Annotated in this window: 110 protein-coding genes and 1 pseudogene (2 of these 111 only partly in view); 42 read left to right on the plus strand and 69 right to left on the minus strand. The window is 62.6% G+C overall.

The window, feature by feature from the left end:
* Nucleotides 1-1,771, minus strand: the 5' portion of a protein-coding gene (locus tag AAG612_RS15510) for a DUF305 domain-containing protein (RefSeq protein WP_342511730.1). It extends 482 nt beyond the left edge of the window; the window shows 1,771 of its 2,253 coding nt (coding positions 1-1,771); the start codon lies at nucleotides 1,769-1,771; the stop codon falls past the left edge of the window.
* On the opposite strand from AAG612_RS15510, the gene AAG612_RS15515 reads away from it, so the two are divergent.
* Nucleotides 1,770-2,303: a baeRF12 domain-containing protein gene (locus AAG612_RS15515; protein ID WP_342511732.1), complete on the plus strand. Its 534-nt coding sequence runs from the start codon at nucleotides 1,770-1,772 to the stop codon at nucleotides 2,301-2,303. The two genes, AAG612_RS15510 and AAG612_RS15515, sit on opposite strands and share 2 nt — an antisense overlap.
* 142 nt (nucleotides 2,304-2,445) lie before the next feature.
* Nucleotides 2,446-3,474 carry a serine hydrolase gene (locus AAG612_RS15520; RefSeq protein WP_342511734.1) on the plus strand — a complete coding sequence of 343 codons (1,029 nt, stop codon included), beginning with the start codon at nucleotides 2,446-2,448 and terminating at the stop codon, nucleotides 3,472-3,474.
* 105 nt (nucleotides 3,475-3,579) lie between these two features.
* Here AAG612_RS15520 and AAG612_RS15525 read toward each other — a convergent pair whose 3' ends face one another.
* On the minus strand, nucleotides 3,580-3,852 hold the full coding sequence (locus tag AAG612_RS15525; protein ID WP_342511735.1) for a hypothetical protein: 273 nt from the start codon (nucleotides 3,850-3,852) through the stop codon (nucleotides 3,580-3,582).
* A 210-nt stretch (nucleotides 3,853-4,062) separates the two neighbouring features.
* Between AAG612_RS15525 and polA the strand changes: the two genes are divergently transcribed.
* Genes polA through AAG612_RS15540 form a run of 3 tightly spaced genes read left to right on the plus strand, consistent with a single transcriptional unit; the run spans nucleotide 4,063 to nucleotide 9,438 of the window.
* Complete coding sequence (gene polA, locus AAG612_RS15530) at nucleotides 4,063-6,930, plus strand: DNA polymerase I (protein WP_342511737.1); 2,868 nt, start codon at nucleotides 4,063-4,065, stop codon at nucleotides 6,928-6,930.
* Nucleotides 6,927-8,303: a sensor histidine kinase gene (locus tag AAG612_RS15535; RefSeq protein ID WP_342511739.1), complete on the plus strand. Its 1,377-nt coding sequence runs from the start codon at nucleotides 6,927-6,929 to the stop codon at nucleotides 8,301-8,303. The genes polA and AAG612_RS15535 overlap by 4 nt, the downstream gene beginning before the upstream one ends.
* A 46-nt stretch (nucleotides 8,304-8,349) precedes the next feature.
* A complete protein-coding gene (locus tag AAG612_RS15540; protein WP_342511741.1) occupies nucleotides 8,350-9,438 on the plus strand; it encodes a mechanosensitive ion channel family protein in 1,089 nt (362 codons plus the stop codon).
* Between the two features lie 8 nt (nucleotides 9,439-9,446).
* Here the strand turns inward: AAG612_RS15540 and AAG612_RS15545 are convergent, their stop codons facing one another.
* Nucleotides 9,447-11,759, minus strand: coding sequence for a CDC48 family AAA ATPase (locus AAG612_RS15545; protein WP_342511743.1), 2,313 nt, complete (start codon nucleotides 11,757-11,759; stop codon nucleotides 9,447-9,449).
* Nucleotides 11,760-12,203: 444 nt separating this feature from the next.
* Between AAG612_RS15545 and AAG612_RS15550 the strand changes: the two genes are divergently transcribed.
* From AAG612_RS15550 to AAG612_RS15570, 5 genes are read left to right on the plus strand one after another with little or no spacing between them, the layout of a single operon-like run.
* Nucleotides 12,204-12,917 (plus strand): CoA transferase subunit A, encoded by a 714-nt coding sequence (locus AAG612_RS15550; protein ID WP_342511746.1) that lies wholly within the window; start codon nucleotides 12,204-12,206, stop codon nucleotides 12,915-12,917.
* A 27-nt stretch (nucleotides 12,918-12,944) separates the two neighbouring features.
* Nucleotides 12,945-13,859, plus strand: coding sequence for a hypothetical protein (locus AAG612_RS15555; protein WP_342511748.1), 915 nt, complete (start codon nucleotides 12,945-12,947; stop codon nucleotides 13,857-13,859).
* Between the two features lie 4 nt (nucleotides 13,860-13,863).
* Nucleotides 13,864-14,529, plus strand: coding sequence for a 3-oxoacid CoA-transferase subunit B (locus tag AAG612_RS15560; protein ID WP_342511750.1), 666 nt, complete (start codon nucleotides 13,864-13,866; stop codon nucleotides 14,527-14,529).
* The gene (locus AAG612_RS15565) at nucleotides 14,529-15,407 is read left to right on the plus strand and encodes an alpha/beta hydrolase (RefSeq protein WP_342511751.1); all 879 of its coding nucleotides are present in this window, start codon (nucleotides 14,529-14,531) and stop codon (nucleotides 15,405-15,407) included. The genes AAG612_RS15560 and AAG612_RS15565 overlap by 1 nt, the downstream gene beginning before the upstream one ends.
* Nucleotides 15,408-15,453: 46 nt before the next feature.
* Nucleotides 15,454-16,596 carry a CaiB/BaiF CoA transferase family protein gene (locus tag AAG612_RS15570; RefSeq protein WP_342511753.1) on the plus strand — a complete coding sequence of 381 codons (1,143 nt, stop codon included), beginning with the start codon at nucleotides 15,454-15,456 and terminating at the stop codon, nucleotides 16,594-16,596.
* Here AAG612_RS15570 and AAG612_RS15575 read toward each other — a convergent pair.
* From AAG612_RS15575 to hisS, 7 genes are all read right to left on the minus strand, one after another.
* Nucleotides 16,593-17,867 (minus strand): DUF418 domain-containing protein, encoded by a 1,275-nt coding sequence (locus tag AAG612_RS15575; RefSeq protein ID WP_342511755.1) that lies wholly within the window; start codon nucleotides 17,865-17,867, stop codon nucleotides 16,593-16,595. The genes AAG612_RS15570 and AAG612_RS15575 overlap by 4 nt on opposite strands.
* Before the next feature lie 18 nt (nucleotides 17,868-17,885).
* A complete protein-coding gene (gene metK, locus AAG612_RS15580) occupies nucleotides 17,886-19,106 on the minus strand; it encodes a methionine adenosyltransferase (RefSeq protein ID WP_342511757.1) in 1,221 nt (406 codons plus the stop codon).
* A 49-nt stretch (nucleotides 19,107-19,155) separates the two neighbouring features.
* On the minus strand, nucleotides 19,156-20,715 hold the full coding sequence (gene lnt / locus AAG612_RS15585; protein WP_342511759.1) for an apolipoprotein N-acyltransferase: 1,560 nt from the start codon (nucleotides 20,713-20,715) through the stop codon (nucleotides 19,156-19,158).
* Nucleotides 20,716-20,788: 73 nt separating this feature from the next.
* Entirely contained in the window at nucleotides 20,789-21,568 is a 780-nt protein-coding gene (locus tag AAG612_RS15590; RefSeq protein WP_342511761.1) for a DUF4167 domain-containing protein, read from the minus strand.
* Between the two features lie 228 nt (nucleotides 21,569-21,796).
* Nucleotides 21,797-22,648: a peptide chain release factor N(5)-glutamine methyltransferase gene (gene prmC, locus AAG612_RS15595; RefSeq protein ID WP_342511763.1), complete on the minus strand. Its 852-nt coding sequence runs from the start codon at nucleotides 22,646-22,648 to the stop codon at nucleotides 21,797-21,799.
* The gene (gene prfA, locus AAG612_RS15600; RefSeq protein ID WP_342511765.1) at nucleotides 22,641-23,708 is read right to left on the minus strand and encodes a peptide chain release factor 1; all 1,068 of its coding nucleotides are present in this window, start codon (nucleotides 23,706-23,708) and stop codon (nucleotides 22,641-22,643) included. Before prfA ends, prmC begins: the two co-directional genes overlap by 8 nt.
* A 336-nt stretch (nucleotides 23,709-24,044) precedes the next feature.
* Nucleotides 24,045-25,304, minus strand: a complete 1,260-nt coding sequence (gene hisS, locus AAG612_RS15605) for a histidine--tRNA ligase (RefSeq protein WP_342511767.1) — start codon at nucleotides 25,302-25,304, stop codon at nucleotides 24,045-24,047.
* A gap of 89 nt (nucleotides 25,305-25,393) precedes the next feature.
* Here hisS and AAG612_RS15610 point away from each other — a divergent pair, with 89 nt between their 5' ends.
* Entirely contained in the window at nucleotides 25,394-27,346 is a 1,953-nt protein-coding gene (locus AAG612_RS15610; protein ID WP_342511769.1) for a M61 family metallopeptidase, read from the plus strand.
* Between the two features lie 163 nt (nucleotides 27,347-27,509).
* A complete protein-coding gene (gene ppa, locus AAG612_RS15615; RefSeq protein ID WP_342511770.1) occupies nucleotides 27,510-28,037 on the plus strand; it encodes an inorganic diphosphatase in 528 nt (175 codons plus the stop codon).
* A gap of 281 nt (nucleotides 28,038-28,318) precedes the next feature.
* Here the strand turns inward: ppa and AAG612_RS15620 are convergent, their stop codons facing one another.
* The 3 genes from AAG612_RS15620 to AAG612_RS15630 form a co-directional block, all read right to left on the minus strand.
* The gene (locus tag AAG612_RS15620; protein ID WP_342511771.1) at nucleotides 28,319-29,266 is read right to left on the minus strand and encodes a DUF4238 domain-containing protein; all 948 of its coding nucleotides are present in this window, start codon (nucleotides 29,264-29,266) and stop codon (nucleotides 28,319-28,321) included.
* 227 nt (nucleotides 29,267-29,493) lie between these two features.
* Nucleotides 29,494-30,897, minus strand: coding sequence for a mechanosensitive ion channel family protein (locus AAG612_RS15625; protein ID WP_342511772.1), 1,404 nt, complete (start codon nucleotides 30,895-30,897; stop codon nucleotides 29,494-29,496).
* 64 nt (nucleotides 30,898-30,961) lie between these two features.
* The gene (locus tag AAG612_RS15630; protein ID WP_342511773.1) at nucleotides 30,962-31,366 is read right to left on the minus strand and encodes a hypothetical protein; all 405 of its coding nucleotides are present in this window, start codon (nucleotides 31,364-31,366) and stop codon (nucleotides 30,962-30,964) included.
* 154 nt (nucleotides 31,367-31,520) lie between these two features.
* On the opposite strand from AAG612_RS15630, the gene lptB reads away from it, so the two are divergent.
* Nucleotides 31,521-32,318 (plus strand): LPS export ABC transporter ATP-binding protein, encoded by a 798-nt coding sequence (gene lptB / locus AAG612_RS15635; RefSeq protein WP_342511774.1) that lies wholly within the window; start codon nucleotides 31,521-31,523, stop codon nucleotides 32,316-32,318.
* A gap of 123 nt (nucleotides 32,319-32,441) precedes the next feature.
* Nucleotides 32,442-33,929 carry an RNA polymerase factor sigma-54 gene (rpoN, locus tag AAG612_RS15640; RefSeq protein WP_342511775.1) on the plus strand — a complete coding sequence of 496 codons (1,488 nt, stop codon included), beginning with the start codon at nucleotides 32,442-32,444 and terminating at the stop codon, nucleotides 33,927-33,929.
* A 16-nt stretch (nucleotides 33,930-33,945) separates the two neighbouring features.
* Here rpoN and AAG612_RS15645 read toward each other — a convergent pair whose 3' ends face one another.
* Nucleotides 33,946-34,659, minus strand: coding sequence for a chorismate mutase (locus AAG612_RS15645; RefSeq protein ID WP_342511776.1), 714 nt, complete (start codon nucleotides 34,657-34,659; stop codon nucleotides 33,946-33,948).
* A 569-nt stretch (nucleotides 34,660-35,228) separates the two neighbouring features.
* On the opposite strand from AAG612_RS15645, the gene ctrA reads away from it, so the two are divergent.
* Nucleotides 35,229-35,924, plus strand: a complete 696-nt coding sequence (gene ctrA / locus AAG612_RS15650; RefSeq protein WP_342511777.1) for a response regulator transcription factor CtrA — start codon at nucleotides 35,229-35,231, stop codon at nucleotides 35,922-35,924.
* Nucleotides 35,925-36,046: 122 nt separating this feature from the next.
* Here ctrA and AAG612_RS15655 read toward each other — a convergent pair whose 3' ends face one another.
* Nucleotides 36,047-37,309: a mechanosensitive ion channel family protein gene (locus AAG612_RS15655; protein ID WP_342511778.1), complete on the minus strand. Its 1,263-nt coding sequence runs from the start codon at nucleotides 37,307-37,309 to the stop codon at nucleotides 36,047-36,049.
* Between the two features lie 156 nt (nucleotides 37,310-37,465).
* Here AAG612_RS15655 and AAG612_RS15660 point away from each other — a divergent pair, with 156 nt between their 5' ends.
* From AAG612_RS15660 to AAG612_RS15670, 3 genes are all read left to right on the plus strand, one after another.
* On the plus strand, nucleotides 37,466-39,262 hold the full coding sequence (locus AAG612_RS15660) for an SLC13 family permease (protein ID WP_342511779.1): 1,797 nt from the start codon (nucleotides 37,466-37,468) through the stop codon (nucleotides 39,260-39,262).
* Between the two features lie 42 nt (nucleotides 39,263-39,304).
* Nucleotides 39,305-40,006, plus strand: coding sequence for a tRNA (guanine(46)-N(7))-methyltransferase TrmB (gene trmB / locus AAG612_RS15665; protein WP_342511781.1), 702 nt, complete (start codon nucleotides 39,305-39,307; stop codon nucleotides 40,004-40,006).
* Between the two features lie 126 nt (nucleotides 40,007-40,132).
* On the plus strand, nucleotides 40,133-41,347 hold the full coding sequence (locus AAG612_RS15670) for a tyrosine-type recombinase/integrase (protein ID WP_029140603.1): 1,215 nt from the start codon (nucleotides 40,133-40,135) through the stop codon (nucleotides 41,345-41,347).
* A gap of 14 nt (nucleotides 41,348-41,361) precedes the next feature.
* On the opposite strand, the gene AAG612_RS15675 is transcribed toward AAG612_RS15670, so the two are convergent.
* From AAG612_RS15675 to AAG612_RS15685, 3 genes are read right to left on the minus strand one after another with little or no spacing between them, the layout of a single operon-like run.
* Complete coding sequence (locus tag AAG612_RS15675) at nucleotides 41,362-41,928, minus strand: GntR family transcriptional regulator (RefSeq protein ID WP_231679719.1); 567 nt, start codon at nucleotides 41,926-41,928, stop codon at nucleotides 41,362-41,364.
* A gap of 35 nt (nucleotides 41,929-41,963) precedes the next feature.
* On the minus strand, nucleotides 41,964-42,830 hold the full coding sequence (locus tag AAG612_RS15680; RefSeq protein WP_010239387.1) for a phytanoyl-CoA dioxygenase family protein: 867 nt from the start codon (nucleotides 42,828-42,830) through the stop codon (nucleotides 41,964-41,966).
* The gene (locus tag AAG612_RS15685; protein ID WP_050775909.1) at nucleotides 42,827-43,453 is read right to left on the minus strand and encodes an acyl-homoserine-lactone synthase; all 627 of its coding nucleotides are present in this window, start codon (nucleotides 43,451-43,453) and stop codon (nucleotides 42,827-42,829) included. Before AAG612_RS15685 ends, AAG612_RS15680 begins: the two co-directional genes overlap by 4 nt.
* Before the next feature lie 219 nt (nucleotides 43,454-43,672).
* On the opposite strand from AAG612_RS15685, the gene AAG612_RS15690 reads away from it, so the two are divergent.
* Nucleotides 43,673-44,752, plus strand: a complete 1,080-nt coding sequence (locus AAG612_RS15690) for a sensor histidine kinase (protein ID WP_054522828.1) — start codon at nucleotides 43,673-43,675, stop codon at nucleotides 44,750-44,752.
* Here the strand turns inward: AAG612_RS15690 and AAG612_RS15695 are convergent.
* Nucleotides 44,745-45,149 carry a response regulator gene (locus tag AAG612_RS15695; RefSeq protein ID WP_010240358.1) on the minus strand — a complete coding sequence of 135 codons (405 nt, stop codon included), beginning with the start codon at nucleotides 45,147-45,149 and terminating at the stop codon, nucleotides 44,745-44,747. The two genes, AAG612_RS15690 and AAG612_RS15695, sit on opposite strands and share 8 nt — an antisense overlap.
* 139 nt (nucleotides 45,150-45,288) lie before the next feature.
* Entirely contained in the window at nucleotides 45,289-45,711 is a 423-nt protein-coding gene (locus AAG612_RS15700; RefSeq protein ID WP_010240361.1) for a MerR family transcriptional regulator, read from the minus strand.
* Nucleotides 45,712-45,770: 59 nt separating this feature from the next.
* Here AAG612_RS15700 and AAG612_RS15705 point away from each other — a divergent pair, with 59 nt between their 5' ends.
* The 5 genes from AAG612_RS15705 to AAG612_RS15725 all read left to right on the plus strand — a co-directional run bounded on the left by AAG612_RS15705 (nucleotide 45,771) and on the right by AAG612_RS15725 (nucleotide 48,484).
* Nucleotides 45,771-46,133 carry a mercuric transporter MerT family protein gene (locus AAG612_RS15705; protein ID WP_010240364.1) on the plus strand — a complete coding sequence of 121 codons (363 nt, stop codon included), beginning with the start codon at nucleotides 45,771-45,773 and terminating at the stop codon, nucleotides 46,131-46,133.
* A gap of 11 nt (nucleotides 46,134-46,144) precedes the next feature.
* Nucleotides 46,145-46,486, plus strand: coding sequence for a heavy-metal-associated domain-containing protein (locus AAG612_RS15710; protein ID WP_047819462.1), 342 nt, complete (start codon nucleotides 46,145-46,147; stop codon nucleotides 46,484-46,486).
* Nucleotides 46,483-46,713: a GDCCVxC domain-containing (seleno)protein gene (locus tag AAG612_RS15715; protein ID WP_082379137.1), complete on the plus strand. Its 231-nt coding sequence runs from the start codon at nucleotides 46,483-46,485 to the stop codon at nucleotides 46,711-46,713. Before AAG612_RS15710 ends, AAG612_RS15715 begins: the two co-directional genes overlap by 4 nt.
* On the plus strand, nucleotides 46,673-48,076 hold the full coding sequence (locus AAG612_RS15720) for a dihydrolipoyl dehydrogenase family protein (protein WP_197465581.1): 1,404 nt from the start codon (nucleotides 46,673-46,675) through the stop codon (nucleotides 48,074-48,076). The genes AAG612_RS15715 and AAG612_RS15720 overlap by 41 nt, the downstream gene beginning before the upstream one ends.
* 81 nt (nucleotides 48,077-48,157) lie before the next feature.
* Nucleotides 48,158-48,484: a YnfA family protein gene (locus AAG612_RS15725; RefSeq protein WP_054522830.1), complete on the plus strand. Its 327-nt coding sequence runs from the start codon at nucleotides 48,158-48,160 to the stop codon at nucleotides 48,482-48,484.
* A 12-nt stretch (nucleotides 48,485-48,496) separates the two neighbouring features.
* Here the strand turns inward: AAG612_RS15725 and arsB are convergent, their stop codons facing one another.
* From arsB to AAG612_RS15870, 29 genes and pseudogenes are all read right to left on the minus strand, one after another.
* Nucleotides 48,497-49,567 (minus strand): ACR3 family arsenite efflux transporter, encoded by a 1,071-nt coding sequence (gene arsB, locus AAG612_RS15730; RefSeq protein ID WP_342511795.1) that lies wholly within the window; start codon nucleotides 49,565-49,567, stop codon nucleotides 48,497-48,499.
* Nucleotides 49,564-50,064 (minus strand): arsenate reductase ArsC, encoded by a 501-nt coding sequence (locus tag AAG612_RS15735; RefSeq protein WP_029140661.1) that lies wholly within the window; start codon nucleotides 50,062-50,064, stop codon nucleotides 49,564-49,566. The genes arsB and AAG612_RS15735 overlap by 4 nt, the downstream gene beginning before the upstream one ends.
* 8 nt (nucleotides 50,065-50,072) lie before the next feature.
* Nucleotides 50,073-50,543, minus strand: a complete 471-nt coding sequence (locus AAG612_RS15740; RefSeq protein WP_010240701.1) for an ArsI/CadI family heavy metal resistance metalloenzyme — start codon at nucleotides 50,541-50,543, stop codon at nucleotides 50,073-50,075.
* Nucleotides 50,543-50,881 carry an ArsR/SmtB family transcription factor gene (locus AAG612_RS15745; protein WP_010240699.1) on the minus strand — a complete coding sequence of 113 codons (339 nt, stop codon included), beginning with the start codon at nucleotides 50,879-50,881 and terminating at the stop codon, nucleotides 50,543-50,545. Before AAG612_RS15745 ends, AAG612_RS15740 begins: the two co-directional genes overlap by 1 nt.
* A 128-nt stretch (nucleotides 50,882-51,009) precedes the next feature.
* Nucleotides 51,010-51,762: a LuxR family transcriptional regulator gene (locus tag AAG612_RS15750; protein ID WP_342511798.1), complete on the minus strand. Its 753-nt coding sequence runs from the start codon at nucleotides 51,760-51,762 to the stop codon at nucleotides 51,010-51,012.
* A gap of 287 nt (nucleotides 51,763-52,049) precedes the next feature.
* A pseudogene (locus tag AAG612_RS15755) lies at nucleotides 52,050-52,499 on the minus strand (nucleotidyltransferase domain-containing protein); the annotation flags it as partial.
* 134 nt (nucleotides 52,500-52,633) lie between these two features.
* Nucleotides 52,634-53,104: a hypothetical protein gene (locus tag AAG612_RS15760; RefSeq protein WP_010240533.1), complete on the minus strand. Its 471-nt coding sequence runs from the start codon at nucleotides 53,102-53,104 to the stop codon at nucleotides 52,634-52,636.
* The gene (locus AAG612_RS15765; RefSeq protein WP_342511800.1) at nucleotides 53,101-55,095 is read right to left on the minus strand and encodes a conjugal transfer protein TraG; all 1,995 of its coding nucleotides are present in this window, start codon (nucleotides 55,093-55,095) and stop codon (nucleotides 53,101-53,103) included. Before AAG612_RS15765 ends, AAG612_RS15760 begins: the two co-directional genes overlap by 4 nt.
* A 100-nt stretch (nucleotides 55,096-55,195) precedes the next feature.
* Nucleotides 55,196-55,897 carry an RES family NAD+ phosphorylase gene (locus AAG612_RS15770; protein ID WP_054522837.1) on the minus strand — a complete coding sequence of 234 codons (702 nt, stop codon included), beginning with the start codon at nucleotides 55,895-55,897 and terminating at the stop codon, nucleotides 55,196-55,198.
* Nucleotides 55,884-56,315 (minus strand): antitoxin Xre-like helix-turn-helix domain-containing protein, encoded by a 432-nt coding sequence (locus AAG612_RS15775; protein WP_010240541.1) that lies wholly within the window; start codon nucleotides 56,313-56,315, stop codon nucleotides 55,884-55,886. Before AAG612_RS15775 ends, AAG612_RS15770 begins: the two co-directional genes overlap by 14 nt.
* 74 nt (nucleotides 56,316-56,389) lie before the next feature.
* Nucleotides 56,390-58,132 (minus strand): relaxase/mobilization nuclease domain-containing protein, encoded by a 1,743-nt coding sequence (locus tag AAG612_RS15780; protein WP_054522838.1) that lies wholly within the window; start codon nucleotides 58,130-58,132, stop codon nucleotides 56,390-56,392.
* A gap of 240 nt (nucleotides 58,133-58,372) precedes the next feature.
* A complete protein-coding gene (locus AAG612_RS15785) occupies nucleotides 58,373-59,053 on the minus strand; it encodes a lytic transglycosylase domain-containing protein (protein ID WP_225982213.1) in 681 nt (226 codons plus the stop codon).
* Between the two features lie 4 nt (nucleotides 59,054-59,057).
* A complete protein-coding gene (locus tag AAG612_RS15790) occupies nucleotides 59,058-59,390 on the minus strand; it encodes a DUF736 domain-containing protein (protein ID WP_342511806.1) in 333 nt (110 codons plus the stop codon).
* Complete coding sequence (locus tag AAG612_RS15795; RefSeq protein ID WP_342511807.1) at nucleotides 59,387-59,968, minus strand: S26 family signal peptidase; 582 nt, start codon at nucleotides 59,966-59,968, stop codon at nucleotides 59,387-59,389. The genes AAG612_RS15790 and AAG612_RS15795 overlap by 4 nt, the downstream gene beginning before the upstream one ends.
* Nucleotides 59,965-60,654 carry a DUF2840 domain-containing protein gene (locus tag AAG612_RS15800; protein ID WP_230782952.1) on the minus strand — a complete coding sequence of 230 codons (690 nt, stop codon included), beginning with the start codon at nucleotides 60,652-60,654 and terminating at the stop codon, nucleotides 59,965-59,967. Before AAG612_RS15800 ends, AAG612_RS15795 begins: the two co-directional genes overlap by 4 nt.
* A complete protein-coding gene (locus AAG612_RS15805) occupies nucleotides 60,654-61,535 on the minus strand; it encodes a replication initiator protein A (RefSeq protein WP_050775920.1) in 882 nt (293 codons plus the stop codon). The genes AAG612_RS15800 and AAG612_RS15805 overlap by 1 nt, the downstream gene beginning before the upstream one ends.
* 9 nt (nucleotides 61,536-61,544) lie before the next feature.
* A complete protein-coding gene (locus AAG612_RS15810; protein ID WP_010240237.1) occupies nucleotides 61,545-61,817 on the minus strand; it encodes a helix-turn-helix transcriptional regulator in 273 nt (90 codons plus the stop codon).
* A 572-nt stretch (nucleotides 61,818-62,389) separates the two neighbouring features.
* Complete coding sequence (locus AAG612_RS15815; RefSeq protein WP_010240235.1) at nucleotides 62,390-62,611, minus strand: hypothetical protein; 222 nt, start codon at nucleotides 62,609-62,611, stop codon at nucleotides 62,390-62,392.
* A gap of 400 nt (nucleotides 62,612-63,011) precedes the next feature.
* Nucleotides 63,012-63,398, minus strand: a complete 387-nt coding sequence (locus tag AAG612_RS15820; RefSeq protein WP_054522840.1) for a single-stranded DNA-binding protein — start codon at nucleotides 63,396-63,398, stop codon at nucleotides 63,012-63,014.
* Between the two features lie 268 nt (nucleotides 63,399-63,666).
* Complete coding sequence (locus AAG612_RS15825) at nucleotides 63,667-63,936, minus strand: hypothetical protein (RefSeq protein ID WP_010240463.1); 270 nt, start codon at nucleotides 63,934-63,936, stop codon at nucleotides 63,667-63,669.
* 71 nt (nucleotides 63,937-64,007) lie between these two features.
* On the minus strand, nucleotides 64,008-64,361 hold the full coding sequence (locus AAG612_RS15830) for a hypothetical protein (protein WP_010240464.1): 354 nt from the start codon (nucleotides 64,359-64,361) through the stop codon (nucleotides 64,008-64,010).
* A gap of 705 nt (nucleotides 64,362-65,066) precedes the next feature.
* Nucleotides 65,067-65,738 (minus strand): DUF2231 domain-containing protein, encoded by a 672-nt coding sequence (locus tag AAG612_RS15835; protein ID WP_010240300.1) that lies wholly within the window; start codon nucleotides 65,736-65,738, stop codon nucleotides 65,067-65,069.
* Nucleotides 65,739-65,968: 230 nt separating this feature from the next.
* Nucleotides 65,969-66,700 (minus strand): PepSY domain-containing protein, encoded by a 732-nt coding sequence (locus tag AAG612_RS15840; protein WP_010240296.1) that lies wholly within the window; start codon nucleotides 66,698-66,700, stop codon nucleotides 65,969-65,971.
* A gap of 27 nt (nucleotides 66,701-66,727) precedes the next feature.
* Nucleotides 66,728-67,246: a YybH family protein gene (locus tag AAG612_RS15845; RefSeq protein ID WP_010240293.1), complete on the minus strand. Its 519-nt coding sequence runs from the start codon at nucleotides 67,244-67,246 to the stop codon at nucleotides 66,728-66,730.
* A gap of 24 nt (nucleotides 67,247-67,270) precedes the next feature.
* Complete coding sequence (locus AAG612_RS15850; RefSeq protein ID WP_054522841.1) at nucleotides 67,271-68,584, minus strand: copper resistance protein B; 1,314 nt, start codon at nucleotides 68,582-68,584, stop codon at nucleotides 67,271-67,273.
* The gene (locus tag AAG612_RS15855; RefSeq protein WP_054522842.1) at nucleotides 68,581-70,389 is read right to left on the minus strand and encodes a copper resistance system multicopper oxidase; all 1,809 of its coding nucleotides are present in this window, start codon (nucleotides 70,387-70,389) and stop codon (nucleotides 68,581-68,583) included. The genes AAG612_RS15850 and AAG612_RS15855 overlap by 4 nt, the downstream gene beginning before the upstream one ends.
* Nucleotides 70,390-70,444: 55 nt before the next feature.
* Nucleotides 70,445-71,005 (minus strand): RNA polymerase sigma factor, encoded by a 561-nt coding sequence (locus AAG612_RS15860; RefSeq protein WP_029140647.1) that lies wholly within the window; start codon nucleotides 71,003-71,005, stop codon nucleotides 70,445-70,447.
* A 6-nt stretch (nucleotides 71,006-71,011) separates the two neighbouring features.
* Nucleotides 71,012-71,446 carry a Spy/CpxP family protein refolding chaperone gene (locus AAG612_RS15865; protein ID WP_010240158.1) on the minus strand — a complete coding sequence of 145 codons (435 nt, stop codon included), beginning with the start codon at nucleotides 71,444-71,446 and terminating at the stop codon, nucleotides 71,012-71,014.
* A 3-nt stretch (nucleotides 71,447-71,449) separates the two neighbouring features.
* On the minus strand, nucleotides 71,450-71,746 hold the full coding sequence (locus tag AAG612_RS15870) for a hypothetical protein (protein ID WP_010240156.1): 297 nt from the start codon (nucleotides 71,744-71,746) through the stop codon (nucleotides 71,450-71,452).
* Between the two features lie 133 nt (nucleotides 71,747-71,879).
* On the opposite strand from AAG612_RS15870, the gene AAG612_RS15875 reads away from it, so the two are divergent.
* From AAG612_RS15875 to AAG612_RS15955, 17 genes are all read left to right on the plus strand, one after another.
* Complete coding sequence (locus tag AAG612_RS15875; RefSeq protein ID WP_010240154.1) at nucleotides 71,880-72,584, plus strand: class I SAM-dependent methyltransferase; 705 nt, start codon at nucleotides 71,880-71,882, stop codon at nucleotides 72,582-72,584.
* Nucleotides 72,581-73,045 (plus strand): DUF411 domain-containing protein, encoded by a 465-nt coding sequence (locus tag AAG612_RS15880; RefSeq protein ID WP_029140646.1) that lies wholly within the window; start codon nucleotides 72,581-72,583, stop codon nucleotides 73,043-73,045. The genes AAG612_RS15875 and AAG612_RS15880 overlap by 4 nt, the downstream gene beginning before the upstream one ends.
* A 211-nt stretch (nucleotides 73,046-73,256) precedes the next feature.
* Nucleotides 73,257-73,529, plus strand: coding sequence for a hypothetical protein (locus AAG612_RS15885; RefSeq protein ID WP_010240151.1), 273 nt, complete (start codon nucleotides 73,257-73,259; stop codon nucleotides 73,527-73,529).
* 284 nt (nucleotides 73,530-73,813) lie between these two features.
* A complete protein-coding gene (locus AAG612_RS15890) occupies nucleotides 73,814-75,118 on the plus strand; it encodes an APC family permease (protein WP_255351377.1) in 1,305 nt (434 codons plus the stop codon).
* Entirely contained in the window at nucleotides 75,115-75,528 is a 414-nt protein-coding gene (locus AAG612_RS15895; protein ID WP_230782960.1) for a potassium channel family protein, read from the plus strand. Before AAG612_RS15890 ends, AAG612_RS15895 begins: the two co-directional genes overlap by 4 nt.
* Nucleotides 75,525-76,052, plus strand: a complete 528-nt coding sequence (locus tag AAG612_RS15900) for a DUF305 domain-containing protein (RefSeq protein ID WP_230782961.1) — start codon at nucleotides 75,525-75,527, stop codon at nucleotides 76,050-76,052. Before AAG612_RS15895 ends, AAG612_RS15900 begins: the two co-directional genes overlap by 4 nt.
* Complete coding sequence (locus AAG612_RS15905) at nucleotides 76,049-76,537, plus strand: DUF6692 family protein (protein WP_054522845.1); 489 nt, start codon at nucleotides 76,049-76,051, stop codon at nucleotides 76,535-76,537. The genes AAG612_RS15900 and AAG612_RS15905 overlap by 4 nt, the downstream gene beginning before the upstream one ends.
* Nucleotides 76,538-76,645: 108 nt before the next feature.
* A complete protein-coding gene (locus tag AAG612_RS15910; RefSeq protein WP_029140649.1) occupies nucleotides 76,646-77,350 on the plus strand; it encodes an NAD(P)-dependent oxidoreductase in 705 nt (234 codons plus the stop codon).
* Between the two features lie 43 nt (nucleotides 77,351-77,393).
* Nucleotides 77,394-78,743 (plus strand): MBL fold metallo-hydrolase, encoded by a 1,350-nt coding sequence (locus tag AAG612_RS15915; protein WP_054522846.1) that lies wholly within the window; start codon nucleotides 77,394-77,396, stop codon nucleotides 78,741-78,743.
* Nucleotides 78,743-79,162: a hypothetical protein gene (locus tag AAG612_RS15920; protein WP_054523103.1), complete on the plus strand. Its 420-nt coding sequence runs from the start codon at nucleotides 78,743-78,745 to the stop codon at nucleotides 79,160-79,162. Before AAG612_RS15915 ends, AAG612_RS15920 begins: the two co-directional genes overlap by 1 nt.
* Nucleotides 79,163-79,277: 115 nt before the next feature.
* Entirely contained in the window at nucleotides 79,278-80,513 is a 1,236-nt protein-coding gene (locus AAG612_RS15925; protein WP_054522867.1) for a TolC family protein, read from the plus strand.
* 8 nt (nucleotides 80,514-80,521) lie between these two features.
* Nucleotides 80,522-82,018, plus strand: coding sequence for an efflux RND transporter periplasmic adaptor subunit (locus AAG612_RS15930; protein WP_342511863.1), 1,497 nt, complete (start codon nucleotides 80,522-80,524; stop codon nucleotides 82,016-82,018).
* A complete protein-coding gene (locus tag AAG612_RS15935) occupies nucleotides 82,015-85,182 on the plus strand; it encodes an efflux RND transporter permease subunit (protein WP_342511826.1) in 3,168 nt (1,055 codons plus the stop codon). The genes AAG612_RS15930 and AAG612_RS15935 overlap by 4 nt, the downstream gene beginning before the upstream one ends.
* On the plus strand, nucleotides 85,179-85,547 hold the full coding sequence (locus AAG612_RS15940; protein ID WP_054522848.1) for a copper-binding protein: 369 nt from the start codon (nucleotides 85,179-85,181) through the stop codon (nucleotides 85,545-85,547). The genes AAG612_RS15935 and AAG612_RS15940 overlap by 4 nt, the downstream gene beginning before the upstream one ends.
* 58 nt (nucleotides 85,548-85,605) lie before the next feature.
* Nucleotides 85,606-87,147: a multicopper oxidase family protein gene (locus AAG612_RS15945; protein ID WP_342511829.1), complete on the plus strand. Its 1,542-nt coding sequence runs from the start codon at nucleotides 85,606-85,608 to the stop codon at nucleotides 87,145-87,147.
* A gap of 13 nt (nucleotides 87,148-87,160) precedes the next feature.
* Nucleotides 87,161-89,500: a heavy metal translocating P-type ATPase gene (locus AAG612_RS15950; protein ID WP_010240409.1), complete on the plus strand. Its 2,340-nt coding sequence runs from the start codon at nucleotides 87,161-87,163 to the stop codon at nucleotides 89,498-89,500.
* Nucleotides 89,501-89,529: 29 nt separating this feature from the next.
* Nucleotides 89,530-90,021, plus strand: coding sequence for a hypothetical protein (locus AAG612_RS15955; protein ID WP_230782967.1), 492 nt, complete (start codon nucleotides 89,530-89,532; stop codon nucleotides 90,019-90,021).
* Between the two features lie 17 nt (nucleotides 90,022-90,038).
* On the opposite strand, the gene AAG612_RS15960 is transcribed toward AAG612_RS15955, so the two are convergent.
* From AAG612_RS15960 to AAG612_RS16035, 16 genes are all read right to left on the minus strand, one after another.
* Entirely contained in the window at nucleotides 90,039-91,991 is a 1,953-nt protein-coding gene (locus tag AAG612_RS15960; protein ID WP_054522849.1) for a cytochrome c/FTR1 family iron permease, read from the minus strand.
* A 96-nt stretch (nucleotides 91,992-92,087) separates the two neighbouring features.
* Nucleotides 92,088-92,705, minus strand: coding sequence for a cation efflux transmembrane domain-containing protein (locus tag AAG612_RS15965; RefSeq protein ID WP_010240550.1), 618 nt, complete (start codon nucleotides 92,703-92,705; stop codon nucleotides 92,088-92,090).
* Nucleotides 92,706-92,750: 45 nt separating this feature from the next.
* Entirely contained in the window at nucleotides 92,751-93,218 is a 468-nt protein-coding gene (locus tag AAG612_RS16340; RefSeq protein ID WP_054522850.1) for a hypothetical protein, read from the minus strand.
* Nucleotides 93,219-93,316: 98 nt separating this feature from the next.
* Nucleotides 93,317-94,711, minus strand: coding sequence for an aldehyde dehydrogenase family protein (locus AAG612_RS15975; RefSeq protein WP_054522851.1), 1,395 nt, complete (start codon nucleotides 94,709-94,711; stop codon nucleotides 93,317-93,319).
* Nucleotides 94,708-96,348: an acetolactate synthase large subunit gene (locus AAG612_RS15980; protein WP_054522852.1), complete on the minus strand. Its 1,641-nt coding sequence runs from the start codon at nucleotides 96,346-96,348 to the stop codon at nucleotides 94,708-94,710. The genes AAG612_RS15975 and AAG612_RS15980 overlap by 4 nt, the downstream gene beginning before the upstream one ends.
* 92 nt (nucleotides 96,349-96,440) lie before the next feature.
* The gene (locus AAG612_RS15985) at nucleotides 96,441-97,400 is read right to left on the minus strand and encodes a cation diffusion facilitator family transporter (protein ID WP_050775921.1); all 960 of its coding nucleotides are present in this window, start codon (nucleotides 97,398-97,400) and stop codon (nucleotides 96,441-96,443) included.
* Entirely contained in the window at nucleotides 97,400-98,269 is an 870-nt protein-coding gene (locus tag AAG612_RS15990) for a hypothetical protein (RefSeq protein ID WP_054522853.1), read from the minus strand. Before AAG612_RS15990 ends, AAG612_RS15985 begins: the two co-directional genes overlap by 1 nt.
* On the minus strand, nucleotides 98,266-98,895 hold the full coding sequence (locus AAG612_RS15995; protein WP_054522854.1) for a cation efflux transmembrane domain-containing protein: 630 nt from the start codon (nucleotides 98,893-98,895) through the stop codon (nucleotides 98,266-98,268). Before AAG612_RS15995 ends, AAG612_RS15990 begins: the two co-directional genes overlap by 4 nt.
* Nucleotides 98,892-99,263, minus strand: a complete 372-nt coding sequence (locus AAG612_RS16000) for a SpoIIAA family protein (RefSeq protein WP_054522855.1) — start codon at nucleotides 99,261-99,263, stop codon at nucleotides 98,892-98,894. The genes AAG612_RS15995 and AAG612_RS16000 overlap by 4 nt, the downstream gene beginning before the upstream one ends.
* 22 nt (nucleotides 99,264-99,285) lie before the next feature.
* Nucleotides 99,286-102,549, minus strand: a complete 3,264-nt coding sequence (locus AAG612_RS16005; protein WP_342511865.1) for an efflux RND transporter permease subunit — start codon at nucleotides 102,547-102,549, stop codon at nucleotides 99,286-99,288.
* A 43-nt stretch (nucleotides 102,550-102,592) separates the two neighbouring features.
* Nucleotides 102,593-103,741: an efflux RND transporter periplasmic adaptor subunit gene (locus AAG612_RS16010; RefSeq protein WP_054522857.1), complete on the minus strand. Its 1,149-nt coding sequence runs from the start codon at nucleotides 103,739-103,741 to the stop codon at nucleotides 102,593-102,595.
* Nucleotides 103,742-103,752: 11 nt separating this feature from the next.
* Nucleotides 103,753-105,006: a TolC family protein gene (locus AAG612_RS16015; RefSeq protein ID WP_054522858.1), complete on the minus strand. Its 1,254-nt coding sequence runs from the start codon at nucleotides 105,004-105,006 to the stop codon at nucleotides 103,753-103,755.
* A 64-nt stretch (nucleotides 105,007-105,070) separates the two neighbouring features.
* On the minus strand, nucleotides 105,071-105,442 hold the full coding sequence (locus AAG612_RS16020) for a hypothetical protein (protein WP_103022870.1): 372 nt from the start codon (nucleotides 105,440-105,442) through the stop codon (nucleotides 105,071-105,073).
* A gap of 248 nt (nucleotides 105,443-105,690) precedes the next feature.
* The gene (locus AAG612_RS16025; RefSeq protein ID WP_342511840.1) at nucleotides 105,691-106,632 is read right to left on the minus strand and encodes a DUF2493 domain-containing protein; all 942 of its coding nucleotides are present in this window, start codon (nucleotides 106,630-106,632) and stop codon (nucleotides 105,691-105,693) included.
* Nucleotides 106,633-106,851: 219 nt separating this feature from the next.
* Nucleotides 106,852-107,292, minus strand: a complete 441-nt coding sequence (locus AAG612_RS16030; protein ID WP_029140655.1) for a hypothetical protein — start codon at nucleotides 107,290-107,292, stop codon at nucleotides 106,852-106,854.
* Nucleotides 107,293-107,303: 11 nt separating this feature from the next.
* Complete coding sequence (locus AAG612_RS16035; protein ID WP_067674593.1) at nucleotides 107,304-108,233, minus strand: ArdC family protein; 930 nt, start codon at nucleotides 108,231-108,233, stop codon at nucleotides 107,304-107,306.
* 377 nt (nucleotides 108,234-108,610) lie between these two features.
* Here AAG612_RS16035 and AAG612_RS16040 point away from each other — a divergent pair, with 377 nt between their 5' ends.
* Nucleotides 108,611-109,039 (plus strand): GNAT family N-acetyltransferase, encoded by a 429-nt coding sequence (locus AAG612_RS16040; RefSeq protein WP_010240440.1) that lies wholly within the window; start codon nucleotides 108,611-108,613, stop codon nucleotides 109,037-109,039.
* Nucleotides 109,040-109,239: 200 nt separating this feature from the next.
* On the opposite strand, the gene AAG612_RS16045 is transcribed toward AAG612_RS16040, so the two are convergent.
* The 4 genes from AAG612_RS16045 to AAG612_RS16060 form a co-directional block, all read right to left on the minus strand.
* Nucleotides 109,240-111,213 carry a ParB/RepB/Spo0J family partition protein gene (locus AAG612_RS16045; RefSeq protein WP_342511846.1) on the minus strand — a complete coding sequence of 658 codons (1,974 nt, stop codon included), beginning with the start codon at nucleotides 111,211-111,213 and terminating at the stop codon, nucleotides 109,240-109,242.
* Between the two features lie 373 nt (nucleotides 111,214-111,586).
* Nucleotides 111,587-111,949 carry a type II toxin-antitoxin system RelE/ParE family toxin gene (locus AAG612_RS16050; RefSeq protein WP_040379303.1) on the minus strand — a complete coding sequence of 121 codons (363 nt, stop codon included), beginning with the start codon at nucleotides 111,947-111,949 and terminating at the stop codon, nucleotides 111,587-111,589.
* Between the two features lie 3 nt (nucleotides 111,950-111,952).
* The gene (locus AAG612_RS16055) at nucleotides 111,953-112,222 is read right to left on the minus strand and encodes a type II toxin-antitoxin system Phd/YefM family antitoxin (RefSeq protein ID WP_010240558.1); all 270 of its coding nucleotides are present in this window, start codon (nucleotides 112,220-112,222) and stop codon (nucleotides 111,953-111,955) included.
* Between the two features lie 59 nt (nucleotides 112,223-112,281).
* Nucleotides 112,282-113,468 carry part of the coding region annotated (locus AAG612_RS16060; RefSeq protein WP_342511849.1) for a strawberry notch family protein on the minus strand (this coding region is incomplete at its 5' end). The annotated region continues 1,660 nt past the right edge of the window, so 1,187 of the 2,847 annotated nt are shown.

A 113,468-nucleotide genomic window follows, 5' to 3' on the forward strand; every position in this document is an offset into this window, starting at 1 on the left:
CGCCCCATTCGCGCGGGTCGCCCGACTGGCAGCGCGGGCGCCCGCCGCCGCCCCATTCGTCGGTGAACAGGATTTTGGTGCCGTCATTATTGAAGGTGGCCGAGTGCCAGTAGGCAAAGCCCTTGTCGGTCACGTCGTCGATCCGCTGCGGCTTCAGCGGGCTCGAAATGTCGAGGATGATGCCGTTGCCCGAACACGCGCCCGCCGCAATGTCGAGTGCGGGGAAGACGGTGATGTCGTGGCAATGGTTGGTGCTGTTGGTATTCTGCGTGCCCTCGCCATGGTCGCCGCCGCGCCACAGGCCCGCGATCTGGTCGTTTTCGGCGAAGACCCGCGGGCTGTCCACGATCCGCGAAGCTGCAGGATCGGCGACCGGGATTTCGATCACGTCGATGCTGAACAGCGCTGTATCGTCGCCCGCAGTGTCGAAACAGCCCGCCAGTTCGGCATCGTCTCGCACGTAGCTGGTGCCCGAATTATAGACCACGATGCGGTCTGCATCCGCCGACACGACCGAGTGCGTGTGGCTGCCCCGGCAGGTCTGCACCAGGCCGACCTGCCGCGGGTTGGTAATGTCGGAAATGTCGAAGATCCGCAGCCCCCGGAAACGATCCTCGCTCACGCGGCCCTGCACGCCGCCGAGCCCGCAATCGACGCGCGCGCGGCTATCCTGCACGCTCATCAAAAGCAGATCGCCGACGATCGAAACGTCGCCCTGTCCGCCCGGGCACACGACCGAGCTGACCAGCTGTGGCACGCCATCCTCGCCGAGGCGATAGGCGTTCCAGCCGTGATAATTGCCGGTCACCAGCAAATCGCCCGAGAACGCCATATCGGTATTGGCAAAGCTGAGCAGCGATCCGCGCTGGCCGAAACGGTCTTCGCTTTCCTCGTCATCGGCATCGCGCGGGTCGGGCGTTGTGGCTGCGACCAGCTCTGGCTCTTCCTGCGCGTCGACATCATCGCTCGGCTCATCCTCTTCGTCCTCGATCCGGGGCTGCAGTTGTGCCGGATTGGCGGGGTCGAAGAAGCCGGTGGGCTTGGGCATCGCGGTGACCAGGCGCAGGTTGCTGATCGCCTCGCCCGCATCGCGGAAACCGGGCGCGAGATTGGCGCGCGGATCGGTCGAGAGGCCTGCGGCGATCGCGTTCATACGCTCGATCTCGCCCTGCTGTTCGACCCGGATATCATTGACGAATTCGAACATCACAGGGTCGTACGCCGTGCCCGGCTGGTTCAACAGATCGTCGACCATGTCGATCGCGCCGCGATGATGGGGGATCATCAGTTGGAGGAACAGGGCATCGAATTCGGTGCCTTTCAGCGAGGCGAGCCGCGCCATCTGTTCAGGGCTGGCCATCCCCATTGCGGCCATATGCTCTTCATGGCTCATCCCGCCCATGTGCATCATCTTGGCAGGCTGCCCGCGAGCGGAAAGCCAGTCGCGCATGAAGGCGATCTCGTCGGCCTGGCCCGCATTGATCCGCCCGGCGATGGCGATAATGTCTTCGTTGCTGGTGCGGTCTTCCACCAGCTCTGCCATTTCCGTCGCCTGCGCGTGATGCGGGATCATCATCTGCATGAAACGCGCATCCGCTGGCGTGAAGGTGGTCGCGGCCAGCTTGGTCGCATCCTCTGCCTTCAATGTCCGGTTCTCCTTGCCCGGCGCGCCGGGCTGGATGATCGGTGCATCCTGCGCGGCGAGGGGGCTCGCCAGGGTCGAGGCAAGCGTCAGCAGGCTGGCGGCAGCGGCAAAGGTGCGGATCGTCATGCGGGTTCTCCTGTTTGAGCGGAAGCTTAGCTTTTTTGCCGAGGATCGAAAGAGCCGAATTCTGACGCATCCGACGCAACAAATCGCGTTGCCGTGTGTTGGTCCAATAAAGGAGAAGAGCCTGATGAAACTACCGCACAATGCCCATGTCGCCGTCGTGGACGGAAATCGCTTTATGCTGCTCACCAACACCGGAAAGCCGTTCGAGCCGGCGTTGGAGATGGTCGAACAACCCGATCTCGATCCCAGCAATTTCAGCGCGGGCGTGCGCCATCAGGACGATGTGAGCCAGCGCACCGGCGCAACGGACCTGAATGAGCTGGCGCATGGCGCGGCCGTCGCCGAATGGCTCAACGCGAAAGCCGTATCGGGCCACCTGAAGCAGCTGATGGTGGTCGCCGATCCCAAGACGCTGGGTGAAATGCGGCGCCATTATCATAGCGAACTCGAGAAGGCGCTGGTCGGCGAAATCGACAAGACGATGACCGGCGAACCGCTCGATCGCATCGCAAAGGTGATTGCAGAGACCTGATCTCGCACGAGGTTTCTCGACTTGTCGCAGGATAGGCAGCACCGGTCGTGCCAATCCTGCGCAAGGCTAAAATTATGCTTGAGGCGTTGTTAAGGCTGGGCATTAATGCTGGGCACATAGGTCGCAAGCTACGGACGGGGTCATGCTGAAGAAACTCGGGTCGACATTCGCAATCGCGCTGGCTGCCGCCGCGCTCCCCCTCGCACCGGCTGCTGCGCAGCAGGTTTCGCTGGAAGCGCAGTTCGACAATACGTTCGGGACCGATGTCCGCGCACCCCAGACCTTCGAAGCGGTTTACGACTCTCCGTTCGAACGGCAGGTCGCCGTTCTGGCCGATGGGTCGATGGGCCGAATCGGCGTGTACGCCATCGACCTGACGACCGGGCAGGAGATCGGCGTCCTTGCCGATCAGCGTTTTCCCATGGCCAGCACCAGCAAGGTGGCGATCGCCGCCACCTTTCTTGCCGGAGTGGACGAAGGCCGCTGGAGCCTGACGAGCGAGTTCGAGCTGCCGGGCCGCGGCAAATATATCTCCGCGCGTGAGCATCTCGATCTCATGATCAGCCGCAGCTGCAACGATTGCACCGATGCGCTGCTCAATGCGGTTGGCGGACCGCAGGCGGTCAATGCCTGGATGCGCAGTGCCGGAATTTACGATTTCCAGCTGACCCGCAATATCGCGGCGCTGGTGCGTGAAGACGGCCGGATCGACCCCGCATCCGAAATCGACCTCAAGGACAGCGCTTCGCCGCGCGCAATGGGCAAGCTTCTGGCGGGCATCTATCGGGGCGAATGGCTAAGCCCCTATTCGCGCCAGGTGCTGATGAACGCGATGTCGGAAACCGTGACGGGCAAGCGTCGGATGACCTCGGCCCTGCCGATGACCGCCAATCTCGCGCACAAGACCGGCACGCTCAGCCGTACGGCGAGCGATATCGGCATCTTCTATACGCCCGACGGTCGTCCGATCGCCGCAGCGATTTACGTTACCGGGCAGAGTGCGTCGATGGCGGTCGAGAACGGCAGCCGCGCTGAGAAATTGCAGGCTCGCCGCCTGCGCGATGAGCGGATCGCATCGATCACCAGTGCGCTGTATCGCGGGTTCGGCCAGCGCACGCCGAGCGACGGGCGCGTCTGGGCAACGGCCAATTACGGCTCGGGCGGGCGATAGGCCCTCCGGCTTGATCGCTTCAGGCGAAGCCCGCAGGTCGGACACATAAAGAAAGGGCGGAGCCGCGAGGCCCCGCCCTTCTTTTTTTCCCGAAGGAAGCGCGCCTTAGTCGTTGGCGGCTTCGGTTTCGGATTCGTTTTCGATTTCGGCTTCCGCTTCGGTGGTCGCTTCTTCAGCTTCCGCAGCGGCTTCGTCAGCAGCCGCATCGACGTCGGCAGCGGTTTCGTCGAGCTCTTCGCCGACGGCGTCGAGGTTCGCTTCGGTGTCGGCTGCGGCGCTGTCGACGGTGTCGCCGGCTGCGTCTTCGGTGCTTTCCGAGCAAGCGGCGAGGCCGAGAGCCGAAACGGCGATGGCCGAGGCCAGAACGATCTTACGCATAATGTTGGTCCTTCTTCAAATTTGTCCTGTCGCGGATTGCCGCGACTGGCTGAAACCCCATCCATTCGGCGGCTTCTGATTCGTAGATAATGGCAAGAATGTGGCATGGCAAGCCTCAATTGAGGCAAAGACCATGATTTTGCCTTTTTACCGCCTTTTTTATGCGGATAACGAGGCTGACGGGCCACCGGGGCACTGCTAGCAGGGGCCATGGCCGACAAGCAGCACCTCTATCTCGTCGATGGCTCCGCCTATATTTTCCGGGCCTACCATCGGCTGCCACCGCTGACCAATCCCGAGGGCACGCCCGTGGGCGCGGTCTATGGCTACACCACGATGCTGTGGAAGCTGGCAGAGGATTTGGACAAGGCGGACGGGCCGACGCATCTCGCGGTGGTGCTCGACAAGTCGAGCAAGAGTTTTCGCAACGAAATCTACGATCAATACAAGGCCAACCGCCCCGCCCCGCCCGAGGATCTGGTCCCGCAATTCCCGCTGATCCGCCACGCCACCCGGGCGTTCAGCCTGCCGCTGATCGAAGAGCCCGACGTCGAGGCGGACGATATGATCGCCTCCTATGCCCGCACCGCCGCCAGGCAAGGGTGGGATGTGACCATCGTCTCGTCCGACAAGGACTTGATGCAGTTGATCGGGACCAGCGAGCAAGGCGGCACGATCGACATGCTCGACACGATGAAGAGCGCGCGGATCGGGCCGGAAGAAGTGCGCGAAAAATTCGGCGTCCCGCCCGAGCTGGTGGGCGACGTGCTCGCGCTGATGGGCGATTCGGTCGATAATATTCCGGGTATCTTCGGTGTCGGGCCCAAGACCGCCAGCAAGCTGATCCAGGATCACGGATCGCTGACTGCCGCGCTCGATTCGGCGACCGACATGAAGAAGAGCAAGCTGAAGGAACGCCTGCTCGAACATCGCGGCGACGCCGAGCTCAGCCGGGTGCTGGTTACGCTGAAGGAAGACTGCCCGCTACCGATCGCGATCGAGGACATGAAGATCGCGACAATCCCGCCCGAACCGCTTACCGCGTTCCTGAGCGAACATGGCTTTACCAGCCTGATGCGGCGGCTGGAAGGCGGCAATGGCGGGCCGGGACCGAGCACCCAGCTCCATCCTGCCAAGCCACAGAACGAGGGCGAGGGCCACGCCCCCCAGGGCAATCGCCAGCCGCTGCCCGACATGCCGGATGTCGACCGCAGCGCCTACGAATGCGTGCAGAGCGTCGAGGCGCTCGATGCGTGGATCGAGAGGTCCTTCAAGGCCCGTCTCGTCGCGGTCGATACCGAAACCAGCGCTCTGGATGCGATGCAGGCGGAGCTTGTCGGCATCAGTCTCGCGGTGGGGCCGAACGAGGCCTGCTACATCCCTCTCACGCATTATACGTCGGACGCAGGCGGGGACGATATGTTTGCGCAGCGCCCCGAGCAGATCCCGCTCGCCACGGCGCTGGAGAAGTTGAAGCCACTGCTGGAGAGCGATGCGGTTCTCAAGGTCGGCCAGAACATCAAGTACGATCTGAACGTGCTCGCCCGCCACGACATAGCGATCGCGCCGATCGACGATACGATGATCGTCAGTTTCGCGCTCGATGCCGGGCGCTCGCAGGACGGGATCGGCGGCGGCCACGGCATGGACGAACTGGCACAGCGCCACCTCGGCCATACTTGCCTCACCTTCAAGGAAATGTGCGGCACGGGAAAGAAGGCGATCCCCTTCGGCCAGGTGCCGCTGGATCGCGCGACCGAATATGCCGCCGAAGACGCAGACGTGACGTTGCGGCTGTACCGGCACCTCAAGCCGCGGCTCGCGGTGGAAGGCGGCACGCGCGTTTACGAACGCGTCGACCGCCCGCTGATCCCGGTGGTGGCCGGGATGGAACGGCACGGCATCCGGGTCGATCGCGACCGCCTCGTCGGCCTGTCGGAACGCTTCGCGACCGAGATCGCGCGGCTGGAAGGCGAAATTCACGAGATCGCAGGGCAGGAGTTCGCGGTCGGCAGCCCCAAGCAGCTGGGCGAAATCCTGTTCGAGAAGATGGGCTATAAGGGCGGCAAGCGAGGCAAGAGCGGGCAATATTCGACCGACCAGTCGGTGCTCGAAAAGCTCGACGCACAGGGCGCGCCGATCGCGACCAAGGTGCTCGAATGGCGCCAGCTGGCGAAGCTCAAGTCGACCTATACCGACGCCCTGCAGCAGGCGATCAACCCGAACACCGGGCGCGTGCATACCAGCTACAGCCTCACGGGGGCGCAGACCGGGCGGTTGAGCTCGACCGACCCGAACCTGCAGAACATCCCGATCCGGACCGAAATCGGCCGCGAAATCCGCCAGGCCTTCGTCGCGGAGCCGGGCAATGTCCTGCTCGCCGCCGACTATTCGCAGATCGAGCTGCGGCTCGCGGCGCACATGGCGAACGTTGAGCCCTTGCGCGAAGCCTTCGCGGCGGGCGAGGACATTCACAATCGTACGGCCCGCGAAATGTTCGGCGAGGTCGACCGCGACACGCGCGCGCGTGCCAAGACCATCAACTTCGCGATTCTCTACGGCATCTCGCGCTGGGGGCTCGCCGGTCGGCTGGGAATCGAGGCCGAGGAGGCCCAGGACCTGATCGACACCTATTTCGCGCGCTTCCCGGGCATCCAGCGCTACATCGTTTCCACGCTGGAGACGGTGCGGGAGCGCGGCTATTCCGAAACGCTCTTCGGGCGCAAAACGTGGTTCCCGCGGATCAATTCCAAGAACCAGGCCGAACGGCAGGGAAGCGAGCGCGCCGCTATCAACGCGCCGATCCAGGGCACCAGCGCCGATATCATCAAGCGGGCGATGGCGCGCATGGGCCCCGCACTGGCCGATGCCGGCCTGCAACCCGGCGCACCCGATGGCGTGCGCATGCTGTTGCAGGTGCATGACGAACTGGTGTTCGAACTGCCCGAAGGCTTGGTTGATGATGCGAAGCCCGTGATCGAGCAGGTGATGGCCGAAGCGGCGACACCTGCCGTCGAACTCACCGTACCGCTGGGGATCGACATCGGCACCGGGCTCAGCTGGGACGACGCGCATTGAGCCCAGCCGCTCCCCGATCTTCCGAGCCCTCGCTCACGCCGGCTCCGTTTCGCGTATTCATCCGCCGGTGGTTCAACTGGCTGGTGTTGGGCGCGATGGCGGGCGCGATCCTCGGCGCCATTGCCCTGCTTCTGTCGACCGGAGCGGCCGAGCGCGCGGAGCGCATCCAGGTTGAGCGGGCGGACGATATCCTGCGCGTGCTCGATCGGATCGAACGTGCGGCGCTATCGTCCGAAAGCGCGCAGCGTGGCTATTTCATCACGCTCGACCAGCGTTACCTCGAACCTTACCGGACCTCGCGTGCCAATGCCGCCGCCGGACTCGACGACCTTTCCGCAGCGCTGGATGAAGGCGCCACCGAGGAACAGCTGGCGCACTACGGCGAAATCGTGAGCGCCCTCGACGACAAGTTCGGCGAACTCGACCAGACGATCGGGCAGCTCGAGGCCGGCCGGCTCCGCGATGCACGGCGGCGCATCCTGATGGGCGACGGTTACGATGCCATGCAACGGCTGACCGGTGCCATAGACGCCCTCGCCGAGATCGAAGGCCAGCTGCAGGAGCAGCAGAGCGCGCGGGCGCAGGCAGCCGAGCAGCGTATCGTGCCGCTGCTCGGCGTCCTCCTGCTGCTGCTGATCGGCGCCATCATCCTTGGTGCGGTGCTTGTCGCCCGCACCGCGCAAGCGGAGACCGAGGCCGCGCAGGCCCGCGAGCTGGAGAGAGAGCGCGACCGCGCCGACCTGCTCGCGCAGGAACTCAACCACCGGGTCAAGAACCTCTTCGCGATGGTGCTCGCCATCGTCCAGATGAGCGCGCGCGAAGCGGCGGACGTCAATTCCTACCGCGACGGGATCGCCTCGCGCATCCGCGCGCTGCTGACCGCGCATGAAGTGACGCAGGGGACGGGCACGGCAGCGGACCGGCTCAACCGACAGGGCGGAGCATCGGTGCGCGCGCTGGTCGAAGCGACGGTCCAACCGCATGTATCGGCAGAGAAGCGGCTGGAGCTGGATGGCGACGACGTGACGATCGACCGGATCCAGGTCACCCCGCTGGGCCTCGTGCTGCACGAGCTGGCCACCAACGCCGTCAAATACGGCTGCTGGCAAGCGCACGGCCTGCTGACCGTCCGCTGGCGCAAGCAGGACGATCTGCTGCATCTCGAATGGCAGGAAGAGACGTCCGAAGAATTGCAGAGTCGGCATGGCGCCGACGATGACCGTGCGCGCCAACAGGGTGGCGGGGGCTTCGGCAGCACGATGATGACCGGCGCGGCCCGCCAGCTCGGCGGCGAGATAGAGCGCACCTTCGGCCCGCGCGGGGTCACCGTCAGCATTGCCTTCCCCGCAAACCCAAAGCCACTCAAGGCTTGACCGTCCGAGCTTGATACGGGGCTCTGCCCCTCATAATCGACTCGCGATGACGCTCTCTTCGATCACGAACCTATTCGACCCCACGCAATGGGCGGTGTCGCCCGACAGGGTGCTGGTCGCCGCTGCGCTGATCGGGTTGGCGGTTGCGATCTCACTCGCCATTCACCGCCTCGCCTTCGGCCTGCTTCGCCGGGCCAGCGGCCATGGCCCGGCAAGATACGGCGAGCCGATCTTCGAGGCAGTACGCGCGCCGTCGCGCTGGCTCGCGGTAGCCATCGCGATCTCGGCAGCGGCGGAACGGCTGCCGATGGTCGAGCCGGTGTGGGACGCGATCTCGGATTTCCTCGCGCCGCTGATTTTCGGCTGGCTGGCGCTCGCTTTCGTGAAGGGCGCAGCCATCGCGCACGAGCGCCGGATGGAAACCCGGCTCGACCCGATCCACATGCGCAGCCGCAAAACCCGGATCGAGATTTTCCGCCGGACCACCTCCAGCCTGATTGTCGTCATCACGCTTGCGCTCGTGCTGCTGAGCATCCCCGGCGTGCGGCAGGTCGGCGTCACTCTCATGGCCTCGGCTGGCCTTGCCGCACTGGCGATCGGCGCTGCCGCCCAGCCTGCGCTCAAATCGCTGATCGCGGGCATCCAGATGGCGCTGACCGAGCCGATTCGGATCGGTGACATGGTCAAGGTCGACGGCGAGACCGGCCGGGTCGAGGAAATCCGAATGACCTTCGTGGTGGTTCGGGTGTGGGACGAGCGGGTGCTGGTCGTGCCGACAGGCAAGTTCTTCGAGGAAAGCTTCGAGAACTGGTCGCGTTCGGGCGATCAGCTGACCGGAACCGTGATGCTCAATCTCGATCCGATTGCCGATGTGCCGCCGATCCGGCAGGCATTTCTCGATTTCCTAAACGAACATCCTCTGTGGGATCATCGCGATGCCGCAGCCCTGGTGGTCGATGCCCACCCGGAAAGCATCGCGCTGCGTCTTTCCATGACCGCTGCGAGCATCGGCGATCTGTGGGATCTGCGCTGCGCTGTGCGCGAGCACATGCTCCAATGGCTGCGCGAGAACCAGCCGGTGGCGTTGATCCGCCACCGGCTGGAAGTCGAAGCCGCGAACGAGCGCGGGGCCTAAGCTTTCGCCTATTCGCCGCCGTGCTTGCTGTCGCGCGTGGATGAAACCATGCCTTCGGTGATGAAGCCGATCGGCATGGGTTCTGCCGCGCGCTTTTTAAGCTCGCCGCGCATCTTCTTGTATTCCTGTTCCATCTTGGGCGTGACCGAGGCGCGGCTGTCGTTCAGGGCTTCGGTGAAGTCGGCCATGATGACCTGCTGCACGTCCGCGCCCGCCCGGCGCAAAGCGACGAGGCCTGCACGCCGCACGACGTCTTCCAGATCGGCGCCGGTAAATCGCTCGGTCTCGCCCGCAACTTTCGCCAGGCTGACATCGTCCGCCAGCGGCATATTGCCGGTGTGAATGCCAAGGATCTGCTCGCGCCCCTTGGCGTCGGGCGTGCCGACGTAAACCAGCTCGTCGAAACGCCCGGGGCGCAACAAGGCGGGGTCGACCAGCGTCGGACGGTTGGTCGCACCGATCACGACCACCGACTGAAGCTCTTCCAGCCCGTCCATCTCGGCAAGGATCGTATTGACCACCCTGCCCGTCACCTGCGGTTCCATGCTGCCGGAACCGCGCGCGGGCACGAGGCTGTCGATCTCGTCGATGAAGATGACGCACGGCGAGACTGCGCGCGCACGGCGGAACATCTTGGCGATCTGCTGTTCGCTCTCGCCGTACCACTTGGACAGCAGATCGGACGACTTCATCGAGATGAAGTTCGCATCCGCTTCCTTGGCGACGGCCTTGGCCAGCAGCGTCTTGCCGGTGCCCGGCGGCCCGTAGAGCAGAAAGCCCTTGGCGGCCCGGATGCCGAGGCGATGGAACGCCTCGCGGTTCCTGATCGGCAGTTCGATGCCTTCTTTCAGCTTTTCTATCGCGTCGTCGATACCGCCCAGATCGTCCCAGCCGACATCGGGCACCTGCACCATGACTTCGCGCATCGCGGAAGGCTGGATGCGTTTGAGCGCCGAGAGGAAATCGTCGCGCCCGACATGCAGGTTTTCGAGCACTTCGGTCGGGATCGTCTGCGCGTCGAGATCGATCTGCGGCATGATCCGGCGCACCGCATCGATCGCGGCCTCGCGCGCAAGCGCCGCGATATCGGCGCCGACGAAGCCGTGCGTGACCTTGGCCAGTTCCTTCAGATCCACGCCCTCGCCCAGCGGCATGCCGCGGGTGTGGATGGCAAGGATTTCGCGCCGGCCGTTCTCGTCGGGCACACCGATCACGATCTCGCGGTCGAAGCGGCCTGGGCGCCGCAGCGCTTCGTCGATCGCGTCGGGACGGTTGGTGGCTGCTATGACGACAATGTTGGCGCGCGATTCGAGCCCGTCCATCAAAGTCAGGAGCTGGGCGACCAGCCGCTTCTCCGCCTCGCCGGGCACGCTGTCGCGCTTGGGGGCGATCGAATCGATCTCGTCGATGAAGATGATCGCGGGCGCGTTCTGGTTCGCGTTGTCGAACACTTCGCGCAGGCGCTTTTCCGATTCGCCATAGCCAGAGCCCATGATCTCGGGCCCATTGATGGCAAAGAATTCGGCATCGCTTTCATTTGCGACAGCCTGCGCCAGACGCGTCTTGCCCGTTCCCGGCGGGCCGTGCAGCAGCACGCCCTTGGGCGGATCGACGCCGAGGCGCGTGAACAGCTCGGGATAGCGCAGCGGCAGCTCGACCATTTCGCGCAGTTGCTGGATCGTCTCCGAGATGCCGCCGACATCGTCGTAATTGACGACCGAGCGGCCCGCGGCGGGTTCTTCGAAATTGGCGCGCAGCTCGATCTCGGTGCTCTCGTCGATGTGGACGATGCCCTTGGGCGCGGTGCTGATGACGCGCAGGCGTATTTGCGTCAGCGCATAGGCGGGCGCATTGAACATGCGCTGGACTTCCGGCGGCATGTTCTGGACCGGCTGCTGGCCGGTCGTGGCGACCAGATCGCCACTGACGATCGGCTTGCGGAAGAAGTTGCGCTTGAGCGCCTGCGTGGGACCCTGCAACCGCATCTCGCGGCTGGCGGGCGCGAAGACCACGCGAGTCGCGGGGCGCGACTGCGCCGTTTCGATCTTCACATGCTCGCCCGAGCCGACCTCCGCATTGGCGCGCTGGAGACCATCGAGACGCACGACCGAGAGCGCCTGATCCTCGTCATAGGCAGCCATCGCGATGGCAGCGGTGGCGCGTTTGCCCGAAAGCTGCACGACATCGCCTTCGGTCACACCGAGCGCCTGCATCGCGCTGCGCGGCAGGCGGGCGACGCCGCGGCCGCTCTCTTCCTGCCGGGCGGCGGCCACCTGCAGGCGGACGGTCTTGTCTTGCGTGGCGGTTTCGCTGTCGGCCATGTGTGTATGCTCTCCCGGCTTTCGCGTCCGAATGCCTCGGACACAGAACGTGGCGGCCTAGATAGGTCAGCCAGCGATTTATGAAAGTGGCGCTTAGGGAATGGACGAGCGCGCGCATGGGTCCGACGGCGCGGCTTGCGTCCGGCGCGGACAAGAAAAAACCCGGCTGGCGAACCAGCCGGGTATAAAGTTTGGGAGAGGATGCCTGAAAGGCCCCATTGTTGTGGCGCAACACGTGATTCTTCGCAAGTGCGAAATAGACATTCGTAGTTGAGATTTTTGCAACGCGACTAGAATGGCGGAATATCGACGTTGACAAGCTTGTCACAGCGATCCCGCCCTATTGCAGTGCAGCAATTTGCGGCGGTCGTTCGGGATGACAAGTCAGCGCCGAGCCCCTAAACATCCCCCTGATCCTCCCACTTTCGACCCTGACGGAGACCCATGCAGAAACTCTTCCCCGATGCCGCAGCCGCTCTGGAAGGCGTACTCAAGGACGATATGCTGATCGCCAGCGGAGGCTTCGGCCTGTGCGGCATCCCGGAACGCCTGCTCGACGCGATTCGCGACAGCGGCGTCACCGGCCTCACCTTCGCCAGCAATAATGCCGGAATCGACAATGAAGGCATCGGCAAGCTGCTGCGGACCAAGCAGGTGAAGAAGATGATCAGCTCCTACGTCGGCGAGAACAAGGAGTTCGAACGCCAGTTTCTCGCAGGCGAGCTCGAGGTGGAGTTCTGCCCGCAAGGGACGCTGGCAGAGCGCATGCGCGCGGGCGGCGCCGGAATTCCGGGCTTCTACACCAAGACCGGTGTCGGCACGCAGGTGGCCGAAGGCAAAGAGGTCAAGCAGTTCGACGCCGGCGAAGGCCCGCAGGACTACATCCTCGAAAAAGGTATCTTCGCGGACCTCTCGATCGTCAAAGCCTGGAAGGCCGATGAAACCGGCAATATCGTGTTCCGCAAGACCGCGCGCAATTTCAACGTGCCCGCCGCGACCTGCGGCAAGGTGTGCGTGGTCGAGGTAGAGGAGATCGTGCCAGCCGGATCGCTCGACCCGGACTGCATCCACCTGCCCGGCGTGTTCGTTCAGCGGATGATCGTGGGCGCGCCGTACGACAAGAAGATCGAATTCAGCACCGTACGCGAAGCCGCCTGACCACCCCGGCGCTCTGGGCACATCGCAATGAAACGCCTTTTCGTTCCCCTCCTCCTGCTCGCCGCCACGCCCGGCCTGTCCGGCTGCGTCGCCGCCGCAGTGCCGATCGCAGCGGGTCTTGCGATGGGCAGGCAGTCGCTGAAGGACGATAAGCCGGAAGCGAGCAAGGCAGCGGCAAACGATGCGGAAGAGAGTCCGGTTGCCGAAGGTGCGAGCGGCGAAGAGTCCGACAATCGCGACGAGACCGGTTCCGAAATCGCGGCGGGCACCGAGACCGAAGCGGTAGCGCTTGCATCGGCGGATGCAGCCACTGTCGCGCCCTTGCCCGAGATGCGCGGCCCGGCGGGGCCGACCACCGAGGAAGAGCGCACTTTTTCGGCGCTTTTTGCCAAGGTCACGGCGATTGCCCAGGCCGACCCTTTCACCGAAGAGAAGCGCAAGTCCGCCATCCTCGCCGATCCGGGCGCAATGACGCCCGAGCGAGCCGAGTGCGCCTTCGCCCAGACCGCGGTGCTGGTCGATCTCGATCCCGGAGAAGACGCCGCCCCGCTGGGCGAGAGCGTGACCGCACCCGAGCCGCTGACCCGCGTGCTCGCTGCACTGCGGGCGCAAGAGGTCGCGGTGCTCTGGCTCTCGCGCCATACCGCTGTGCGCGCCGGATCGGTACGCCGGGCGCTACTGCGCAGCGGGCTCGACACGCTGGGCAATGACGAGCTTTATCTCGTTCGCTACGAGCAGGAAACCAAGGCGACCCGCCGCGCGGATGCTGCCGCAGACTATTGCATCGTCGCCATTCTGGGTGACGAAAAGCGCGATTTCGACGAGCTCTATTCCTACCTCAAGAATCCGGATGCCGCGCTCCCGTTCGACGAACTTTACGGCGAGGCGTGGTTCGTGGCGCCCGCCCCCCTCACCACGACATCCTCACCCGAAGAAGGCTGAATTCATGACCGACGAAACGACAGGCTGGAGCCGCGACCAGATGGCCGCCCGAGCGGCGCGCGAGCTGCAGGATGGTTATTACGTCAACCTCGGCATCGGCATCCCCACGCTGGTCGCCAACCACATCCCCGAAGGCATGCATGTGACGCTGCAGAGCGAGAACGGCATGCTCGGTATCGGTCCTTTCCCGGTGGAGGGCGAGGAAGACGCCGACCTGATCAACGCGGGCAAGCAGACGATCAGCGAACTGGCTCACAGCGCCTATTTCGACAGCGCGACCAGCTTCGGCATGATCCGCGGCGGGCATATCGACCTGACCGTGCTCGGTGCGATGGAAGTGGGTGAGAACGGCGACATCGCCAACTGGATGATCCCCGGCAAGATGATCAAGGGCATGGGCGGCGCGATGGATCTGGTCGCGGGCGTCAAGAAAATCATCGTGGTGATGGACCACACCTCCAAGCACGGCGACCCCAAGTTCATCCCCGAATGCTCGCTGCCGCTGACCGGCACCAACGTGGTCGACATGATCATCACCAATCTGGGTGTGTTCCAGCGGCCCGATCACGACAGCGCCTTCCGCCTGATCGAACTGGCTCCGGGTGTGACCGAAAAGGACATCGCAAACAGCACGAGCGCCAAGTACGAGGTAGCCCTGGAGACGGCGTGATGATCCGCGCGATTGTCGTCGCGCTGATTCTGCTTGTCCTGGCGATCGGCCTGACAGTCGCCTTCACCTCGCCGCCCAAGCTGCTTTCGATGGTGGACGGCCTCGCCGGAGGCGGAAAGGGCACGGAGCGCGTCGCGTCCGGTGTCGCCTTTGGCGATCACGGCCAGATGCTCGATGTTTGGGCGCCTGCGCAGGATAGCGAGCAACTGCGCCCGGTGGTCGTCTTCTTCCATGGCGGCGGCTGGGTGAAGGGCGACCGCGATGCCTACGCTTTTGCCGGGCGGGCCTTCGCATCGCAGGGGTTCGTCGTTGTCATTCCCGATTACCGCAAAGTGCCCGAGGTGCGCTTCCCTGCCTTCATCGAGGATGGTGCGGAAGCGGTTGACTGGACCCGCAAGAACATTGCGGAACTGGGCGGCGACCCAAACCGGATCGCGCTGGCGGGGCATTCCGCCGGAGCGCATACGGCAGTGACCCTCGCGCTCGATCCGCGCTGGTTGCGCGCCGCCGGGCTCCGGCCGGACGCGGTGAAGGCGGTGGTCGGGCTTTCGGGGCCCTATGACTTCTACCCCTTCGACAAGAAGCGTTCGATCGACGCGATGTCGCAATGGCCCGAGCCGCGAGACACACAGCCGATAGCGTGGGCGCGGGCCGATGCGCCGCCCATGCTGCTGATCACATCGAGCGCAGACACCGTGGTTCGCCCCTACAATACGGAGAATCTGGCAGCGAAGCTGCGCGAAGTGGGCGCGCCGGTCGAGGCGGAGAATTACGAGGGGCTGAGCCACGAGAACGTGGTCATGGCGCTGTCGAAACCATTCCGCGGCAAGGCCCCGGTGCTGGATCGCAGCGTGCGCTTCCTCGACCGGGCGATGTGACCAGCCCGGCTTGACCTCGGCACCCCGCTGGCCCAGCGAGGCACCCATGTGGCTCGACAAACCCCGCAACCCGGACGCACCGCTGGCTGGCCTCAAGGTGCTCGAACTCGCGCGCATCCTCGCCGGGCCCTTCGCCGGGCAGACGCTGGCGGATCTGGGCGCGGACGTGATCAAGGTCGAAGCGCCCGAGGGTGACGGAACGCGGCAATGGGGCCCGCCCTTTGTCGAGCGCGAGGATGGGGCGCGCGAAGCGGCCTATTACCACGGCTGCAATCGCGGCAAGCGTGGGATTACCGCCGATTTCAGGAATGTTGAGGATCTCGCAAATGTGACGGACCTCGCGGGGCAGGCCGACGTCGTGATCGAGAATTTCCTGCCGGGGAAGCTGGCAAAATTCATGCTCGACTACGAAAGCCTGGCCTATGCCAATCCCGGCCTCGTCTATTGCTCAATCACCGGCTTCGGACAGGACGGCCCCCGCCGCAACGAGCCAGGCTACGACTTCGTGATCCAGGCGATGAGCGGGTTCATGGCGCTGACCGGGGAGCCCGAGGGCGAGCCGATGAAGCACGGCATGTCGATCAGCGACCTGTTCTGCGGCCTCTATTCGACCATCGCCATCCAAGCCGCGCTCGCGATGCGGCAGCGGACGGGCAAGGGCCAGCATATCGACATGGCGCTTTACGACTGCTCGGTGGCGCTCCTCGCGCATCAGGCGCAGAGCTTCTTCACGACCGGGCAGAATCCGGCCCGCATGGGCAATATGCATGCACAGGTCAGCGCCTATGGCGTGTTCCCGACCAAGGACGGGCCGGTGGTGCTTTCGCCCGCAAACGACCGCCTCTTCCGCAAGCTCCTCGAGGTGTTCGAGAGGCACGACCTGCTTGACGACGAACGCTTCGCCACCAACGAGGCGCGGATCGCCAACCGCGCCGAGATCGACGGGATCATCGCCGCCGAGACCGCGCAGTGGGAGCGCGAGACGCTGCTTCGTCACTGTCGCGAGGCGGGTGTGCCCGCCGGACCGATCTACGAGGTGTCCGAGGTGTTCGAGGAACCGCAGGTGCAGGCGCGCGGGATGACCTTCCCGATGGCCGATGGGCTCACCGGCCTGCGCAGCCCGTTCAAATTCTCCGATGCCGAGCTGGCTCTGGGCGAGCCTTCGCCCAAGCTCGGGCAGGACGACTAGCGCAGGATCGGACCGAACCGCCCGCGCGCGATCCCGCGCCATAGCCATTCGAACGGGCCCTGCCGGAAGCGCGCGAGCCAAAGCGGCGACCACAGCATCATCAGCGCGATCGGAACGAACGCGAGTGCGAAGGCCGCGCTCCGCGATAAGCTGCCGTAGAGGCCTATCCCCCAGCTGTAGAAGATCAGCGCGAAGACGAGGCTGGTGAGCAGGTAGTTGGTCAGCGACAGCCGTCCGGCTGCGGCGAGACGGGTGCGCAGCGCGCTCTCGCGGCCCGAGAACACCGCTATAACCGTCGCCGCGTAGGCAACCGCCAGCATCAGGTCGAAGGGCAGCGACCAGAAGAGCGAGACGGGGCCGACCATCGCGCCCGCGAAATCCGCCCATGCATCCAGCATCATGAGCATGCACAGCACGGGCAGAGCGATCGAAGCCAACCGCGCCGCCAGGGCGAAAGACCGCCCCCGATCCCAGCGCCCCTGTAGCAGGCCGTTACGCCACAGCCCGGCCCCGATCAGCATCGTGCCGAGCGTCGAGGGAATCCCGGGCACCTGCGTCCCAAGCGCGGCGAAAAAGCCGGAGAGGCGCCGTGCCATCCGCTCGCCGAAATCCTCGGTCCCCATCACCTGCGCGTAATCGAGTGCCACCGGATCGGAGCCGAAGGCCTGCGCGGGCAGCACCGCCGAGGGTGTGCCGGGATCGGCGGTGAGCCACAGGAAAGCCATCAGCGTCCCGCCGAGCACGTGCAGCACCATCAGCACGGCCCCTGCGAGCAGCAGGTCGCGCGCGCTCAGCCAGAGGAACAGCGGCAGGAAGAGCCCCGCCATGGCGTAAAGGCGCAGCACGTCGTTGTTGGCGAGCAGGATCGCGTGCGCCGCGCCGATCGCGAACAGAACCAGCATGCGCGCGATGTGGTCGCGGACCGGGTGCCCCTCGCCCGCGCCCTGCGCCCGCTCGATCAGGATCGCCACCCCGGCGCCGAACAACATGGCGAACAGGCTGCGGAACTTATCCTCGACCAGCACGAAGCTCAGCCCCCAGACCAGCCAGTCGGGCACACTCTCGTTGCCCGCAGCCACCGGGTTGAAATAGGCAGCGGGGGGCAGCGCGTAGATATAGACATTCATCAACGCGATGCCCGCCACCGCGATGCCGCGCAGCGCGTCGAGCGCGACCACTCGGCCACCAGTGTCTGAGCCGGACGCGACAAGGCCCGGCGCCTCCGATGCTGTCAGCCCAGATGCTGTCAGCGGAGTGCCGGTCCTTGTCATTGTGCGCTGGCTGACGGCTTATTTGCCGACGGCAGCCTTGAGATCGTCGACCAGGTCGGTCCGCTCCCACGGGAAAGCATCGCCTGCCGCGATCCGGCCGAAGTGGCCATAGGCCGCGCTCTGGCGATAGATCGGCTTGTTGAGGCCGAGATGGGTGCGAATGCCGCGCGGGGTCAGGCCGCCCAGCTTGGTCATCCCGCGGATCGCGTCTTCCAGCGCCTCTTCGGAGACGGTGCCGGTGCCGTGGAGGTCGACATAGACCGACAGCGGTTCGGACACGCCGATCGCGTAGGACAGCTGGATCGTGCAATGCGTGGCGAGGCCGGCGGCAACCACGTTCTTGGCCAGATAGCGGGTGATGTAGGCAGCCGAGCGGTCGACCTTGGTCGGGTCCTTGCCGCTGAATGCGCCGCCGCCGTGGGGCGCAGCGCCGCCATAGGTGTCGACGATGATCTTGCGCCCCGTAAGCCCGGCGTCGCCGTCGGGCCCGCCGATCTCGAACGCGCCGGTCGGGTTGATGTGCCACACGGTGTCGCCGTCGATAAGCCCGTCGGGCATCACCTCGCCCACGGCCTTCTTCACGTAAGCCTTCAATTCGGCTTCCTTGTCGCCTTCGTGATAGCCCGGCGCATGCTGCGTCGAGACGACGATGGCGATCGCCTTCACCGGCTTGCCGTTCTCGTAGCGCAGCGTGACCTGGCTCTTGGCATCGGGCTCGAGGAAGGGCGCAGCGCCCGACTTGCGGTCGTCGGCCAGCCGCTGGAGGATCTTGTGGCTGTAATCGAGCGTCGCGGGCATGAGGTCCGGCGTCTCGTTGCAGGCATAGCCGAACATGATGCCCTGATCGCCCGCGCCTTCATCCTTGTTCGAACCGTCGGTGCCCGCGTCCACGCCCTGCGCGATTTCGCTGGACTGGCCATGCAGGTGATTTTCGAAGGTCAGCGTTTCCCAATGGAAGCCGCTCTGTTCGTAACCGATTTCCTTGACCGTATCGCGCACCGCCTTTTCGATCTCCTCGGCAGCACCCGGCTTCCATTCGCCGTTGTCGTACATCGGTGCGCAGCGAATCTCGCCCGCGAGGACCACGCGCTGGGTGGTGGTCATCGTTTCGCACGCGATCCGCGCTTCGGGGTCCTTGCTGAGCATCAGATCGACGATGGCATCGGAAATCTGGTCTGAAACCTTGTCCGGATGGCCTTCGGAAACGCTTTCGGACGTGAAAATGTAGCTGCTGCGCATGGGGCTGTTACCTCGATATAAAGAGTTCTTTATGTCTCTATGTAGCGCCCTAGTGCGCGCTCCGCCGCTTGACAACCAGAGAGCAGCCGAGAAGCACCAGCGCCCAGACGAGTGCCAGCCAGTTGCCCATAAGCGCGAACAATGTGGGCGAGGCGGCCGGGGGAACCAAGCCTTCCAGCCGCGCCTGCTCGCCCAGTCCGAGATGCTGGCGCACGACCCCGCGCGAATCGATCACGCCGCTGATGCCGGTAGTGGTCGAGCGGAGCACAGGCAGGCCTTCCTCGATCGCACGCATGCGAGCCTGGGCGAGATGCTGCGGCGGGCCGCTCGGCCCGAACCAGCCATCGATCGACGGATTGACGATATAGTCGGGGCGATTGCCCCGGTCGACGACCTGGCCCGAGAAGATGATTTCGTAGCAGATCTGGACGCCCGCTTGGCCATATTCGCCAAGGTCGAGCGTCTGCGGGCCGGGGCCCGGAATGAAATCGATCGTGCCCGCGACCAGCCGGGAAAGCCCGATCGGCTCGAGCCAATCGCGGAACGGCAGATATTCGCCGTAGGGCACCAGATGGGCCTTGCGATAGCCTTCGACGATTTTGCCCTCGTCATCGAGCACGGAGACGACATTATAGGCCGCGACGGCGCGATCGCCTTCGATCTCGAGGTCCATCGTGCCGGTCAGCAGCACGCTGTTCTCCCCGATCACGCGCGCGATCCGTTGGCGCGCAAAAGCCGGGTCGCGCCCGGCGGTCGTCGCGGAGTAATAGCGCTGCGGATAGCCTTCTCGCAGGTAGTCGGGCAGCACCCCCTCCGGCCAGAGCACCAGCCTGCGCGCGTCGCGGTCCTCCGGCCTCACCGATAGCGCAGCAAGGGTCAGGAAGCTGGGTTCGTATTGGCGCGCATCGTTGAGCGCGTCCTGATCCAGATCGGGCTGGACCAGCGTGTAGGCCAGCGTGCCTTCGGGGCCCTTGCCAGCAGGCCAGTACATGGCGGCAATCAGCAGAACCGAAGCAATCCCGAGCGTGACCCATTCGCGCCGAAGCAACTGATCCAGCAGCGCGACGCACAGCACCGCCGCCAGCCCCGATAGCGCGTAGGTTCCGGTGACAGGCAGCAACGCGGCCAGCCCGACTCGATCGAACGGGCCGAGCAAGGCGAGGCTGAACGGCCCCCAGGCATAGCCGGTGAAAAGGCTCGCCCGCAGCCACTCGGTCAGGATCCACGTGCCCCCCAGAGCCAGCGCATAGACCAGCGTGCTCCGCCCCCTCGCCAACCGATAGGCGGCGGCAAAGGCGAGCGCAGGGTACAGCGCGAGATAGGCCGAAAGCAGTGGCACCGCGAGCCAGCCGAGTACGGCCGGCATCTGATCCTGATGGGTAAAGGCGGTTGCGATCCACAGATTGGTCGCGGTGAAGTGGGTGAGGCCGAACAGCCAGCCACGAAAGAACGCGCTGCGGACCGATCCGCTGAACCGGATCAGGATCGCGCCCGCACCGAAGGCGAGCAATGCGATGGGCCACAGATGGATCGGCGGAAAGCCAAGCGCGGCAATCGCCCCGAGCACGGCGATAACGATGCGGGGGTGTCGCAGAGCCCGGTTCAGCACCTGGCGTCTCCGCTGCTCGCCCTACCCAGCGTCAGCCGCATGCCCATGAGCGTGGTGAGAGGCTCGAGCGGGGTCAGCCGACCGCGCTCAGCGCCTCGTCTCCGTCGTCATCGCTCGACTTGCGGGCGCGACGACGCGGCTTGGCAGGCTTGGGCTTTTCATCGCCGCCATCGGCGTCATCGCTACCGGTTGCCGCCGCGATCGCGGGCGGCAGAACGGTCGCGTCGATCTCGCCTTCCTCATTGTCGCCCGCGTCGGCCCGCTTGCGCGAGCTGGCTCGCTTCTGCGGGGCCTTGCGCTTGCGCACGAAGGGGTTCTCGTCGGATTCGAACTTCTCGTCGCCGTCGTTCCGGTCGCCCTCATCCGAGGAATCTTCGGAGTCGGAATTCTCGCGGTCGCGTCCGCGCTGCTTTTCGCCGCGGCTGGCGCGCTTGGGCTTGGACTTGCGGCGATCATCATCGCCCCGGTTGTCGTTACCGCGGCTGTCGTTGCCGCGATTGTCGCTGCCCCGATTTTGATCACCACGGTTCTGATCGTCATCGTCGTCCGAGGAATCGTCGTTGGACGTCCCGCGGTCGTTGTTGTCGCGCTTGCCGCGCTGCTCGTCCTGGCGGGCCTTGTTGTCCGCGATCACCCGAAAGTAATGGTCCGCGAATTGCAGATAGTATTCCGTCTGCACGCGGTCGCCATTGTGCTGGGCGTCCTGCGCCAGCTTCTTGTACTTGTCGAGCAGCTGGGGCGCATTGCCCCGCGCGCGGCTATCGATCCGGTTGGCGCTGTTGCCACCGCCACCCTGGTTACGATTGCTGCGGCCGCGCCGCCGGTTGTTGTTACGATTGCTATTGTTGTTCAAGGAATACTCTTCCCGCGTGGTCGGGCCAATAGATGCGGCGTCGCAGCTATGCTGGGTCCGCGGCCCACCTGTCCCTAAGCATGATCTTCGATCTCTTGCAGATCGCAGGCCCTTGAAAAGGCCCGGTCCCATCGCAGATTTCGGATCGTGACCCCCGCGAGAAACCGTCCATTTCTTGCCGGGTCTTGACGAGGCTTACCGGTTGCCCGGCGCTTTGCCAACCCCTTGTCAACGGCTTTGCGAAACAATCATTGCGCGTGGCCTTTTGGCAAGATCGTTACGAAACACAGGCAAAAAGCCCTGAATTCGTGCGATGTCGCCGACCGCATCCTGCTGCGTCGCGCCGATTTCGAAGATGGCGACGCCTTGGTTTGTTAACAGATCGCCGATGCGGGGCAGCAGAATCCGATAATCGTCGAGGCCTTCCGGCCCCGCAAACAGCGCGGACGCAGGCTCGTGATCGCGCACACAGGGATCGAGATCGGCGTTCTGCTCGACATAGGGCGGATTGCACAAAACCAGATCGAACGTGCCCAGGTCGCGCCGCCAGCCGTCCTTGCGCCAGCTGCGGCGCAGGAAGCGGGTGCGCTCGGCCTCGCCCAGCTTGCTGGCATTGCACTGCGCCACCCGCAGCGCGGGCATCGAGGCATCGAGGCCGATCCCCTCCGCCTCCGGCCACAGCGAGAGCGCCGCGAGCAGTAGCGCACCCGAGCCGGTGCCAAGGTCGAGGATGCGCGACGGCGCTTCGCGATCCGCGAAATGCGCGCGCGCCGCCTCGATCAGTGTCTCGCTGTCTCCGCGCGGGATCAGCACCGCGGGCGTCACCTGCAGGTCCAGCCCATAGAACTGCGCGCTGCCGATGATGTAAGCGACCGGCTCACTCGCCAGCCGCCGGGCGAGCAGCGGCGCGAAGCCATCGGGGACGGGGCCCCGCATATGGTGCAGCAGCATGGCCGAGCGCGATACGCCCAGCGCATGCGCCATCAGCAGTTCGGCATCGATGCGCCCCCATTCGACCTCGAGCTGGCGCGCCGCATCGCGAATCGCCTCGCCCACCGTTTGGGCAGCGTCGCTACTCATTCATCGCCGCGAGCCGCTTGGCTTCGTCCTCGGCGATCAGCGCGTCGATCAGTTCGCCCAGCCCTGGTCCGGCAATGATCTGGGGGAGCTTCTGCAGCGTCAGGCCGATCCGGTGGTCGGTCACGCGGCCCTGGGGGTAATTGTAGGTGCGGATGCGTTCGGAGCGATCGCCCGAACCGACCATCGCCTTGCGCGCCTCGGCCTCCGCCCCCTGCGTCGCCTCGCGCTGCTGTTCGTAGAGGCGCGCGCGCAGCACCTGCATCGCCTTTTCGCGGTTCTTGTGCTGGCTGCGCCCGTCCTGGCAGGTCACCACCAGCCCGGTCGGCTCGTGCGTGATGCGGATCGCCGAATCGGTCGTGTTGACGTGCTGCCCGCCCGCACCGGACGCGCGATAGGTGTCGATCTTGAGGTCGCCCGGGTCGATCTGCACGTCGACCTCGTCCGGCTCGGGCAGCACTGCGACGGTCGCCGCGCTCGTGTGGATGCGGCCGCCGCTCTCGGTCTCGGGCACGCGCTGGACGCGGTGGACGCCGCTTTCGAACTTGAGCTTGGCGAACACGCCGGTGCCCGTGACATTGGCGACGATTTCCTTGAAGCCGCCAACTTCGGACGCGCTCATGCTGACCGGCTCGACCTTCCAGCCCTGCTCGCCCGCGAAGCGTTCGTACATGCGATAGAGGTCTCCCGCGAACAGCGCCGCCTCGTCACCGCCCGTGCCCGCGCGGATTTCGAGCATCGCGGGCTTGGCATCGGCGGAATCGCGCGGAAGCATCGCGACGGCAAGCTGCTGTTCGAGCTCGGGAATGCGCTGGTTGAGCGCCTCCAGCTCCTCCTCGGCCATGCTGCGCATCTCGGGGTCGGCGAGCATCTCCTCCAGCCCCGCGACTTCCTCACGCGCGGCCTTCAGCTCCAGCGCCAGCTTCGCGACCGGCTCCAGCTCGGCATAGTCGCGGCTCGCCTGGACGAATTCCTCCCCCTCCAGCTGGCCCGAGGCCATGCGCGCCTCGATCTCTGCGAAGCGGTTGGCGATCTGGTCGAGGCGTTCGGGAGGGATGGTCAAAGCGGGTTTCCAGTGCGGGCCTGACACACCTGACACAGTGTTCAGGGGCGAAAAAGTGGGGCCCTTGTTGAGTGGCTATTTCGGCAGGCGAATGTCGGGTGCGTTGGCGGTCATGCAAGGCGCATTAGCGTGGGAAGGGCGCGGTAGGAAATGTGCGGCGCTACCCAACCCTCAGAAGAAAGCCCTGCCCCGGATCAAGTCCGGGACGACGAGATTGGAAGTGACGGCAGTTAGATTCAACGTCATGCTGAACTCGTTTCAGCATCCAGCTTCCTATCTGCAAGCCTGCGGCGGGAGGAGGACTGGACCCCGAAACACGTTCGGGGTGACGCAAACCTACAGGTCGTGCTGCATCGCATCCCATGCTGCCTGCACCTCTGTCGCGCGCGGGTTGTCGCCCCGGAAATTGGAGGTCGTTCCCTCGGCTCCGTCACGCAGGCTCACGATCGCCGAGGCAGGCGTCTTCACGGCCTTGTCGAACCGCTTTTTGGGCGATCCACTCGCGATCAGATCTGCAGAGAACCCGAGTTCGCGAAAGCGGGCCAGTGCCCAAATGGCTTTAGGAATCACGTCATTGGATTCCGCAACGACCATCACATCGGCCGCGTTCGCTTCCTTCTCCCCCACCAGCATCGCCAGCCGCTCGATTCCAGCAGCCCAGCCGACGGCAGGAGTCGCAGGTCCGCCCAAGCTTTCGATCAATCCGTCATAGCGGCCACCTCCAAGGATCGTGCTCTGCGACCCCAGCGCGTCGGCTGCGGCAGAGCCCTCGTCGGGAATGAACTCGAAGGCGGTGTGACGGTAGTAGTCGAGCCCACGCACCAGACTCTCTGCGCGCACCCATTTCACGCCCGCCGCATCCAGTCCGCTGGTCACGGCATCGAAAAAGCCACGCGCCTCGTCGGTGAGGAAGTCGTCGATCTTGGGCGCATCGGCCACGAAGCGCTGGTCGCGACGGTCCTTGGAATCCAGAATCCGGAGCGGGTTCTTCTCCAGCCGCTCCTGCGATTCCTCGCTCAGCTCGTCCTTCACGCTGCGGAAGTGCTCGACCAGCGCCGCGCGCCATGCCTCGCGGCTGTCGCCATCGCCCAAGGTATTGAGGTGCAGCGTTACGCCCTCGATCCCCAGCTCGCGGATCACCTGGTCGGCCATTGCCAGCAGATCGACATCGGCCTGCGGTTCCGCCGCACCGATGATCTCGGCGTCGATCTGGTGGAACTGGCGGTAGCGGCCCTTCTGCGGGCGCTCGTACCGGAACAGCGGGCCGTGCGTCGCCAGCTTGACCGGCGCATGCTGTTGCCAGCCGTTCGTCAGATACGCGCGCGCGATGCCGGCGGTGAACTCGGGCCGGAGGGTGAGCGATTCCCCGCCGCGATCCTCGAAGGAATACATTTCCTTCGAGACGATGTCGGTCGTCTCGCCGATCGAGCGGGCGAACACTTCCGTCTTCTCGAACACGGGCATTTCCGCGCGGCGGAAGCGGTAGAGCTTGCGCACCCGTTCGAAGGTTTCGACCACGAAGGCGAAGCTTTCCGCCTCGGGTCCGAAAATGTCCTGCGTGCCGCGGATTGCCTGCGGTGTCTTTGTCTTTGCCATGATGGGCGAGCGCTTAGCGTGCGCGCTGCCCAAACGAAAGCGGGATACATTATTGCACGGGCACGCCGTTCGTCGCATGAAGCGCGGCCATGAAGCACCTCTTTCTCAGCGCCGTCCTCCTCCCCCTCATGTTCGCGGCGCCCGCCCTCGCACAAAGCGAGATCCGCCCCGCAGGCAATAACGCGCCGGTGCAGCAGCAGCTCGCGGACGCGACGCCCCTGCCCGCCGACACGCCATGGCCGGGCGGGACGATCGCGCTGGATATCGACGCGACCGACACGGCGCGCGGCGTGTACCGCGTAACGCAGACCATTCCGGTCACCGCCGACATGCGCGAGCTGCACCTTCTGTTTCCCGAATGGCTGCCCGGCAACCACGCCGCGCGCGGGCCGATCAACCTGATCAGCGGCATCCGCTTTACCGCAGGCGGCAAGGTGCTGGAATGGAAGCGCAACCCGCTCGACGTGTACGAGCTGATCGTCGCCCTGCCCGAGGGGGCCGAGGCGGTAACCGCGCAGTTCGTCCACACCTCGCCGATCACCGGCGGCGAGGGGCGGATCACGATGACGCAGGAAATGCTCAACCTGCAGTGGGAGAAGATGAGCTTCTACCCCGCCGGGCACTACGTGCGCCGGATCGCGGTGAAGCCGACGGTGACCGTGCCCGAGGGTTGGCAGGTGTTCACCGCGCTGGATGGCAAGTCCCGCAAGGCGGACACGGTCAGCTGGCAGACGGTCGATTACGGAACGCTGGTCGATTCGCCGATCTTCGCGGGCAAATATGCGGACCGCTGGGAAGTGGGCGAGAACGTGTGGCTCGACGCGGTGGCGGACAAGCCCAAGTATCTCGACATCGAGCCCGAGAACCTCGCGACCTTCAATCGCCTCGTCGACGAGGCCGATGCGCTGTTCGGCGCGCGTCATTTCGACCATTACGACATTCTGCTCGCGCTGACCGACCGGATGGGCGGGATCGGGCTGGAGCACCAGCGCTCGGCCGAGAACCAGTACGAACCGACCGCGCTGACCGACTGGGAAGGCATGGAATGGAGCCGCAACGTGGTCGCCCACGAACTGGTCCATAGCTGGAACGGCAAATATCGTCGCCCTGAAGACCTCTGGACGCCCGATTACCGCACCCCGATGCAGGATTCGCTGCTGTGGCTTTACGAGGGCCAGACCCAGCTTTGGGGCTGGGTGCTTTCCGCGCGCAGCGGGTTGCAGACCAAGCAGACCTTCCTCGATGCCTTCGCCGTCTATGCGGCCAATTATGCCGAAGGGCAGCCGGGCCGCACCTATCGCTCGGTCGCCGATACGACCAACGACCCGATCATCAACTCGCGCCGCCCGATCCCTTTTTCCTCGCTCTCCCGCAGCGAAGACTATTACGTCGAAGGCGCGCTGGTGTGGATCGAGGCGGACCAGATCATCCGCCAAGGCACCAGGGGCAAGAAGGGGCTGGACGATTTCGCCAGGGCCTTCTTCGGGGTAAACGATGGAGACTGGGGCCAGCTGACCTATGATTTCGACGAGATCGTAGAGACGCTGAACGGCGTCTATCCGCACGACTGGGCCGATTTCCTCACCACCCGCCTCCTCGAACCAAACCAGCCCGCCCCGCTGCGCGGGCTCGAAATGGGCGGCTACAAGCTGGTGTGGAAGGATGAGCCCAACAGTTACGACAAGGGCCGGATGGGCAATTCGGGCTCTCTCAACCTGTTCTACTCGCTCGGCGTCAACCTCGGCCGCGATGGCGCGGTGCGCGGCACGCTGTGGGACGGCCCGGCCTTCGATGCAGGGATCGTCAATGGCAATACCATCGTCGCGGTGGGCGGCGTGGCCTATTCGGGCGAGGTGATCGAAGAGGCGATCACCGCCGCGAAGGACAGCGCCGAACCGATCGAACTGCTGGTCAAGCGCGGCAACACCTACCGCACGGTCGAGATCGATTACCACGGCGGGCTTCGCTATCCGTGGCTCGAACCGATCGGCGAGGGCGAGAACGGGCTCGATCGGTTCCTGCAACCGCGCACCGACGGCTGACGGCTGACGGCTGACGGCTCGAAATATCTCCGGGCCCTTTCGCAGCGCACAAAACGCGTTGCGGCATCCCGGCGTCTCGCCTAGGTCGCGGGCAGATTTTTCCAGTCCGATGGCCGGGGCGCCCTGACCTCCCTGCCGACGGCCAGACGCAGCGAGAGTAAAAATGCGCATCGACATGATCCCGACGGGCGACAATCCGCCCGAAAGCCTCAACGTTATCATCGAAGTACCGACCGGCGGCGAGCCGGTGAAGTACGAATTCGACAAGGAATCGGGCGCCCTGTTCGTCGACCGCATCCTGCATACGCCGATGCGCTATCCGGCGAACTACGGCTTCGTGCCGCACACGCTGTCGCCCGATGGCGACCCGCTCGACGCGCTGGTGATCGCACGCAGCCCGTTCATCGCCGGCTGCGTGGTGCGCGCGCGCCCGATCGGCGTGCTCAATCTCGAAGACGAGCATGGCGGCGACGAGAAACTGATCTGCGTGCCGGTCGACACGACCTTCCCGTATTATTCGGACGTCGGCGAAACCAAGGACCTGCCGAGCATCATCTTCCAGCAGATCGAGCACTTCTTTACCCACTACAAGGATCTGGAAGCCGAAAAGTGGGTCCGCGTGGGCGCCTGGGGCGACGCGGCGGAAGCCAAGCAGATCGTGGTAGAAGCGATCGAACGGGCGAAGGGGTAACCTGCTGCGCGAAGGTCGGCTTCGCGGCCCTACTTGCGAGCGCAGCAGCGTTACCGAGCGTTCCTCGAACGCGGCGATTCGCTGCAAGCTGCTTGTCGTCAATCACGCTCCTTAGTTGCCTTGTTCGATTCATCTGCTCGAACCCCGGACGATCAATCGCTATTTACGCGCCATCGCCGATTGATAGAAATCGAACCAACTATTGAACTATAAGTTGAGGCGAACCGCGCGCACTGACCTTCTTCAAATCACCGTTCTTGGTACATTCAATGCGCTCAGCTTTACACCGGCCTATCGCGACTCCGGTCGTACTTCGTTTCCAATTTACCATTGATCCAACGCGATCCGAACGGCGCTGGCGCCGGCACTCCGAAGTGCTTGGCGATGAAGGCCAGCGGGGGCGATGACTTCGAAAAGACGAAGCGCTTGGCATCAGCAAGCATTATGCGGTTGTAGCGGGCGACGCCCCGCGCGCTGAGCCGCGAGATCCATAAGCCGCCGGTATAGGCCTTAGGCAACGGCAGGACGTTGAACGCCAGCTTCGGAGTCAATGGCGCATAAAGGTCAAATGGCATCGGACGCCTGCTCCATGGCTCCTGAGCCGTCACGCCACCATCTGCGAAGAAGAATTCGCGGTCACAATCCGCGATCATTAGATTGATAAGCCCGCCAGCGATCGCATCGCGATAGATGTCGTACAGATAGAGCATATTCTCGAGCGCGAAGCCGCGAAAGGTCGTTGGGTCGCAGGGGAGATCATCCGAGCTGTTATTGGCTTGATGCCAGTCGGTGAGTTTATTGAGATACGTCGGGCTGCGTACCACAAAAGCCGCGAGATAGTTGGCGATTGCCGCCCGATCCTGCGCGGTCAGCGGCATCCTCTCGTCATAATCGCTGACGATGAAGCCCAGTTCCTGCAGCTCCTTGCGCTTGATTAGATCGCCGCGTCCGGGAAATTTACGACGCTCGATATTGTCCAACGTCAGCAACCGAGCCAGCGCGCCCGCAAAAGGCGTCTCGATCTCGCGCGAAAACCAGCGCTCAATATCGCGGTCCTTTGCACCGCTTGGATCAAGCCGGGTATAGAGCTCGCCTTCGACGCCGACCTTCGATGGAGGTGCACGAAATGTTGTGCCATCGGCACGCACCACATGGAGCATGCCGTCTGCCCCCGCCCATTGGCCCGACTGGACCTCCGGCCACCAATGATGTCGCTTCGGTTCGTTCACGTGCAAAGGCTGGCATTTATGGGTACACCCAGCAAGCGGCTTGCGGTTAGGCCCACAGCATTCGAGACCCGCCAAGCCGGACACGTTACCGAAGCGGTGTTTCGCTTATGGTCGCCCTGGAACCTGCTAGTATTCAATCACCCCAATTTGGGCCATCGCGGCAAATTTCGATTTTGACGCTGCCGTGCTATAATCTAGCCATCGCAACACCACCCAAAAGCGGCCCCTCACTCCACCGGCCTACGGTGGTCGAGCAGGTCCTGCTTCTGTTCGCTGCTGTCGCGCTCTTCCTCCACCATCTGGTCGATCTCGTCGCGCGGCGCGACATCGGCCGGAGTGGCTTCGGGGTCCTTGCGCCGCCTGCGTGGGCGCGCTTCCACGCCGTCGCGATCGGCGATATTCTCGAACGGGAGGCTGGCCGAGCGGGGATCGAACCGCAGGCGATAGATCGGCTCGGGCAGGCCGAAGCCGGCATCCTCCAGCGCGGTCTTCACTGCGGGAATCGCCGCGCTCTGCGCCTTGAACCAGTCGGTCTCCCGCTGGTCGACCCAGCCGAGGAAGCGGATTACCACGGCAGAATCGCCGACCTCGACGATCCGCGCTTCCGGCGCCGGGTCCGCCAGCATGAAGGGCAGCGCCGCCAGTGTCGTTCGGCCCAAATCTGCTGCGGCGGTCGCATCGTCGTCCGCGTCGACGCCGAGCGTGAAATCGAAGCGGCGCTGCGGATTGCGGGTGAAGTTGACGATCACCGCCTTGAACACGGTGCTGTTGGGAATGCGCAGGTGGTTTCCCTCCAGCGTCATCAGCACGGTCGCGCGGCTGGTCAGGCGCACGACGCGCCCTTCCATGTCGTCGATCAGCACCAGATCGTTGGCCCGGAACGGCTGGCGCAGGCTCAGCATCAGCGAGGCGACGTAGTTCTCCACCGTGTCGCGCATCGCGAAACCCAGCGCGATGCCGATCACGCCTGCCCCGCCCAGCACCGCGCCCAGCAGCGCGGTCGCGCCGATGATGTCGAGCGCGATCACGGCGGCAAAGATGATCGAGACGAACCGGATCGCGCTCGCCACCAGATCGGCGAGGAAGCTGTTCGGAGTGAAGATCCGCCAGACGAATTTGAGCGACGCCAGCAGGTAGCCCGCGACCACGATCGCCAGACCGATCAGCAGCGCAACGCCGATCAGCGGCAGCATGTTCGCCGCGTCGCGCAGCCGCTCGATCAGCGCAGAGACGATATCCGCCGTGCCGCTGAGCGAGGTGTCGCGCGCGACCTCGTTCTCCACCGTCGCGACATCGAAGCGCGCGGCGATCGCGCCCGCTTCGTCGATCGCTTGCTGGCTGGGCGCAGAGCCGGAGAGGCGGACGACGCCTTCGGTCACCTCGACCTCTACGGCCGAGAGTTCGGCAACCTGCGCGTAGATATCGCGCAGCCGGTTCGCGATCCGATCATCGGCCTGCGGATCGCGTTCGTCGGACAGGTTTCCGCTGGCTTCGGTCGGCGCGGCGGCCGGCGCTTCCGTCTCTTCAGGCGAAAGGGCCGGCAACGCGGCATGCGCCGGTGCGAAAAGGGGCGCGGCCACGAGAGGCACGGCAACGAATGCCAGCAACAAGGCGGCGATCATCCGCTGCATCGTCTCAACTCCCCCCGATAGGAACCCGCGCTTCGACGCACCGTGCCGATGCGTGGCGAAACCGCTATTTCCCGCCGAATGCCAGCGCAAAGCCTGCGGCGAGCAGCAATGGGACGCCGGCGGTCAGCAGCCAGAGCGCGGTCTGATCGCGGCGAAAGGCGCCGCGCAGCGACAGGTTGTGCGCCTGCGCGTCGTTCAGATCGCTCCAGCGATGTTCGAAGAAGCGCAGCACCGGGATAAACCCGCCGACCATCACCACCAGCAGCAAGTAGGGGGTGATCCCCTCGAAAGCGTATTTCATCTTGGGCATCGTGATGAAGATCAGCAGCGCGGTGGTCACCAGCAGCGCCCATGCAATATTGTCGCTGATGGCCGCGCGCCAGTCGATCTTGCGGGCAGCGGCCTTCCCATCGGGGTTCGTGGGGGCCTTCACATTTCTGCCACTGGAAAAACCGGTATTCGTGCTCATTGCAAAGTCCTCTCGCTGCCCCGCTGATGCCGATGGTAAAGCGAGAGCGGGCCGCGCTCAAGCATATCCGCCTGTCAACGCCGCGCGATCCGAAACGGCACCCGCTGCCCATTGCGCCTTTCGCGCGGCGCACCATTTGCTACAGGGACACATCATGGCAGAGATCGACCCTTCCGACATCGCCCAGAAACCCGCGGAGGTAGAGGCGAACGCCGCCCCGCCGATCCCGCAGGGCGGGCTGGAAGTCGTGTCGATCGCCAAGAGCTACGACAAGCGCGCGGTCCTGACCGATATCTCGCTCTCGGTCGGCAAGGGCGAAGTGCTCGGCCTGCTCGGCCCCAATGGCGCTGGCAAGACGACCTGCTTCTATTCGATCATGGGGCTGGTGAAGCCCGATAGCGGCCGCATCCTGATAGATGGCGAGGACGTGACTCACCTGCCGATGTATCGGCGCGCGATCCTCGGCCTCGGCTATCTGCCGCAGGAAACCAGCATTTTCCGCGGGCTGACCGTGGAGCAGAACATCGCGACCGTGCTCGAACTGGCAGAGCCGGATCGCCAGACCCGGCGCGATTCTCTGGAGCGTCTGCTCGACGATTTCGGCCTGACCCGCCTGCGCACCGCACCCGCGATGGCGCTTTCGGGCGGCGAGCGGCGGCGGTGCGAGATCGCCCGCGCGCTGGCCGCGAACCCATCGATCATGCTGCTCGACGAGCCGTTTGCAGGGATCGATCCGCTGTCGATCAGCGACATCCGCGATCTGGTGATCGACCTCAAGACACGTGGAATCGGCGTCCTGATAACCGATCATAACGTTCGCGAAACGCTCGATATCGTAGACCGCGCCTGTATCATTTACGGTGGCCGGGTTCTGTTTGCGGGCACCCCGCAAGACCTGGTGGCAGACGAGAACGTGCGCAGGCTCTACCTTGGCGAGAACTTTACCTTGTGATTTTCCGGCGGTCCGAAACGTGATCGCTTTTGGAAACTTCGGGGCCGCCGTGGCGGTACCGGGCCACACCGGTACCGGGCGCAGGGTTCGGCGCCAGCCGGGCGCGAACGGACGCCACAGCTGATGTCGCTCGCTCCGCGCCTCGACCTGCGCCAGTCGCAATCGCTGGTGATGACGCCCCAGCTGCAGCAGGCAATCAAGCTGCTGACGCTGTCCAATCTCGAGATCGAGACCTTCATCGGCGATGCGCTCGAATCCAATCCGTTGCTCGAAATGGGCGAAGTCCCCGCGCGCGCCGAGGCTGGACAGGACGATGGCGGCGACACCCCCGAAACCCCGCGCGAGGAACGCGATGCCGACACCCTGATCGCCGAAGGGGCCGCCGAAAGCGACGCCCCGACCGACCTCTCCGCCGCCGAGCTGGAGATCGACCGCGACACCGGCGATGGCAGCTGGGGCGCAGCCGAGGGTTTCGGCGGCGAGGACGAAGGGCTGGAGTTCGATCGGCACGGCGGAACGGCGCTCTCGCTCTCGGAATTTCTCCATGCACAAATCGGTGCCGCTGGCCGCGACGACCGCGAGATTTTCATCGCCAGAGCAATCATCGACCGCCTCGACGACGCAGGCTATCTCACGGAAACGCTGCGCGAGGTTGCCGAAACGCTCGGCATTCCGCTGGCCGAAGCGGAGCGTGCTCTGGCGCTTGTTCAGACGCTCGATCCCGCAGGAGTCGGTGCGCGCAATCTGGCCGAATGCCTCGCGATTCAGGCGCGCGATGCGGATCGCTACGATCCGTGCATGGCGCGGCTGATCGACAATCTGGAGCTGGTCGCGCGCGGCGAAATCGCCCGGCTGCAGAAGCTGTGCGAAGTCGATGCCGAGGATTTCGCGGACATGCTCGCCGAATTGCGCGGGTACGATCCGCGCCCCGGCCTGACCTTCGGGGAGCAGGGCGGCAGCCCGGTCGTGCCCGATATCCTGATCTCGCCCTCGACTGACGGCGGCTGGCGCATCGCTCTTAACGAAGCGACGCTCCCCCGGCTGGTGGTCAACCGCCCCTATCTGGTCGAATTGCGCGAGGGCTGCCGCGATCGCAGCAGCCGCGCCTGGCTGAAGGACAAGCTGGAAGATGCCCGCTGGCTGATCCGCGCGCTCGACCAGCGGCAGAAGACGATCCTGGCGGTGGCGAGCGAGATCGTGACCCAGCAGCAGGGCTTCTTCCTCCACGGGGTCAGCCACCTGCGGCCGCTGACGCTGAAGCATGTGGCCGAGAAGATCGAGATGCACGAAAGCACGGTCAGCCGGGTGACCAGCAACAAGTTCCTGCACTGCCCGCGCGGCACCTTCGACCTCAAATACTTCTTCACCAGCGGTGTGGGCGGCGGTGAGGATGGCGAGGGCGCAAGCGCGGAAGCGGTCAAGGCCCGGATCAAGGCGCTGACCGATGCGGAAGACCCGAAGTCGATCCTGTCGGACGACAAGCTGGTCGACCTGCTCAAGGCCGAAGGGTTCGACATCGCGCGGCGCACGGTCGCCAAATACCGCGAGGCGATGGGTATCGGGTCGAGCGTGCAGCGCCGCCGGGCGAAGAAGCTCGCCGCGATAAGGTGAAGTCAGGCGGCCGGGATCAGGCGGCGCGCCGCGCGAGCGGGGCGACCCGCTCGATCACGCACAAATGCCGGTCTCCCGAAGCCGCCAGCGGGCAGACCACTTCGCCGCGACCAAGCCGCGCGGCAAGTTCGCTGCGCTCCAGCACTTCGTAGCTGCGATCTTCGCACAGCCGGTCGGCCGACAGGCGCCCGACCGCCAGCGCAGAGCCACGGCCGCCTTCGGCCAGCAGCCCGTCGATGATGACCAGGTCCGGCTCGGCTGCCAGATCGGCCCACCAGTCGCCCTCCCCGATCTCGATCAGGGCGATCGCCGATCCGCTGCGCGCCTTGGCCAGTGCGGCCTGTGGCGAGGTGGTTTCGCGAATGGGCAGGATCGTGCCGAAGCGCGCCCGCGCCATCAGCTGGATGCGTGCAGGATGCCGCTCGGCGCTGAGCGCGATTTCGATCGGGCGCTGCGCCTGCAGGTTGATCGCCATCAGTTCGCGCCAGATGGCGGTGATGCTTTCGCGCGGGATGCGGGTGGTCATCGAGGCAAGCCGGGCGATGATGCTCGCCTCGCGTGCGGGGCGCAGCAGCAGCTCGCCCTCCTCGTCTTCCTCGGCCTTGGCGGCGGCGATGGAGGCGGCAAGATCCAGCCGACGCTCGATCAGGGCCAGCAGCTCTTCGTCCAGAGCGTCGATTTCTTCGCGCAGACAATCGATGTCGCGCATATTGATATTGGCAATCGTCATGAGACAAGTCGCTTTCGGTTCGTCGACCGCGCGCACTTCAGGCGGCGCTGCGGATCACGGATGTTCGTTTATGTGGATGGTGGCCGCTTTGTCGCGCAGGGCCAGCGCTGGTCCCGATACGCCTTCAGGCGTATCGGCCGCTAAACGAACCGAAATAATACAGATAATAGGAGACGCGGGCAGCGGCCAGCGAAAGGACTGGCGGCGCGGAAATCGAAACTGGGGCCGAAGCGGGGATTGCGAGATCCCGAAGCTTGGTCATGATGATTCGCTCCTGAGGCACGATGGGTAACGAAAGCGCTGCCTCATACGCCTTCGAAGCAATGAAATATCTTGTGCGACGCAAAACCGCAAGTATCGATTTTTAAGCATACCGATCTGTGGCAATCGAGAGACACCAGGTGTGCCGCGCACTTCGACTCGAAAATCCCTCGCTTCATCGTGGCCGTCGCGCCAAAACCACGCTTTACGCGATGTTAACCTTTTCCGTTCAGACCTTGTGTGGTTAACAAATCGCAGCGCCCCATGCCGGGCGCCGCCGCACATTCATTGGGCAAAGGGGGCGACCCATGCGCGTATTGCTGATCGAGGACGAGCCGACGACGGCCAAGGCCATCGAGCTCATGCTCACGACCGAAGGTTTCAACGTCTACTCAACCGATCTGGGCGAGGAAGGCCTCGATCTGGGCAAGCTGTACGATTACGATATCATCCTGCTGGATCTCAACCTGCCGGACATGCACGGCTACGACGTGCTCAAGAAGCTGCGCGTCGCAAAGGTGCAGACGCCGGTCCTGATCCTGTCGGGCATTGCCGAGATGGACTCCAAGGTCCGCAGCTTCGGCTTCGGTGCCGACGATTACGTGACCAAGCCGTTCCATCGCGAGGAACTGGTCGCCCGCATCCATGCCGTGGTGCGCCGTTCCAAGGGCCACAGCCAGTCGGTCATCCGTACCGGCAAGCTGGCCGTCAATCTCGACGCCAAGACGGTCGAGGTCGACAATGCGCGGGTCCACCTCACGGGCAAGGAATACGCGATGCTGGAGCTGCTCTCGCTGCGCAAGGGCACCACGCTGACCAAGGAAATGTTCCTCAACCACCTTTACGGCGGGATGGACGAGCCCGAATTGAAGATCATCGATGTGTTCATCTGCAAGCTGCGCAAGAAGCTGAGCCATGCATGCGACGGCGAGAATTACATCGAGACGGTCTGGGGCCGCGGCTACGTGCTGCGCGACCCGTCCGAAGAGGCGGAAGCCGCCTGACGAGTTTTTCCTTGGATGGGATTGGCAGAACGCCCCGCGAGCCAAGCTCCGGGGCGTTTTGTTTTGGCCGGGCATTTTGGCCGGGCAACGGTGTGCGGCCAGACCCCCGGTCATTCCGGGCGCTAGCCGATACCGCCCGGCGTTTGCGTCTCGCGGCGCTCCCATTGGCTCAGCGTGCGCGGATGGGATAGCCGCGCAAAGTCCACCCCGCTCGGCTCCTGGAAGGCGCGCAGGCCGAATTCGGGCAGGATCGCCAGCAGGTGGTCGAATATCTCGGCCTGGATGTGCTCGTACTCCGCGAATTGCGTGGTCGCGGCGAAGGTGTAGAGCTCCAGCGGCAGGCCGGTCGGCGTGGGTTCCAGCTGGCGCACCAGCGTCGTCAGGTCGTGATTGATCTGCGGATGCGTGCGCAGGTAGGCGAGCACATAGGCGCGGAACATGCCGATATTGGTGATCCGCCGTGCGTTGACCGGGTTATCCTCCCCCGCCATCTCGCGCGCGTTCCACTCGCTCAGTTCCTGCTCCTTGCGATCGAGATAATCGCGCAGCAGGCGAAACCGGCGCAGGTCCGCCACCTCCTCGTCGCTCAGGAAGCGCAGCGTGTTCTGGTCGAGATGGATCGCGCGCTTGATCCGCCGCCCGCCCGCCTCGGCCATGCCGCGCCAGTTGCGGAAGCTTTCATTGATCAGCTTGTAGGTCGGGATGGTGGTGATGGTCTTGTCGAAATTCTGGACCTTCACCGTGTGCAGCGCGATGTCGATCACGTCGCCATCGGCATTCTGCTGCGGCATCTCGATCCAGTCGCCCACTCGCAGCATGTCCTGCGCCGACAATTGCACCGAGGCGACGAGGCTGAGGATCGTGTCCTTGAAGACCAGCAGCAGCACCGCCGCCATCGCGCCGAGGCCCGATAGCAGCAGCAGCGGTGACTGTTCGATCAGCGCGGCGATGCCGAGGATCGCGGCGGCCCCGAAGACGAGGATCTTCACCACCTGGAGGAAGCCCTTGATCGGGCGATTCCTCGCCTCAGGCCGGCGCTTGTACAGCTCGTTGACGTAGGTGAGCCCGGTCGTGATGGCGAGCGCGATCACGAGCACGATCGTCGCATTGGCGACGTTGGAGATAACCGTTTCGATCTCCTCGGGCAGGAAGCGCACGAACACGATCCCGCGCGAGATGATCAGTAGCGGGATGGTGGTGACCAGCCAGCCAACCGCCTTGTCGGGCGTTTTGGTCCGGCGATCGAGGAACGGCGCCGCGAGACGCAGCACCACCTTCTTGAGCAGCAGGTTCACGACGAAGGCGATCAGCAGCAGCAGCGCCACGCCGCCGAGCGCCTGCACCAGCGGCGGTTGACCACCCAGATATTCGAACATCTCTTCCATTGCGCGCCCGCCTAACTCGGATTGCCCGCCTGCGTCACCCCCAGGCGTAGGGGCACGAAGAAGAATTGCTTTTCGCGCGGCCAGGCGAATTCGCTTGGAAACTTTTGCCGTTCCTGCGAATTTTGCGCTCTGCAATTCAACTGCTTGCTGGGCCTCATGTCGTTTCTATCTGACTATTCTGCCCAGATCGGCCTCGCCCTCCTTATCCTCACCTTCGCGGCGTTCATGTTCGAACGGCGCCCTCCGGTGGTGATCGCGGTCGTCGCGGGCGCGATCATGCTTGCGCTGGGCTATCTCTCGCCCAAGGAGATGCTGGGCACATTCTCCAACTCCGCGCCGATCACGATCGCCGCAATGTTCATCCTGTCGGGCGCGCTGCTGCGCACCGGCGCGCTGGAAGAGGTTTCGGGCTGGGTGATCCGGCGCACCACGCAGAGCCCCCGGCTCGCGACCGCCGAGATCGGGCTGGGCACGCTGGCCGCGTCGGCGTTCATGAACAATACGCCGGTCGTCATCGTGATGATCCCGGTGGTCAAGAAGCTGGCGCAGGTGTTGAAGACGACCGCGACGCGCCTGCTGATCCCGCTTTCCTACGTCTGCATCCTAGGCGGCACGCTGACGCTGATCGGCACCTCGACCAACCTGCTGGTCGATGGTGTCGCGCAGGAAAACGGCCAGCAAGGCTTCGGGATTTTCGAGATTACCGCAGTCGGCCTCGTCGGCATGGTCGCAGGGGTCGCGGTGTTGCTGGTGCTCGGCCCGTTGCTGCTGCCCAATCGCGGGCCGCGCATGGGCGACGAAACGCGCGAGAGCGATATCTATCTCAGCCACCTGACATTGATCGAAACCAGCAAGTATGTCGGCCAGACACTATCGGACAGCGCAATCGCGCGGCGGCCCGGCATCAGGGTCGTGGCGATCCAGCGCGGTTCCGATCTGTATCGCAAGGACCTGGGCAGTTTCGAATTGGCGGCGGACGACCAGCTGATCGTTAGCGCCACGCCCGAAGAAATCGCCTCGCTGGCGGAGGCGCCCGATTTTCGCACCGGGCTGGTCGGGCTCGGCGGCGGCGTCGAGACCGCGCGGGACAAGCGCCCCGGCGACCTGCGAATCATCGAGGCGGTGGTTTCCGCCACCCACCCCGTCGTCGGGCAGAGATTGAAGGAAATTCCGCTCCTCTCGCGGCTCAAGGTGCGTGTGCTGGGCCTCGCGCGACCGCGCCACCTGCCCGGCCCTTCGCTGGCCGAGGCGCGCGTGCGCGCGGGCGACCGGTTGCTGATCGCGGCGGGGCCGGACGCGGCGCTGACATTGCAGGGCAATGTCCAGCTGACCAATGTCGGCGTCACCACCGCGCAATCCTTCCGTCGCACCAAGGCGCCCATCGCCGTTGCGACGCTGGCCGCGGTCGTCTTCGGCGCAGCGGTGTTCGGACTGCCGATCGAGGCGCTGGCGGTGGGCGGGGTCGCGCTGGTGCTGGCGACCCGCTGCATCGAGCCGAGCGATGCCTGGGCGAGCCTGGATGGCAGCACGCTGGTGCTGATCTTCGGGATGCTGGCCTTCGGCACCGGGCTCGACAATGCGGGCACCATTGCGCTGCTCGTCGATACCATCCAGCCACTGCTGGGCGCCAGTTCGCTGCTCGTGCTGATCCTGCTGGTCTATGCCGTCACCAGCACGCTGACCGAGGCGATCACGAATAATGCCATCGCCGTCATCATGACCCCGCTGGCGATCGGGCTGGCGGATGCCGCCGGGGTCGAGGCGCGACCCCTGATCGTGGCGGTGATGTTCGGCGCAAGCGCCAGCTTCGCAACCCCCATCGGTTACCAGACCAACACGCTGGTCTATGGCGCGGCCAACTACCGCTTTTCCGACTTCGTGAAGATCGGCCTGCCGATGAACATCATCGTCGGGCTGGCCGTGTCGCTCGCCATCTGGGTCTTCTTTGGTTGAGGCGCTGGACTCGACCATAGCGGTGCCGCTAGCCGCTCGGGCATGACGGCTTACAAGGACGGCGATCCCACCACTCTCAGCAGGCTTTACGGCCGCAGCGTCGGCAAACCGCTGCGTGCGCGCCAGCAGGCCCTGATCGACGAGCTATTGCCGCGCATCGCGGTACCCGAGGAAGGGCCGATCACGGCAGAGCGCCTGTTCGGCGAAGATTGTCCGCTGCATTTCGAGATCGGTTTCGGCGGAGGCGAGCACCTCGCCCATCGTGCCGACCTCTTACCCAACCACGGCTTCATCGGCGCCGAGCCGTTCATCAACGGAGTCGCGCAGGCGCTGGTCCATGTCGAGGAACAGCGGCTCGGCAACGTCCGCCTGCATGATGGCGACGCGCTGAAGGTCTTGGCCCGCGTGCCCGATGGCGCACTGACGATGGTCTACCTGCTCCACCCGGACCCCTGGCCGAAGAACAAGCACGCCAAGCGGCGGATGATGAACGACGGGCCGGTGCGGATGATCGCCGACAAGCTGAAGCCCGGCGGAGAGTTTCGCTTCGGCACCGATCACGATGTTTACCTGCGCCATGCGCTGATGGTGATGCGCCGGTTCAGAAACGAGTTCGAGTGGCAGGTCGAAGGCCCGAAGAGCTTTCAGCAGCGCCCCTCAGGCTGGTCGGAGACCCGCTACGAGAAGAAGGCGCGCGAACAGATGGGCCACGAGGTGTGGTACTTTCGATTCAGGCGACGCTAGACTACGCTGATGTTGTAAAAACAACGACTTAGCGCAAAACACTTACGCCAGAATTGCCTCCAATTCGCCCCTTTTTCCGCTTGCGTGATTACCCGGTGATTGCCAGAAAAGGCCACGAGGTATCGCATGGCAACAGGAAAAATCAGCAAGCGCACGGTCGATTCGCTCCCGGTTGGACCAAAGGAAAACTATCTTTGGGACACCGATCTCAAGGGCTTTGGCGTCAAGATTACAACTGCTGGATCAATCAGTTACATAATCCAGTTCCGAATGGGCGGACGAGAAGCGAAGACCCGTCGTTTCACGATCGGATCACATGGATCGCCTTGGACACCGACTACTGCACGCTTGGAAGCTGAGCGATTGTTGGTGATTGTTGCGCAGGGCATTGATCCGGTTGATGCGGAAAAGCAGCGCCGCCGGGAAGCTGTCGACCTCGCCTTCTCGAATTACGCTGACCTCTTCACTCGCTCCTGCAAACGCGAGGGATGGCGTCGCCTCGTGGAGCGATCCATTCGCCTCTACCTCAAGCCCACATTCGGAATGAAGGCGCTGCCAGCGATTACGAAGATCGACGTCGTTTCGGTTCTCGATCAGATGCCGCCCAAGCAGGTGGCAAACCGGCGAAATGTCTTTGCCGTTATGCGCCGCCTGTTTCGCTGGGCCGTCAGTCGCGGAGATATCGATCGCAATCCGATGGAGGGCATGGAAACGCCGCCTCCGGTCAAGCCACGAGAGCGCTGGCTCAAGGATGGCGAACTCCGCCATATCTGGAATGCGGCGCCGGAATGTCATCGCTGCTTTGGTCCAATTGTCAGGCTTCTGATCGTAACCGGACAGCGCCGTGAAGAAGTCTCCGGGATGCACTGGCAGGAGCTCAGTCGCAGCGAAAGATTATGGACCCTGCCCGGATCTCGAACCAAGAACGGAGAACCTAACTCCATTCCCCTCAACGATCTTGCAATCGCCGAGCTCGACCGGGAGGCTCGCGGCGAGAGGTGGCCGCGTAAGGGCCGTGTTTTCGCGACAGCTAGCGGGGCGGGCTTTACGGGATACGCCAAAGGGAAGGTGAAGCTCGACAGCCTGATCGAGGAACGTTGCGAAGAGCCGCTCGAAGCCTGGCGCCTTCATGATCTACGACGAACCCTCGCAACGAACTTCCAGCGGCTTGGCGTTCGGTTTGAAGTCACCGAAGCCGTTCTCAACCATGTGGGCGGATCTCGCGCCGGAGTCGCCGGCATCTACCAGCGCCACGACTGGAAGGACGAAAAGCGCCAGGCGCTCGATGCCTGGAATGACCACCTCGCGACGGTTCTGTCCGAGAGTGGGGAGACGACCTAAAATATTGGCGAGGGCTAGGGCGTCTGCTGGTTCAAACGTCCGACAAGAGCGGGTACCAGATCCTCAATGTGTTGATGATATGCGCGTACCGCTCGGTTTGAGCCATCGAACCCTTGCTGCGCTTTTCGCTCAATTTGCTCAAGGGCATGCGGCGCGCCAGGCCAAATCACCGGCTCGAGTTCACGTAGCGGCTGGAGTCTGTCGCTAATGCGTTCGACCAAATGTACGCGAAACCGATTGCCTGAGCTTGCCGCGATGTCTCTGAAGGCGCGCGCCAATCGGTCGGCATAAGCACCTCGCGTGTCGTTTGATCCTTCGTTGATTGTCAGTGATTTGTGATCGTTGTCGGGAGCCTGCTCCAAAAGCAGGGCGTTGACTTGCAGAATGTCGCGCAAGGCCTGTTCGGTAAGCAGCGGTACGCGAAATCCTTCGCCGGGCGTGAGGTCGACCAGCCCTTCACCGACAAGCTGGTTCAGGCTGTCTCTTACCGGCGTCATGCTCACTCCGAAATCGTCAGCGAGTCGCATCGCCTCAAGCTTCGTACCGGCCCGGAAGCGCCCTTCCAGCAATGCATCTTTCAACCGCCTGTACGTAGGCTCGAGGACGTGAGCGGGACTCATCGTCCGCCGCGGCGCGTCTTGGCGAACTCACGAACCGCTTCTTTCTGGTCGGGGCGCAGACTATCGGTTGCCTGAGGGAATTCGGGCACCTTGTCGCTCAGCAAAACCGACGGGCATTGCCCTTCGAAATTACCCAGGTTCGGACGGTGCTGCACATATCCGGCGAGCTCGGCGAGTTCGGGAGAGAACTCTTTTGCTACTGCTGGTGGATAGGCCAGCCAGAGATTCTCGTAGGGTTTGAGCCAGCCGAGACTGTAGCCGATTACGACACCGCGGCGGACATCCTCGGTCTGGTTTGGTCCCGCTCCATGGACGGTGGAGCCGAGAAAGCAGATCGCATCGCCGGGCTTGCAAACAGCTACTATGGGATCGTCGAGACTTTCGAGATTGTCGACAGGCTTCCTGTGCGTCCCGGGGTAGATGCGTGTCGCGCCATTGAGGCGAGTAAATTCGGTCAGCGGCCAGATGACGTTGAGAAGATATTCGTGATCGCCCTTGCGGCCTGCCCACATATCCTGATCGCAATGCGGAAACTGTTCTATCTCGCCGGGATGGATCGCGATCGCCTGGGCGACATTGAGCTGTATCCGGTCGCAGGCGCTGCCGAGAATTGCGCGGGCGAGCGATAGGACTAGCGGCTGCAGGACTAGATCGCCTGCGACCTGCGACCGGCGAAGCAGGCTTCCAAACCGTTTGGTCCGATGGCCATAGAAGTCTCCCTTGCCGAGGGGCGCCTGCGCAAATGCACCTTCCAGGTCGGCATCGAGTGCGGCGATCTGTTGCTCGGCGACAAGCTGCGGAATGATGCAATAGCCATCCTCTTGCAGCTGATCGAGCCAATGCGCCTCCCTCGGCCCAGTCATGCTGCCAGCTCCATGCCGCCATAGGCTTCCGGCTTAGGATTGCGGCAGTAGATCCCTGCGTTGGCGAGTTGCGCGCGTGTATCTTGGTCGATGTCGATCCGAAGAGCGACAAGCTGCTGCCCATCGATAGAAACGCACGGTCCAAGCTGCTGGCAGCGCCAGCCGAACTGGGCGATCTGACGGAACCAGGGCACTGGGGCGACCGCCGAATAACCAGAGATCCCTTCCGATATTGCAAAATCGGCGAGTGCGGAGACGAGCTGGTTGCGGACACTCCGGCGATCAGCGCGCGGCAACGTGGGATCGATACAGAATCGGGTAATCTCGCGAAATGCCTCATCCTGCGGAACAGGTCCGGTGCACAGCTGCGGAAAGAGATCGCGTAAGATATGAGGTCCATCAGAACGCAGGAGCCGGGCCGATGCGCGATGCTCGCACTTTTCGCCGGTGAGGACGAGATAGGCGGCCGAGGGCGTATCGAACTGGTCGATTTCAAAGGTCCCGTCGAGCACCGGAACGTCCCACCCAAGAAGATCCACGAACACGCGCTTGCGCGCCTCGAACATGGCGCGAAGTGCCGGATCGACCAAGTTTGCACCATTTATACCGCTGCTTTGCTGCATGAAGATTACCTGTGAACTTGATGACTGCTCGCATCTCATCAAATCCGGATAGGCAGCGACATACCAAGAACTGGGGAGGGCCACATCTGGCGCTCTACAGGGGAGAGTTTACTGGCCATCCCACCTTTGCGATGAGCGTCAGCGTTTGAAAATCATCAAGATACGACAGGTATCTTATCGGTCCGATTCTGTTCATCCCGGGAAGGTCACAAGCTGGCTATGAATGCAAAAGTCATCACGAACTTCCAGCTTGGCAGCCGCGAATCCTCTTCGGCGCCTGATGTCTTGCCCCTCGCTACAGAGCATGCGCTGCAATCCGCCGGAGCTGCTTTCCATGCGCTCGCCGACACCATGCCGCAGATGGTATGGTCGACTCTTCCCGACGGCTCCCACGATTATTACAATGCGCGCTGGTATGAATTCACGGGTGTCCCTGTCGGATCAACCGACGGCGAAGGATGGGCCGGGATGTTCCATGAGGATGACCAGGCCGACACATGGAAGAAATGGAACCACAGCCTCGCTACCGGCGAACCGTACGAGGTTGAATATCGCCTGAGGCATCACAGCGGCGATTATCGCTGGATGATCGGTCGTGCGCTGCCGATCCTCAACGAGGAGGGTGAGATCCAGCGCTGGATCGGCACTTGTACGGATATCGACGAGCAGAAGCGCACCGCCCTCCAAAACGAAATCCTGAGTCAAGAGCTCAGCCATCGCATCAAGAACATCTTCGCGATTGTTTCCGGTTTGATCAGCCTGACAGCGCGCGCAAATGAAGCGTTCGGTGAAGCGTCGCGCGACCTGCTGGGCCGGATTTCCGCGCTGGGGCGCGCGCACGAATTCGTCCGGCCCCACAGCGAAAAGTCCCAGCCCGAGGGCAAGGAAGTGACCCTCGCCACGCTGCTTGCGACGATCTTCGAGACCTATCCTGCCTTTTCCGAAAGAAGGATTGCTATTTCCGGCCCCGATATCGCGGTCGAAAGCCGCGCCGCCACGCCGGTTGCATTGGTGTTCCACGAGCTGGCTACCAACGCGATGAAGTACGGAGCTCTGTCCAATCCCGAGGGAAGGATTTCGCTGGACCTTTCAACCGAGGACGAGATGGTCCGCTTCCGCTGGAGGGAACACGGAGCTCACATCGACAAGGCGAGTGAGCCTCAAACGGGTTTCGGAAGTCGCCTCATCGAGTTGGCCGTGAAGCAACAGCTAGGAGGCAATTACGAGAGAACCTGGCATGACGATGGCGTTGAACTCGTCATGGATGTCCGAAAAAGCAGGTTGCAGGAGCCTAGTTAAAGAAGAGCCTAAGACGGGCTGGCGGATCGATTTTTTCGCCCTTCCGGACCGCAATGACATAGTCGAGAACCTGCTTGAGAATGCTAAGATCGACCGGTTTTTCCAGCGCGCCCAGCGTTCCGCTCACCCCTTCGCCGAGTTGTGCGGGATTGGCGGTTACGAAAATAACCTCGATCCCGAAATCCGCAGCAAGCTTCTCGCCGATCCTCGGACCAGTGGCTCCATCGGCCAGATTGACATCGACGAGCGCCACATCGATCGCGTCTGAAGCCTTTGCCAATGCCGATTGCATGTCGTCGGCTATGCCTGCGGATTCATGACCGAGATCGTGAACCACCGCCTCCATTTCGACAGCTATGAGGAATTCGTCTTCGACAATCAGAATGGTGGTCGGCATGGAAAGCTATCAAAAGTTAAATGACGAGGCTCTGTAGTGAGGGGACGGACAGGGCGCATATTCGTTCCCTCGCCTCGTCGCATCCGGCTTCGATCGAAATAGCTTCAAGACGCGCACCCGTTCCGACGGCATAGCTTCACTATCGGGCGCCAGGACCACGACCAAAGAGCGTATCTATGATGGGGCATTCCGGAACATCACCGCCTTCGCAGCGGGCTGATACATCGGCTAGCGTGCGCTCCAACCTAGTCAAATCAGCAATTTTAGCTCGCACGCTGGCCAGATGGTTATTGGTCAGATCCCGAACCTCGCCGCAGCTGTAGGGGTGCGAATCAACGAGGCTGAGCAGGCTTTTGAGCTCCTCGATCGAAAAACCCAGATCGCGGCCGCGCAAGATAAAGCCGAGCCGCGCCTGGTCGCCGGGTGGATAGAGCCTGTGCCCGCTTGCCGTACGCTCGGGAGGCTGAAGCAGACCGATGTTCTCGTAGTAGCGGATTGTCTCAAGGTTGCAGCCCGACCGTCTGGCCAGTTCTCCCCGTTTGATCACTTGCGATGCTGTCATGAGCCATATGCCAATTAGTGCTTGAACCTGTAGTTACTACAGGGAGTACATTGGTTTCCATGGTCGATCAAATGCACAAGAACGCGCAGCGCTTATGGGCGAGCGGCGGGACGCTCGGCGCGATACTCGCCTCGTCCTGCTGTATTGCCCCGCTGTTATTGCTGAGCCTTGGCATCAGCGGCGCGTGGATCGGCAATCTCACTGCGCTCGAACCGTACAAATGGGTATTTATCGCCATTGCGGTTGTCTTTTTGGCCCTTGGATTCCGGCACGTCTATTTTCGGCAAGCCGAACCTTGCGAAGACGGAACATATTGCGCGCGGCCCGGAGCAAACCTGCTCGTCAAAAGCTCCCTGTGGCTGGCGACCGTATTGGTCGCTGCCTCGTCCACGGTCGAGTGGTGGGCGCCGCAATTCTACTAGGAGTTCGAAAGATGAAGAAGACGATGATCGTCGCAGTTGCGATACTGGGACTGGCCGGAGCGGGTATCTGGGCAGCGACCTTGTTTCCGCCAAACTCCGACGAACGGGTTCAACAAAATTCCGCGCATCTGCAATCGGCAAGTTTTGCGGTCGAGAATATGACCTGCGCGACCTGCCCGATAACGGTTCGGCGCGCGATGGAAGGCGTGGCAGGTGTGCACGAGGTGACTATCGATTACGAGACCAGGACGGCGACTGCGCAGTTCGATCCTGAGCGAACAACCACAAGCGCGATCGCCGCGGCGTCGACCGAGGCCGGATATCCGGCGATCCTTTCAGAGAGCGCGCTATGATCGAACTGAAGTCCGAGATCACATGCCCTACTTGCGGGTACAAAAAGCTCGAAAGAATGCCGACGGATGCCTGCTGGTTTTTCTACGATTGCAATGGTTGCGGTGTGAAACTCCGCCCCAATGCGGGCGATTGCTGTGTCTTCTGCTCATTCGGCACCATCCCCTGCCCGCCGATCCAGGAAACGCGTGCCGATCGCAAGGGCGCCACATGTTGCGGAGGGCGGTGAGATGAGTACGCGAAACTTCGATCTTATAGTGCTGGGTGTTGGTATGGCGGCCGTAAATGCCGCCAACAAATGCGCCTCAGCCGGTTGGTCGGTCGCGGTGGTCGACGAACTGCCTTATGGCGGCACCTGCGCCCTGCGCGGCTGCGATCCGAAGAAAATGCTCCGCCGCGGGGCGGAAATCATCGACGCAGCGCGGCTCATGCACGGCAAGGGCATCGAACCGAACGACATCGCCATCAACTGGCCCGATCTGGTCGCCTTCACGCAGACGTTCACCGACAAAATGCCCGGTCGGATCGAAAACGGTCTGGAGAGCAACGGCGTCACTACCCTTCACGGGAAAGCGCGCTTCGTCGGCGAAGATACCGTCGAAATCGACGGCGAGGGGCAGTTTCAGGCAAACCATTTCCTGATCGCAACGGGTGCCAAGCCGCGGACGATAGATGTTCCCGGCTCCGAACACCTTACCGACAGCACCGAGTTCATGCGGCTCGATGCGCTGCCCGAACGCATCCTGTTCATCGGCGGCGGCTTCATCTCGTTCGAGTTTGGCCATATCGCAGCACGCGCCGGCAGCGAGGTGTGCATGATCGATCGCGGCGAGAGACCGCTTAAAGGTTTCGATGCCGATCTTGTTGAAAGACTCGTCGCGCGAGGCGAGGAAGTCGGCGTCCAACTGCGACGGCGCACGTCACTCAAATCCATCAAGAAGGACGGGACGGACTTTCTTGTCACGGTAGAAACGGGTAGCGAAACGAAAGATTTGCGCGCCGATCTCGTCGTCCAAGGCGCGGGCCGCGTCGCGGCAATTGATCAGCTCGATCTGGCCGCAGCCAATGTCGAGGCAGGTGACAAGGGCGTTGCGGTCAACGCCTACCTGCAAAGCACGTCCAACCCGAAAATCTACGCTGCCGGGGATGCCGCCGATACGCAGGGTGCCCCGCTTACGCCTGTCGCGGTTTTCGAGGGCAAGGTAGCTGCGTCCAATATGCTCAAGGGCAACCGGACCAAGCCGGATTATTCGGGAGTTCCGAGCGCTGTATTTACCGTACCGGAGCTAACCCGCGTTGGCATGCTCGAACAGGATGCACGAGAGGCCGGGCACGATATCCGCGTCGTCGAGAATGACACCGGCGACTGGTATTCCAACCTTCGCGTTGGCGAAAGCTGCGCTGCAACCAAGGTTATAATCGATAAGGACAGCGACACTATCCTGGGCGCCCATCTGCTCGGACCCGAATATGGCGAAATCATTAATTTCTTCGGTTTGGCCATCCGACTTGGACTGACAACAAGCGATCTCAAGAAAATGGTATCGGTGTATCCGAGCGTGGGCTCCGATCTTGGCTCCATGCTATCGTAGTTGCGCCTCGCTTGGTCCAGTAAAGCCATCAACCGGGTAATCCCGTTTGCGATCGACAGTCGAAATCTCGATAGAGGTCAGATGATGACCTTTCTCGCATATCTCGGTGCTGCAATTGCTGAAATTGCGGGCTGTTTCGCTTTCTGGGCGTGGTTGCGTATGGACAAGTCGGCTTGGTGGCTCGTTCCGGGCGTGGCTTCACTCGTCCTTTTTGCCTATTTGCTAACGCTGGTCGATGCCGAGCATGCAGGTCGAACTTATGCTGCCTACGGCGGGGTCTACATTCTGTCCGCGCTTTTGTGGCTTTGGATCGCAGAAGGCGTGAAGCCCGATCGGTGGGACACTCTGGGCGTGGCGATCTGCCTTGTAGGCGCCGGCGTCATCTTGCTCGCCCCCAGACCGGTATGAGGCACATCCGCATCAAGCCAAAGGGAATATACCACGCGTCCGATTGGCGATCGCTACCAGCGACAACATGACAGGCACTTCTACGAGGACGCCTACCACCGTAGCCAAAGCAGCTCCGCTCCCTAGGCCGAACAGGCCGATCGCAACCGCCACCGCCAGTTCGAAAAAATTGGACGTGCCGATAAGAGCGCAGGGCGCGGCTACTGCGTGCGGGACCTTCCACGCTTTGGCCCAGCCATAAGCGATGAAGAAGATGCCGTAGCTTTGGACAACAATGGGCGCTGCAATCAGCGCGATCAACAGCGGTCGGGCGACAATGGTTTCCGCCTGGAAGCCGAACAGCAGCAACACCGTCAGCAGCAGGCCGATGATCGAGAGCGGCTTCATGCGCCCCGTGAATTCGGACACCGCCGCTTCATCGCCGCCATGGGTCGCGAGAAGCCGATGCCGCACAATGGCACCGGCTGCGAGCGGCAGGACCACATAGAGCGCGACCGAGAGCAGCAGCGTCTCCCACGGGACCGCAATGTCGGTCACGCCCAGCAGCAGCGCGACAATGGGCGCGAAGGCCACGATCATGATGAGATCATTCGCCGCGACTTGCACCAGCGTATAGGCAGGATCGCCCCTGGTGAGCTGCGACCATACGAAGACCATCGCGGTGCAAGGGGCCGCACCCAGCAGGATCAGCCCGGCGATGTATTGCTGGGCATCGGCAGGCGCGATCAGGTCGGCAAAGACGACCTCGAAGAACAACACGCCAAGTGCAGCCATCGTGAAAGGCTTGATGAACCAGTTCACTACCAGCGTGATGATCAGGCCCTTTGGCTTGTCACCGACGCGACGCACCGCGCCGAAATCGACCGCCACCATCATCGGGAATATCATCGCCCAGATCAGTACTGCGACGACAAGATTGACCGAGGCGTATTCGATGCCCGCTAGCGAGGCGAATAGCTCTGGCGCTGCATTGCCGAGCGCAATCCCGGCGAGGATCGCGCCGCCGACCCAGACCGAAAGCCATTTCTCGAACAGGCCTAGCCCCGCCGCGCGGGCGTCCATGTCAGCAGCTGCAGCGGTCATTGTTCATCCGCCTCGTGGCCAATGGCTTGCAGCTTTTCGCGCAGGGCAATCTGCTCGAAGCTGGCAATCGGCAGCGCCAGCATCAGGTCGATACGGCGCTTCAGCATGCGAAACGCATCGAGGAAGGCCGCTGCCTTCTCTGCATCGCTGCCCTCGACCGCCGCCGGATCAGGAATGCCCCAGTGCGCGGAAGTCGGACGACCCGGCCATACTGGGCAAGTCTCGGCCGCCGCGCTGTCGCAGACGGTGAAGATCAGATCGAATTCTGGTCCTTCGGCAAACTCGCTCCAGCTCTTTGAGGAATAGCCATCTGCCGGATAGCCCAGTGTCTTGAGCGTATGGATCGCCCAGGGATTCACTGTGCCGATCGGATTGCTTCCGGCGCTGTAGGCCTTGAATCGACCCTCACCGTCTTGGTTGAGGATTGCCTCACCCAGGATCGAACGAGCGGAATTGCCCGTGCACAGGAACAGCACGTTCAGCGGTTGATCTAACATCAGTTACCTCAGCAGCAGGACGTCTTGGCAGGTGCCAGTTGCGGCGCGCAGCAGGCGCCCAAAGTGGCAATGGCAGATGCGAGCTGGTCGAGGTCAGGACTGCCGCCATAGGTCGTGCTCTCGCCATCGGTCAGAAAAGCTTCCCAGACGACGCCATCTGGATCGGCGATCCAGCTCTTTTCCGACTGCGCGTAGCAGCAAGTCGTCGCGCCTTCTTCGAGCACCGGGCGGTCAGCAGCCTTGAGGCGGCCATAGACCTCTTCGAGTTCGCTCTTGTCCTCGACCTGCAAGCCGACATGCTCGATGCCTTTGGCAGCAGCCTCGCGCATCGAAATCGCGAAGTTGATGCGCGGATCTTCCAGCATCCACTTGGCATAGTCGGCCTTCACCACGTCGGGCTCGGCACCGAACAGGCTTGAATAGAAGGCAATAGAGTGGTCGATGTCGGTCACGCCGACATGCACGTGAAAGCGTTTCATCAGGCGCTCTTTCGTTGAGGAGAAGGAAAGCACTCGGTATCCTGGGAACAGGACATGCCGCCGCAGCAGTTCTCGGTGAGGTAGCCCATCAGGCCATTCATCGCGGCATAGTCCGCCGAATAGATGATCGAGCGGCTTTCGCGCCGCTGGGTGACCAGCCCCGCATTGCCCAGTTGGGCAAGGTGAAAGCTCATTGAAGACGGAGGCACTTGGAGTTTCTCAGCTAGCACCCCAGCGGCAACGCCTTGCTCCCCGGCCTGCACGAGCAGGCGGAATGCGGCGAGGCGATGCTCCTGTGCCAGAGCAGATAGGGCTCGGATCACGCGGTCGGCTTGCATCGCTCACTCCAATGATTCGATAACTATTAAAATATCGAAATGCCGAGAGAAGTCAAATTGCTTTCTGAACGGTTGCGAAATAGGCAGTACGGCCATGTTCGAGTGATTGAGAGGCAGTGGCGCGAAAACTAGCCTGTGTCCCGCCAACGGATAATGTCGGCAAACCCGATCAACCCGTCGAACAGCGCCGCGACGACGAGGGACTGTTTACAATGGACCTGGTAGCGCTCGCGGGCCATCTTAAGATGCTGAATGACGGTTTCGGTGCTGATTTCGAGTATCATGGCCGTTTCAGCTGCAGTCTTCCCTCTTGCAACCCAAAGCAGACACTCCCGCTGCCGATCGGTCAGGGAAGGGACCTTCTCATCGAACTTTTCTGAACTCAGGCCCAGCGCACAGCTCAAAGCCAGCGTCCCGATCATTTCCGCGACGGCGAAGCGCCGTCGGGGCAGTTCTCGCTCGGGTCGAACAGCAAAGGTGCAGGTGCCGCGCCCTATCCCGGGCAAATGCCGCGGAACAGTATAACCATTGCCAATTCCGCATTCCCGGCCGACATTGAGCATTTGACGGTCGCCGCGCGTGAGAGGGACGAGTTCGTCAATCCAGTCCCAGACGAAACCGATGATGGTCTTGTCACAGGCTCTTCGCACCGGATCCTGCCCTGCGAGGTCGAAGGCAATATAGACTTTCGCCCATTCGTCGGGATAGTCGTGCAATAGCAGGCCCGGTGCCTCGCACGATGTCGAACGCATCTCCAGGCTAAGCGCGAAGTGGTCGAAGCCAAGGCGCCGGGAAACCTGTTTAAGCGCACCGTCGAGTTCAGTGTCCGAACGGACATTGATAAGTTCAGTTGCGAATTCCTCCGCGAGATATGCGTACATAGACCTGCCGTTCGATCGGCAGCACGCAATCCAACACGCCGCCACCTGACCGCCTGCTCGGTGCCGGATCAGACGGTTCCATTCCACCTGTTCCAGCAGTTGCAGTTGCGACCCTCAAGGTCCGGTTCCAATCCGGGCGCGCCGCAAAATTCAGCAGCATGCCCCACGAAAAACCATAGTGCATTCAGTGCGTTTGAAAAGAGCGGAGCCGGCTTTGGCGAAGCAAGCCGAGATAGCCGTGCGACGCCATTCGCCGCGCCTCAACCACGAGACGCTGGGTCTGGCGGGAGCTCGGTGTCGTCGGATTGGTAAAGCGCGATCCCGTCCTTCGCGACATCCATGAAGAAATAGCGTCCGTGCGCGAGACCGTCGTTCACCTCCTGCAGCGTATGGACGATGAAATTGACCGGCGTCTTGAGCGATTTGGTCACGCCGTACTCGCGCATCAGCCGGTCATCGAGCTTCGACCAGTACTTGACCCGGTCGACCAGCCGCTTGTCGTTGACGATGATGAGCAGATCGTAGTCCGACTGGTAGCCCTTGGCCGTATGCGGCTCGTCGACCCAGGTGCCGCGGGCGTAGCTGCCGTAGAGAATGACCTTGAGAATGCGACCGGCCTTCTTCCACTCGTGCTTCGCCAGCGCAAAGGCATCATCGAATTCTTCGAAGATCAGCTGCACCACGCGCTCAAGTTCGCGTTGCTTTTGCGGAGGCAGATGATCGAGTTCGGTGCGCATTACTGGACCTTTAGCAAGCACTTGGAATGGTTGCACCCTCGCATTCCTGCAGGTGCGCCGGCGCATGAAAGAAAGCGTTCCTCTGCTCTATTCATGTGTGTTTCCTGCCGGACTATCGAAGGTCTTTGTCAGGGCTACGCCGGAGGCTCAGGGCCGTCTCCGTCCGGATTTTCAATCTCACCCAGCCTTGGTTCCGAAGCCGCGCGAATGAGATCGTCAGCGAGATGCCTGCCCGTTTCCATGCGCCGCGCGAGCGCTTCGACGAAGAAGTCGAACCGCTTTTCTGCATCGGCACGCGCAGCGGCATTGGCTTCAAACGGCATGGCCGGGGTCACCGCCAGCCATCGCCTGAGGTAGAGCGCGAATGCCTCGTTCCCGACCTCGATATGATAGTCGAGCTTGCCGATCTGTCGGCTTATGCGATCAAGGCGTCGACTGAAGGCCGCTTCCATGCGTTCCGATCCATCCGGAGAGAGAAAAGAGGCAATGGCGGCCTCCACTACCGAAGCCTGCGAGACGCGCTTGCGGCCGGCATAGTCGGCGAGTTGCCTGGAAAGGGCTGGCGGCAAGCGAAAGGTGTGCTTGATACGGTTGCCCTTGCTCATAGCTCGATCCCGTCGCCAGGATCGAGTGCAGCCCGCCGCGCATTGGCCTGCATCCGCTCGGCCATCCTGCGGTTGCTGTTTGCCTGATCCTCGTCGGTACGGTCGTCAAACTCAAATTCGTTGGGAATTGCCATGGGCGGCGGCGCCCCATTCTCGTATTCCGGCAATTCAGGCGATTGGCGGATCCCGCCATCGGACTGGCGATCATCGACCTCGTACTCTTCAGACCCGGTCAGCAATTTCGCGGATTGCGCAGGCGCGGTCACAAGTCTCCCGTGCCATTCGCTCTCATCCGCCGCAAACTCGCCCTTTTGGACCGTTGGTGGACGCTCTACCCGTTTGCTGAGCCGGGGGTCGTGGTAGTAGCGCGCTTTCCTGGCACGGATCGGATGCACGCCTGCGAGCATCACGATTTCGTCGGTATCGGGAAGCTGCATGATTTCGCCCTGGGTCAGAAGAGCGCGCGCCGTCTCCGAGCGCGAGACCATCAGGTGACCAAGCCAGGGCGAGAGGCGGTGTCCGGCATAATTGCGCATCGCCCGGGTTTCGGTCGCGGTCCCGAGTGATTCCGAAACGCGCTTGGCAGTGCGCTCGTCATTGGTCGCGAAGCACACCCGCACATGGCAATTGTCGAGGATGGCATTGTTCTGCCCGTAGGCTTTCTCGATCTGGTTCAACGACTGCGCGATCAGAAAGGCCTTGATGCCGTAGCCCGCCATGAAGGCGAGCGCGCTTTCGAAAAAGTCGAGTCGGCCCAAGGCCGGAAACTCGTCGAGCATAAGGAGAAGCCGCTCGCGATCGGCACCCTCCTGCAGGTCCTCGGTCAGGCGTCTTCCGAGTTGGTTGAGGATGAGCCGGATGAGCGGCTTGGTGCGGCTGATGTCGAAGGGCGGGACGACGAGATAGAGTGTGACCGGTCGGCCCTGTGCCACCAGGTCCGCGATACGCCATTCGCAATGCCGGGTGACCCTGGCGATCACCGGATCGCGGTACAGCCCAAGGAACGACATGGCGGTCGAGAGCACGCCCGAGCGTTCGTTCTCCGACTTGTTGAGCAATTCTCTCGCCGCGCTCGCGACAACCGGATGGATGCCGTCTTCCCCCAGATGCGGCGTGTGCATCATGGCGGTCAATGTCGCCTCGATCGATCGGCGCGGATCGGAGAGGAAGTTCGCCACCCCGGCGAGCGTCTTGTCAGGCTCGGCATAAAGCACATGCAGAATGGCCCCGACGAGAAGCGCATGGCTGGTCTTTTCCCAATGGTTGCGCCGTTCGAGCGAGCCTTCCGGGTCGACCAGCACGTCGGCAATGTTCTGGACGTCGCGCACCTCGTTGATGCCGCGCCGCACTTCCATCAGCGGATTATAGGCTGCCGACGCTTCATTGGTCGGATCGAACAGAAGCGTGCGGCTGAAGCTGGACCGGAAACCAGCGGTCAGCTCCCAGTTCTCGCCCTTGATGTCATGGACGATCGCCGAGTGCGGCCAGGTCAGCAGCGTCGGCACGACAAGGCCGACCCCCTTGCCGCTGCGCGTCGGTGCGAAACAGAGTACATGTTCTGGCCCGTCGTGGCGAAGATAGAGATTGGCGTGTTGGCCGATAATGACGCCCTTGCCCGCCAGAAGGCCAGCGCGCGCGATTTCGGAACGGGTCGCCCAGCGCGCCGAGCCATAGGTCGCGCTGTTCCTGATTTCTCGGGCGCGCCAGACCGACATGCCGATCGCGACCACGACCGACACGAGACCGCCCGATGCAGCAATCATTCCGCCGGTTTCGAAGATGCGCGGCGCATAGGCTTCGTAGCTGAACCACCACCAGAAGATGGCATAAGGCGGATAGACAGGCGCTCCGGAAACACTGAACCACGGCGCGCCCAATTGCGCCTGATAGCCGAGCGCGTATGCCGTCCACTGAGTGCCCGCCCAGACGCCTGCGAGCGTGAGAGCGAAGACGACGAGTATCTGACCCCACAATATCCGGGTTGCCGACAAGGCTGTCTCCTTTCGTGAAAGGCAGCACGGCGGCTTTGCATCGCATATTCAAGTCAGAAGCTGCGTGATCGCAGGCTGGCGTAGCGAAAGCGGGAAGCGGCTAGATTGCTTCCCAATCAAAGGCAGGATTGCCGGACCAGGTCAGGCGATACATCGCCCCTTGCGCGACCGATTGCACGACATTGGGCCACAAGGCCGCGATGCAGGTTCCGCCCGCATGGCGGACCGAAGAATAGATAATCCCGTTATGGCCGGCGGCGCGCGCCTGCGCCGCTAGAGCATTGCCGACCGGATAGCCTTTCGTCTTGTCCGGATCGAGTGCGGGGTGATCAGGCACGCCGCGCAGATCGATAAAGACCCCCGCCATGCTGGCGATCATCTCGCCATATTCGACAACGGCATCGAAATCGTCGGCATCGGCGAGCGCCTGCGTCAGGTGATGACCGACCTCGGCGATGCAGGTCTCGACATCGAGCGCGGCATACCATGCGCCGCGGTTCGCGGGGTTGAAGCGATTGGGCTCGCGCGGCTTGGCATAGGCGAAGCTCGCATTGATAAATCTGGCATGCGGCACGCCGTGAACCAGCTCGTCGGCTGTCAGCCCGCCAAGCCCGCGCTCTTCGGCGATCAGGCGCGAACTCGTCGCCCCCTCGATTTCAGCGAGCAGCGCAAGCTCTTCACCATTGTCGGCTAGCGGAGCCATGACCGCTTCGCGCAAACGCGCGCTGGAAACGAGCCGGACCGTCCGCTCGAAGGCTTCGCGGATCTGCGGCGGCTCGCCCTCCTCCTCAGAGCCCGCCACGAAGCGCGTCGATATATTGCCTAGTCTCTAACATGCGCGGAATACCGCCTTCGATCATTGCCTGGATGGGCGAGCGGCGATCGAAGACCGGAGCCCTGTTTTCGAGTTTCGGCCAGCGGTCGGCCATGTCGTTGGCAAACAGCAGGTGCAGCCCCTTGAACAGGCCGATCAGCGCCGACGCGCGGGTCAACTGGTCCTGACCGAGCGAGCCCTCCCATGTTCCGGCTTTCATCCGGTCCCAGGTGCTTTCGGACACGCCGAGCAGTGCAGCACCGTCGGCGTTGCTCGCACCCCAAGCCTCGATGAGCCGCAGCACGGCTTTTACCGCAGCGCTGGTGAGGCGGCTGCGATCACCGTCGCTTGCAAAGGTCTGAAGCCCCGGGGGAGCTTCGGCATGTTGAATCGCTGCACTTACCATATCGCATCTCCTGATGCGTTTATAAGCATCATATGGTGCGTTTGTCAAGATTTCCGTTTAGATGCCGGTGCTCATCAAACCGCCGGCCCGCGCGAGCGCGCAAAGTTCCAATCGACACCGCCGCGTGCATTAACCTTGCCAGCGACTTCTTTTCCAAGATGCCGCTCGAGGTCTTGCCTCCAGGGCACGAGCTGGAAACCCACTCCGTCATCGATCATGGCGAAGCGACCCGACGCCAGCGAAATGCGCTCGCGGTAGATGCCGGAAATGTGATCGCCTTCCGTTACCGGATTTGCCAGACGACCATGACGCGCAGCCAGCGCTTTACCTGCCGCGTCCAGTTCCTGCTTGCGGAGCGCTCCGAGAAGGTTGCGCACCAAGGTCACGCTCCTACCATGTCGCTTCGCAAGACTTTGATCGACGAGCCAGTCACGGCGCTCGTCAAGAGCCTTCCGGACTTCATTGCCGAAGCCGCCTCCCAGCGACGCGGCTCGTGCCGACAGCAGCTGCCGGTCGAGCCAGGTCGCCCCGCGCGCGTCAATCTGCCGCTCGAGCGGCAGGTCCGAGCGCACCAGCAGGCTTTCGCGCCGCCGCCCCTTGCGGTCGGTCCATTCGCTTGTCTCGACGATCGCGCCGGGTGCTGCATCGCTCGTCTGGTCAAGATCGGGGAAGCGAAGATAGTGGGCGCGACCGTCCACTCCTTCGACGATCGCATAAGCCTCGCCTGTCAGCTCGTTATGGAGACCGCGCTCGACCAACCTGCCGATGACTCGGCGGTTCTCGTCTTCTCCATGCAGCGCTAAGGATGCAAGGGCGCCTTGTGCGCCGCGTCCACTCATCGCCTTGTGCAAGGTCTTGATGATGTCGCCGCGCTCGCCAAGCGCGCGCAAGGTCGGTTCGAGATCTGCGGCCAAGGTCCAGCGCGCCGCCCCGATCCGCTCGGCCAATCCCATGCGTTCGAGCGTTCGTGCGCGGCCGATAAGGAATGCGCGGTTGCTGCGCCGTGTCGCATCGACTTCGGGGGACAAATCGACCACGCCGAGATCGTCGCGTTGCTTTTGCAGCCGGCGGTCGAGTGAGGTCCAGCGCTCGGCATCGACCTCGCGGCGAAGCGCTAGCTGAATATCGCGCTCGCTGCGCGGCCCGAGTTCGATAGTGACGCGCTCCTGGGCACGGGCCCGCATGCCTTCGCTGATATAAGAGCGATCAATCACCAGGTCCCTGCCATCCGAGGCAACGCCGCGGACCAGAACATGGACATGCGGGTTGTCGGTATTCCAGTGATCGACCGCCACCCAGTCGAGGCTGGTGTCGAGGTCGCTCGCCATATCTTCAAGGAGCTCGCGCGTGAAAGCGCAAAGGTCAGCCATCTCGCTCGCGTCTTCCGGCGACACGATGAAGCGGAAGTGATGCCGGTCGTCTCCGCAGCGCGCGGCGAAGGCATCGCCATCGACCTCATCCGACGAGGCATCGAACATCTGGGCATCCGATCCGTCACGGGTGACGCCGTCGCGTTCGAGATAGGCGATGTGGCGAGCGAGCGGTGCAGAGCGGAAGCGGCTGCCGCCATGACGAACGACGCGCGCCTTGATGATGACCCGCCGCTGGAAAGCATGGGGGCGGCCTCGGAACGCAGCCCTTTTGCCGCGTCCCAGATGTCCGGTTCCGCCGCCAGCCCGCCCTCGCGTGAGCGGTGTATAGCCTGACCGGCGCGAAACCTGCAGCACGCGTCCGACCAGCGAACCGGCCTTGCGATAGGCGCGCGCATCGCTGTCTCGCGACTGACCCGGCCTGATGTTGATTTCATCGTCAGCCATAGACAGGAAAATCGGCAGACGGCGCTTTCAGCATTGAAAAGCCTAAGGATTTCGGTCCAAGCGCCTGCAGGCGCACAGCAGAGATGGCGCATAATCTCCCGCAAAACCAACCACCTGCACCCCGACCGACGGCGGTGCTTTTATCTCGCCATCCCTCCTTTCTTTTGATGCGTAAGTCTCCGCTTATACGCCCGGTTTCGCCTGGAAACGCATGCCTGCGCGAAGGTGCGAGGCTCGCTTTCATTGGGAGGAGACCGTCGAAGCAGGCGCGAATAGATCGTGCGCGGGCTGTTCCGGACGCGCGAAGGGGTTCGCTGCGGGACCGGGCATAGCCACCTCGTCCAACTCTTCTCGCCCAGCGCGGGGCGCCTGCAAGACGCCAGCCGGAGCATTCCCGGCTTGTAAAGGCACCGCCGCAAACATGCGCTCGGACTGCAACAGCGGCGCAATCCGGGCGACATAGAGGCGTGTTTCGAGTGGCAGCGAACGCCGTCCGGCAAGCCAGTCTTCGTAGCGTCCCGGACCCGCATTGTATGCAGCGAGGAAGCCTTGCGCGCCGTAGCGATCGTACATTTCGCGCAGGTAAGACGTGCCGGCCAGAATGTTGTCGCGCGGGTCGAACGGGTCTTGCCCGAGGGAGAACCGGGCGCGCTGCCGCGACCAGGTTCCGGGCATGAGCTGCATGAGACCCATCGCTCCTGCTCTGGAAACCGCCCGCACCCGGCCCGCACTTTCGGCGCGGATCACCGCGTAGATCCAGTGCTCGGGAATGCCGAATTGCTGCGATGCTTCGCTGACATGCGTCGCAATCTCGACGCGCGGGGAAGGTCGGACAAACTGCTCCGATTGTGCAAAAGCCTGCCCGGGACTCGCCGCCAGCATGGCGGCCAGGATCCCCGGCAGAAGATGCGGGCGGAGCACGGAATCAGTCCTTTGCCGGGCGGCGCGCGCCGCGCGACCATATCAGGACATGGCTCTGGTCGTCAGAACTGAACAGATTGGCGCGCAGGGGCCGCGGCAATACCGGATCGTCGATGACGAGCGTGACGAAATCGCCTGCCTTGTCGCCGACATGTTTCCAGCCTGCACCCACCTCGTAGGTTTCCTCGCCTTCGCCTGCCATGATGCGATAGTCCGGGGCGTTCTCGGTGTCGCCGGGGTCGGCGGCCACCAGGGTCAGCGGTGCGTCGATGGTCAGGGTTTGCAGCCGCCCTTCAAAGCCTTCGGGTGTGGCTGCAAAAGTGCCGATACAGGTCATTGTGCGTCTCCATCATTTACGTTGGGAATGGGAAAGTCGGCGGGCGAGGCGAGCAGGACATAGTCCCCGTCGCCCGCTTCGTTGGTCCAGACGGGCCGCGCGCGCCCGATGACATCGGCGCGTGCGACCGGGCCGAAATAACGCCCGTCAAAGCTGCCGGGGGCGCGCCTGTTCATCACGAACAGTTCATCCGCAGCGATAGTCCGGCATCCTTTCCAGACGGGCAGTTCGCGTCCAAGGCTGTCGCGCCGACGCGCCGAGCCCGCAGGTGTCCCATTGATCTCGATGAGCAGGTCGCGCCGGCAGACCGTATCCCCGCCAAGCGCCGCAATCTCCTTGATGAGCGGAACGCCCGCAGGAAGATAGCCGCGCGAGGCGAGGTATTTCTGCAGCCTGAAAGCAGGATCGATCGCGACGCGGTCGCCCCTCTGGAGACCGGTCTTTCCGCCGATTGAGTACAGTCCAACCGGCACGCTGGCCGTCACGTTCCAGACCAAAAGTCGCGAGAACGGGATTGCGATGCTGGCCAGTGTCGCTGCCGCGACCATGCCTGCCAGAAAGGCGGTGCGCCGCCTCATGATTGCAGCTTTCGCCGCCGCAGCCAGTCGCGATGGCGCGCAGGGGAATAGAAACGTACTTGCATGCCCCCTGCCAGCCTGTTGTGGACATGATGCCAGTGGTCGGGAGCTACATCGCAGGGATCGATGCCAACGTCCTCGATCGCATCGATCAGCGCAAAGACCTGGCGAACCTTTGGCCAGCTTCGCACCGAGAGCAGGATTTGCGCGCCAGGATCGACCTGCGGCAGAGTGGTGAACGGCTCGCCGAAACCGGCGGCTTGGGCGATCGTGAGTGTGGAGCCAACGGTCCCGTAGTCGTTCGAAGCCCACCGAACCAAGGCAAAAACCTGTCCCGGAGCATAGCTTTCGATACGCGTCCGGCGATCGAGGATGCGCTCTGCAACGGGCTTGCCGAACCGAAGCCAGTCTTCCTGCACGCCGCCGCGCCACACCAGCGTGACATGCGTAAGTGGCGGATCACCGGAACCTGCCTCGACCGGTTCCGGAGGCGGAAGCGAAGCGCGCGCTGCGCTTTTGCACAGGCGTGGCTGTGTTAGCAGGAATCTGAAAGATTCCTTGTTAGCATTGTTAAGGGCTTCGCAGGCGCCGCGTTTTCGGCGAGTCGCGCAGGCTCCCGGTTCCCGATAGTCCGGGAATAGGGTTCCCGATCGTCCGAACGTCATGGTTCCCGATAGTCCGAACATCACGCACCCTTTTCCACAGGGGGCAGCCCGATACGGCGCCGCGCGGACGCGAAGGGATCGACAGGCGCTGCAACGAACAGGAGCCGCTCGCGGCCGAACTGGTGCTCAAGAGCGAGATTGTAGCCGGGGAGCGACTGGCGGCGAACGATGGCCCGCACTTCGAAAGCGAAACGCTTCAATGGCGAGAGCGCGCCGGACTTCAAATGCAGGTGCGAAATGTCGAAACTCCACCCGCCCTTCTGCTTCCCGCCATGCTTGCGTACGATGCGATAGAGCCAGCGCTCAAGACCGCCGGTAAGCGCGAAATAGGCCGGGTCGATGGTCAGGACGAGCGCACGATCGAGCACGCCCTCGTAGAGCCAGTCCGGCACGATCATTTCGATGCCGAGCGCGCGCCCGTTGTCGTCGAGCCGTTCGCGCCATTCGTTGATCCAGGAAAATCGTCGGCGGCGTCGCGCCCCGGCCTGCCGGATGGAGGTGGCAATGCTGGTCGACTGCAAGCGGTCGAGCGCCGCCTTCAGGCGCTCGTAGCCAGCCTTTCCGGTTCCGCGCCGGGTGAAGGTAAGGATTTCATGGGGCGTCGCCGCGATAAGGCGCGAGGTGGCTTTGCCGGCATCGCGCGCCTCGACGATCTGGCTCGCTACCCAGATCAGTACATCGGCGTCCCAGATGGTGGCCATGCCATGTTCGGCGGTCGCTTCGACCAGAATGGCGACCTCGCCCATACGAAAGTCGATCGGCTGCACCCGCTTCGTCTTGGCGAGGCTGAAGAAAGGCCAGGCCATCAGATCCTGCGCATCGCGCGCGGCGATGTCGCTGCCCGCGCCGACGAACAGGTCGAGCTGTCCGGCCCCGCCGTCCGATGTCTTCAAGGAGCGCATGGTACCGCTTCAGCGCCGGACCGGACCGGTGTAGCCGTCGATCCGCTTGGCAGGATGAACGACGCCCTTGCCCGGATCGCTGGTGGAACGGCGCAAGCCCTGCTCGGCCCAGGCGTCGAGATCTTCGGGCCGGTAAACGATGCGGCCGCCGAGCTTGTGGTAGACCGGCCCTGTTCCATAGCATCGGTGCTTTTCGAGCGTGCGCGGCGAAAGCCCCAGATGCACCGCGGCATCCGGGGTGCGCAGGTAGCGGGGACGGACCGGATCGGGAACGGCGGGCATGGGGTTAGCTCCAGGAGGCTTGGGTGGCTGCGGCTAACTGCCGCTGATTGCGGAGGGTGATGGCGCATGCCCTGGCAATGGGGGGAGCGACACGATGCCGCGTTCGGATTTGTCGCCCCTACCGATCTGAGCTCGGCAGGATCGAGGAGGGGCGGCATCCGCGCAGAACCCGACGCTATCGCGCTGCCCGGCAGGCTTTCGGCTGCAATGCCGAAGGCTCAGAGCAATGAACCGCACCTGCGAGAGAGGCAGTGGCCAAGGGCCTGTGGGAAGCAAGGCAAGCGGGACCTGTCGCGGCCGTAGCTTCCCGCTCGCCCGACCCGCTGCCGGTTCGCAAGTGCATGCGGGGCCCCAAAAACACGTAATGCCGCACCCTCAGGAGCGTATCGCCAGATGCGCGGGACAGAGTGCGTCCCCAGCCCCGCTCCATTTATCCCGATCGCCAGTTGGCCAAGCCGATGTTTGGAGAACCGCCGATTGCTGCTGGATCGAAACTTGAACCTGTAGCTCAGCCCATAAGAGACACGAAAAAAGGGCAGGAACCGCTGCCGGTCCCTGCCCTGCAGAATGCCTCAGAATTCGTCGAGCATTCCGCCATGGACGGTATGAACGACCCGGATCGCAAGATGCGGGGGCAGCGCATTGTAGTCGCCTTCGTCGACCGCGCGATATCCGAGTTCGTCATCCTCGATAACATGCTGGTCGAAGAAGCTGTGCAAGGCCCGTTGCTCAGCTGTTTCCAGAGCCTCGAAATAATTGCGCGAAGGCAGTGTGCATTTCGTGAAATAGGTCATGATAATCCTCCTGAAATCTGTCGCGAGACGACAGGAGGTTGGCCGATGGGCCCGGGCAGACCGGGTCACAGGATCGCCTGACAGGGCGACCGCGAAGCGGCGCAGGGGGACACGGTTTTGTCCGGTGCCGGATGCAATCCGGCGGCGGACAAAATGGTGGGGCCCCTGCCGTCCTTGATGCGGGCGGCGCGGGACCATCATGCTGGAAATGCGGTAAGCCAGGCCAATCCAGTCCACCTCAAACGACCGTTTCAGATGATCGCTGCCATAATGGGTCGGGCCCTCCGGGCAGCGCCTGGCTATTCCCCGGAGAAAAGACCGAGCGAAAGGAAGGGTGAACAGCGAAAGAGGCCCTGCCGTTTCCGGCAGAGCCTCCTTTGGCTGGTTCGATGGCGCCGGATCAGTCGATCGGAGGGGCGTCCTGGTTGTCGCCGCCATTGGCCCGCGAGAGGAAATCGACCTTGTCGGCAAGGATCTCCGAGCCATACCGCGTCACACCGTCCTGGTCTTCCCACTGCGTGTAGTGGATGCGGCCCTGGACCGAGACCAGCTGGCCTTTCGAGCAGTACTGACCGACGGTCTTGGCGAGGCCGTTGAAGCAGGTCACACGGTGGAATTCGCTGTCCTTGGCGGTGTAGCCGTTCTCGTCCTTGTAGGTCTTGCCGTCCTTGTCGCGTGCAGGACGATCGGTGACGACGGTGATCCCGGTGACGCTGGTGCCGCCCTTGGTCTCGCGGGTGTCGGGATCGCGGGCGATGCGGCCGGTGAGGATTGCGATATTGGTCATGATGAAATTCCTTCAGTTCCTCAAACCGGAGACCATCTCCGGCTTGCGAACATCCAGAAGAAGCAGGGCATGGGAGGACTGCACCGCAGGCCTGAAGGGCCGAAGGGAAACCTGTTCATGACGAGTGGTGCGGGCAGGCGGCGAAGCCGCCAACACGGCCGGAAAGGAACGGGTTGCGGCTCCTCAGCTGACCTGGTTCAGGACTGTTCGCGAAGAAAGCCGGATGGGTATCGGGTGCGGGTCTGAAGGTGCCAGGACCCTGCTGCAATCAGCTTACCTCATTGCCTTCCGATGCCGCCAGGAGATCCATGAAGTTGCGGGCTGCTTCCCGGTCTTCCTCGTTCTCGAAGGCCACGTCGAGGTCGGGGGCAGACCCGAGCAGGTAGAGCATGGCCCACAGGGCAAAGCGTTTTCCCCGGTCCTGCTCCAGACCGAGATCGACCTGGCATCGCTCGATCCCCGAGGCCAAGGTTTCTGCGCCAACCGCTCCAGGATCGGCAGTGCCAAAATAGCGCATGAGAAGCGTATCGAGGTCCATCGCACTCTTTTCGGATCATCGGTCGGGCCACGGCGAGGAAGGCCAGCATTCGTGGCCCGGTCATGCGTCGCTCAATCAGCGGTGGGTTGCTCGCGAAGCCGCCGGGCGCGCTCGACGAAGTGCTCCATCTGGGTGGCGGCATGCAGGGTAAGCGGATGCGGCTTCGCATCGGCACGCGGGGATATGAATTCCGCGATTTCTTCGATTGCTGCAAGCTGATCGGCGCTGGCCTTCGACAGAAGGCCGAGCACCATGTTCTCAAGGGCGATCACCCTGATGCGCAATTGGATGATCTCGGCATCGGAAAGTGGCGGAATATCCCATTTCTCGCAATCGGCAGCGAGCGCTTCCTGCGGCCCGCAGGGCAATGCCCCGCCTTCGTCTTCCCAGCGCGACAGCGCACCGGCTTTTCCCGTTTCCGACATATGCGGTTCCTTTCATAGCCAACGAGGCGATCGTCTGCACGCTGCTCACATAGCACAAAGCCCTACCGGGATGCGCCTGGCACGGCGACAGCGAAGCCGGGCAAACGGAACCCCGCGCGGGTTGGTCTTCACGCGGGGTTCCTGAACGACCCCTTGGGGGCACCTGCGACCCGCAGGGCTTCGGGGGGAGGCGGGGCCGTCCTTTCCTGATCTTGCGTTGTTCGTTGCGGTTTCCTGCCCAGGGTATCTCCTGAATAGCCGTGTCACCGGGGAACGCGCCCGATCACATGCTGTCCATGTCGTGATCGGCCATCGAGGACATGTCATGGCCCGCATGGGGATCGGCGGGCGGGGTCGCCTCGCTCGCGGGTTGCGTGCGCGTTGCTGGCGCTGCGGGTGTGGCAGTTGCGCGTGATGCGGGCGGGACAGCGCGCCGTGACGCAGGCGTGGCGGCGCCAATTGTCGAAAGAGCGTCCTGACGTGCGGCCGCTGCCTCATTTTCGGAGGGAGAGGTTGCCGGGTCTGCAAGACCCGCCTCGGGTGCCGTGCCAGGCATCACCGCAGTTCCGCCCATAGGCGAAACCTCAGCAGCCGGTGTGCTCTCCTGCGCTTGGTCACAAGCGGCGAGAGCGAACGTCAATGGCGCGGTCGCGAGAAATGCTATCGCGGTGTTCGATTTCAGAATTCGCATGTTATTCAACTCCTTCAGAGCCACGAAACGCCAAGATGGTCCGGTCCGTGCGCGAGCTCGCCGCCAAGGAACCCCTGGATGAGAACGAGTGCCGCCATGGAGAAGATCGACGCGCGCAACCATGCGCGGCTCTGGCTCGGCCTGCTCGCGAGGTATGCCATCGCAATACCGAGAACCGCGATCAGCATACCGGTCCATCGATGGACTTGCATGACAGTATCGCCGCCGAACCACAGACCGGTGTGAATCCATCCGAACAGAACTGCGACGACTGCGCCGATTGCTCCGCCGTAGACGAGTACGCGCACCGCACTTTCCAGGCCCGCTCCTTTCCGGCGCATCACGAACAATTCGGTGGCCGCAGCCATGAGAAACAAGGCGATCGGGAAATGGATCGTTGCCGGATGCAGCTTCTTCAGTACGGCCATGACGCCGGCTTCGCCCTCATTCGCATGGCCACCGGCCTCGTCATGACCTCCGCCCGCTTCATCGTGCGCGCCGGAGGACTCGCCAGCATCCGCAGTCTCGCCCATCTGCGCCATGGCCGCCTGGTCGTGCACATCGCCATTGGTGGCAGCAGGCGCGGCGCTCGCCTCTTCGCCGTGCTTTTCGTCGCCATGAGCCTGAACTGGTCCGACGAAGAGCAGGCTTGCGGCGAGCAGCGCCAGAAATGAGGGGGCTTTCATGTCTCGTATGTCTTCCGACCCTGCAGTTAAAGTGCGACCTATGTGCCTGATACGCACGGCAGCCGCGTGCCCCTCACATTAATTTGATGGTATTGGCGCGACAGAAGAGCGTCTGCGGGATCAGGTCCGATGCCGGCACGATCGCGATCGTCGAACGCATTCGGCTCCTGGCCCGTTGGGCCTGGCGAACGGGGGTAAGGCGTTCGCCCACGCACATTAGCCCCATGGGCTCAGGCGAGCTTGCTCTTCTTTGCGCGGCGGCGCAGCCTCGGCATCCGGTTCGCCAGCAGGACGAAACCCGACAGGGCTATGATCGTGCCGCCAATACCGAACAGGAGCAGCCACCAACTGTTGATGCGGTCGCGCTCGGTCCAATCCATGATGTGGAGGCCCCAGATGAAATCGAACAGGCGCCATGTATCACTACGCGCCGGCCCGAGGGTACCGCTGCTGGCATCGATGTAGAGGCGCGTCGAAGCCTCGTCAGCATAGGTGACCTGCCAGGCCGGAAAAGGGCCGCGAAACTCGGTTCCGACGGGGTCATCGACGATCCGTGCGGCCTCGATGGTCGTGCGCGGCCCGGTCCATGCGCGCAAGGCGATGGATTTTGCCGTTGCCGCCGAGATGGGGGAGAGTTTACGCCCAGTCACCGGATCGTGGAGGCTCACGCTACCGTCAACCTTGCGGACCTCGGTCACGGCATCGCCGTCGAGCGAACGTGTCGTTACCGCTGCAAGAGTACCGTCGTTTGCGACCCAGGCCGGGAGCGGGGCATCGGCGGGCAGCGCCTCTTGTTCACGCGAAACGACATGTTCGGAGCGAACTTCTTCCAGGTCGAGAAACGACATGAGGGCGCCGGTTCCCATCCACAAGAGAACCTGGACACCGACGAAAATCGCCAGCCATTTGTGGATCTTGCTGCCGAGCACATGCAGGCGCAGCTTCAGCGACGGCGTTGCCAACCGGTGCTACCTCTTCGAAAGCCGTAATCAGTTGCGCGGCGCGCGCGACGAGGAATGGTACTGGACGATTCTCCAGCCGTCCGCATCGTGAGCAAGCACCGATGTCGCCACGCCGTCGCGCTCTATCACCCGGCCATCGGTAAGTTCGATGCGATAGCCATACGTCTCATTAGCATGGGCCATGTGCCCCATCCGGGTGACGGTCAGCGTGGGGTCGGTAAAGGTGAAGCTCACAATCGCGTCGAGCTCGGGGCCCAAATGGTGCTCCATGTAATTGGCAAAGCTTCCTTCCGCCTTGCCATTCTCGAAGATCGCCGAGTCCTCGTCGAAGAGCGCACGCATTGCCTGCGCGTCGCGCGCTTCAAGAGCGGTGCGATAGGCCTTGAGGGTTTCTTCAGCGCCCGCGACATCGTCCGCCGAAGCGTCCATCGCGTGCATCTGATGGTTCGCATGGGAAGAGTGGTCCATCTGCTGCGCGAAGGCTGGCAGCGGTATCAGCGTGGCAACAAGCGCAGTCGCCGCGATGCGTGTCAAAGTCTTGGTCATGGAAGTTCTATCCTTTTTGAGATTTCAGAACCAGAATCGCACACCGACGACATAATTGGTGACGCTCGGATCCTCTCCGGCGGCCCGCGCAAAATCCGCGCTGTCGCCGATGCGCCATTCCTGGGAAACGCCGACATAGGGCGCGAATTCGCGTGCGAACTCGTAGCGAAGACGCAGACCTGCCTCGATCCGGTCGAGGCCAGCGCCAATGCCGAGTTCGGGAATATCCTGAGCGGAAAGTGCGATTTCGGCACGCGGTTGAAGGATCAGCCGCTGCGTGATGCGCTGATCAAGTTCGCCCTCAAAACGCGCCGTCACATCGCCCTTGGTGGAGACGAAGGCCGCGGCATCGACCTCGAACTGGTAAGGCGCGATCCCTTGGATACCGATAACCGCGTGCGTGCGTTCCGGACCGGTCAGGTCCTGGCGAACACCCGCCTGGAAATCGAAGAAGGGCGCAATGGCGCGGCTCCAGAGCGCCTGGACCTCGGCGCCTTCTATGGGTTCGCCGAAGCTGCCCTCACCCTCGGACTTGAACCAGAATTTGTCTGTGTCGCCGCCATAATATCCCTGGATGTCCCACAGATATCCATCCTTCCCCTCGCGGGCGCGGTACTCGAGCCGGTCGCCCTGAAACCAGAAGCGCATTCCTCCGTCGGTCTCGCGGACAAGCTCGCGGCGCGCTTCGTTCATGGCTTCCTCGCCCCAGATGGCGACCGCCGCGCGCGCTGGGCCGCTCCCTGCTTCTGGAGGAGGCGGCAGCAGCGGGATATCATCGTCCGAGCCCATCTGCATCGCCGAATGGTCCATGCCCTGCCTGTCCTGCGAAGGCGTCTCCCCATGGTTCATCTGGCTGTGATCCATCTGCCCATGGTCCATCGACGAACTGGCCTCCGCCTGACCCATCTCGCCGTGATTCATCTGCGAATGATCCATCGCGCCTTCGGCGGGCTTGCCCTGCGGCATCGAGCCGTGATCCATTCCTTCATGACTTTCGGGCGATGCCTGTGGACGGGCAGCGTCCACAGGCATTGTCATGCCAGAATGGCCATCCTGAGCGGTCATCGCACCATGATCCATGGTTGAGTGATCCATCTGCGAGCGGTCCATGGCGGCTTCAGGTTGAGCAGCCGGTTCGCATGCTCCATCTGCAACCGGATGCCCCATCGCGCGATGGCGCTCGGCTTCTTCCTCGCACTTCGTCTTCGCGTCAGCCTGCGCCTCGGCGCTTTGCTGCGGCTCCGCCGGCGAATGACCGGCATGCTGCGCCGCCGCGGGGGAGGCGAGAACTGAGCCGGCTGCGACCGATGCGAGCAGGCTGACAATACGAATTTTCATGCTTCGCTCCCGTCGGGATTGGCGACCGTGACGATCTGAAACATCCCGGCATGCATGTGGTAGAGAAGGTGACAGTGGAAGGCCCAGTCGCCCGGCTCGTCCGCCGTCAGGTCGAACTGCGCGCTGCCACCCGGCTGCAGGATTACCGTGTGCTTGAGCGGTTGACGATCGGCCGGCGCGCCATTGACCAGCTCGAAGAAATGACCGTGCAAGTGAATGGGGTGCGCCATCATCGTGTCGTTGACGAGCTTCACGCGCACGCGCTCGTTATAGGCGAAACGGATCGGCTCGTCTGAGACGGCGGAGAACTTCTTGCCGTCGAACGACCACATGTAGCGCTCCATATTGCCGGTCAGATGAATTTCCATTCGCCGGGACGGCGTGCGGCCCTCGCGGTGTGGAGTCAGAGCGCGCAGCTTGCGATAGTCGAGCGTACGATGCGGCACATCGGCGAGACCGATGCCGGGATCGCCCATGCGGTCGACCGGGTTCATCGAGACCATGTCGAGACCGGGCCCGACCTTCACATCGGGCGGCAGAAGCGACGTGTCGCGCATCTGCATCCCCGACATGCCGGCCATGCCTGCCATCTCGGATTGGCCGGACGAACCATGATCCATCCCCGCCATGTCGCCGCCACTTCCGTGGTCCATGCCCGACATGCCGGCATCGCCAGACGAGCCGTGGTCCATGCCGCTCATGCCCATGTCGGCCATGGTCAGAAGCGGCGGATCGCGCAGCGGCGGAATGGCGGCGCGCGCGCCGGGTGCGCTCGCGAGTGTGGCAATACCCATGCCCGAGCGGTCCATCGACTCCGCGACCAGCGTGTAGGCTTGTTGCGCGCCCGGCGTCACGACGACGTCGTATGTCTCGGCCACACCGATCTGGAACTCGTCGACCTCCACCGGCTCGACGTTCTGCCCGTCCGCCTGAACGATGGTCATCGGCAGGCCGGGAATGCGAATATTGAAGAAGGTCATGGCGCCGGCATTGATGAAGCGCAGCCGCACGCGTTCGCCCGGGCGGAAGAGGTATTCCAGATTGTCGAGCGGGCCATGGCCGTTCAGAAGATAGGTATAAGCCGCGCTCGACACGTCGAGGATGTCCGTCGGCATCATGCGCATTTTCGCCCACATCCGGCGATCCTCGCCCGAAAGCGGGTAATCGTCGGTCCAGGTGTTCTGGTTGTAGTTGAAGTAGCCTTCGCCCTTCTTGAGCTTGTCGAAAATCGTGTGGGGCGACATTTCGCTGAATTCGCTCAGCACCACGATATATTCGCGGTCGGCCTGGACCGGATCGGGTCCGGCGGGGTCGACCACGATCGCGCCGTAATGCCCGGCCTGTTCCTGCAGGCCGCTATGCGAGTGCCACCAGTAGGTACCCGACTGGCGAACCGGAAATTCGGCGGTGAAGGTCTCTCCCGGTTTGACGCCGGGAAAGCTCACGCCAGGCACTCCATCGAGCTGAAACGGCACGAGCAGACCGTGCCAGTGGATCGAGGTATCTTCCTCGAGCTGGTTATGGACATTGAGCCGGACGGTCGTGCCTTCCTGCAATCGCAACAGCGGACCGGGGATCGTGCCATTGACGGCGATCGCGCCGCCGCGCCTGTTGCCGGTCGCGAAGGCCGATCGGGCAACGGTGAGGTCGATATTGGGGCCGGATATCTCGTCCAGCCCCTTGCGGGCGTTACCTGCGAGGATGTCCGCGCCCCGTGCCCAGGCAGGCATCGCCCCGGCAAGGCCGAGCAGACCCATTCCTCCTGCTCCGGCTCCGAGAAACTTGCGTCGATTGACGGCGATCATAAAGGGCTCCTGACTTGGCGTTTACCGTTACTTACGCGCGCGCCCAGCCAACCCCTCAAAGTTTTTCGAAGCGCTCCTTCAGCCTGTTGCGCGCGCGATATACGCGGGTTTCGATCGCCTTTTCGGTCGTTCCGAGAAGATCGGCCGCCTCGGCCTGGCTACGCCCCTCGATGGTCACGAGCACAAGCGCTTCGCGCAGCCTTACAGGCATTCGCGCGATCTCGGCCTGAACGAGATTGAGCTCTTCCCTGGAAACGGCCAACGCTTCAGGACCCGGCAAATCGTCGGCGATGGAATGGAGTTCGTCATCACCCGACAGTCCGAAAAAGCCCGCGACCTTGCGCCTGCGCAAACGGTCCCGGCAGCGGTTGAGGACGACGGTTGTCAGATAGGGTCCGATCGGCTTGTTCGGATCGAGCCGATGGCGCGTCAGCCACACCGAAGCGAGGCTGTCCTGAACAACGTCCTCTGCCTGAGAAGGAGAGGAAAGCATGCGTGTCCCCAGCGCGAGAAGCCGACCCGTTTCATACTCGACGAGTTGGCTGAAAGCCCGCTTGTTTCCAGCCCTCGCCTGCGAAACAAGGGCCTCATCTGGATTGTCGCCCGCCCCCGACATGGCGCTTCAGTCGCGCGGGTCGCGGGTCAGGGCGTCGGAGACCTTGCGGTCGAACTGGCGTTGCTGCTCGGGTTCGAGAATTGCACGCATGTCGAAGACATGGCGCACCGTTGCCTTCTGCAGATCGCCCATGCGTGCATGCACCTCGTCGATCGCGGCCGAGACCTCGGGGCCGTATTCGTGCTCGCTTTCCATCGCCTGGGCGAGCCGGGCATTGGCTGCGCGCGCCGATCCTTCGAGCCGTGCCCTTTCGACCGCGAAACGGGCCTCGAGCGCATCGAGACGCTGCTCCTGGTCGGCCGTCAGGGTGAGCTCGTCGTGCACGAAATCGTGGAGGCCGGAGCCAGCCTCGTGATTGGCCCAGCGATCCGCGGCAATCGCGCCGAGGCATCCTGCAAGTGCTGCGAGAAGCACCGCGAGAACGATATGCGTCGTCTTCAAACCTTATTGCTCCACATGGAGGAGCGCCGATGGGGACAGCTGTTCGCCGAGGATAAGACTCTCGCCAAATGACGCGGAAGACGTGCCATAGCCGCCGGGCCAACCGCTCGTTCCGGCGCCAGCTCCAAGCCCGACGACGAACAGACCGACGAACAGAGCCGTCCTGCGGCGTCGGTCGGCGATTTCGCCAAGCTGTCCGGCGCGCTGCCAAACGCCATCCATGAAGTCGGCGGGGACCTCGCTGGTGGTGGTGGCGGAAAGGGTTCCGAGCACCGCATCAAGAGAGTGATTGTCACGCATCCGAAAAACTCCTGTGGGTTCCACGTGCCCTATACGCGCTCGCCTGCACAATCCCTTAAACTTCTTTTTTTGAGGGAATGTCCCCCGCCATACGTAATCGAGACGGGTCTGCCAGAATCGGGTCGAACCCGGGATGAATGGGAGCGAACGCGTGAACAATATCACCGCGCCTGAAGATCACGGCGAATTCACGCCTCTTCTTGGCAAGAGCTTTCTGACGCCGCTTTACGACCGGGCGCTCGGTCTGTTCACCCGCGAACATCTCTGGCGACAAAAGATTGTCGAAGAGCTGCACCTTGTCCCCGGCGACCGGGTGATCGATGTCGGCAGCGGAACCGGTACACTTCTCAAGGCCTTGATGACGGATTGCCCGGAAGCGGGTCTGATCGGTGTCGAACCCGACCAAGAGGCGCTCGCGCTTGCGCGGCGCAAGTTTGGGGCGGGAGCCGATCTCGTCAAATGGCACAATGGCTTTCTCGAAAGCCTCGAGCTGCCCGCAGGGTGGCAGCCGAACAAGATCGTCAGCAGCCTCGTCCTTCACCAAGTTCCCTTGCGCAAGAAGCAGGCAATCCTGGAAATTATCGAAAGCTTGCTCGTGCCAGGCGGAACCGTCTTGATCGCCGATTATATGAAGCAGGAGAGCCCACTCATGCGGAGCCTCTTCCGGGCGACCGTCCAGTCGCTTGACGGCATTAGCGACACGCAGCCCAGCGCCGACGGCGAAGTCGAAAAACTGTTCGCCGAAATCTTCACCGAGCCATGCCTGCTCCACCGGCTCCCGACGGTGACCGGGACGATCTCGCTATGGCGCGGATACAAGAAAGGAATTGCACAATGATCTGGAAAAAGCCTGCCCTGTTCCGGCGATCGGTTAGCGGCGCGGCCTTGCTCGTGCTGGCAGCCTGTTCGAACGTGGCTCAGGCAGCGACCTATACGATGTTTAGGGACCCCGGATGTGGATGCTGTCTCAACTGGGCAGGCCATCTTGAAGATGGGATGAACGCGAAGGTGGCATCGGTCGATAGCAACGACATGGCGGCGATCAAGACAGCGCGCGGCGTACCGGAAGAATTGTGGTCGTGCCACACGATGGAGGTCGATGGATACATCATCGAAGGTCACGTGCCCGCCGAAGCCGTCGCCCGACTTTTGCGCGAGCGGCCCGACGGCGTTGCCGGTCTAGCGGTTCCGGGAATGCCTCTGGGATCGCCCGGCATGGAGGCCGGAAACCGGATCCAGCCCTATGAGGTCATCGCCTTTGGTCCGACCGGACAGAGCGTCTTCGCATCTTATCGGTGATTGTAAGGAACTGACGCCAGTGGCCGCGCGAGAAATAAGGGCGATGTCTCGTTGAAGAACAATCGCGCGAGAATAACACAGAAGCCCGGGACACCGGGACGGGCGCTAAGATGCCTGTCGATCATCCCGCTGGGTCCGGGGCCGGCTGCCCCGACGGTCCCGGACCCTTCCGTTTGCATAATTTTAGGACGCACGAAGTGGGAGAAATGCGATGGTAAAAGGATCAATCAAGAACTCGATATTCGCATGGGGCTGGACGCTCAGCGTGTTCCTGCTTGTCAGCTACCTCCTATGCATTGCCTTCGGAGTCCTCGCACCCGAGCGGTTTCACATGCACCAAGCCTGGGCTCCGTTGCTGCCATGGTTCGAATGGCTGACCCTGTCGGGATTTCTCGCAGGAGCGGTGGGCAGTTTTCTCTACGGCTGGTACATCGCACTCATCGCGGTCCCGCTGCACCGGTTTTTCCAGGCCCGGTTTTCCTGATTTGACGCGCTGAATATTAGGCGCACTCAGCGTGGACTGCCGTGCCTTGACGCGCCGCCATCGGCATCGCTGCAGGAAGAAAGAGCGCGCCGCCGGAAATCGATAGCTCATCGCGATTCCGGGGCCAGCCCAAGGATGGCTCATGCCCCGCCAGAAAATTTTTTGAGGGGTGAGCCGCTTCGCAACGTACTGCTTGTCGTGATGTTTCTCGGACGGGAGGACATCGACAGGGGAAAGACTTGCAGACAGATGGCAACGATCAACATGGGAAGAGTGCTGGATCGATAACGCTGCTTGGCGGTGTCGCAATGGGAACCGGCGTCATGATCGGCGCTGGTATTTTCGCACTGACCGGCCAGATTGCCGAACTGGCTGGACCGCTATTTCCGCTTTCTTTCATAGTCGGCGCCCTGGTCACTTCCCTAGCCGCCTACAGCTACATCAAGATGTCGAACCGCTGGCCCTCCTCTGGCGGCATCGCGATGATTCTTCAGAAGGCCTACGGACCGGGTGTTGTTGCAGCATCGGCATCGCTCCTGATGGCGCTGTCGATGGTCATCAACGAAAGCCTGGTCGCTCGGACCTTCGCGACCTATGCCTTGCGGCCCTTTGGGCTCGAGAGCAGCGGCATTCTGGTTTCCGTCGCAGCGCTTGCGCTCATCGTCTTCGCCTATTTCGTGAATGCGGCAGGCAACAAATCGGTCAGCGGTTTCTCTCTCGTCATGTCGGCGATCAAGATCGGCGGCATCGCCCTGTTCGCGATTGCGGCGATCTGGGCCAGCGGCTTTTCGGGCGGCGCCTTCTCAGAGCCAGTCGCGCTTTCAGGTCTCGACGCGTTGCTCGCGTCGGTCGCCTTCTCGATCCTCGCGTTCAAGGGTTTCACCACCATCACCAACAGCGGCGGCGAAATCATCGATCCGCACCGAAATGTTGGCAGAACCATTATCATTTCGATCACAGTATGCGTGGTCGTCTACCTTCTGGTCGCGGTGGCGGTCGGAGCCAGCCTCGGCACTTCGGAAATAGCCCAAGCACGCGATTACTCGCTTGCGGCAGCTGCGCGCCCCGCGCTCGGAGAGCTTGGGTTCTATTTCACAGTCGCAATCGCGATCGCAGCCACGACCTCGGGTGTCATCGCCAGCGTTTTCGCCGTTTCGCGAATGCTGACGATGCTGACCGAAATGAAGATGATCCCGCATAGCCATTTTGGGATGAAGGGACCGATCCGCAGTCACATGCTGGTCTATACCGTCGTGGTCGCCGGCACGCTCGCGGTCCTGTTCGATCTTTCGCGGATCGCCTCGCTCGGAGCGTTCTTCTATCTCGTAATGGACATGCTCGTGCATTGGGGCGTGCTGCGCGGTTTGCGGGAAGAGATAGGCGCGCGTGCCTGGATCCTCTGGTCGGCGCTCATGGCGGACGGCGTAGTCCTGACAGCTTTTGCCCTCGCCAAGCTTAAAACCGACCCTGCGGTCGTTGCCTATGCGGTCGCAGGTATTGCCGCAGTGTTCGGAGCCGAATGGTTCTATCTACGTCGGAATCCTGCGCTGCGTGAAATGCCCGCCACAGACGATGGAGATCATCGATGATCGCCGCACTAATTCTCGCCATTGCACTTTTCCTGGCCTCGGTCGGCGTGCATCTGTCGATCCTCGGCGCCGGGCATCGCCTGCTCCACGCACCCGGAAATTTCTCCGCCAAGCTTCGGGTCGCGCTTCTCGTCCTGGCATCGCACCTGCTTGTCGCGACGCTCTTCGCTGGCGGTTTCTGGCTGGGCGCGGAGCTGGGCCTCGGCGGGTTCGACAAGACGCCGGCGATGAGTGCGATGGACTATTTCTATTTCTCGCTGATCAACGTGACCACGCTGGGGCTCGGCGACATCTACCCGACCGAGCACCTGCGCGTCATTGCCGGCGTCGAAGCCTTGACCGGCTTCGCGCTCATCAGCTGCTCGGCACAATTGTTCTGGACCATGATGAAGGAAGGAGAAAACGCATGACTGAAAGCTCATCCCACTCGGATAAGGGAGGGGGCGGCAACTACTGGCGGTTTATGGCCATGGTATCGACCTCGACCGTGATCATGTTCTTCCTGATGTACGCCAACAGCTTCGACATGGACGACGTGTTCTGGAGCGAGACGCGCTTCTGGATGATGTTCGTCATGGGCGCGATGATGATGGTGGTCATGCTGCTCTTCATGTGGGGCATGTACAAGGACCGGACCAAGAATTTCATCATCCTGGGTGTCGGAGCCGTCGTTTTCGCACTCGCGCTATGGCTCGTACGCAGCCAGACCACGGTCGACGACACCGAATACATGGCGGCGATGATCCCGCACCACTCGATCGCGATCATGACCAGCGAGAGAGCGAGCCTGAAGGATCCGCGTGTCCGCGAACTTGCTCAGGCCATCATCGTCGCGCAGCGGCGCGAGATCGCCGAGATGAAATATCTCATCCAGGACATCGAGGAGAACGGTCCGCGCACCGAAGAACGCCTGCCCGAGGAGATGCAGCAATGAACAAGATCGCACTTCTGACGCTTGCAGCCCTCCCGCTGGCGGCCTGCAACACCAATACCGCCATCGGCAATGATCGCGAAGCGCAGCTCGATCCTCCGGCAACGGCGGCGCCGATAGAGAGTGCTGCGAGCGCTCTTGCCAATCTCAGCCCCGGCCTCATGTTGCCCGAAACGATGAGCGACGCGGATCTTACCGCGCTGGGAGCCGAGAACACGTGCCAGTTCCGCCTGACCGAGGTCGCGTTCCCGTCGTTCGTCTACGACAACAGCGGTCGCGGGGCGATCAAGATCAATGGCAAACTGATCCCGGTCACGGCAAGCGCTTCGGGTGAGTATGCGGATGGTGAGCTTCGTATCCGTACGCGCCTTCTCGATGACGAGGGAGACGCGGGCCTGCAGATGCAGGAGCTGATCGTCGCCGGACCCCGGATGAAGGACGAGTTCGGGTTCTGGGGTTACACGACCTGTGGCAACAGCGAGGCGTGAAGACGAGCGAGCGGGCGCTAGCGTCCGTCGGTGCCCGCTCCACGATCACGATCAGCCCGGCACGCGCCGCCGAATTCATAATGAGGTACGACCGTGGAAGCTGAACCTGTGACCGATGCAGCCCCCCTTGCGGTCTTCGGTGCCGGAGGAAAGACCGGCACGGAAATATTGCGCCATGCGGTCCGCAAGGGCATCGCGGTACGAGCGTTCGAACACACCCTGCCCGAACCATCGGACAGGGTCGACAATGTCGAGTATTTCCAGTGCGACGTTCTCAATGACGACTTCAGCAGCGAGCTCGAAGGTTGCCGTGCGGTCATTTCCGCACTCGGTATAGGATTTAGCCCATCCACGGCGATCGATCCGCCTCCGCTTTACACGGAGGGAACCCGCAGGCTGGTGGAAGCGATGTCGGCGACCGGCATTTCCCGGATCGTCGTGATATCGGCGGCGTTCGTAGAGCCGCAGCCCAGCGTTCCTGCATGGTTCGAGCTCACAGCAAGACCAGCCTTGCACAATATTCTCGAACAGATGCGCGCCATGGAAGATCTTCTGGAGCGCGCGACAGGCCTGGAATGGACGGCGGCGCGACCGGGCTGGCTCCTCGACGAACCCTATACGGGCGAAGCCGTCATTTCCGACGAGCGTCTTGCCGAGGGTTGCTTTCGTTGCCGGCATGCCGACCTCGCGGCAGCGATGCTCGAATTCGTCTGCGAGAACACCTGGGTCAACGCCAAGCCCGCTATCGCCCGGCCAGAAGCAGACCGCTTCGAGAATGTCTCGGCACTCAAAGCCGAACTCGGGATCGACTAGATCGACGCGGTCTCACGGAAACACTCCAACAACGAGGCAAAATATGCTGCTCGAGAAGATAAAGACCCCCGGTCTCTCCCACCTTTCCTATCTGATTGGTTCGCAGGGCAAGGCAGCGGTCATCGATCCGCGCCGGGACTGCGAGATTTATGTCGAGCGTGCCCGCGCCGAAGGGCTGGAGATCACGCATATCTTCGAAACGCACAGGAATGAGGATCTCATCACGGGATCGCCGGTATTGGCCAAAATGACCGGTGCCCGCGTTCTGCATGGTCCAAACCCTGCGGACGAGATTGTTTTCGCCGACACCGCGCGAGAGGGCGACGCTTTCGAGATCGGGAAGTTGCGGATTTCGGTGCTCGAAACTCCCGGTCACACCGACGATCATCTCGCCTTCGTCTTTCACGACGACGATTATCCCGAAGGACCGGTCGGCGTCTTCACCGGCGATGCGCTCTTCGTGGGCGACGTCGGCCGAACCGATTTCTATCCCGAGCGCGCGCGGGAGGTCGCGGGCCTCCTGTACGATTCATTGCAAAAGATTTGCGCTCTGGGTGACCAGACGATCATTTACCCCGCGCATGGTGCAGGCTCCGTCTGCGGTTCGGGAATGGCGGACCGCGAATTCTCGACCATAGGCCACGAACGTCGCAATAATCCGCGGCTCCAGATCGCCGATCGCGAGGAATTCATCGAGGCGAAGCTCGCCGAGCATCATTATCAGCCGCCCTATTTCAGGCTGATGGAACGCCTGAATGTCGAGGGAACATCTCCCGCGCCACGGATCCTGCGACCAAAACGCCTCATGCTCTCGGACATTCGCGAAATCGACGCCGATCATGTCGTCGACGTGCGGGATCCGCTTGCATACGCAAGCGGGCATCTGCCCGGTTCGATATGCCTTCCGGTCGGCATGATTTCGGCGTTTGCGGGCTGGTTCATCGGAGAAGGCGACACAATCGCACTCGTCGGATCGGCGGAAGACCAGCTGGCATCGGTCATGACGCACCTCGTGAGGATCGGGCTCGATTCGATCGTCGGCGGCTATGTCGGTATCGTCCCGGCTGCTGCGCAAGGAATGGAGATAGCGAGCCTGCCGATGATCGGGACGAGCGAGGTTCAGGATCGTCTCGAGCGCAAGCGCGACAACTGGACCTTGCTCGACGTGCGTGACCTCGATGAGCGGCGCAGCGGCGCGATCGAGGGATCGAAACACATCTACGTGGGCGAGCTCAATTCCCGCTTCGCCGAGCTCGATCGCGAACGCGCCTATACCGTCATGTGCGCCAGTGGCATGCGTGCCAGTGTGGCTGCGGGCTGGCTGCAAAGCAAAGGATTCGAAAAGCTCGACGTATATCTGGGCTCGATGGGTGCCTGGCAGCACGCGTCGTGATGAACCAGCGCACCGGACTGGAGGTCCTTGTCTTGCGCTCCTCAAAGCTTTACGCCCTTTTTATGCGAGTCTTGCGCTCCCTTGGACTGTTACTGATCGCTTGCGGGCTGTTCGTTCAATCGGCAGCGCATGCGTCTGCCCTGCCTCAGGCGCTCGATGCAGGCAAACCGACCTGCGCCGAGATGGAGATGATGGCGGGAGCAGCTTCCATGGACGATCATGACGGCGTGCCTTGCAAGAACCTTCGGCTGGATTGTCTCGTGGCATTCGGCTGCATCCCGCCCCTCGTTCCAGGGGGTGATGCGAGCCTGGTCGGAGAAAGACCGGCGCAGGCTGCTCAATTCAGCGGTTTGATCTCCAATTCGCTCGCAGCCATAGGACTGGGGCCAGAGCCGCCACCTCCGCAATTTCCGGCATGACCCGCGTGCAGGCTTAAGCCTGCGCGCTCCTGCCTCTGGATGAACGGCCTGCGCTTGACGCGAGCCGGTGATCCGGAACGCGTGCCTGACGCGCTCCTTTTGCGGATGAATGATCATGAAACGAATAAGCTGGACCGCGCTTCCGGTCCTGCTGGCCCTCGCGCCGGCGAGTAATGCCCAGTCGGTGGGCTATGAAGAAGCTTTGCGAGCAGCAACGAGCAACCAGCCCCAGGTTCGAACAAGTGAGCTGCGACTGGACGCCCGGCGCGAGATCGCCGACGCTGCCGATGAACTGCCAGACCCGCGCCTTCGCGCGGGCATCCAGAACCTGCCGGTAAGCGGGCCGGCTGCGTTCGAGCTGGATCGCCAGCTCCCTACGCAAATCCAAGTCGGTATCGAACAGGAGATCCCCAATCTCGCGAAACGTCGGGCCCGGTCCGGAATCGCGGACGCCGACATCGACCTTGCCGCAGCACAGTTGCGTCAAACAAGTTACAGGGTGCGCGTCGGAGCAGGAATGGCATGGATTTCGTTGGCTTATGCCCAACGGGCTCTGACGGTCGCCGACGATGCACTTGCTGAAATCGAGAGGCTCCTACCATTCGCGCGCAGTTCTGTCGCCGCCGGTTCGGCCAGACCCGCCGAAAGTCTGGAAGTACGCCGTGCCGTGCTCGAAGTCGAAGACATGCGGACCAGGATCGAAGCCGACCGAGAGACCGCTCAGGCCATGCTGTCGCGCTATACGGCTCTGTCGAACGCTACCGCGACCGGAACCATTCCTTCGGCCGATCTCGATCCCGAAGGTTTGCGGGCCATGCTTCAAAGCAATCCGGAGCTTGTCGTGGCGCTTGCGCAGGTCCGTCAGGCGGAAGCGAGAAGTGATCTTGCACGATCGGAAAGGCGTCCGGATTTCGGCGTCAACGTGAGTTATGGGCGGCGCGATCCCGACTTTGGCGATGCGATCTCGCTGATGGGTTCGATCACGCTCCCGATTTTCGCCGACCGGCGCCAAAACCCGCGCATAGCCGCCGCCGAAGCCGAAGCGGCTGCGGCACAGTCCGCCAGAGCCGACCGGCTGCGTGAACTCGAAGCCCAGTTCGAGACCGATCTCGCCGCATGGCGCAGCGCTTATCGACAATGGCAGCGCGCGACGGACGAATTGCTCCCGCTTGCCGAAAGCCGCGTGGACCTCGAGCGCGCGAGCCTTGCCGCGGGCCGGGCCGAACTGCTCGATGTCGTCGACGCCATCAAAACGCTCGCCGTGCTGCGGGTGGACATTCTGCAACGCGAGGAGGCGACCGTCGAAGCCGCCGCGCACCTGCGACTGACCTATGGGGAGTATGGCCGATGAGAGCCACAATGGGAGCCGCGTGGCACAGGCTGTCGCCGCGCCAGAAATCCTGGACGATGGCAGGCACAATCGCGCTCATTAGTCTTGCCGCCGGCTATGGTCTCTCGCAGCTCGGTGAAGGCCAGGGTGGTGCAGGCGACGCGGGCGGCAGTGCGACCGAATGCGAGGAGGTCCTTTACTGGTACGACCCGATGGTACCGGGGCAGCACTTCGACGAGCCGGGCAAGTCGCCCTTCATGGATATGCAGCTGGTGCCAAAGTGCGCGGGCGAGGAGGCAACCGCAGGTGTCAGGAGCGATCCCGGCCTGGTGCAGAATTTCGGCATCCGCACCGCCGAAGCCGAGTACGGTGTTCTCGAGCCGGAAGTAACCGTCACCGGCGTTCTGGCCTACAACGAACGCGACGTCGCGATCGTCCAGCCACGTGCCGGAGGCTATGTACAAAGAACCTATGGCCGCGCGCCCGACGATGTCGTTGGACGGGGCGCTCCGCTCGCGGATATTTTGGTTCCCGAATGGGGCGGAGCGCAGCAGGAGTATCTGGCTGTCCTGAATAGCGGTGATCAAGAACTTGCGCAGGCCATGCGCGAACGCATGCGCCTTTTGGGCATGCCTCCAGGCCTGATCTCATCGGTAGGGCGCAGTGGACGTCCGCAGTCCACGATAACCGTTACCGCGCCGATTGGAGGTGCTATCACATCGCTCGGCGTGCGACCGGGGATGACAGTCATGGCCGGACAGACGCTCGCCGAGATAACCGGTTTCTCACCGATCTGGCTCGAAGCCGCGGTGCCTGAAACGCAGGCGGCGAATGTACGCGTCGGGCAACCTGTCAGCGCGACGCTGACCGCATTCCCCGAGGAACGCTTCTCCGGACCCATTGTCGCTATCCTGCCGAGCGCGGAGGATGCAAGCCGTACGATCACCGTTCGTGCGCAACTGCCCAATGCATCCGGTCGCCTCAAGCCGGGCATGTTCGCACAGGTCTCGCTGACCCCGGACACACGCCGCGCGCTGCTGGTGCCGTCCGAAGCCGTTATCAGGACCGGACGTCGAACCATCATGATGGTGAAGCAGGACGAGGGCGGTTTCATGCCCGCCGAGGTCCGGATCGGCCGCGAAGCGGGTGGCAGGACCGAGGTTCTGGCCGGTCTGTCGGCCGGCGAACAGGTCGTGACATCGGGTCAGTTCCTGCTCGATTCCGAAGCAAGCCTTACCGGACTCGACGTCCGTCCGGTCGATCAGGCAGATGACGCTTCCACCGGCGGCGAGGACGAACCAGCGACCTTCGGTGCCACCGGCACGATCCAGTCGATCGCCAATGGTTCGGTGACGCTGCGGCATGGTCCTGTGCCCCGGCTCGATTGGCCCGCGATGACCATGACCTTCCGCACGAAGAGCGCGGCGCAAATGCGCGGGCTCGAGACGGGCGACAGGGTGCGCTTCACCTTCACCCAGCAGGATGCCGGCCCCCGGATCGAGTCTATCACGAGGGCCGGACAATGATTGCTCGGATAATTGATGCCTCGATCGCCAACCGCCTGTTTATCGTTCTCGCCGCCGTCGCGGTAACGCTGGCCGGTTTCTGGGCGGTGCGCACGACGCCGGTCGACGCGTTGCCCGATCTGTCCGATGTGCAGGTTGTGGTCCGGTCAAACTATCCGGGGCAGGCCCCCCGGATCGTCGAGGACCAAGTCACCTACCCCCTGGCAACGACCATGCTTTCGGTGCCGGGGGCGAAAACCGTCCGCGGCTACTCGATGTTCGGCGACAGCTATGTCTATATCATCTTCGAGGACGGTACCGACCTCTACTGGGCGCGATCGCGTGTGCTCGAATATCTCAACCAGGTGCAGAACCGCCTGCCCGATGGCGTCACGAGCACGCTTGGGCCCGATGCAACCGGTGTGGGGTGGATCTACGAATATGCGCTCGTCGACCGGACCGGCGGGCACGACCTTGCCGGACTGCGCAGCCTGCAGGACTGGTTCCTGCGCTACGAGCTCAAGACGATTCCCGGCATTGCCGAGGTCGCCAGCGTCGGCGGAATGGTCAAGCAATACCAGGTCGCGCTGGAACCTTACCGGATGGCATCGCTCGGCGTGACTCACGCCGAGATCGTGAGCGCAATCCAGGCCGCCAACCAGGAAGCGGGCGGCTCGATCGTCGAGATGGGCGAAGCCGAATATATGGTCCGCGCCTCGGGCTATCTCGGCGACCTCGAGGATTTTCGGCAGATTCCACTACGCACTGCGAGCGGCGGCATTCCGGTCACGCTTGGCGACGTAGCGACAATCCAGGTAGGCCCCGAGCTGCGCCGTGGCATCGCCGAGCTCAATGGCGAAGGCGAGGTTGCCGGGGGCATCATCGTTCTGCGGCAGGGCGCGGATGCGCGAAGCGCGATCCAAGCCGTGGAACTCAAACTCGACGACTTGCAGGCAAGCCTTCCCGAAGGCGTCGAGATCGTCACGACCTACGATCGCTCTCAGCTCATCGATGCGTCTATAGAGAACCTCACCACGAAGCTCATCGAAGAGTTTATCGTCGTGGCGCTCGTATGCGCGCTGTTCCTCTGGCACGCGCGTTCGGCACTTGTCGCCATCATCACCCTGCCTTTGGGCGTGCTCGCGGCCTTCATCGTGATGCGCATCCAGGGCGTTAATGCCAACATCATGTCGCTGGGTGGAATAGCCATCGCGGTCGGTGCGATGGTCGATGCCGCCGTCGTCATGATTGAGAACGCGCACAAGCATCTCGAGCGATGGGAACACGAGAATCCCGATACCGCGCTCGCGGTGAAGGAACGCTGGCGGATCATCGCCGATGCATCGAAGGAAGTGGGACCGGCGTTGTTCTTCAGTCTGCTGATCATTACGCTGTCGTTCCTACCGGTCTTCACCCTGCAGGCGCAGGAAGGGCGGTTGTTCGCTCCGCTCGCTTTCACCAAGACCTATGCCATGGCGGCCGCGGCCATTCTGTCGGTAACGCTGGTGCCGGTAATGATGGGATGGCTGATCCGTGGGAAGATCCCTTCGGAGGATTCCAATTTTCTCAACCGCTGGCTGACGAAAATCTATCGTCCGGGGCTCGACTGGGTCATGCGGCGCCCAAAGGCAACGCTGGTGATCGCGGCGCTGATCTTCCTGACCACCGCGATCCCCTTCACCCGGCTTGGCGGCGAGTTCCTCCCGCCGCTCGATGAAGGCGATTTGCTTTATATGCCGAGCGCGCTGCCCGGCCTTTCCCCCGGCGAGGCTTCGGCGCTGCTGCAGCGCACCGATCGCCTGATCAAGTCGGTCCCCGAGGTGGAAACGGTGTTCGGCAAGGCGGGGCGCGCCGATACAGCGACGGATCCGGCTCCCCTGACGATGTTCGAAACGACGATCCGCTTCAAGCCGCGCGAGGAGTGGCGCGAGGGAATGACGCCCGATCTGCTGGTCGAGGAACTTGACCGGGTCGTTCAGGTGCCGGGCCTCGCCAATGTCTGGGTGCCGCCGATCCGCAACCGGATCGACATGCTCGCGACCGGGATCAAGAGCCCGATCGGGGTCAAGGTTTCAGGCGACGATCTCGATCAACTCGAACGCGTTGCACTCGATGTGGAGCGTATCGCCAAGACCGTGCCTGGCGTGAGTTCCGCCCTGGCGGAGCGCCTGTCGGGCGGTCGCTATGTCGATGTCGATATCGACCGGATGGCGGCCGCGCGATACGGGCTCAACATTGCCGACATCCAGCAGATCGTCTCTGGTGCAGTTGGCGGTGCCAATGTCGCACGGACCGTCGAGGGGCTGGCGCGCTATCCGATCAATGTGCGCTATCCCCGCGAAATCAGGGACAGCGTCGAGGAACTCAGGGCCTTGCCGGTTCTGACGCCGTCCGGCCAACAGATCACGCTTGGCACTGTCGCCCGTATCGCCGTCAGCGACGGTCCGCCCATGCTCAAGAGCGAACAGGGCCGACTGACCAGCTACATCTACGTCGACGTCCGGGGCCGCGATCTTACTTCGGTGGTCGCCGATCTGCAGGAGGTCGTCGCCGCGGGTGTCGATCTTCCTGCCGGCGTCAGCCTGTCCTATGCGGGCCAGTTCGAATATCTGACGCGCGCCTATGAGCGACTGAAGGTCGTGGTTCCCGCGACGCTTGCGATCATTTTCCTGCTGCTCTATCTCATTTTCCGGCGCTGGGACGAAGCCTTGCTGATCATGGGCACGCTGCCCTTCGCGCTGACGGGCGGATACTGGTTGCTCTATCTGATGGGCTACAACCAGTCGGTGGCGACTGCGGTCGGTTTCATCGCGCTTGCCGGCGTCTCCGCCGAATTCGGCGTAGTGATGCTGATTTACCTGAAAGCCGCACTGGAGCGGCGACGCGGTGATCTGAGCGCCGAAGAAGTAGACGAGGCCATCCGGGAAGGCGCGCTCCTGCGCGTGCGGCCCAAGGCGATGACCGTCGCAGTCATCCTTGCGGGTCTCTTTCCGATCCTGATCGGCACCGGCGCGGGCTCGGAAGTCATGAGCCGCATCGCCGCGCCGATGGTTGGCGGCATGATCACCGCCCCGCTCCTGTCCATGTTCCTGCTTCCCGCCGCCTATCTGTTGTTGCGGCGCCCCCGTCCGGAAAAACCGGCCAACCCTCAAGGAGAAGAAGAGTGCGTACCCCAACCTACATGATCCTGCTCGCGGCACCGCTGGCGCTTGCAGCCTGCGACGCTGCAGACGACAGCTCAGAGACCATGATGTCAGACGACATGGCGAACTCGGACAGCATGCCCATGTCAGGCGAAATGCCGATGGCGGAGGAGACCGGCGGCGAGCAGAGCGCCAGCGCGGAGGGAACGGTTACAGCCATCGATTCCGAGGCGGGCACGGTGACCATCGAGCATGGTCCGGTCGAAAGTATCGGATGGCCCGCGATGACCATGACCTTCGAAGCCGACGCGCAAATCCTCGAACAGGTCAGTGTCGGTGAGGGAATAGCCTTTGAATTTCGTACTGGAACCGAAGGCAGCGTCGTTACCTCGGTAACGCCGCGATAGGACGGTGGGTGGGAGGCGCTCGGTTGCGCCGGTGCCTCCCACGCAAAAACAGGTGAATATGCCAGGTATCGACAGGCCCGACTTTAAGGATCGCCGCGACTTCATCAAGAGCGCCGGCCTCGCGGCGACGGGTTTCGCCGCGCTGTCGCTGCTGGGTTGCGGTACGCAAAGCAGGATGTCGCTCGATCAGGGAGGCGAAAGCAATCCTCTTGCCATACCTCGGCTACAGGCAGGAACGATCGAACGGGGCGAGCGTGTCTTTCGCCTGTCCCTGACACCGGGCGAGAAAGAATTCGTGCCCGGCACGGCGTCACCGACGATCGGTATCGACGCATCCTATCTCGGCCCGACCCTCGAAATGCGCCGCGGCGAACAGGTTCGCTTTCACATCGACAACAAGCTTGCCGAAGATGCGACCGTTCACTGGCATGGTTTCGAACTTCCCGCCACAGCGGATGGCGGGCCGCACCAGCTCATACGGCCCGGTGAGCGCTGGAGCCCGTCCTTCGAAATACGCCAGCGCGCTTCGTTATACTGGTATCATTCGCATCTGCATCGCCGGGCCGGACCACAGGTCTATGCCGGACTTGCTGCCCCGATCTACGTGCGCGACGAGGAAGAGGATCGCCTCGATCTGCCGAGCCGGTACGGTGTAGATGACATACCGCTCGTCGTGCAGGATCGCGTGATCGACGGCGCGGGCCGCCTTGTTTACCCGCTCGATATGCACTCGCGGATGATGGGGGTGATGGGTGAGCGCATCTATGTGAACGGAACGGCCAATGCCGTTTTCGAGGCCGCCGCCGGTCCGCTGCGCCTGCGGCTTCTCAATGGATCGAATGCGCGGTTCTACACCTTCTCGCTCGAAGGTGATCGTCCGATGCAACTCATCGCAAGCGATGGCGGCCTGCTTGCCGCGCCAAGCGAGGTTCGCAGTCTTACCCTTGCCCCAGGCGAACGCGCACAAGTGATCGTCGATCTTTCCGAAGGGCGCCCGCTCCGGCTGATTGCCAGCAGCCCTGCTAACGCCATGGGCATGATGGGCGGGCAAGGCGGGGGTATGATGGGCGGCGGAATGATGGGAAACCGGGCCGATCGCGAGAGGCAGGGGCGCACGTTTTCGATCCTCGATATGCGCCCCTCAGGCGCGTCAACTCCAGTAATGCTCCCGCCCACTCTGGCCGCGCTTGCTGCGCCAGACCCCTCACTCGCCGTTCGCAGCCGCCGTTTCGTGCTCGATATGGGCATGATGGGCCGGGGCATGTCGATCAACGGCGAAACCATGGACATGGACGTCATCAATCAGCGCGTACCGGTGGGTCAGTGGGAAATATGGGAAATCGCCAACGCATCGATGATGGCCCATCCCTTTCATATTCATAACGTGCAGTTCCGCTTGCTCGACCGGGACGGTCGGCCTCCGCGGGCGGAAGAGGCGGGCTTCAAGGACACCGTAATCGTCAACCCGCGTGAACAGGTCAGGCTGCTGTTGCGGTTCGAAGAAAATACCGATCCCGACACTCCCTACATGTATCACTGCCATATCCTCGAGCACGAGGACGCAGGCATGATGGGGCAGTTCGTGGTGATGGCCAATTAGGGGAGAACGACAGATGAGCGATGGGCACAATGCAATCGAGGGTATGGCGACCGACCCCGTTTGCGGAATGAGCGTGAAGATGGACGGCGCCCGCTTCGTCGATCGACACGAGGGTGGCGACCATTACTTCTGCTCCTCGCGCTGCCTCGACAAGTTCCGCGCGGATCCGGAGATGTATCTTTCGAAGGCGCACCTCGATGCTGTCGAGGATGTCCCGGAAGGTACCATATACACCTGTCCGATGCATCCGGAGATCCGGCAGCCGGGGCCGGGCTCTTGCCCGATATGCGGGATGGCCCTCGAACCCGAAACGGTCACTCTGAACGAGGGCCCCGATCCCGAACTCGTCGACATGCGGCGAAGGTTCTGGTGGAGCGCGCTCTTCACGCTGCCGCTCTTCGCCTATGCGATGGGCGACATGATCCCGTCGCGACCGTTCGATCAGGTCATCGAACCCGCTATCGCGCAGTGGCTGCAGCTCCTGCTGGCAACTCCGGTGGTGCTTTGGGGCGGCTGGCCCTTCTTCACCCGCGCGCTGCAATCGGTCCGGACCATGAACCTCAACATGTTCACCCTGATCGGCTTCGGCGTCGCCATCGCCTATCTGTTCAGCCTTGTGGCAACCCTCGCCCCGGACATCTTTCCCGAGGCATTCCGCGATCATGCGGGCCGGGTCGGCGTCTATTACGAGGCCGCAGCGGTTATCACGACCCTCGTGCTGCTCGGGCAGGTGCTCGAGCTCAAGGCGCGCGGATCGACATCGAGCGCCTTGCGAGCGCTTCTCGAACTCGCACCCCCGACCGCGATGAAGATCTTCGGTCGCGGGGACGAGCGCGAAGTACCGCTCGATGAATTGACGTCGGGGGACCTGCTGCGCGTGCGTCCGGGCGACAAGGTCCCCGTCGATGGCACGCTCGAGGATGGAAGCAGTGCCATCGACGAATCCATGATCAGTGGCGAACCCATTCCCGTCAAGAAAAGCGCGGGCGATCCCGTGATCGGGGGCACCGTAAACCAGACCGGCAGCTTCACCATGCGCGCGACGCAGGTCGGCGCGGACACCATGCTCTCGAAGATCGTGCAGATGGTCGCGGAGGCCCAGCGCAGCCGGGCACCGATCCAGCGGCTCGCCGACCAGGTCACCGGATGGTTCGTACCCATCGTCGTCCTTGTCGCTATCGTGAGTTTTGTCGTCTGGGCCATCTGGGGACCGGCACCGGCCCTTGCCTACGCGCTCGTCAACGCGGTCGCCGTTCTGATCATCGCGTGTCCCTGCGCGCTCGGACTGGCGACGCCGATGTCGATCATGACCGGTACCGGCAAGGGCGCGCAGCACGGGATCCTGATCAAGAACGCCGAAGCGCTCGAAACGCTGGAAAAGATCGATACGCTGGTCGTCGACAAGACCGGAACGCTGACCCGGGGCAAGCCTGATCTTGTCGACGTAAAACCGCAGCCAAATTTCGACGAGCAGGAATTGCTGAGCCTTGTCGCTGCCGTTGAGAGAGGAAGCGAGCATCCGCTCGCCCACGCGATCGTGGAAGGGGCTCAAAACAGGGGCGCTGCCATTCTCGACGCTTCCGATATCGAATCCGTGACCGGCGAAGGTATCCAGGCAAATGTCGACAAGCGCCTGGTCGCGATCGGGAATGAAAAGATGATGGAGCGTATAGGGGCGCTCGAAGAAGGCTGGCGGTCAACGGCGGACGAAGGCCGAAGCCTCGGACAGACGGTGATGTTCGTGGCCGTGGACGGGGCACCGGCAGGCCTTATCGCGGTCGCCGATCCGATCAAGGCAACCAGCCGCACCGCTATTGCCGCGTTGCATGAGCGCGGCATCAAGATCGTGATGCTTACCGGCGACAGCGAAGCCACCGCGCGTGCGGTAGCAAGCCAGGTCGGTATCGACGAAGTCGAAGCGAACGTCTCGCCCGAGGACAAACATCGCAAGATCGAGCAGTTGAAGAGCGATGGTCGCCGGGTCGCTATGGCCGGCGACGGCATAAACGACGCACCCGCGCTTGCCGCTTCGCATGTCGGCATCGCGATGGGAACGGGTACCGATGTCGCGATCGAAAGCGCGGGCGTGACATTGGTGCGCGGCGACCTCGTCGGCGTTGTTCAGGCGCTCGTCCTGTCTCGGGCCACTATGCGCAACATCAGGCAGAACCTGTTCTTTGCCTTTGCGTATAATGCGCTCGGCATACCGGTCGCAGCAGGTGTCCTCTATCCATGGACCGGGTTGCTTTTGAACCCGATGATCGCGGCCGCAGCGATGAGCCTGTCTTCGGTATCGGTGATCGGCAACGCCCTGCGCCTGCGCGGCCTCGCTCTTCCCAAATTCGATACCTGAGCGATGGGGACGGGACGGAGATCGCAGGAGTGACGAATCAGACGATGCAGGATCAGGACCAAATCTCTGAGGAATCGCGCGAATGGCGCGGTGCTCATCCAGCCCTCTGGATCGCGATATTCGGAATTCTCATCGCTTTCGCCTGGGAGATGCTCCAGCTTCCTTTCTACCAGTCGGGAGGTCTGTCGCCTGCCGAGGCAGCACGTCGCTGCGGCCTGGCCTCGTTCGGCGATGCCGGGATCATGGTGGCCGCTTATCTCGGCGCCTCTGTCGGCAGTGGTAAAACGCCGTGGCTCGTAGACTGGCCGATCTCGCGTTTTGTCGTGTTCCTGGGAATCGGCCTGGCCATTACTGCCATGGTCGAAGTGCTGGCTGTCGGTGCCGACTGGGGGTGGTCCTATAGTGCAATCATGCCGCTGGTGCCCGGAACCAAAATCGGTCTCATACCGATCGCGATGTGGGTCGCGGTTCCCACAGCCTCCTTGTGGCTCGCGCGCCGTCTCGGCACCGGACCCCGCTGATCGCAAACCGGGATCACCTATCCCTCGACAGCTGCCGGCTGCGGTCCCGATGGTGATCGACTTATCCGAAATCCGGCAATCAGAGCGAGCAGCGTGAGCAATTGCGCGCCGATCGTCTCGACAGTCGGGAAGAAGCCGAGTTCGGCGAGGCGCGGCAAGCCGGCAATGAAAGTGGCGGAAAGAACTCCGGCCTCCTGGAAAGCGCCCACGCCCTTGCCCGCGAGAATGACCGCAAGGATCGCAATCAGGATAGCACTATAGCGGAAGAACTGGGTGATCGGCAGTTTGCGGCTGTAGCGCAGCATAACCCATGCGATGAACGCTAGCAGCGCGACTGCGGACAAGGCACCTGCCAATATGATGCCGCTGCTCTGCGGGTTCCACAGGGCAGCGTAGAACAGAATAGTCTCGAACGCTTCCCGGTAGACGACCACGAATGCAAGACCAAAGAGAAACCATGCCGATCCGCGCGAAAGCGCCTTGCCCATTTTTTCCTGGATATAGCGCCGCCACTCCTCGGCCTGGGATTTGCCGTGCATCCAGATCCCGACCGATACGAGAATGACAGCCGCAAGCAGCGCGCCGATCCCTTCGGTCATCTCGCGGCTCGCCCCGCTGATGCTTACGAAGTAGGTTGCTACGACCCAGGTGGCGACACCTGCGAAAAGAGCAGCGATCCACCCACCATGGATATAGGGCAATACCTCGGAGCGCTGCGACTTTTTCACAAAGGCGATCATGGCGATCACAACCAGAATTGCTTCGATCCCCTCGCGCAGGAGAATGGTGAACGCCCCGAGAAAGGTCGAGATTTCGCTGGCCGCCTCAGGAGCCAACGCTTCCTCGGCTCTTGCCAGCAGACTATCGATGCGAGCCCTTAGTTGCTGTAGTTCGGATGGATTCGCACCGGACTCTATTCCGGCCCGGAATTGCCCGAGCGCCTGTTCTACCTCCCGCATCAAACCGCCATCGCGCGTTGCCAGGAGGGCCTCCAGGGGTTCAAACCCGTCGAGATAGGCAGACAGGGCAAGCTGCCGCGCTTCCTCTCGGTTGCCAGCCCGATAAGCTGACAGGCTGCGATCGAGCGTATCGCGAACGAAGGCGAGCGAACCTGCGTCATTTGCCTGTCCCACCGCATCGGGATTGGCGCGAAGATAGGCCATGACGGCGAGCGCACGGTCCTCACCGATCTGCTCGGCCAGACTTTCCGGTGTGAGCGCGGCGAGCGTCTCGAGATCGGGGACAAGCTGGCGTATGCCATCATCTTCCCGCCAAATACGCTCGCCCTTGGCCACATCTTCAAAAGCAATGCTGCCGGCATGGAATGCAAGCGCCCAGCGATCCTCGTCGGACAGCGATGCGAAGCTGGCCATGGACGTTCCTTCCAGCCCTTGCGTGATGACCTGGTAAAGCCCGAACGCACTGCGCTGCCGCGCCCGGTCGATATCGGTGAAGTCGATCGGCGGGGGATCAAGTGCCTGCATTGCGGCCGGTGGCGCACTTCCGGCGGCGCCGTGACACGAGGCGCAGTTCTGCGCGAAGAGAGTGCGGGCGCGGTCAAGGTCGGGCGCTTGCGAAGGGGCAAGCGGAACCGGGTAGGCTGTCAGCAACGAGGCTGCCAGCGCGCGCGCTAAGCGCCCAACTCGCTCGGCGGGTTCCTTATTGGCGATCAGAGCTCGCAGCTGGTCCGATCGGCGGATGAGTGCTTGATTGTCTTTAGTATCCGGCAATGCAGCGATCTGCCGCGCCACGACATCGGAAAACTCCACCATTTCGCGATATTCGAATTCGTCGGCAACACGTCCCTCGGAAACGGCGGAGGCGTAGTCGACCGCGATATAATCGAGCAGACGCCATGTGGTTCGCACGTCGGGTTCTTCCGCGTTCGCGGTGACGGACAGACACAGCGCAAGCGCCAGCAGAATGAGCCGCAGTGCCGGATGGACGGTGGCGGAGACGATGCGATGCATGAGGGGTCTCTATATCTGTTGCAATTAATTCGCAATAGCAGGGTGTAGACGGAAATGTATTTCCTCCAACCCCCGATCGCGGGGATATTCTGGAGTTTAGGTAGAGCGCAGTTCGCCACGGGCCTGTTTGGAGACTTCGGCACTTCCCCACACCGCCAGTCCTGCCATGATGCTCGCCACAACCAGATCGGGCCACGCACGGCCGGTGCCGAAAACGCCAATCGCTGCCGCCAGCACGGCGATATTACCGATCGCGTCGTTGCGCGAACAGATCCACACCGAGCGCATGTTCGCATCGCCCGAGCGATACCGGAACAGCATCGCGGCGACGGCGAGATTTACCGCCAGAGCAAGAGAACCGATGGCGCCCATCGTTCCCGGGTCGGGCGACGCCCCGACAAAGAAACCCCAGATGGCCGAGCCGAGCACCCACAGGCCGAAAGCCAGCATGGTCGCCGCCTTTACGAGAGCCGCACGCGCGCGCCAGACGAGCGCCATCCCCGCTACACCGAGACTGATAGCATAGTTTGCCGCATCACCGAGAAAGTCGAGCGCGTCGGCCTGCAAGGCGCGCGAATCCGCAGCAATGCCTGCCACGATCTCCACGCCGAACATGATTGCATTAAGGCCCAGTGCGATCCACAGAATGCGCCGCCATGTCGGATCGTTGTTGTTTGCACCGGCCTCATCGGGGCCGCAGCAGGTCTTTCCCATTTACTCGACTCCTTGCGTCGATCCGCCCTATGCGCCTTGTAGTAACTACAAGGTCAAGCGGCAGGAGCCTTTGTCATGAGAATTGGTCAACTTGCCCGGATAACCGGCGTCAAATCCGAAACAATCCGCTTCTACGAGCGTGAGGGTATCCTCGCTGCCCCTCCACGCACGCGGGCCAATTATCGCGATTATGGACCAGCAGAGGAAGCGCGCCTTAACTTCATACGGCGCGCGCGTGATCTCGGCTTCTCCATGGCACGCATCAGGGAATTGCTCGATCTCTCCGATGATGCCGACCGGTCCTGCGCGGGCATCGACGCTCTGGCCAGAAGCCATCTCGGCGAGGTCGAGCGCAAGATCGCGAGCCTGGAGGCGTTGCGGACGGAACTTGGGCGTATGATCGCTGCCTGCGAGCAAGACACTGTAGGCGATTGCCGCATCATCGATGCACTTGCGGGTACCGCCGAGCCTTGATGTCCGCGCCTCGTGCGCCAGTTCGGTCAGGCTCGCCAATGCACGGCTTTTGTCGGCCGCCCATAAGAGACTTAACTTCGGGAAAGGCCGACGAGTGCGAAGCTGCCCGTGTCGCCATCCCGGGTCTGTCGAACGGGCTATGATGCCGCCGCAGGCCAGTTCCAGACGGCCATTTTTTCAATGCTCATATCCGCCATAGTGTAGGGGATCCCGCCGACGCCAAGCCCGGAGCGGCGCAGCCCTGCAAAAGGCATCCAGTCCACGCGGAATGCCGTATGGTCGTTCACCATCACAGCCGATCCCGCCAGAGACTGTATGCAATGATTGGCGATTGACAGCCGATCGCTGAATACAGCGGCCTGAAAGGCGTAAGGCAGGGCATTGGCCTGCTCGATAGCCAGGTCGATATCGTCATAGCCATACACGCAGATCACGGGGCCGAAGATTTCTTCCCGGGATATCTTGGCACTTTCGGGAGGATCGACAATGACGGTCGGGGAGAAAAGAGTGTCACTCAGACGGCTTCCCCCGCACACCAGGGTGCCTCCTGCTGCGATGGCTTCATCGACCCAGCGTTCAACGCGGTCAACTTCCTCCGTTCGGATCAGGGGTCCGCATTGGGTCTCAGCATCGGCGGGATCGCCCACTACCAGCTTTTCGGCAGCTCGCCTTAGGTCATGAGCGAAGTCTTTCAATTCTGCAGCAGGGACGTACACGCGCTGCACGGAAACGCAGACCTGACCCGAATGATAGAACCCGCCTTTGAGCAACGAGGCGATCACTGCTGCGCGCTCCACGCCGCTGTCCACGATTACCGGCGCCGCGCCGCCGTGCTCGAGAGCAATGCGGGTTCCCGGCGCCAGCTTCGAGCGAAGCATCCAGCCGATCTTCGCAGAACCGATGAATGAGAAGAACTCCGTGCGCGGATCGGTTACCATTCTTTCGGCAATATCGTTGCCGCAAGGTGCGAACCGGCACCAGGCCTCGGGCAGGCCGGCTTCATGAAGAATGCTCACAAAGCTCTGGCATGACAGAGGCGTTTCCAGCGCAGGCTTGATGAGAACGGGGCACCCGGCTGCTACCGCCGGTCCAACCTGATGGACGATCAGGTTGAGCGGGTGATTGAATGCCGAGATCGCCACGACAGGACCGATCGGCTCGCGGAAGGTATATGCCGTCCTTCCCGCACCCGCTTCTGTCAGGTCCATGGGGATCTCGTGACCGCCGCCATCGCTGAGCGCCTGAACGCATAAGTCGACGCTGTTGATCGCGCGACCGGCTTCCACGCGCGCATCGACCAGCGGTTTGCCGCCCTCCCTGACGATCTGGAGAGCCAGATCCTCGGCTCGTTCGCGCATGATATCCGCAGCCCGCCGGAGGATGGCGACACGCTCGTGCACGGCAAGCCAGCCATGGCGGTCGCGGTGGAGCAACTGCGCTTCATTCAGCCATTCATCGATTTGAGGCCAGTCGACAAGCGGCACTTCTGCAACCGGCTCGCGGTCGAACGGATTGTGAACGATCGTCTTCATAGCTCGCACACCTTTGCGCCGAGTTCGTCGATCAGCACCTTCTTGTTTTCGGAGTAGTCGACGGGCAGATCGACAAGGTGCACGCCGCCCGCCTCGAATGCGGCGTTCAGGACCGCCACAAGATCTGCGCTCCGCTCGACCCGGTGACCGGTCGCTCCATAGCTTTGTGCGTAGGTGACGAAGTCGGGATTGGAAAAGGTTAGGCCGTAGTCCGGAAAGCCGAGCTGGTCCTGCTTCCAGCGGATCATGCCGTATGCCGCATCGTTCAGGACGAGTACGACGAGGTTCAGGCCCAGCCTGACGGCCGTTTCCAGCTCCTGCGAGTTCATCATGAACCCGCCATCGCCGCATACCGCGAGCACTCTGCGCCCCGGCGACAGCATCGCCGCCATCATGGCCGATGGAAGGCCTGCGCCCATCGTCGCCAATGCATTGTCGAGAAGGATGGTACCCGGTTCATTCGCAATGTAGTTTCTGGCGAACCAGATCTTGTAGATACCGTTGTCGAGCGCAACGATATCATCGCGCGCCATTACGCTGCGTACGTCGGCAACCACGCGCTGGGGGACCATCGGAAAACGTTCGTCGTCGCTGGTCTCGGAAATGTGCGAAGCAATCTCGTGGTGCAGCACAGTGTAATAGCTGCGATCGCACTGCAGCTTGCCATCCAGACGGTTTCCCAGCCGCTCGACCGATCCGGCGATGTCGCCGATGACCTCGAGCTGCGGGAAGTAGACCTGATCGACTTCGGCTGCCTTGTAATTGATATGGATGACGGTCTGCCCGCCCGGCTCCATGAAGAAGGGCGGCTTCTCCACCACGTCGTGACCGATATTGACGATCAGATCGGCCTTTTCGATTGCGCAGTGAACATAATCGCCCGACGATAGCGCCGCGGTGCCCAGATAGAGCTCGCTATCTTCATCGACCACGCCCTTGCCCATCTGGGTGTCGAAGAATGGAAAGCCGGTATCAGACACGAATTTGCGCAACGCTTTCGAAGCGCGGCGGCGGTTCGCTCCGGCACCGATCAGGAGCAATGGCCGCTCAGCCGCGATGATGCGCTCGGCCGCTTCGTCGAGCGCAGCATCTCCGGCGACCGCATAACGCCTGTAATGCGGAGGTATGACCGGTTCGATCGTTTCCTCTTCAGCGATATCTTCCGGCAGCTCGAGCAGTACAGCGCCCGGCCTTTCTTCCTGCGCCAGACGGAAACCTTCGCGAACGAGCGAGGGAATGCGATTGCCGTTCACGATCTGGGTCGAAGCCTTGCAGAGCGGCGTAAACAGGGAAACGACGTCGACAATCTGGAACTGGGCCTGTTTCGATGTCTTGATCGGTTTCTGCCCAGTAATAATGACGAGCGGAAAGGCCCCGAGCGCGGCATAGGCCGCCGGTGTGGTCAGGTTCGTGGCACCAGGCCCGAGCGTTGCCAGGCACACACCTGCCTTGCCGGTCAGGCGGCCATAGGTCGCCGCCATGAAGCCAGCGCCCTGTTCGTGACGGGCCAGAACCAGCGTGATGGCGGAAGTTCGCAGCGATTCCAGGAGATCCAGGTTCTCTTCGCCTGGAACGGCGAAAACATATTCGACGCCCTCGGCCTCGAGCGCGGCGACCATAAGATCGGAAGCTTTCATTCGTTGGTCCTCATTTTACGGGTTGCAGGGCGGTTCATGTCGTGCGCTGCCAAGCAGCTTACCCACAGCGACCGACCCGATCGCCGCGCTTGTCAATGGTCGCGGTCATGGTCGTGATGATGGTTCTTCTCGACCTGATGGTCCGGGATCATGTCGGGATCACAGTCTGCAGCGAGACAGGCTTCGAACGTTGCATGGGCGATGGCGTGCTGCGTCTCGAGCATACCGCGAGCCCGCGCCTTCACATCCTCGAAAGCCTGCAACGAAGATTCGGCAGGAACGATATGCGCCTCAAGCGCGCGATAATGCTCACTGATGCTCCAGACATGGACGTGATGGACGTCGGCCACGCCTTCTGTGTCACGCAGGTCGCTCACAATGCGATCGAACTCGCTTTCGTCCGGCACCGCACCCATCAAGAGCCGCACCGTGCGAGGCAACAAAGTGACGCCCTGCCAGATCACATAGGCAGCAATGACCACAGTGATGATCAGATCGGCAATATAAAGTTCGTATCGCAGAATGAGTACGCCAGCCACGATCACACCGACCGACGCCAGCGCATCGGACACATTGTGCAGAAAGGCGGCTTTCATGTTGAGGGAGTTCTTCGAGCTGGCGTAAACCATCACCGCCGTAACCACGTCGATCACCAGCGCTATCCCGGCGACCCAGATTACGGTCCACCCCTCAACGGGTTGAGGGTCTGCGAAACGGTTGATCGCCTCGACGAGCAGATAGAAACCGATGATAAGCAAAGTCGTCAGATTGATGAGCGCCGCCACGACTTCCGCACGAGCATAGCCGAAGGTCATAAGCTTGTCGGCTGGCCGGCGCCCGATCCGCCTCGCAAACAGAGCCAGTCCAAGCGATGCCGCGTCGCTGAAATTGTGCAGCGCATCGGCGATCAGTGCGAGCGAACCCGACAATATCCCCCCGATGATCTGGGCGACAGTCAGCAGGACGTTGAGGGCGACGGCCAATACAAGGCGGCCGTCGCTCATGCTTTCTTCGCCGTGACTGTGCCCGGCATGACCGCCCGATTGTGCCACTACCTGCCTCCTTTTTCTGTTCTCTTGGTCGTCGTGACGGACTGCGCGGGGGAATGCTGGAACGTGCTGTTCGAGACATCGAGTTCGCGCGACAGTTCTCCAAGCGCCGAGATCGCGAGGCCGAGCAGCGCGAACCCTCCGACGAATGCCAGGAGCGTAATATGATTGGCGGCGACCGATCCGGTTCCCATGCGAAGCAGCGCGCGCGCCGATGCAACTATAAGAAAGCCCGGGATAATAGCCGCTAGCCAACCTCGCCCGTTGTCGGTGAATCCGTGCAGCGCCCAAAAGGTCAAGAGAGCGATCCCGATGAAAAACAGGGAAAAGAGGACAAGTAGCGCAAGCTGGTCCATCCTGCTCACTTGGGCGGATCGGTATTCATCGATCGCCTGGCGTCCTATTTCCAGGTTCGCAAAAACAAGCGCTGCAGACACCGCCATTGCTGTCGTCGCGGATGCAGCAGCGGCAGCACCCAAGATAACGCTGTAAGGCAGGATATCGGACGCCATCGACACCGAGATGCGACGTACCAGGGTTGGCCTATCGGAGCATCGCTCAGGTCCGTCATCATCCGGTCTGAGTTTTGCGTATCGACCAAGCTCGTTGAAAATCAGAAGCAGCAGGCCGCCCGCCAGCATCAAACCAGTGAGTGTCCAGCGGGTGAGAGGAGATTGTCCCAGCGGAAGAGTTAGCAAGACGGCAAGGGCGGCAAAAGCACCCGAAACGCCGCCCGGCAGGAGCGGATGCAGGAAGCTCCAACTGCCTTTTGCCAATTTGCCGCCAATCATGACCCCGATGCCTGATAGCATCGCCAGGACAAGGACCCGCGAAAGGTCCTGCGCGGCAAACAAGGTATCGATTAGCGTCAATTCCTCTTCTCGCCGTGGACGGTTCCCGCCTCGTCGTGCACATCCATATGCGTATCGCGCAGGATCTGCACTCCGCCGTAAAGCGCTATGCAGGCGACCGCTATTCCGACCACTAGGTCGGGCCAGTTGGCACCGGTAATCAGCACAACGATGCCGGCGATGATGATCCCGCCATTGGAGATGAAGTCGTTGAAGCTGAAGGTTGTCGCCGCCCGCATATTGACGTCCTTGTTCTCCACCTTCTGCAACAGGCGCAGGCAATAGAGATTCACCAGTCCCGCGACGAACGCCATCGCCATCATCAGCATGCCGCCCGGATCGGAACCTTCCACGAACCGTCGGTAAGCATCGAAAATGACCCCAGCGGAGAAGACCAGCAGCATGATGCCGGAGAAACGCGCGGCCCCGCGTTTCCAGGTCCGCGAGCGGGTTAGCGCAAGCAGGCTGAGCGCATAAACGATTGCATCCGATGAATTATCGAGGCCGTTTGCCAACAGCGCGTTGGAATCGGCAAAATATCCGACCGCGAAGAAGCCGATCGCGATGGCGACGTTAAGCCACAGGACAACCCACAGGGTCTTGCGCTTTTCGGGCGACCCGGCATCGACCTCATGACCGCCACTCATGCTGTGTCCTCCCCGGTTCGTACCCAGCTTTCCGCATGACTACGCTGTGATGGCCGGAAGAACTTCATTTCGGCGCGGAAGAGCGAGGATGACATTTTCGTGCCCCACTCTTCCCATTTGCTGTCGCCGATTATGGCGATCCGGCCGAAGCAGTCCTTATGCCGGACGTCGAACTTGAGATCGCGCCAGAGACCTCCGAGGTCCCAGCCCGAAAAGTCAGGCGCGAGCTCGATTACCATCGGGACGGTGCCGGCCTCGCGCTCTGCGATACGTTCGAATTGGGGAACAAAGCGGTCATAGTCTTCATCCCCAAGCCTGCCTCCGGCGCGTATCCAGAGCAGTCCGTTCTCTTCCTTCAGTGCCAGCACCGTATTCTCCTTTCCCGATCGGTCATGCGATGTCCTTCAGCTCGGCCTCTTCATCGCTCGTCACATTGCGACGCGGACGGTCCCACCACTTCTCGCGCCAGCTCCGCCCGTCGTCGGAACGGTGCAGTACAAGCCGCGCGATTGCGGGTAGGACGAACAGCGTGAGCGCGGTCGCCGTGATCAGACCGCCAATGACGACCGTAGCCAAAGGACGCTGCACTTCGGCCCCTGTTCCGGTTGCGAGAGCCATGGGTACAAAGCCGAGCGAGGCCACCAGCGCGGTCATCAACACCGGCCTCAGGCGCGCGAGCGCACCATCGGCGATTGCCTCATCAAGCGGCATACCGCTTTCAAGGCGCTGCCGGATTGCAGTCATCATGACGAGACCGTTGAGCACAGCCACACCGGACAGGGCAATGAAGCCAACCGCCGCCGATACCGAGAAGGGCATGCCTCTTAACACGAGAGCAAACACACCGCCCGCCAAGGCCATCGGGATGGCGCTGAACACCGCCAGGGCCGGAACCCATCCACCAAGCGCCATGTACAGCAGGAGCAGGACAACGGCGAAGCAGATGGGCACCACGATCGCGAGCCGAGCCTGCGCTTCCTGCAGGTTCTGATACTGCCCGCCCCACTCGATGAAGGAGGCAGGGGGCAGATCGACCTGGGCCGAAACACCTTCCTGCGCTTCTTCGACGAAGGAACCGAGATCGCGTTCGCGGACGTTGGCGGAAACGATGACGAGCCGGCGACCCTGTTCGCGCCGGACTTCGGCGAGACCATCAACAACCTCAAAATCGGCCAGCGTTCGCAGCGGAACCGTGACGCCGTTTTCAAGGACGATCGGCAGGGCTCCTAGCTGGTCGAAATCGTCGCGCGTTGCGTCTGCCAAGCGGACGACGACATCGAAGCGGCGGTCGCCTTCGAACACCAGGCCCGCCGGTCGGCCGCCAAGCGCGATGGCAACGGATTGCGCCACGTCCTCGACCGTGAGACCGTACCGCGCGATGGTGGGACGATCGAAAGCGATGTCGAGCGTCGGAAAGCCCGTCACCTGCTGCACCTTCACATCGGCCGCACCCTCGACAGCGCGAAGTACGCCTGCAACGTCGCCCGCCGCTTCGGTCAGTGCGGTGAGATCGTCGCCGTACAGTTTGACCGCCACATCGCCGCGTACGCCTGCGATCAGTTCGTTGAAACGCAGTTCGATAGGCTGACTGAACTCGTACAGGTTCCCGACAAGACCGCCAAGTGCACTCTCCATCTCGCCAACGAGTTCATCCTTTGGCAAATCCGGGTCTGGCCACTCCTCACGCGGTTTCAGAATGACATAGGCATCCGATGCGTTGGGCGGCATGGGATCGCTGGCGACCTCTGCCGTACCGGTTCGCGAGAAGACCAGCTCGACCTGCGGAAACTCCTCGAGCCTGTCTTCGACCCGCCGCTGCATCGCCAACGAGCGTTCAAGCGAGGTCGAAGGAATCCGAAGCGATTGCACCGCTATGTCGCGCTCGTCGAGCTGGGGAGTGAACTCACTGCCAAGAAAGCCGAACATTATTGCCGCGACTGCAAACAGGCCAGCACCAGCACCGATAACCGGCCAAGGGCGCGCAATGGTCTTGCGAATAGCGGGACGGTAGCGACCCTTTGCCATACGGATCGGTTTCACCTCCTTCTCGGTCAGCTTCTTGTTAAGCAGGACCGCGATCATGGCGGGCACGAAGGTGAGTGACAGCACAAAGGCCGAAGCCAGCGCTAGCATGACCGTAATCGCCATTGGCGAAAACGTCTTGCCCTCGACCCCGGTGAAGGTGAGCAGCGGCGCATAGACCAGCAAAATAATTGCCTGTCCGTAGACCGTCGGCTTGATCATCTCCTGCGCGGCAAGCCGCGTCTCGGTAAGGCGTTCGCCCAGGCTGAGCAGCCGGCCTTCGCGATGCTGGCGCGCGGCAAGCCGCGCGACACTGTTCTCGACGATGATCACCGCGCCATCGACGATCAGGCCGAAGTCGAGCGCGCCGAGGCTCATCAAATTGCCCGAGACGCCCAGCCTGTTCATGCCGATGGCCGCCATCAGCATCGAGATCGGGATGACCAGGGCCGCGATGATGGCGGCCCGGATATTGCCGAGCAGGAGGAACAGCACCGCGATAACCAGCAAGGCGCCCTCGACTAGGTTTTTTTCGACCGTGGCGATCGTCGCATCGACAAGCGAAGAGCGGTTATAGACAATTTCTGCCACCACGCCGTCGGGTAGCGATGCGCGCACCTCTTCCAGTCGGTCTGCCGCCTGAGCCGATACGGTGCGGCTGTTCTCTCCGCTGCGCATCAACACAGTGCCGACGACCGCTTCCTCGCCATTCAGCGAAGCAGCCCCCGTGCGCAGATCGCCCCCGATTTCGACATTCGCTACATCGCCGATGCGGATGGGTACACCCTCGCGCGTCGCGACGACAGCCTCCTCGATATCGGCGATTCCGCCCAGTCGGGCATCGACGCGAACGAGCAGGGCTTCATCGGCCCGGTCCACGAAATTGGCGCCCGCCGCGAGATTGGCGGCCTCGAGCGCATTGATCAGGGAGTCGAAAGACAGGCCGTAGCCTGTAAGCCGTGCCGGGTCGGGCTGAACGAGGAATTGCTTCTCGAATCCACCGATGGAATCGACCCCGGCCACGCCGTCGATCGAGCGCATGAGGGGTGCCACGACCCAGTCCTGCACAGTGCGCAGATAGGCAGCCTTGGCGACCTCGCTTTCCAGCCGGTCGCCGCGCTCGGTTATGAAGCTGCCATCTCTTTGCCAGCCAGTCTGGCCGCCTGTGGTCGCTCCCTTGCCGCCGGGATGCTCGTATTCGATCGTATACATGAGCACTTCGCCAAGCCCGGTGGAAATTGGCCCCATGGTCGGCTCCGCCCCTTCAGGCAGCGAGGCGCCGATCGGCGCGAGACGTTCGTTCACCTGTTGGCGAGCGAAGTAGATGTCGGTGCCTTCCTCGAAGATGGCGGTGACCTGGCTGAAGCCGTTGCGCGAAATCGATCGGGTCATCTCCAATCCCTCGATCCCGGCAAGCCCGGTTTCGATTGGAAAGGTCACCTGCGTCTCCACCTGCGAAGGCGAAAGCGCAGCCGCGCTGGTATTGATCTGCACCTGTGTGTTGGTGATATCCGGCACCGCGTCGATCGGCAGGCGCAACAGATTGAATGCGCCATAGATTGCCGCGAAAATGGTGAGGACGATAATCGCCCAGCGGAATCGCACGGCAACATCGAGAATCATCCCGATCAGGCCATGGTGGTGGCTACCCTCGTCCGAATGGGACGACGTTTGATCAATGGCCATGTTCTGCGCCCTCCTTTTCGAGCTCGGCTTTCAGCAGGAAGGCGTTGGCAGTTGCGATCTGCTGGCCCGGCTCAAGCCCGGACAGGATCGTCACCATTCCAGCGGAACGGCTGCCAGTTTCTACCGCGCGCGCCTGGAAGCCGCGACGCGTTCGGACAAACACGACGTCGCGTCCCTCGAACGCCTGCACTGCATCTTCAGGAACCGCGATAAGGGTCTGATCCACTTCTCCCGAAGGGCGGATACGAGCCTGAAGGAACGAGCCAGGCTGAAGACCTGGAACAGCGCGCGAGATGCTGAGAACAGCTGTCGCGCTTCGGCTTTCAGGATCGAGCGAAGGCGTGACAGAGCGTACGCGCGCGCCGATCTCGCGACCATCGCCAACAATCAGTGCTGCCTCATCGCCGGGCTGGATGCGCGAGGCATCTTCCGAAGGTAGTGCGACTTCGACCTGGAGACCGTTCGGATTGACGATCTGATACAGTTCCTCGCCGGCATCGACGAAGGAGCCGAGTACGATCGGCGCAGCCGTGACGCGTCCGGATAGGGGACTAGTGACGGCGAGCGACCGACCGTCACCGCTTACCCCGGCAGCGCTGACCGCGGCCTGGGCCCGGTTAAGCTCGGAACGGGCAACATCGAGGTTGGCACGGGCAGCTTCGAGATCCTGCCGGGCAGTTACATTCGCTTCGAAAAGGCGACGTTCACGATCAAATGCCGACGACAGTTCGGTCACGCGAGCACGAGCTGCACTGAGCTGCGAGGCGAGCGCAGCAGCATCGGCGCTTTCAATCCGTGCAACGGTCTCGCCCTGGCGGACATAATCACCAAGCGTCTTGCCCACAGTGCGTACCACACCCGATGCGCGCGCATCGATACGCGCACTTGCGGTCGGACTAGCGGCTATCGTGGCCGGAAATACCAGGTCGACGGATGCACCATAACGTACAGTACCGATTACAATTTCGGCAGCCCGAATCTGTTCTTCGCCGATCAGAACGAGGCCCTCTGGCAATTCTGTGTCGGCTGCTTCTTCGACGCCACCGGTTTCGACTTCACTGTCAGGCCAGAGCATCAGCAGCAAAGCTGCAGCGAGAATGACGATTCCGGCGATGATCGCCAGTTTCTTGCGGTTCATTTGAATATTCCTCATTGTGCGGCCAGCCGGATCAATTCGGCAGCAGCCTGCCCCCGGTCCTGCTGGGCAGCGATCAAGGCTTCACGAATTGCATCGCGCGCTTCGGCAGCGCTCAACACCTCGATCAACGGAAAGCGGCCGTTGCGGTAGCCGATGCGGACAAGCCGCAGCGCCTCTTCGGCCTGGGGCAGCGATGTCCGGGAAAGCGTTTCGACGCGCGCCTCAGCAGCGAGATACTGCGCCCGCGCCCGGGTTACTGATTGTTCAAAATCCGCCAGTGCCACGGCCTCGCGTGCATTTGCGGCTCGAAGCCTCGCTTCTGCAGCCGCGATATTGCCCTGATTGCGATTGCTGAACGGAAGCGGGATCGAGACGCCTACAAGGAATGCGCTGTCGTTGCTTTCTTCGAAACGGCGCACACCGGCGGAGACGACCGGATCGGGAACGCGCAAGCTGCGCTCACGATCGATATCTGCCGCAGCAGCCCTGCTTTCAGCGCGCGCCACCCGCAACTGGAGCCCGCTCGCCGCAGCCAGTGCAGCTCCAGGTGGCCGGATGTCCGGAAAGTCCGCCGGGACTACAGGGGGCACGTCCTGAACGCCCCAGAGAGAAGCGAGAGCAGTGCGCGTCGCGAGACTGGCCGCTTGAGACGCTTGCAATTCGGCGCGCGCCTCTGCCAGGGCCGCCTCTGCACGCAAGGCGCGCAAAGGTGGCTCACGGCCTACTTCGACCAGCAGTCCTGCAATGCGGGCGAGCTCTTCGTTCCGTTCGACCACATCGCGGGCCAGTTCCACGCGCGATGCAGCGGCCGCCGCTGCGACATATCGCTCGCGGACGAGGTAGCCGAGTTCGACATCGGACAGGTCGGCGCGAAGGTTTGCAAGCTGTGCTTGCGCCCGGGCAGCTTCGACCCGGGCCCCCCGCTTGTTGCCAAGTTCAAGGCGCTGCCCCACCGCAAGCGTGTATTCGGTAGCCCGCAGTCCGGAAAAAGCGCCGCTTCCGGCGATATTCTCGACCTCGAGCGAAACTTCGGGGTTCGGTCGGAGACGCGCCTGCCTGACGAGCGAGCGAGCGGCATCCGCTTCGGCGCGCGGTCCCACCATACGCGGGTTCGCGGAGATTGCATCGACTTCGCCCGTTACACCTGAGCGGCTCAGCGCGTCTTCAAGCGTCAGAAGCTCCTGCTCCTGCGCGGCCACGGACGTGGCTGTTGCGACGAGAAACAACCCTGCAATCAGGGTGTCTCGCCAATAAATGGCTGACATTTTGGAAGAATTCCTCTGCTAACAATCGAACGGGCGCTGCACCGGGGCAGCGCAACGACGATTGTCAGTCGCGAGGAGGACGTTTCAGTCGGGTACTGACATCCGAGACGGATGCCGCAACAGGAGGCGCTGCAAGAATGACCGACGCAAGTGGAACCTGTTCTTTGTGGATTCCGCCAGCAAAGCTCGCGCCGTGATGACAATGACCATGACCGCAAACGCCGTGTTGATCGGCTGGCACTTCGGGATCGCCCTGATCGCCATCGACATCTGAGGTTGCCGATCCCTCGTCAGCTGCAATCCATGCCGCCGCATCGCCCGGAGCCACTTCCGAGCCGCAGGCAGCTGCATCCGCCGCAGTCGCAAAGATCATCGCGACCAGCATGAGCAGGACGACGAGCGGGTTGAGGACAAGGCGGCGATAACTGTAAGTCATGAATTTGGGCCGCCATTAGCAAAGACAAACCGAGCTGCCTAGTGTAATATTCTGTCAGCGTAGATCCATTATTGTGATACTATAACACAACACCAGTGCTCTTATATTGTCGAAGGAGGACCCGGCGGGGGCGTAAAGCCAGGCGAATTTGCATCGGACTGCAAGAGGCAGCTGGCCTACCGCACGAAACAAGAACCAATTAGCGCGCCAGCGACATAATCGTCGCCGGCGCGTAGCAAGTTCGACGTTCAATCATATCGTTTTGGGATGCTTGCACCCAAGCTGCGCCGGTCAACGACGGTGATACGCCGGGCCTTGGCGTCAATCACTAGACGCTCAAGAACGCCATTGCCGGGAAGCGCGACCACATAGCGCGGATTCATCTGAAGCATCTGCTCATTGCGCTTGAACCCGGCTCGTGCCCCCAGCCGTCTGTCGAGTGAAAATACCAATTGCTGTATATCGTGCCGTTCGGCCCAGCTGGCCGCAAGCCGATCAACGCCTTTGGTGTCGCCGCCGTGCACCAGAAACATGTCGGGCACATGATCACGTACCTTGTCGAGCGTTGACCAGACCTTGGAGGCGAAAGCCTTGGCGTCTTCCGCGGTGGCAAACGAAGACCGGCCACCGGAAAAGACGATTGGCGTGCCTTGCGGTGTATTGGCATCCCGGCGGCGCTCTGCACGAGCCCGCAGGAAGTCACGTGCATTGACGACAGCGGACGTCATATGGGCAGCGTGGTTCGAACGCGAACCGGTCGTGGGACGCCAGGACGATCCGATCTCTTCAAGATAGAGCGTAGCGGCGGTTTCGCGCATTTTCTCGAATGCGACCATGCTGGCTTCGGCGGCCTGGGCACGTTCGACCTGCTCTTCCAGATTGCTCGTGTGTACTTCCGAGCCGTCGGCAGAAGCTAGCAATGCTCGAATTTCGTCGCTGGCGCGGTCGAGCCGCGAAGACTTCCGACTTGCTGCACGGTGGAAGAGATTGACGAAACCCCAGGCAATGTCCTCGGCATCAGCTTCCAGGGCCGTGTCGGAAAACATCGCGAAGAGGTCGGACCATACGGCATTAAGCGTCTGCTCGATCGCGTCCTCGCAGGGAAAATCGGTTTCGTTGAAGGGAGCTGGCCTGATGCTGAGGCCTGAGAGGTCGAGGCCGCTCAACTGGTCGATGAAGCTGTCGTACATGCGTTGTCTCCTGATCGCGGGGACAAGGAGAGGAGGCACCATTGCCTCGACCCTGTCCGCCGGAGCCCGATCAGGGCCGGGAGAAGGGGCGAGACGCACCGCGCAGCGGGAAACCTGCGGCCCTAGGCTGGCGCGGGCAACACGGGCCGACGGGCCGCAGGTTGCGGCGCGCCCCGACCGGCCCAAGGGCCTCTCCCGGCGGACAGGGATGAGGCAGGATCAGGACCCGACGTCGCTATCAGGGCAGGAGCGCTCGAAGATCGCTTCGCCATTCGAGAACCGACCTACCAGGCGCAGCTCGCCGAACAGGTCGATGAACCTTCCTGACACCTGGGCGAGCCAATGCCGTGCCCTCGGCACGCGCGGGTTGTAGAGATCGGCTTCCCAGTAGCGAGCGTCATCGCGCTCGGCGAGCCAGATCGCGGCGAGCCCGCAATATGTCGATATGCCGCAATCGGCGAAGGCGTTCCGCAGGAGGATGCAATCCTCGCGGCCGCGCCATCCTTCGAAGCGTTCAAAGGAAGGAAAGGTCGCCTTCGCAGTATCGATGATCTCGTCGACGAGGCACTCGTAGGCCCAGTCGACATCTGCGTCTTCGCCGTCGTCGAGCAGACGAAAGGCAACCACGGATCCGGCCGGATAACTGACAGAACGTCCCATCTCACTGCTCCTCAGGCTGCATCAGCGAGATCAATGTCGGGCTCGCTTTCGTTGGATTGGTGACCCCCAAGGTCAAGCAACAGGCTGGCCGCTTCCTCGGCCTTGGCCGCAGCGGTCAGGATCGCGCGCTCATCCGATTTGAGGATCTTGAGCCAGGACGCGATGTAGCTGGCGTGATGGTCGAGGTGGGTGACCGGCAGACCCAGTTCTGCCCCAAGGATGGCCGAGGACAGTTCGGCGATCAGTTCTTCGGCAGCATAGGCGTCGCTGCCGAAGCGGTTCTTGAGATCGCGGTCGAGCCGCGAGGAATGCCCCGTCCAGTGCGACAGCTCGTGTGCAAGCGTCGCGTAGTAGTGGTCATAGGCTTCGAAGAGTTCGGCTGGCGGCATCGTGACGCGGTCGCGCAGCGGTTCGTAGTAGGCCTGGGCACCATGATGGCGCAGGTCTGCGCCGACTTGACCGAAGAAGGCATCGAGCCGGTCTTCGCGTCCTTCAGGCTCGAGCGCGGCAACCAGCGGCTTGGGATGATAGAATGCGGGGAGGCCGTCGCACTGGTCCGCGTTGAACACGGCATAGGCCTTGAGCACGCGCCGGTTCTCGGTGTCCGTGTCGCCTTCGGCGTTCTCGACCTCCTTGGTATAGCTCTTGTAGAAGATCGCGATGGTCGATTTCTCGCCCTTGCGGACCTGTCCGCCTAGCTTCTGGCACTGGCGGTACGTCATCCAGTACGGCGAAGCGAAACCGCAGCCATCGGCCACCATCCAGAGCCAAAAGGTGTTCATTCCGCGATAAGGCGTCCCGCAGGAGCGCAAGGGCCGCGAGACGGGCACACCGCGCCACGGCTTGACCCAGGGCTTTGTGCCTTGCTCGAGCTTTTCGATGATCGCGGCGGAGATGCGCTGGGCAGGCGATGTCGAAACGGTGCGGCGGGACTTGGTCATGGGAGATCTCCTGATCGCCGGAACGGAGTTGTCCCGGCTCAGGAAGAGCAAAGCTCCCTCCTCTCTCCTTCAATGATGACCGCAATGCGCCCTCAATTCGGGACGTTCAGGCTTCCTGCGGATGCCTGAAAGCGGCCCGGCAGCTTTGCTTCGGTAATGATTACCGCGAATGTCCGATTAGGACTCGTTTGCAGTCGGGCCGCTTTTGCAGTCGGGCCGCTTTTATCGTGTGTGTGCGATTAGCGGACAATCAGCTTTGAGGCGCTCCGACAACACGCGGAAAGGTCTGAAACGGGGGGAACGGAATGTCTAATTTGTTGTTTATTTTGGTCAAAGCAGACATAAAAACACCTACCAGTCAGTTTTGAGGACCTACAGTGAACATCGAGATCGAGCGGAACCCTTCGAAAGCTGAGGCGGACCTGCTCAGTCGCGGGATTAAGTCATTCAACGAAGAAACCGTTCGCGATCTCGAGCCGGCCGAGGAAGAGAAGCGGTTTCACGTGATGGCTCGAGATGACGAGGGATCATTACAAGGTGGCATCCGCGCAACATGCTATTGGAATACCCTTCACATCGAACTTCTTTGGATTTCCGAGACTGCGCGCGGCAGTGGAATCGGGCGTAAGCTGATACAGAAAGCCGAGGCTTTTGCGCGCGACAATGGTTGCGAAAATGCTTTAGTTGAAACGACCAGCTGGCAGGCAAGGCCATTCTACGAAAAGAACGGCTACAACCACATGGCGACCCTTTCCAACCGACCCAAGGGACACTCTTCGCACTATCTCAAGAAGGTGCTGATTTGATTTTCGGGCGTCCGCTTTCGAGGTAGTTTCCGCTCAAGTTAAACAACCGCGCTTAGGGTCGTTAGCCGAACGGCAGCTTTCAGCATTCAGCCACCTAAAAGCGGACCGTCTTCAACCGGCCGAAAATTTGACATGGAAAAGGCGGCCCGTCCCGATTGGGACGGACCGCCCGCCGAGTGACCTAGACCTGTCAGGAGGGGTCAGGCAGCCTGCTCGGCAATTTCGTCAGTCGCGTCGTCGCTGACCGGCTCGTCACCTTCAGCGGCAACCGGTGCGACCTGCTCGGAACCGGCGAAACGCATCATCGGCGGAACCCAAGCCTGTGCCCGTTCCTTGACCTCGGCCTCACCGATGAAGTTGCCGGAGAATATGCGCTCGGCAGCGCTCGCCAGTTCGGCCTTCTTCGATGCGGCATAGCGACTGACGAGTTCGGGACCACCGGCGGCATCGAGCGCCTCGAGCGTGCGAGCCTTGGCCACACGATCGAAGTAGTTCGCCGCCGTGGGACGCCACCAGTGTGCGGTCTCGATTTCGAGCAGTGAGCCCAGCTCCTCGTGCAGTGGCACCGAGCGCTCCCCTTGGCAGGCAAGGCTGGCAACCAGAGTGCGCGAGACGACATGGCCAAGCCAGTCCGAGCGTGCCTCGTCGGAAAGCGCCCGGAACCTGGCAAACCGCTCGACATCGCTTTCACCAGCACGCCAGCTTTCATCGAGCGACCCGGCGAACTCGGCCAAGGCAGCGCTCGCCGGTGCATCCTTGGCCTCGAACCCGGTGACAGGCCCAGCCGCAACCGATCCGAGCAGCGTCGACGCATTCTTGGCGCGCCAGTCGTGTCCATCTGCATCTGCGAGCGTGAAGACCATGAAGTCGAGCGCCAGTGCCGGATCGTTGGCGAGGTGGATCGCCAGGATATCGCGGCGCTGCATGGCCAGTTCGTCGAGTAGGCGTTGCGACAGCGAACTTCCTTTGGGCTTTGCCGCGCCACTTTCCTCGATGGCCTCGACAACGCCTTCGTCAGCGATGACTTCGGTTTCGGTGTAGTACTGTGGGACCAAGGTCGGCTCGCCATTGCGCGAGAGGACGAGGAAGGCGCCGGCCTCCGGTTTCAGTTCGTCGGCGAGTACCGGCGGCCGGTCATTGATCGCGCGCATGGCGCGGTCGATGACGACGAGTTCCTGTTCTGCCTTGGCGACCTGGTCTTCATCGCTTTCCTCGTCTTCGAGCACGGCGGCGACGCGGTCGCAGTCGGCCTCGAGCTCGCCGAGCTCCTGCACTTCCCGGTCGGTCATTGGCGCAGGCTCGCAGGGCAAGCGATTGAGGCCGTCGACAAGGTCATGACTGACATAGGTGCCAAGCGTCGGCCGAACCCAGGCAAGGCCATATTCGATCGCGACCTTTTCTGCGGCTTCTTCCATGGCCTTGTGTGCGAGGTCCTCGAGCAGCGCGACATCGATCCAGCTTTCGCTGGCATCGTCGTCGAACAGTTCGCGTTCGATCCGGCCACCCGCAGTGAGGTAGGCATCGCGTCCGACGAGAACCGCTCGCGGATCGGAGCCACGAACAGTTGCGTCGAGCACCATGCGGCGGATCGTGTCAGGCGTGATCTGGTACCAGGCGTCCTGCAGCTCGGCATAGACATGCGCTTGGCGCTCCACGTCGGAGATCGCGCCGTAGGCTTTGGCCATGTCGAGCGTAATCGTGCCTTCGGCGAGCGCTTCGAAGACGCAGGGTGCGAGACTTGCTAAGCGCAGACGCCCTTCGACGAATCGGACGGTGAGGCCGAAGCGGCGCGCCACGTCTTCGGTGGTAGCGCCTGCCTCGATGATCGCCGCGAAAGCCTGCGCTTCGTCGGCCGGGTTCATCGCGAGACGCTGGAAGTTCTCGGCAAGGCTGGCCTCGCGAACTTCGCTTTCCTCGCCTTCGATGACGAGGCAGGTGACCTCATGGCTTTCGGACAAGGGGCCCTCTTCGGCCAGTGCCTGCAGCGCGGCGAGACGCCGGCCGCCGGCCTCGACCTCGAACTTGCCGCGCTTTCCTTTGCGCACGACGAGGTTCTGCAGCAGACCGCGCGCACCAATGTCTGCCCGCAGCTGGAGGTCAGCCAGCACATCGCTCGACTTGCGAACGTTGCGCGGGCTCGGGACGAGCTTCTTCAAGGGAATCGACTGGATCATGGGTGTTCTCCTGATGGAATGAAGGCGCAGGTGAGGATCACGAGGCCCACAAGCCCAAAGGGCTCCCTCCACTCTCTTCAATGGCTGTGGCGACCATCTATACGACCGGGATGGGGCGATCAGGGATCGGCTGAGATCCGTCCATGAGAGCAGTTGTTCTCGATGCGCGAACTCATCCGCAGGCCAGTCAGCACCGGGCACAGGCAGATTAGTCGCCCGGACTTAAGGAAGGACGTGATCAGGCTCTGACGCTACGCGACACGGGAACTTGTCGATTCATTCAGTCACACGGAGGGGAGGAGAGGAAGGGAAACTAGGGCGCAATCGGAGGCAGCGCTCAGATTCATTCGGACCCTGACCTCTTTGGCGGAGCCTATGCCTGTCCGCTGCTGAGCAAGCGCTCTTCGAGAAGCGTCCGAAAATCCCGACGCGCATCAGCAATTACGAACACGGTCACCTGACCGGGTGCTGGCTCAGGCTGATACCCGTAGATGATGCGGAACGGAAAGCGCGACAATTGCCGAAAGTCGGTGATCCCGAGAGCCTCAAGTTCCGGTGGAACCGGTCCTTTCTCAGGATTGTTCACAAGGGAGCCGATAGACGCGACAAGGTCATCGAGCAGTGCGTCCGCACCATCGTCGCCATCCGGCCCGCGCTGCGTCAGGCGGCGCTGCCAGATACCCACCAGATCGCGCTCCGCACCGGAGGTGATCTCGATCGCTACAGCGGCCGCCATCATTCAGTTTGACTTACCTCGTACGCGATCCGCGAGGCCTGCCACCGGGCGGGTCCGACCGGCGGCAACATCGGCCTGTCCGAGCGCCAGAAGTTTAAGCAGAGCGAGCGTTTCTTGTGCGCGCTCGTAGCTGGCGACATCCTGCAGAACTGCCTTGGCTTCGCCATTCTGCGTGATGACCATTGGCCCGGCGCCATCTCCAATCTCCCGGATAATTTCGGCGCTGTGGGCCTTCAGATAGCTGATCGGTTTGATGCGCTGGTCCAGCTTCATAGAACACCTTAGGACTGAATTTGGTCTCTATATAGACCAGTTTAGGGCAAATGAGAAGTTCAAGGCTCGATTGCGATGCTTTGGAGGATCTCGCTTGCTCTCGACACCGGTGCAAATAGCCGCGTGCGGTAACGGATGATCTCGGTGAAGCAGCCCTTGCCCTTGTACCAGTCGAGGCGTTCCGGCGAGAATCCGGTCAGTTCAAGGCGCTGCTCGCCTCCCACCAGCGAGCGCTTTACGGTCAAGGCATCGTGGCTTGCGAGGCCCAGCGGTTTGCCGCTGACGAGGACGAGGTCGCCGATTTGCTCTGCCGATGGTCCGGTAACTCCGGAAAGGCCAAAGGTATCGGCGATCGAAGCGAGATCGATATCGAGCACTTCGCGGCCGATGATCGACTGGCCGTCCTCGGCAACGAGCCGGGTGACGCGGACATGATCGCCGGGCAACCGTTTCCAGACTGGCAGCAGCAGCCCTGTGGCGAGATGGACGCGCTCGGTTACAGGCGAGGTGACAGCCTCCTCCTCCTCAGCCCGCCAGGCGCTGGTGAACGCGGTGACGCCGATTTCTTCCCAGGGGCTCTCACCGAGTGCCTCAAGGGTCCAGTTGGCTGACTTGAGCGGTCGGAGCAGGCGCCGACGTTCAATCACGGCCCCGTCGTCGGCGATGAGGAGCCGGGCTGGAACAGACAGTGCGACCTTGCCCGAGCGCGCATTGCGCATCGGGATTGCATGCGGGCCCCCGATCTCATGCATCCGCATCAGGCGCTGCAAGCGCAGAGGGCGCAGGTGCCTGGTCACTTCGAGCGAGACGAGGCGGGTTTCCGCTCCAGTCACAGAGTCTGTGCGCAGGAGTTCATCGGCGAGGACCGTAAAACGATCGACCCTCACGGTTTCCAGTCCCTGGTCGAGCGTTCCAGCCTCGCGCGCGGCTTCGATCCGCGCTTCGACGAGGCCGAGATATTCATCGAATATGGCGTTCTGGAGCGCAATCGGCAGCGCGAGGATGCGATTGAGCCAGCGCTGGATCGTGGGGAGACTGTCGGTCAGCCCGCCATCGGGGTTTTCGAGCCGGAGGCCGGTGCGCTCGACGAAGTTGCCAAAGGTGTTGGCTTCGAGCTTACCGTCATAGAGCAGCTGGAACCAGCGGCTGAGCGCGTCGCGCGCATAGTGGCTTTCAAGATTGTCGGCCGGGTCAAACAGGTTCTGTCCGCCGGTCTGGCGCTGGCCGCGCGTGAGCGCGCCCAATG

Source organism: Citromicrobium bathyomarinum (assembly GCF_038594605.1).
In the GTDB taxonomy this organism is placed as follows: domain Bacteria; phylum Pseudomonadota; class Alphaproteobacteria; order Sphingomonadales; family Sphingomonadaceae; genus Alteriqipengyuania; species Alteriqipengyuania bathyomarina_B.

Excerpts from the sequence above, each read along its gene's own strand:
- AAG612_RS15645 (WP_342511776.1), bottom strand. The coding sequence starts at position 34,659 with ATGACGATTGCCAATATCAATATGCGCGACATCGATTGTCTGCGCGAA.
- rpoN (WP_342511775.1), top strand. The coding sequence starts at position 32,442 with ATGTCGCTCGCTCCGCGCCTCGACCTGCGCCAGTCGCAATCGCTGGTG.
- AAG612_RS16050 (WP_040379303.1), bottom strand. The coding sequence starts at position 111,949 with ATGGCGGCCGCTGTAGCGATCGAGATCACCTCCGGTGCGGAGCGCGAT.
- AAG612_RS15575 (WP_342511755.1), bottom strand. The coding sequence starts at position 17,867 with ATGACAAGGACCGGCACTCCGCTGACAGCATCTGGGCTGACAGCATCG.
- AAG612_RS15830 (WP_010240464.1), bottom strand. The coding sequence starts at position 64,361 with ATGTCGGAAACGGGAAAAGCCGGTGCGCTGTCGCGCTGGGAAGACGAA.
- polA (WP_342511737.1), top strand. The coding sequence starts at position 4,063 with ATGGCCGACAAGCAGCACCTCTATCTCGTCGATGGCTCCGCCTATATT.
- AAG612_RS15660 (WP_342511779.1), top strand. The coding sequence starts at position 37,466 with ATGTCGTTTCTATCTGACTATTCTGCCCAGATCGGCCTCGCCCTCCTT.
- AAG612_RS16045 (WP_342511846.1), bottom strand. The coding sequence starts at position 111,213 with ATGATCCAGTCGATTCCCTTGAAGAAGCTCGTCCCGAGCCCGCGCAAC.
- AAG612_RS15795 (WP_342511807.1), bottom strand. The coding sequence starts at position 59,968 with ATGAGGCGGCGCACCGCCTTTCTGGCAGGCATGGTCGCGGCAGCGACA.
- AAG612_RS15980 (WP_054522852.1), bottom strand. The coding sequence starts at position 96,348 with ATGAAAGCTTCCGATCTTATGGTCGCCGCGCTCGAGGCCGAGGGCGTC.
- AAG612_RS16015 (WP_054522858.1), bottom strand. The coding sequence starts at position 105,006 with ATGTCAGCCATTTATTGGCGAGACACCCTGATTGCAGGGTTGTTTCTC.
- AAG612_RS15690 (WP_054522828.1), top strand. The coding sequence starts at position 43,673 with ATGAATGCAAAAGTCATCACGAACTTCCAGCTTGGCAGCCGCGAATCC.
- AAG612_RS15900 (WP_230782961.1), top strand. The coding sequence starts at position 75,525 with ATGACTGAAAGCTCATCCCACTCGGATAAGGGAGGGGGCGGCAACTAC.
- AAG612_RS15920 (WP_054523103.1), top strand. The coding sequence starts at position 78,743 with ATGAACCAGCGCACCGGACTGGAGGTCCTTGTCTTGCGCTCCTCAAAG.
- AAG612_RS15815 (WP_010240235.1), bottom strand. The coding sequence starts at position 62,611 with ATGACCTATTTCACGAAATGCACACTGCCTTCGCGCAATTATTTCGAG.
- AAG612_RS15775 (WP_010240541.1), bottom strand. The coding sequence starts at position 56,315 with ATGGTAAGTGCAGCGATTCAACATGCCGAAGCTCCCCCGGGGCTTCAG.
- AAG612_RS15935 (WP_342511826.1), top strand. The coding sequence starts at position 82,015 with ATGATTGCTCGGATAATTGATGCCTCGATCGCCAACCGCCTGTTTATC.
- arsB (WP_342511795.1), bottom strand. The coding sequence starts at position 49,567 with ATGACCGCTGCAGCTGCTGACATGGACGCCCGCGCGGCGGGGCTAGGC.
- AAG612_RS15630 (WP_342511773.1), bottom strand. The coding sequence starts at position 31,366 with ATGAGCACGAATACCGGTTTTTCCAGTGGCAGAAATGTGAAGGCCCCC.
- AAG612_RS15880 (WP_029140646.1), top strand. The coding sequence starts at position 72,581 with ATGATCTGGAAAAAGCCTGCCCTGTTCCGGCGATCGGTTAGCGGCGCG.
- AAG612_RS15965 (WP_010240550.1), bottom strand. The coding sequence starts at position 92,705 with ATGGGAAAGACCTGCTGCGGCCCCGATGAGGCCGGTGCAAACAACAAC.
- AAG612_RS15555 (WP_342511748.1), top strand. The coding sequence starts at position 12,945 with ATGAAACGCCTTTTCGTTCCCCTCCTCCTGCTCGCCGCCACGCCCGGC.
- AAG612_RS15710 (WP_047819462.1), top strand. The coding sequence starts at position 46,145 with ATGAAGAAGACGATGATCGTCGCAGTTGCGATACTGGGACTGGCCGGA.
- AAG612_RS15950 (WP_010240409.1), top strand. The coding sequence starts at position 87,161 with ATGAGCGATGGGCACAATGCAATCGAGGGTATGGCGACCGACCCCGTT.
- AAG612_RS15565 (WP_342511751.1), top strand. The coding sequence starts at position 14,529 with ATGATCCGCGCGATTGTCGTCGCGCTGATTCTGCTTGTCCTGGCGATC.
- AAG612_RS15905 (WP_054522845.1), top strand. The coding sequence starts at position 76,049 with ATGAACAAGATCGCACTTCTGACGCTTGCAGCCCTCCCGCTGGCGGCC.
- AAG612_RS15550 (WP_342511746.1), top strand. The coding sequence starts at position 12,204 with ATGCAGAAACTCTTCCCCGATGCCGCAGCCGCTCTGGAAGGCGTACTC.
- AAG612_RS15750 (WP_342511798.1), bottom strand. The coding sequence starts at position 51,762 with ATGTACGCATATCTCGCGGAGGAATTCGCAACTGAACTTATCAATGTC.
- AAG612_RS15625 (WP_342511772.1), bottom strand. The coding sequence starts at position 30,897 with ATGCAGCGGATGATCGCCGCCTTGTTGCTGGCATTCGTTGCCGTGCCT.
- AAG612_RS16055 (WP_010240558.1), bottom strand. The coding sequence starts at position 112,222 with ATGAAGCTGGACCAGCGCATCAAACCGATCAGCTATCTGAAGGCCCAC.
- AAG612_RS15845 (WP_010240293.1), bottom strand. The coding sequence starts at position 67,246 with ATGACCAAGACTTTGACACGCATCGCGGCGACTGCGCTTGTTGCCACG.
- AAG612_RS16025 (WP_342511840.1), bottom strand. The coding sequence starts at position 106,632 with ATGTACGACAGCTTCATCGACCAGTTGAGCGGCCTCGACCTCTCAGGC.
- AAG612_RS15570 (WP_342511753.1), top strand. The coding sequence starts at position 15,454 with ATGTGGCTCGACAAACCCCGCAACCCGGACGCACCGCTGGCTGGCCTC.
- AAG612_RS15780 (WP_054522838.1), bottom strand. The coding sequence starts at position 58,132 with ATGGCTGACGATGAAATCAACATCAGGCCGGGTCAGTCGCGAGACAGC.
- AAG612_RS15925 (WP_054522867.1), top strand. The coding sequence starts at position 79,278 with ATGAAACGAATAAGCTGGACCGCGCTTCCGGTCCTGCTGGCCCTCGCG.
- AAG612_RS15820 (WP_054522840.1), bottom strand. The coding sequence starts at position 63,398 with ATGACCAATATCGCAATCCTCACCGGCCGCATCGCCCGCGATCCCGAC.
- AAG612_RS15860 (WP_029140647.1), bottom strand. The coding sequence starts at position 71,005 with ATGTCGGGGGCGGGCGACAATCCAGATGAGGCCCTTGTTTCGCAGGCG.
- AAG612_RS15525 (WP_342511735.1), bottom strand. The coding sequence starts at position 3,852 with ATGCGTAAGATCGTTCTGGCCTCGGCCATCGCCGTTTCGGCTCTCGGC.
- AAG612_RS16020 (WP_103022870.1), bottom strand. The coding sequence starts at position 105,442 with ATGACTTACAGTTATCGCCGCCTTGTCCTCAACCCGCTCGTCGTCCTG.
- AAG612_RS15560 (WP_342511750.1), top strand. The coding sequence starts at position 13,864 with ATGACCGACGAAACGACAGGCTGGAGCCGCGACCAGATGGCCGCCCGA.
- prmC (WP_342511763.1), bottom strand. The coding sequence starts at position 22,648 with ATGAGTAGCGACGCTGCCCAAACGGTGGGCGAGGCGATTCGCGATGCG.
- AAG612_RS15930 (WP_342511863.1), top strand. The coding sequence starts at position 80,522 with ATGGGAGCCGCGTGGCACAGGCTGTCGCCGCGCCAGAAATCCTGGACG.
- AAG612_RS15545 (WP_342511743.1), bottom strand. The coding sequence starts at position 11,759 with ATGGCCGACAGCGAAACCGCCACGCAAGACAAGACCGTCCGCCTGCAG.
- AAG612_RS15740 (WP_010240701.1), bottom strand. The coding sequence starts at position 50,543 with ATGAAACGCTTTCACGTGCATGTCGGCGTGACCGACATCGACCACTCT.
- AAG612_RS15800 (WP_230782952.1), bottom strand. The coding sequence starts at position 60,654 with ATGTTCGGACTATCGGGAACCATGACGTTCGGACGATCGGGAACCCTA.
- AAG612_RS15945 (WP_342511829.1), top strand. The coding sequence starts at position 85,606 with ATGCCAGGTATCGACAGGCCCGACTTTAAGGATCGCCGCGACTTCATC.
- AAG612_RS15655 (WP_342511778.1), bottom strand. The coding sequence starts at position 37,309 with ATGGAAGAGATGTTCGAATATCTGGGTGGTCAACCGCCGCTGGTGCAG.
- AAG612_RS16035 (WP_067674593.1), bottom strand. The coding sequence starts at position 108,233 with ATGACCAAGTCCCGCCGCACCGTTTCGACATCGCCTGCCCAGCGCATC.
- ctrA (WP_342511777.1), top strand. The coding sequence starts at position 35,229 with ATGCGCGTATTGCTGATCGAGGACGAGCCGACGACGGCCAAGGCCATC.
- AAG612_RS15790 (WP_342511806.1), bottom strand. The coding sequence starts at position 59,390 with ATGACCTGTATCGGCACTTTTGCAGCCACACCCGAAGGCTTTGAAGGG.
- hisS (WP_342511767.1), bottom strand. The coding sequence starts at position 25,304 with ATGGCAAAGACAAAGACACCGCAGGCAATCCGCGGCACGCAGGACATT.
- AAG612_RS15670 (WP_029140603.1), top strand. The coding sequence starts at position 40,133 with ATGGCAACAGGAAAAATCAGCAAGCGCACGGTCGATTCGCTCCCGGTT.
- AAG612_RS15745 (WP_010240699.1), bottom strand. The coding sequence starts at position 50,881 with ATGCAAGCCGACCGCGTGATCCGAGCCCTATCTGCTCTGGCACAGGAG.
- AAG612_RS15855 (WP_054522842.1), bottom strand. The coding sequence starts at position 70,389 with ATGATCGCCGTCAATCGACGCAAGTTTCTCGGAGCCGGAGCAGGAGGA.
- AAG612_RS15835 (WP_010240300.1), bottom strand. The coding sequence starts at position 65,738 with ATGAAAGCCCCCTCATTTCTGGCGCTGCTCGCCGCAAGCCTGCTCTTC.
- AAG612_RS15805 (WP_050775920.1), bottom strand. The coding sequence starts at position 61,535 with ATGCGCTCCTTGAAGACATCGGACGGCGGGGCCGGACAGCTCGACCTG.
- AAG612_RS15715 (WP_082379137.1), top strand. The coding sequence starts at position 46,483 with ATGATCGAACTGAAGTCCGAGATCACATGCCCTACTTGCGGGTACAAA.
- AAG612_RS15610 (WP_342511769.1), top strand. The coding sequence starts at position 25,394 with ATGAAGCACCTCTTTCTCAGCGCCGTCCTCCTCCCCCTCATGTTCGCG.
- AAG612_RS15725 (WP_054522830.1), top strand. The coding sequence starts at position 48,158 with ATGATGACCTTTCTCGCATATCTCGGTGCTGCAATTGCTGAAATTGCG.
- AAG612_RS15975 (WP_054522851.1), bottom strand. The coding sequence starts at position 94,711 with ATGAAGACGATCGTTCACAATCCGTTCGACCGCGAGCCGGTTGCAGAA.
- AAG612_RS15850 (WP_054522841.1), bottom strand. The coding sequence starts at position 68,584 with ATGAAAATTCGTATTGTCAGCCTGCTCGCATCGGTCGCAGCCGGCTCA.
- lptB (WP_342511774.1), top strand. The coding sequence starts at position 31,521 with ATGGCAGAGATCGACCCTTCCGACATCGCCCAGAAACCCGCGGAGGTA.
- AAG612_RS15695 (WP_010240358.1), bottom strand. The coding sequence starts at position 45,149 with ATGCCGACCACCATTCTGATTGTCGAAGACGAATTCCTCATAGCTGTC.
- AAG612_RS15685 (WP_050775909.1), bottom strand. The coding sequence starts at position 43,453 with ATGCAGCAAAGCAGCGGTATAAATGGTGCAAACTTGGTCGATCCGGCA.
- AAG612_RS15875 (WP_010240154.1), top strand. The coding sequence starts at position 71,880 with ATGAATGGGAGCGAACGCGTGAACAATATCACCGCGCCTGAAGATCAC.
- AAG612_RS15885 (WP_010240151.1), top strand. The coding sequence starts at position 73,257 with ATGGTAAAAGGATCAATCAAGAACTCGATATTCGCATGGGGCTGGACG.
- AAG612_RS15995 (WP_054522854.1), bottom strand. The coding sequence starts at position 98,895 with ATGAGTGGCGGTCATGAGGTCGATGCCGGGTCGCCCGAAAAGCGCAAG.
- AAG612_RS15520 (WP_342511734.1), top strand. The coding sequence starts at position 2,446 with ATGCTGAAGAAACTCGGGTCGACATTCGCAATCGCGCTGGCTGCCGCC.
- AAG612_RS16010 (WP_054522857.1), bottom strand. The coding sequence starts at position 103,741 with ATGAACCGCAAGAAACTGGCGATCATCGCCGGAATCGTCATTCTCGCT.
- AAG612_RS15680 (WP_010239387.1), bottom strand. The coding sequence starts at position 42,830 with ATGACTGGGCCGAGGGAGGCGCATTGGCTCGATCAGCTGCAAGAGGAT.
- ppa (WP_342511770.1), top strand. The coding sequence starts at position 27,510 with ATGCGCATCGACATGATCCCGACGGGCGACAATCCGCCCGAAAGCCTC.
- AAG612_RS15825 (WP_010240463.1), bottom strand. The coding sequence starts at position 63,936 with ATGGACCTCGATACGCTTCTCATGCGCTATTTTGGCACTGCCGATCCT.
- AAG612_RS15735 (WP_029140661.1), bottom strand. The coding sequence starts at position 50,064 with ATGTTAGATCAACCGCTGAACGTGCTGTTCCTGTGCACGGGCAATTCC.
- AAG612_RS15810 (WP_010240237.1), bottom strand. The coding sequence starts at position 61,817 with ATGCCCGCCGTTCCCGATCCGGTCCGTCCCCGCTACCTGCGCACCCCG.
- AAG612_RS15540 (WP_342511741.1), top strand. The coding sequence starts at position 8,350 with ATGACGCTCTCTTCGATCACGAACCTATTCGACCCCACGCAATGGGCG.
- AAG612_RS15705 (WP_010240364.1), top strand. The coding sequence starts at position 45,771 with ATGGTCGATCAAATGCACAAGAACGCGCAGCGCTTATGGGCGAGCGGC.
- AAG612_RS15915 (WP_054522846.1), top strand. The coding sequence starts at position 77,394 with ATGCTGCTCGAGAAGATAAAGACCCCCGGTCTCTCCCACCTTTCCTAT.
- AAG612_RS16030 (WP_029140655.1), bottom strand. The coding sequence starts at position 107,292 with ATGGGACGTTCTGTCAGTTATCCGGCCGGATCCGTGGTTGCCTTTCGT.
- AAG612_RS15700 (WP_010240361.1), bottom strand. The coding sequence starts at position 45,711 with ATGACAGCATCGCAAGTGATCAAACGGGGAGAACTGGCCAGACGGTCG.
- AAG612_RS15960 (WP_054522849.1), bottom strand. The coding sequence starts at position 91,991 with ATGCATCGCATCGTCTCCGCCACCGTCCATCCGGCACTGCGGCTCATT.
- AAG612_RS15870 (WP_010240156.1), bottom strand. The coding sequence starts at position 71,746 with ATGCGTGACAATCACTCTCTTGATGCGGTGCTCGGAACCCTTTCCGCC.
- AAG612_RS15940 (WP_054522848.1), top strand. The coding sequence starts at position 85,179 with ATGATCCTGCTCGCGGCACCGCTGGCGCTTGCAGCCTGCGACGCTGCA.
- metK (WP_342511757.1), bottom strand. The coding sequence starts at position 19,106 with ATGCGCAGCAGCTACATTTTCACGTCCGAAAGCGTTTCCGAAGGCCAT.
- AAG612_RS15515 (WP_342511732.1), top strand. The coding sequence starts at position 1,770 with ATGCGGGTTCTCCTGTTTGAGCGGAAGCTTAGCTTTTTTGCCGAGGAT.
- AAG612_RS15760 (WP_010240533.1), bottom strand. The coding sequence starts at position 53,104 with ATGAGCAAGGGCAACCGTATCAAGCACACCTTTCGCTTGCCGCCAGCC.
- trmB (WP_342511781.1), top strand. The coding sequence starts at position 39,305 with ATGACGGCTTACAAGGACGGCGATCCCACCACTCTCAGCAGGCTTTAC.
- AAG612_RS15895 (WP_230782960.1), top strand. The coding sequence starts at position 75,115 with ATGATCGCCGCACTAATTCTCGCCATTGCACTTTTCCTGGCCTCGGTC.